At 64.5% G+C, this 106,891-nt stretch carries 126 protein-coding genes and 3 pseudogenes (1 of these 129 only partly in view); 70 read left to right on the forward strand and 59 right to left on the reverse strand.

The window, feature by feature from the left end:
• The 15 genes from KEC45_RS10650 to KEC45_RS10720 form a co-directional block, all read right to left on the reverse strand.
• Window positions 1-954, reverse strand: partial view of a conjugal transfer protein TraG gene (locus tag KEC45_RS10650; RefSeq protein ID WP_252172009.1) — the beginning only. Its footprint begins 1,041 nt before the window's first position; only the first 954 of its 1,995 coding nucleotides appear in the window; its start codon is at window positions 952-954; its stop codon lies beyond the left edge, outside the window.
• Between the two features lie 18 nt (window positions 955-972).
• Entirely contained in the window at window positions 973-2,496 is a 1,524-nt protein-coding gene (locus KEC45_RS10655) for a relaxase/mobilization nuclease domain-containing protein (RefSeq protein ID WP_368389966.1), read from the reverse strand.
• A gap of 442 nt (window positions 2,497-2,938) precedes the next feature.
• The gene (locus KEC45_RS10660; protein WP_252172011.1) at window positions 2,939-3,685 is read right to left on the reverse strand and encodes a lytic transglycosylase domain-containing protein; all 747 of its coding nucleotides are present in this window, start codon (window positions 3,683-3,685) and stop codon (window positions 2,939-2,941) included.
• Between the two features lie 3 nt (window positions 3,686-3,688).
• Window positions 3,689-4,021 carry a DUF736 domain-containing protein gene (locus KEC45_RS10665; protein WP_252172012.1) on the reverse strand — a complete coding sequence of 111 codons (333 nt, stop codon included), beginning with the start codon at window positions 4,019-4,021 and terminating at the stop codon, window positions 3,689-3,691.
• A complete protein-coding gene (locus tag KEC45_RS10670) occupies window positions 4,018-4,608 on the reverse strand; it encodes a S26 family signal peptidase (RefSeq protein ID WP_252172013.1) in 591 nt (196 codons plus the stop codon). Before KEC45_RS10670 ends, KEC45_RS10665 begins: the two co-directional genes overlap by 4 nt.
• A complete protein-coding gene (locus KEC45_RS10675; protein WP_252172014.1) occupies window positions 4,605-5,135 on the reverse strand; it encodes a DUF2840 domain-containing protein in 531 nt (176 codons plus the stop codon). Before KEC45_RS10675 ends, KEC45_RS10670 begins: the two co-directional genes overlap by 4 nt.
• A gap of 11 nt (window positions 5,136-5,146) precedes the next feature.
• A complete protein-coding gene (locus KEC45_RS10680) occupies window positions 5,147-5,398 on the reverse strand; it encodes an AlpA family transcriptional regulator (RefSeq protein ID WP_054727809.1) in 252 nt (83 codons plus the stop codon).
• Window positions 5,399-5,515: 117 nt separating this feature from the next.
• Entirely contained in the window at window positions 5,516-6,181 is a 666-nt protein-coding gene (locus tag KEC45_RS21965; RefSeq protein WP_082395579.1) for a DUF2285 domain-containing protein, read from the reverse strand.
• On the reverse strand, window positions 6,087-6,359 hold the full coding sequence (locus KEC45_RS10690; protein WP_368389942.1) for a DUF6499 domain-containing protein: 273 nt from the start codon (window positions 6,357-6,359) through the stop codon (window positions 6,087-6,089). The genes KEC45_RS21965 and KEC45_RS10690 overlap by 95 nt, the downstream gene beginning before the upstream one ends.
• Window positions 6,360-6,480: 121 nt before the next feature.
• Window positions 6,481-6,798: a DUF736 domain-containing protein gene (locus KEC45_RS10695; RefSeq protein WP_054727811.1), complete on the reverse strand. Its 318-nt coding sequence runs from the start codon at window positions 6,796-6,798 to the stop codon at window positions 6,481-6,483.
• Between the two features lie 281 nt (window positions 6,799-7,079).
• A complete protein-coding gene (locus tag KEC45_RS10700; RefSeq protein ID WP_137893783.1) occupies window positions 7,080-7,547 on the reverse strand; it encodes a hypothetical protein in 468 nt (155 codons plus the stop codon).
• 126 nt (window positions 7,548-7,673) lie between these two features.
• The gene (locus KEC45_RS10705; RefSeq protein WP_167346271.1) at window positions 7,674-7,838 is read right to left on the reverse strand and encodes a hypothetical protein; all 165 of its coding nucleotides are present in this window, start codon (window positions 7,836-7,838) and stop codon (window positions 7,674-7,676) included.
• Between the two features lie 252 nt (window positions 7,839-8,090).
• Window positions 8,091-8,510 (reverse strand): type II toxin-antitoxin system VapC family toxin, encoded by a 420-nt coding sequence (locus KEC45_RS10710; protein WP_054727815.1) that lies wholly within the window; start codon window positions 8,508-8,510, stop codon window positions 8,091-8,093.
• Window positions 8,507-8,752, reverse strand: coding sequence for a hypothetical protein (locus KEC45_RS10715; protein WP_054727818.1), 246 nt, complete (start codon window positions 8,750-8,752; stop codon window positions 8,507-8,509). Before KEC45_RS10715 ends, KEC45_RS10710 begins: the two co-directional genes overlap by 4 nt.
• A 100-nt stretch (window positions 8,753-8,852) precedes the next feature.
• On the reverse strand, window positions 8,853-9,179 hold the full coding sequence (locus tag KEC45_RS10720) for a DUF736 domain-containing protein (protein WP_054727820.1): 327 nt from the start codon (window positions 9,177-9,179) through the stop codon (window positions 8,853-8,855).
• A gap of 464 nt (window positions 9,180-9,643) precedes the next feature.
• Here KEC45_RS10720 and KEC45_RS10725 point away from each other — a divergent pair, with 464 nt between their 5' ends.
• From KEC45_RS10725 to KEC45_RS10750, 6 genes are all read left to right on the forward strand, one after another.
• Complete coding sequence (locus KEC45_RS10725) at window positions 9,644-10,375, forward strand: ImuA family protein (RefSeq protein ID WP_054727824.1); 732 nt, start codon at window positions 9,644-9,646, stop codon at window positions 10,373-10,375.
• The gene (locus KEC45_RS10730; RefSeq protein ID WP_054727825.1) at window positions 10,296-11,843 is read left to right on the forward strand and encodes a DUF6504 family protein; all 1,548 of its coding nucleotides are present in this window, start codon (window positions 10,296-10,298) and stop codon (window positions 11,841-11,843) included. Before KEC45_RS10725 ends, KEC45_RS10730 begins: the two co-directional genes overlap by 80 nt.
• A gap of 94 nt (window positions 11,844-11,937) precedes the next feature.
• Complete coding sequence (locus KEC45_RS10735) at window positions 11,938-15,258, forward strand: error-prone DNA polymerase (RefSeq protein WP_137893787.1); 3,321 nt, start codon at window positions 11,938-11,940, stop codon at window positions 15,256-15,258.
• Between the two features lie 113 nt (window positions 15,259-15,371).
• Window positions 15,372-15,815 (forward strand): glycine zipper 2TM domain-containing protein, encoded by a 444-nt coding sequence (locus KEC45_RS10740; RefSeq protein WP_062183763.1) that lies wholly within the window; start codon window positions 15,372-15,374, stop codon window positions 15,813-15,815.
• 265 nt (window positions 15,816-16,080) lie between these two features.
• Complete coding sequence (locus KEC45_RS10745; protein ID WP_062179597.1) at window positions 16,081-17,205, forward strand: GGDEF domain-containing protein; 1,125 nt, start codon at window positions 16,081-16,083, stop codon at window positions 17,203-17,205.
• Between the two features lie 70 nt (window positions 17,206-17,275).
• The gene (locus KEC45_RS10750) at window positions 17,276-17,770 is read left to right on the forward strand and encodes a hypothetical protein (RefSeq protein ID WP_152682331.1); all 495 of its coding nucleotides are present in this window, start codon (window positions 17,276-17,278) and stop codon (window positions 17,768-17,770) included.
• Between the two features lie 470 nt (window positions 17,771-18,240).
• On the opposite strand, the gene KEC45_RS10760 is transcribed toward KEC45_RS10750, so the two are convergent.
• Entirely contained in the window at window positions 18,241-18,411 is a 171-nt protein-coding gene (locus tag KEC45_RS10760; RefSeq protein ID WP_077029184.1) for a DUF1328 domain-containing protein, read from the reverse strand.
• Between the two features lie 371 nt (window positions 18,412-18,782).
• Here KEC45_RS10760 and KEC45_RS10765 point away from each other — a divergent pair, with 371 nt between their 5' ends.
• From KEC45_RS10765 to KEC45_RS10805, 9 genes are all read left to right on the forward strand, one after another.
• Window positions 18,783-18,965: a DUF3606 domain-containing protein gene (locus tag KEC45_RS10765; protein WP_252170964.1), complete on the forward strand. Its 183-nt coding sequence runs from the start codon at window positions 18,783-18,785 to the stop codon at window positions 18,963-18,965.
• Window positions 18,962-19,228 carry a hypothetical protein gene (locus tag KEC45_RS10770; protein WP_137893792.1) on the forward strand — a complete coding sequence of 89 codons (267 nt, stop codon included), beginning with the start codon at window positions 18,962-18,964 and terminating at the stop codon, window positions 19,226-19,228. The genes KEC45_RS10765 and KEC45_RS10770 overlap by 4 nt, the downstream gene beginning before the upstream one ends.
• Window positions 19,229-19,271: 43 nt before the next feature.
• A complete protein-coding gene (locus KEC45_RS10775; protein WP_252170965.1) occupies window positions 19,272-19,892 on the forward strand; it encodes a TIGR02281 family clan AA aspartic protease in 621 nt (206 codons plus the stop codon).
• Between the two features lie 75 nt (window positions 19,893-19,967).
• Window positions 19,968-20,411 (forward strand): hypothetical protein, encoded by a 444-nt coding sequence (locus KEC45_RS10780; RefSeq protein WP_062179578.1) that lies wholly within the window; start codon window positions 19,968-19,970, stop codon window positions 20,409-20,411.
• Window positions 20,412-20,421: 10 nt separating this feature from the next.
• Window positions 20,422-21,081: an SOS response-associated peptidase family protein gene (locus KEC45_RS10785; protein WP_137893796.1), complete on the forward strand. Its 660-nt coding sequence runs from the start codon at window positions 20,422-20,424 to the stop codon at window positions 21,079-21,081.
• A 60-nt stretch (window positions 21,082-21,141) separates the two neighbouring features.
• On the forward strand, window positions 21,142-21,816 hold the full coding sequence (locus tag KEC45_RS10790; RefSeq protein WP_062179572.1) for an SOS response-associated peptidase: 675 nt from the start codon (window positions 21,142-21,144) through the stop codon (window positions 21,814-21,816).
• A complete protein-coding gene (locus KEC45_RS10795; RefSeq protein WP_062179569.1) occupies window positions 21,816-21,995 on the forward strand; it encodes a hypothetical protein in 180 nt (59 codons plus the stop codon). The genes KEC45_RS10790 and KEC45_RS10795 overlap by 1 nt, the downstream gene beginning before the upstream one ends.
• Entirely contained in the window at window positions 21,992-22,582 is a 591-nt protein-coding gene (locus KEC45_RS10800; protein ID WP_062179566.1) for an alpha-ketoglutarate-dependent dioxygenase AlkB, read from the forward strand. Before KEC45_RS10795 ends, KEC45_RS10800 begins: the two co-directional genes overlap by 4 nt.
• Before the next feature lie 80 nt (window positions 22,583-22,662).
• The gene (locus tag KEC45_RS10805) at window positions 22,663-22,938 is read left to right on the forward strand and encodes an HU family DNA-binding protein (RefSeq protein WP_056350296.1); all 276 of its coding nucleotides are present in this window, start codon (window positions 22,663-22,665) and stop codon (window positions 22,936-22,938) included.
• Window positions 22,939-22,947: 9 nt separating this feature from the next.
• Here KEC45_RS10805 and KEC45_RS10810 read toward each other — a convergent pair whose 3' ends face one another.
• Window positions 22,948-23,370, reverse strand: coding sequence for a VOC family protein (locus KEC45_RS10810; protein WP_137893798.1), 423 nt, complete (start codon window positions 23,368-23,370; stop codon window positions 22,948-22,950).
• Between the two features lie 342 nt (window positions 23,371-23,712).
• On the opposite strand from KEC45_RS10810, the gene KEC45_RS10815 reads away from it, so the two are divergent.
• Window positions 23,713-24,627, forward strand: coding sequence for an endonuclease (locus KEC45_RS10815; protein WP_062179560.1), 915 nt, complete (start codon window positions 23,713-23,715; stop codon window positions 24,625-24,627).
• A gap of 14 nt (window positions 24,628-24,641) precedes the next feature.
• Entirely contained in the window at window positions 24,642-24,800 is a 159-nt protein-coding gene (locus KEC45_RS10820; protein ID WP_171013847.1) for a hypothetical protein, read from the forward strand.
• A 283-nt stretch (window positions 24,801-25,083) separates the two neighbouring features.
• Here KEC45_RS10820 and KEC45_RS10825 read toward each other — a convergent pair whose 3' ends face one another.
• The 5 genes from KEC45_RS10825 to KEC45_RS10845 are packed head-to-tail and all read right to left on the reverse strand — an operon-like array spanning window position 25,084 to window position 29,648.
• Window positions 25,084-25,467, reverse strand: coding sequence for a nuclear transport factor 2 family protein (locus tag KEC45_RS10825; RefSeq protein WP_062179557.1), 384 nt, complete (start codon window positions 25,465-25,467; stop codon window positions 25,084-25,086).
• A 60-nt stretch (window positions 25,468-25,527) separates the two neighbouring features.
• Window positions 25,528-25,818 (reverse strand): hypothetical protein, encoded by a 291-nt coding sequence (locus KEC45_RS10830; RefSeq protein WP_062179553.1) that lies wholly within the window; start codon window positions 25,816-25,818, stop codon window positions 25,528-25,530.
• Window positions 25,815-28,346: a cbb3-type cytochrome c oxidase subunit I gene (locus tag KEC45_RS10835; protein WP_252170966.1), complete on the reverse strand. Its 2,532-nt coding sequence runs from the start codon at window positions 28,344-28,346 to the stop codon at window positions 25,815-25,817. The genes KEC45_RS10830 and KEC45_RS10835 overlap by 4 nt, the downstream gene beginning before the upstream one ends.
• Window positions 28,343-29,290: a cytochrome c oxidase subunit II gene (gene coxB, locus KEC45_RS10840; RefSeq protein WP_252170967.1), complete on the reverse strand. Its 948-nt coding sequence runs from the start codon at window positions 29,288-29,290 to the stop codon at window positions 28,343-28,345. The genes KEC45_RS10835 and coxB overlap by 4 nt, the downstream gene beginning before the upstream one ends.
• The gene (locus KEC45_RS10845) at window positions 29,283-29,648 is read right to left on the reverse strand and encodes a cytochrome c family protein (protein ID WP_062179543.1); all 366 of its coding nucleotides are present in this window, start codon (window positions 29,646-29,648) and stop codon (window positions 29,283-29,285) included. Before KEC45_RS10845 ends, coxB begins: the two co-directional genes overlap by 8 nt.
• 158 nt (window positions 29,649-29,806) lie before the next feature.
• Between KEC45_RS10845 and KEC45_RS10850 the strand changes: the two are divergent.
• A pseudogene (locus tag KEC45_RS10850) lies at window positions 29,807-30,190 on the forward strand (cytochrome c); the annotation flags it as partial.
• Between the two features lie 79 nt (window positions 30,191-30,269).
• Here KEC45_RS10850 and KEC45_RS10855 read toward each other — a convergent pair.
• Window positions 30,270-30,932: a cytochrome b gene (locus KEC45_RS10855; protein WP_137893804.1), complete on the reverse strand. Its 663-nt coding sequence runs from the start codon at window positions 30,930-30,932 to the stop codon at window positions 30,270-30,272.
• Complete coding sequence (locus KEC45_RS10860; RefSeq protein WP_062179534.1) at window positions 30,929-31,642, reverse strand: cytochrome c oxidase assembly protein; 714 nt, start codon at window positions 31,640-31,642, stop codon at window positions 30,929-30,931. The genes KEC45_RS10855 and KEC45_RS10860 overlap by 4 nt, the downstream gene beginning before the upstream one ends.
• A gap of 92 nt (window positions 31,643-31,734) precedes the next feature.
• Here KEC45_RS10860 and KEC45_RS10865 point away from each other — a divergent pair, with 92 nt between their 5' ends.
• From KEC45_RS10865 to KEC45_RS10875, 3 genes are all read left to right on the forward strand, one after another.
• Window positions 31,735-32,181, forward strand: a complete 447-nt coding sequence (locus tag KEC45_RS10865; RefSeq protein ID WP_137893806.1) for a DUF2231 domain-containing protein — start codon at window positions 31,735-31,737, stop codon at window positions 32,179-32,181.
• The gene (locus KEC45_RS10870; RefSeq protein ID WP_062179531.1) at window positions 32,178-33,524 is read left to right on the forward strand and encodes a sorbosone dehydrogenase family protein; all 1,347 of its coding nucleotides are present in this window, start codon (window positions 32,178-32,180) and stop codon (window positions 33,522-33,524) included. The genes KEC45_RS10865 and KEC45_RS10870 overlap by 4 nt, the downstream gene beginning before the upstream one ends.
• Window positions 33,525-33,893: 369 nt before the next feature.
• Window positions 33,894-34,844, forward strand: a complete 951-nt coding sequence (locus KEC45_RS10875) for a cation diffusion facilitator family transporter (RefSeq protein WP_238586613.1) — start codon at window positions 33,894-33,896, stop codon at window positions 34,842-34,844.
• Here the strand turns inward: KEC45_RS10875 and KEC45_RS10880 are convergent.
• From KEC45_RS10880 to KEC45_RS10890, 3 genes are read right to left on the reverse strand one after another with little or no spacing between them, the layout of a single operon-like run.
• Window positions 34,841-35,914 (reverse strand): sensor histidine kinase, encoded by a 1,074-nt coding sequence (locus KEC45_RS10880; protein WP_252170968.1) that lies wholly within the window; start codon window positions 35,912-35,914, stop codon window positions 34,841-34,843. The two genes, KEC45_RS10875 and KEC45_RS10880, sit on opposite strands and share 4 nt — an antisense overlap.
• Entirely contained in the window at window positions 35,911-36,357 is a 447-nt protein-coding gene (locus tag KEC45_RS10885; protein WP_056350270.1) for a response regulator, read from the reverse strand. Before KEC45_RS10885 ends, KEC45_RS10880 begins: the two co-directional genes overlap by 4 nt.
• Window positions 36,350-37,852 carry an ATP-binding protein gene (locus tag KEC45_RS10890; RefSeq protein WP_252170969.1) on the reverse strand — a complete coding sequence of 501 codons (1,503 nt, stop codon included), beginning with the start codon at window positions 37,850-37,852 and terminating at the stop codon, window positions 36,350-36,352. The genes KEC45_RS10885 and KEC45_RS10890 overlap by 8 nt, the downstream gene beginning before the upstream one ends.
• Before the next feature lie 265 nt (window positions 37,853-38,117).
• Here KEC45_RS10890 and KEC45_RS10895 point away from each other — a divergent pair, with 265 nt between their 5' ends.
• Window positions 38,118-38,471 (forward strand): response regulator, encoded by a 354-nt coding sequence (locus KEC45_RS10895; RefSeq protein ID WP_054727899.1) that lies wholly within the window; start codon window positions 38,118-38,120, stop codon window positions 38,469-38,471.
• A gap of 18 nt (window positions 38,472-38,489) precedes the next feature.
• Here the strand turns inward: KEC45_RS10895 and KEC45_RS10900 are convergent, their stop codons facing one another.
• Window positions 38,490-38,747 (reverse strand): hypothetical protein, encoded by a 258-nt coding sequence (locus KEC45_RS10900; RefSeq protein ID WP_137893810.1) that lies wholly within the window; start codon window positions 38,745-38,747, stop codon window positions 38,490-38,492.
• Window positions 38,748-38,873: 126 nt separating this feature from the next.
• On the opposite strand from KEC45_RS10900, the gene KEC45_RS10905 reads away from it, so the two are divergent.
• The gene (locus KEC45_RS10905; RefSeq protein ID WP_137893812.1) at window positions 38,874-39,089 is read left to right on the forward strand and encodes a DUF2945 domain-containing protein; all 216 of its coding nucleotides are present in this window, start codon (window positions 38,874-38,876) and stop codon (window positions 39,087-39,089) included.
• A 68-nt stretch (window positions 39,090-39,157) separates the two neighbouring features.
• On the opposite strand, the gene KEC45_RS10910 is transcribed toward KEC45_RS10905, so the two are convergent.
• The 5 genes from KEC45_RS10910 to KEC45_RS10930 all read right to left on the reverse strand — a co-directional run bounded on the left by KEC45_RS10910 (window position 39,158) and on the right by KEC45_RS10930 (window position 41,439).
• Window positions 39,158-39,643, reverse strand: a complete 486-nt coding sequence (locus KEC45_RS10910; RefSeq protein WP_137893814.1) for a CinA family protein — start codon at window positions 39,641-39,643, stop codon at window positions 39,158-39,160.
• Between the two features lies 1 nt (window position 39,644).
• On the reverse strand, window positions 39,645-40,145 hold the full coding sequence (locus tag KEC45_RS10915; protein ID WP_062179512.1) for a hemerythrin domain-containing protein: 501 nt from the start codon (window positions 40,143-40,145) through the stop codon (window positions 39,645-39,647).
• A gap of 69 nt (window positions 40,146-40,214) precedes the next feature.
• The gene (locus KEC45_RS10920) at window positions 40,215-40,697 is read right to left on the reverse strand and encodes a DUF421 domain-containing protein (RefSeq protein WP_056350254.1); all 483 of its coding nucleotides are present in this window, start codon (window positions 40,695-40,697) and stop codon (window positions 40,215-40,217) included.
• Window positions 40,697-41,260, reverse strand: coding sequence for a hypothetical protein (locus KEC45_RS10925; RefSeq protein WP_252170970.1), 564 nt, complete (start codon window positions 41,258-41,260; stop codon window positions 40,697-40,699). The genes KEC45_RS10920 and KEC45_RS10925 overlap by 1 nt, the downstream gene beginning before the upstream one ends.
• Window positions 41,257-41,439 carry a DUF3606 domain-containing protein gene (locus KEC45_RS10930; protein ID WP_054727913.1) on the reverse strand — a complete coding sequence of 61 codons (183 nt, stop codon included), beginning with the start codon at window positions 41,437-41,439 and terminating at the stop codon, window positions 41,257-41,259. Before KEC45_RS10930 ends, KEC45_RS10925 begins: the two co-directional genes overlap by 4 nt.
• Window positions 41,440-41,711: 272 nt before the next feature.
• Between KEC45_RS10930 and KEC45_RS10935 the strand changes: the two genes are divergently transcribed.
• From KEC45_RS10935 to KEC45_RS10965, 7 genes are all read left to right on the forward strand, one after another.
• Window positions 41,712-41,888, forward strand: coding sequence for a hypothetical protein (locus KEC45_RS10935; RefSeq protein ID WP_252170971.1), 177 nt, complete (start codon window positions 41,712-41,714; stop codon window positions 41,886-41,888).
• A gap of 147 nt (window positions 41,889-42,035) precedes the next feature.
• Window positions 42,036-43,688 (forward strand): FAD/NAD(P)-binding protein, encoded by a 1,653-nt coding sequence (locus tag KEC45_RS10940; RefSeq protein ID WP_252170972.1) that lies wholly within the window; start codon window positions 42,036-42,038, stop codon window positions 43,686-43,688.
• Window positions 43,685-44,224, forward strand: coding sequence for a DUF1543 domain-containing protein (locus tag KEC45_RS10945; RefSeq protein ID WP_252170973.1), 540 nt, complete (start codon window positions 43,685-43,687; stop codon window positions 44,222-44,224). The genes KEC45_RS10940 and KEC45_RS10945 overlap by 4 nt, the downstream gene beginning before the upstream one ends.
• Window positions 44,225-44,315: 91 nt before the next feature.
• Window positions 44,316-44,747 carry a pyridoxamine 5'-phosphate oxidase family protein gene (locus KEC45_RS10950; protein ID WP_252170974.1) on the forward strand — a complete coding sequence of 144 codons (432 nt, stop codon included), beginning with the start codon at window positions 44,316-44,318 and terminating at the stop codon, window positions 44,745-44,747.
• A gap of 114 nt (window positions 44,748-44,861) precedes the next feature.
• Window positions 44,862-45,344, forward strand: a complete 483-nt coding sequence (locus tag KEC45_RS10955; protein WP_056350243.1) for a GFA family protein — start codon at window positions 44,862-44,864, stop codon at window positions 45,342-45,344.
• 145 nt (window positions 45,345-45,489) lie between these two features.
• Window positions 45,490-45,900 carry a PRC-barrel domain-containing protein gene (locus KEC45_RS10960; RefSeq protein ID WP_252170975.1) on the forward strand — a complete coding sequence of 137 codons (411 nt, stop codon included), beginning with the start codon at window positions 45,490-45,492 and terminating at the stop codon, window positions 45,898-45,900.
• Window positions 45,901-45,927: 27 nt separating this feature from the next.
• Complete coding sequence (locus tag KEC45_RS10965) at window positions 45,928-46,794, forward strand: alpha/beta fold hydrolase (protein WP_252170976.1); 867 nt, start codon at window positions 45,928-45,930, stop codon at window positions 46,792-46,794.
• Window positions 46,795-46,925: 131 nt separating this feature from the next.
• On the opposite strand, the gene KEC45_RS10970 is transcribed toward KEC45_RS10965, so the two are convergent.
• The 3 genes from KEC45_RS10970 to KEC45_RS10980 all read right to left on the reverse strand — a co-directional run bounded on the left by KEC45_RS10970 (window position 46,926) and on the right by KEC45_RS10980 (window position 48,903).
• On the reverse strand, window positions 46,926-47,201 hold the full coding sequence (locus tag KEC45_RS10970) for a hypothetical protein (protein WP_054727924.1): 276 nt from the start codon (window positions 47,199-47,201) through the stop codon (window positions 46,926-46,928).
• Window positions 47,202-47,280: 79 nt separating this feature from the next.
• Window positions 47,281-48,072, reverse strand: coding sequence for a DUF1206 domain-containing protein (locus KEC45_RS10975; protein WP_252170977.1), 792 nt, complete (start codon window positions 48,070-48,072; stop codon window positions 47,281-47,283).
• A 165-nt stretch (window positions 48,073-48,237) separates the two neighbouring features.
• Window positions 48,238-48,903 (reverse strand): alpha/beta hydrolase, encoded by a 666-nt coding sequence (locus KEC45_RS10980; protein ID WP_252170978.1) that lies wholly within the window; start codon window positions 48,901-48,903, stop codon window positions 48,238-48,240.
• 211 nt (window positions 48,904-49,114) lie between these two features.
• Here KEC45_RS10980 and KEC45_RS10985 point away from each other — a divergent pair, with 211 nt between their 5' ends.
• Both KEC45_RS10985 and KEC45_RS10990 read left to right on the forward strand, forming a co-directional pair.
• Window positions 49,115-50,050: an SDR family oxidoreductase gene (locus KEC45_RS10985; protein ID WP_252170979.1), complete on the forward strand. Its 936-nt coding sequence runs from the start codon at window positions 49,115-49,117 to the stop codon at window positions 50,048-50,050.
• A 190-nt stretch (window positions 50,051-50,240) separates the two neighbouring features.
• Entirely contained in the window at window positions 50,241-50,537 is a 297-nt protein-coding gene (locus KEC45_RS10990) for a plasmid stabilization protein (protein ID WP_252172035.1), read from the forward strand.
• Between the two features lie 36 nt (window positions 50,538-50,573).
• On the opposite strand, the gene KEC45_RS10995 is transcribed toward KEC45_RS10990, so the two are convergent.
• Complete coding sequence (locus KEC45_RS10995) at window positions 50,574-50,798, reverse strand: hypothetical protein (RefSeq protein ID WP_252170980.1); 225 nt, start codon at window positions 50,796-50,798, stop codon at window positions 50,574-50,576.
• Between the two features lie 363 nt (window positions 50,799-51,161).
• On the opposite strand from KEC45_RS10995, the gene KEC45_RS11000 reads away from it, so the two are divergent.
• Window positions 51,162-52,193 carry a mannose-1-phosphate guanylyltransferase gene (locus KEC45_RS11000; RefSeq protein ID WP_252170981.1) on the forward strand — a complete coding sequence of 344 codons (1,032 nt, stop codon included), beginning with the start codon at window positions 51,162-51,164 and terminating at the stop codon, window positions 52,191-52,193.
• Window positions 52,194-52,224: 31 nt separating this feature from the next.
• On the opposite strand, the gene KEC45_RS11005 is transcribed toward KEC45_RS11000, so the two are convergent.
• On the reverse strand, window positions 52,225-52,488 hold the full coding sequence (locus KEC45_RS11005; RefSeq protein WP_077029150.1) for a DksA/TraR family C4-type zinc finger protein: 264 nt from the start codon (window positions 52,486-52,488) through the stop codon (window positions 52,225-52,227).
• Between the two features lie 102 nt (window positions 52,489-52,590).
• On the opposite strand from KEC45_RS11005, the gene ligD reads away from it, so the two are divergent.
• The 4 genes from ligD (at window position 52,591) to KEC45_RS11025 (ending at window position 56,716) form a co-directional block, all read left to right on the forward strand.
• Window positions 52,591-54,474: a DNA ligase D gene (gene ligD / locus KEC45_RS11010; RefSeq protein WP_252170982.1), complete on the forward strand. Its 1,884-nt coding sequence runs from the start codon at window positions 52,591-52,593 to the stop codon at window positions 54,472-54,474.
• Window positions 54,471-55,274: an exodeoxyribonuclease III gene (gene xth / locus KEC45_RS11015; protein WP_252170983.1), complete on the forward strand. Its 804-nt coding sequence runs from the start codon at window positions 54,471-54,473 to the stop codon at window positions 55,272-55,274. The genes ligD and xth overlap by 4 nt, the downstream gene beginning before the upstream one ends.
• Window positions 55,271-55,648, forward strand: a complete 378-nt coding sequence (locus tag KEC45_RS11020) for a hypothetical protein (RefSeq protein ID WP_252170984.1) — start codon at window positions 55,271-55,273, stop codon at window positions 55,646-55,648. Before xth ends, KEC45_RS11020 begins: the two co-directional genes overlap by 4 nt.
• A 183-nt stretch (window positions 55,649-55,831) precedes the next feature.
• The gene (locus KEC45_RS11025) at window positions 55,832-56,716 is read left to right on the forward strand and encodes a Ku protein (protein ID WP_252170985.1); all 885 of its coding nucleotides are present in this window, start codon (window positions 55,832-55,834) and stop codon (window positions 56,714-56,716) included.
• 38 nt (window positions 56,717-56,754) lie between these two features.
• Here the strand turns inward: KEC45_RS11025 and KEC45_RS11030 are convergent, their stop codons facing one another.
• Window positions 56,755-56,997 carry a KTSC domain-containing protein gene (locus KEC45_RS11030; protein ID WP_252170986.1) on the reverse strand — a complete coding sequence of 81 codons (243 nt, stop codon included), beginning with the start codon at window positions 56,995-56,997 and terminating at the stop codon, window positions 56,755-56,757.
• A gap of 123 nt (window positions 56,998-57,120) precedes the next feature.
• On the opposite strand from KEC45_RS11030, the gene KEC45_RS11035 reads away from it, so the two are divergent.
• Both KEC45_RS11035 and asd read left to right on the forward strand, forming a co-directional pair.
• Entirely contained in the window at window positions 57,121-57,999 is an 879-nt protein-coding gene (locus tag KEC45_RS11035; protein WP_252170987.1) for a GNAT family N-acetyltransferase, read from the forward strand.
• A gap of 159 nt (window positions 58,000-58,158) precedes the next feature.
• Window positions 58,159-59,022: an archaetidylserine decarboxylase gene (asd, locus tag KEC45_RS11040; RefSeq protein ID WP_252170988.1), complete on the forward strand. Its 864-nt coding sequence runs from the start codon at window positions 58,159-58,161 to the stop codon at window positions 59,020-59,022.
• 130 nt (window positions 59,023-59,152) lie between these two features.
• Here the strand turns inward: asd and KEC45_RS11045 are convergent, their stop codons facing one another.
• Complete coding sequence (locus tag KEC45_RS11045; RefSeq protein ID WP_252170989.1) at window positions 59,153-59,956, reverse strand: class I mannose-6-phosphate isomerase; 804 nt, start codon at window positions 59,954-59,956, stop codon at window positions 59,153-59,155.
• Window positions 59,957-60,375: 419 nt separating this feature from the next.
• On the opposite strand from KEC45_RS11045, the gene KEC45_RS11050 reads away from it, so the two are divergent.
• Window positions 60,376-60,561 carry a YdcH family protein gene (locus KEC45_RS11050; RefSeq protein WP_054733396.1) on the forward strand — a complete coding sequence of 62 codons (186 nt, stop codon included), beginning with the start codon at window positions 60,376-60,378 and terminating at the stop codon, window positions 60,559-60,561.
• Window positions 60,562-60,788: 227 nt separating this feature from the next.
• Window positions 60,789-61,268 carry an Hsp20 family protein gene (locus KEC45_RS11055; RefSeq protein WP_252170990.1) on the forward strand — a complete coding sequence of 160 codons (480 nt, stop codon included), beginning with the start codon at window positions 60,789-60,791 and terminating at the stop codon, window positions 61,266-61,268.
• A 90-nt stretch (window positions 61,269-61,358) separates the two neighbouring features.
• Here the strand turns inward: KEC45_RS11055 and KEC45_RS11060 are convergent, their stop codons facing one another.
• Window positions 61,359-61,628, reverse strand: a complete 270-nt coding sequence (locus KEC45_RS11060) for an usg protein (RefSeq protein ID WP_252170991.1) — start codon at window positions 61,626-61,628, stop codon at window positions 61,359-61,361.
• Window positions 61,625-61,852, reverse strand: a complete 228-nt coding sequence (locus tag KEC45_RS11065) for a hypothetical protein (RefSeq protein ID WP_252170992.1) — start codon at window positions 61,850-61,852, stop codon at window positions 61,625-61,627. Before KEC45_RS11065 ends, KEC45_RS11060 begins: the two co-directional genes overlap by 4 nt.
• A gap of 260 nt (window positions 61,853-62,112) precedes the next feature.
• Here KEC45_RS11065 and groES point away from each other — a divergent pair, with 260 nt between their 5' ends.
• The 3 genes from groES (at window position 62,113) to KEC45_RS11080 (ending at window position 64,347) form a co-directional block, all read left to right on the forward strand.
• Entirely contained in the window at window positions 62,113-62,427 is a 315-nt protein-coding gene (groES, locus tag KEC45_RS11070; RefSeq protein ID WP_252170993.1) for a co-chaperone GroES, read from the forward strand.
• Between the two features lie 45 nt (window positions 62,428-62,472).
• Window positions 62,473-64,092, forward strand: a complete 1,620-nt coding sequence (groL, locus tag KEC45_RS11075) for a chaperonin GroEL (RefSeq protein WP_252170994.1) — start codon at window positions 62,473-62,475, stop codon at window positions 64,090-64,092.
• A 72-nt stretch (window positions 64,093-64,164) separates the two neighbouring features.
• Complete coding sequence (locus KEC45_RS11080) at window positions 64,165-64,347, forward strand: hypothetical protein (RefSeq protein ID WP_137892609.1); 183 nt, start codon at window positions 64,165-64,167, stop codon at window positions 64,345-64,347.
• A gap of 65 nt (window positions 64,348-64,412) precedes the next feature.
• On the opposite strand, the gene KEC45_RS11085 is transcribed toward KEC45_RS11080, so the two are convergent.
• The 3 genes from KEC45_RS11085 to KEC45_RS11095 form a co-directional block, all read right to left on the reverse strand.
• The gene (locus KEC45_RS11085; protein WP_054727962.1) at window positions 64,413-64,616 is read right to left on the reverse strand and encodes a hypothetical protein; all 204 of its coding nucleotides are present in this window, start codon (window positions 64,614-64,616) and stop codon (window positions 64,413-64,415) included.
• A 152-nt stretch (window positions 64,617-64,768) separates the two neighbouring features.
• Window positions 64,769-64,960 carry a hypothetical protein gene (locus tag KEC45_RS11090; RefSeq protein ID WP_252170995.1) on the reverse strand — a complete coding sequence of 64 codons (192 nt, stop codon included), beginning with the start codon at window positions 64,958-64,960 and terminating at the stop codon, window positions 64,769-64,771.
• A 153-nt stretch (window positions 64,961-65,113) separates the two neighbouring features.
• Window positions 65,114-65,674 (reverse strand): type 1 glutamine amidotransferase domain-containing protein, encoded by a 561-nt coding sequence (locus KEC45_RS11095; RefSeq protein ID WP_252170996.1) that lies wholly within the window; start codon window positions 65,672-65,674, stop codon window positions 65,114-65,116.
• Between the two features lie 845 nt (window positions 65,675-66,519).
• Between KEC45_RS11095 and KEC45_RS11100 the strand changes: the two genes are divergently transcribed.
• The 4 genes and pseudogenes from KEC45_RS11100 (at window position 66,520) to KEC45_RS11115 (ending at window position 69,964) form a co-directional block, all read left to right on the forward strand.
• The gene (locus tag KEC45_RS11100; RefSeq protein ID WP_252170997.1) at window positions 66,520-67,443 is read left to right on the forward strand and encodes an ATP-grasp fold amidoligase family protein; all 924 of its coding nucleotides are present in this window, start codon (window positions 66,520-66,522) and stop codon (window positions 67,441-67,443) included.
• Between the two features lie 634 nt (window positions 67,444-68,077).
• Window positions 68,078-68,413, forward strand: a pseudogene (locus KEC45_RS11105) (BON domain-containing protein); the annotation flags it as partial.
• Between the two features lie 432 nt (window positions 68,414-68,845).
• Window positions 68,846-69,229: a flavodoxin family protein gene (locus KEC45_RS11110; protein ID WP_252170998.1), complete on the forward strand. Its 384-nt coding sequence runs from the start codon at window positions 68,846-68,848 to the stop codon at window positions 69,227-69,229.
• Window positions 69,230-69,625: 396 nt separating this feature from the next.
• Window positions 69,626-69,964 carry a hypothetical protein gene (locus tag KEC45_RS11115; RefSeq protein WP_056350203.1) on the forward strand — a complete coding sequence of 113 codons (339 nt, stop codon included), beginning with the start codon at window positions 69,626-69,628 and terminating at the stop codon, window positions 69,962-69,964.
• 186 nt (window positions 69,965-70,150) lie between these two features.
• On the opposite strand, the gene KEC45_RS11120 is transcribed toward KEC45_RS11115, so the two are convergent.
• A complete protein-coding gene (locus KEC45_RS11120) occupies window positions 70,151-72,976 on the reverse strand; it encodes a CHAT domain-containing protein (RefSeq protein WP_152682328.1) in 2,826 nt (941 codons plus the stop codon).
• Window positions 72,977-73,285: 309 nt separating this feature from the next.
• Between KEC45_RS11120 and KEC45_RS21970 the strand changes: the two genes are divergently transcribed.
• Together KEC45_RS21970 and KEC45_RS21975 are read left to right on the forward strand one after the other, a co-directional pair.
• Window positions 73,286-73,450, forward strand: a complete 165-nt coding sequence (locus KEC45_RS21970) for a hypothetical protein (RefSeq protein ID WP_083435727.1) — start codon at window positions 73,286-73,288, stop codon at window positions 73,448-73,450.
• 533 nt (window positions 73,451-73,983) lie between these two features.
• Entirely contained in the window at window positions 73,984-74,424 is a 441-nt protein-coding gene (locus KEC45_RS21975) for a hypothetical protein (RefSeq protein WP_152682327.1), read from the forward strand.
• A 53-nt stretch (window positions 74,425-74,477) separates the two neighbouring features.
• On the opposite strand, the gene KEC45_RS11130 is transcribed toward KEC45_RS21975, so the two are convergent.
• Window positions 74,478-74,999 (reverse strand): hypothetical protein, encoded by a 522-nt coding sequence (locus KEC45_RS11130; protein WP_152682326.1) that lies wholly within the window; start codon window positions 74,997-74,999, stop codon window positions 74,478-74,480.
• 172 nt (window positions 75,000-75,171) lie between these two features.
• On the opposite strand from KEC45_RS11130, the gene KEC45_RS11135 reads away from it, so the two are divergent.
• Window positions 75,172-75,453, forward strand: a complete 282-nt coding sequence (locus KEC45_RS11135; protein ID WP_062179441.1) for a DUF1153 domain-containing protein — start codon at window positions 75,172-75,174, stop codon at window positions 75,451-75,453.
• 89 nt (window positions 75,454-75,542) lie between these two features.
• Here the strand turns inward: KEC45_RS11135 and KEC45_RS11140 are convergent, their stop codons facing one another.
• Complete coding sequence (locus tag KEC45_RS11140; protein ID WP_058538768.1) at window positions 75,543-75,917, reverse strand: glycine zipper 2TM domain-containing protein; 375 nt, start codon at window positions 75,915-75,917, stop codon at window positions 75,543-75,545.
• Between the two features lie 566 nt (window positions 75,918-76,483).
• Here KEC45_RS11140 and KEC45_RS11145 point away from each other — a divergent pair.
• On the forward strand, window positions 76,484-76,930 hold the full coding sequence (locus tag KEC45_RS11145) for a carboxymuconolactone decarboxylase family protein (RefSeq protein ID WP_062179438.1): 447 nt from the start codon (window positions 76,484-76,486) through the stop codon (window positions 76,928-76,930).
• A 429-nt stretch (window positions 76,931-77,359) separates the two neighbouring features.
• Here KEC45_RS11145 and KEC45_RS11150 read toward each other — a convergent pair whose 3' ends face one another.
• Window positions 77,360-79,039 (reverse strand): histidine kinase famiy protein, encoded by a 1,680-nt coding sequence (locus tag KEC45_RS11150; protein WP_252171000.1) that lies wholly within the window; start codon window positions 79,037-79,039, stop codon window positions 77,360-77,362.
• A gap of 191 nt (window positions 79,040-79,230) precedes the next feature.
• On the opposite strand from KEC45_RS11150, the gene KEC45_RS11155 reads away from it, so the two are divergent.
• On the forward strand, window positions 79,231-81,738 hold the full coding sequence (locus KEC45_RS11155) for a PAS domain-containing protein (protein WP_252171001.1): 2,508 nt from the start codon (window positions 79,231-79,233) through the stop codon (window positions 81,736-81,738).
• Window positions 81,739-81,991: 253 nt separating this feature from the next.
• On the opposite strand, the gene KEC45_RS11160 is transcribed toward KEC45_RS11155, so the two are convergent.
• Window positions 81,992-82,717, reverse strand: a complete 726-nt coding sequence (locus tag KEC45_RS11160) for an SDR family NAD(P)-dependent oxidoreductase (protein ID WP_062179430.1) — start codon at window positions 82,715-82,717, stop codon at window positions 81,992-81,994.
• A 100-nt stretch (window positions 82,718-82,817) separates the two neighbouring features.
• On the reverse strand, window positions 82,818-83,405 hold the full coding sequence (locus KEC45_RS11165) for a PAS domain-containing protein (RefSeq protein ID WP_252171002.1): 588 nt from the start codon (window positions 83,403-83,405) through the stop codon (window positions 82,818-82,820).
• Window positions 83,406-83,607: 202 nt separating this feature from the next.
• On the opposite strand from KEC45_RS11165, the gene KEC45_RS11170 reads away from it, so the two are divergent.
• The 3 genes from KEC45_RS11170 (at window position 83,608) to KEC45_RS11180 (ending at window position 87,731) form a co-directional block, all read left to right on the forward strand.
• Complete coding sequence (locus KEC45_RS11170; RefSeq protein ID WP_252171003.1) at window positions 83,608-84,552, forward strand: NAD(P)/FAD-dependent oxidoreductase; 945 nt, start codon at window positions 83,608-83,610, stop codon at window positions 84,550-84,552.
• The gene (locus KEC45_RS11175; RefSeq protein WP_252171004.1) at window positions 84,549-86,111 is read left to right on the forward strand and encodes a phytoene desaturase; all 1,563 of its coding nucleotides are present in this window, start codon (window positions 84,549-84,551) and stop codon (window positions 86,109-86,111) included. Before KEC45_RS11170 ends, KEC45_RS11175 begins: the two co-directional genes overlap by 4 nt.
• A gap of 246 nt (window positions 86,112-86,357) precedes the next feature.
• Window positions 86,358-87,731: a deoxyribodipyrimidine photo-lyase gene (locus KEC45_RS11180; protein ID WP_252171005.1), complete on the forward strand. Its 1,374-nt coding sequence runs from the start codon at window positions 86,358-86,360 to the stop codon at window positions 87,729-87,731.
• 18 nt (window positions 87,732-87,749) lie between these two features.
• Here the strand turns inward: KEC45_RS11180 and KEC45_RS11185 are convergent, their stop codons facing one another.
• Together KEC45_RS11185 and KEC45_RS11190 are read right to left on the reverse strand one after the other, a co-directional pair.
• Window positions 87,750-88,088, reverse strand: a complete 339-nt coding sequence (locus tag KEC45_RS11185) for a putative quinol monooxygenase (protein ID WP_252171006.1) — start codon at window positions 88,086-88,088, stop codon at window positions 87,750-87,752.
• Window positions 88,085-88,507 (reverse strand): nuclear transport factor 2 family protein, encoded by a 423-nt coding sequence (locus KEC45_RS11190; RefSeq protein WP_252171007.1) that lies wholly within the window; start codon window positions 88,505-88,507, stop codon window positions 88,085-88,087. Before KEC45_RS11190 ends, KEC45_RS11185 begins: the two co-directional genes overlap by 4 nt.
• A 219-nt stretch (window positions 88,508-88,726) precedes the next feature.
• On the opposite strand from KEC45_RS11190, the gene KEC45_RS11195 reads away from it, so the two are divergent.
• Window positions 88,727-89,281 (forward strand): fasciclin domain-containing protein, encoded by a 555-nt coding sequence (locus KEC45_RS11195; protein ID WP_252171008.1) that lies wholly within the window; start codon window positions 88,727-88,729, stop codon window positions 89,279-89,281.
• Between the two features lie 60 nt (window positions 89,282-89,341).
• On the opposite strand, the gene hemH is transcribed toward KEC45_RS11195, so the two are convergent.
• Window positions 89,342-90,400, reverse strand: a complete 1,059-nt coding sequence (hemH, locus tag KEC45_RS11200; protein WP_252171009.1) for a ferrochelatase — start codon at window positions 90,398-90,400, stop codon at window positions 89,342-89,344.
• A 113-nt stretch (window positions 90,401-90,513) separates the two neighbouring features.
• Between hemH and groEL the strand changes: the two are divergent.
• The 4 genes and pseudogenes from groEL to KEC45_RS11220 form a co-directional block, all read left to right on the forward strand.
• A pseudogene (gene groEL / locus KEC45_RS11205) lies at window positions 90,514-90,678 on the forward strand (chaperonin GroEL); the annotation flags it as partial.
• A 282-nt stretch (window positions 90,679-90,960) separates the two neighbouring features.
• Window positions 90,961-91,560 carry a GTP cyclohydrolase I FolE gene (gene folE, locus KEC45_RS11210; RefSeq protein WP_187140833.1) on the forward strand — a complete coding sequence of 200 codons (600 nt, stop codon included), beginning with the start codon at window positions 90,961-90,963 and terminating at the stop codon, window positions 91,558-91,560.
• 115 nt (window positions 91,561-91,675) lie between these two features.
• The gene (gene trpB / locus KEC45_RS11215) at window positions 91,676-92,917 is read left to right on the forward strand and encodes a tryptophan synthase subunit beta (protein WP_252171010.1); all 1,242 of its coding nucleotides are present in this window, start codon (window positions 91,676-91,678) and stop codon (window positions 92,915-92,917) included.
• Between the two features lie 76 nt (window positions 92,918-92,993).
• A complete protein-coding gene (locus KEC45_RS11220; protein WP_252171011.1) occupies window positions 92,994-93,341 on the forward strand; it encodes a response regulator in 348 nt (115 codons plus the stop codon).
• A 35-nt stretch (window positions 93,342-93,376) separates the two neighbouring features.
• On the opposite strand, the gene KEC45_RS11225 is transcribed toward KEC45_RS11220, so the two are convergent.
• The gene (locus tag KEC45_RS11225; protein WP_368389972.1) at window positions 93,377-93,538 is read right to left on the reverse strand and encodes a DUF1993 family protein; all 162 of its coding nucleotides are present in this window, start codon (window positions 93,536-93,538) and stop codon (window positions 93,377-93,379) included.
• A 609-nt stretch (window positions 93,539-94,147) separates the two neighbouring features.
• Here KEC45_RS11225 and KEC45_RS11230 point away from each other — a divergent pair.
• From KEC45_RS11230 to KEC45_RS21880, 3 genes are all read left to right on the forward strand, one after another.
• The gene (locus KEC45_RS11230; RefSeq protein WP_252171012.1) at window positions 94,148-94,456 is read left to right on the forward strand and encodes an antitoxin Xre/MbcA/ParS toxin-binding domain-containing protein; all 309 of its coding nucleotides are present in this window, start codon (window positions 94,148-94,150) and stop codon (window positions 94,454-94,456) included.
• A gap of 8 nt (window positions 94,457-94,464) precedes the next feature.
• Window positions 94,465-94,680 carry a hypothetical protein gene (locus KEC45_RS11235; protein WP_368389943.1) on the forward strand — a complete coding sequence of 72 codons (216 nt, stop codon included), beginning with the start codon at window positions 94,465-94,467 and terminating at the stop codon, window positions 94,678-94,680.
• Window positions 94,681-94,796: 116 nt separating this feature from the next.
• A complete protein-coding gene (locus KEC45_RS21880) occupies window positions 94,797-94,931 on the forward strand; it encodes a hypothetical protein (RefSeq protein WP_302851568.1) in 135 nt (44 codons plus the stop codon).
• 75 nt (window positions 94,932-95,006) lie between these two features.
• Here KEC45_RS21880 and KEC45_RS11240 read toward each other — a convergent pair whose 3' ends face one another.
• On the reverse strand, window positions 95,007-95,387 hold the full coding sequence (locus KEC45_RS11240) for a response regulator (RefSeq protein ID WP_252171014.1): 381 nt from the start codon (window positions 95,385-95,387) through the stop codon (window positions 95,007-95,009).
• A gap of 412 nt (window positions 95,388-95,799) precedes the next feature.
• On the opposite strand from KEC45_RS11240, the gene KEC45_RS11245 reads away from it, so the two are divergent.
• Window positions 95,800-96,771, forward strand: a complete 972-nt coding sequence (locus KEC45_RS11245) for a beta-1,6-N-acetylglucosaminyltransferase (RefSeq protein ID WP_252171015.1) — start codon at window positions 95,800-95,802, stop codon at window positions 96,769-96,771.
• Window positions 96,772-96,985: 214 nt separating this feature from the next.
• Here KEC45_RS11245 and KEC45_RS11250 read toward each other — a convergent pair whose 3' ends face one another.
• Window positions 96,986-99,706 carry a winged helix-turn-helix domain-containing protein gene (locus tag KEC45_RS11250; RefSeq protein WP_252171016.1) on the reverse strand — a complete coding sequence of 907 codons (2,721 nt, stop codon included), beginning with the start codon at window positions 99,704-99,706 and terminating at the stop codon, window positions 96,986-96,988.
• Between the two features lie 108 nt (window positions 99,707-99,814).
• Here KEC45_RS11250 and KEC45_RS11255 point away from each other — a divergent pair, with 108 nt between their 5' ends.
• The 5 genes from KEC45_RS11255 to KEC45_RS11275 are packed head-to-tail and all read left to right on the forward strand — an operon-like array spanning window position 99,815 to window position 103,815.
• Entirely contained in the window at window positions 99,815-100,144 is a 330-nt protein-coding gene (locus KEC45_RS11255) for a hypothetical protein (protein ID WP_252171017.1), read from the forward strand.
• 10 nt (window positions 100,145-100,154) lie between these two features.
• On the forward strand, window positions 100,155-100,862 hold the full coding sequence (locus KEC45_RS11260; protein ID WP_252171018.1) for a hypothetical protein: 708 nt from the start codon (window positions 100,155-100,157) through the stop codon (window positions 100,860-100,862).
• Entirely contained in the window at window positions 100,852-101,877 is a 1,026-nt protein-coding gene (locus KEC45_RS11265) for a hypothetical protein (RefSeq protein WP_252171019.1), read from the forward strand. Before KEC45_RS11260 ends, KEC45_RS11265 begins: the two co-directional genes overlap by 11 nt.
• 32 nt (window positions 101,878-101,909) lie before the next feature.
• Entirely contained in the window at window positions 101,910-102,935 is a 1,026-nt protein-coding gene (locus tag KEC45_RS11270; protein ID WP_252171020.1) for a hypothetical protein, read from the forward strand.
• A gap of 37 nt (window positions 102,936-102,972) precedes the next feature.
• A complete protein-coding gene (locus KEC45_RS11275) occupies window positions 102,973-103,815 on the forward strand; it encodes a hypothetical protein (protein WP_252171021.1) in 843 nt (280 codons plus the stop codon).
• A gap of 166 nt (window positions 103,816-103,981) precedes the next feature.
• Here the strand turns inward: KEC45_RS11275 and KEC45_RS11280 are convergent, their stop codons facing one another.
• Both KEC45_RS11280 and KEC45_RS11285 read right to left on the reverse strand, forming a co-directional pair.
• Complete coding sequence (locus KEC45_RS11280) at window positions 103,982-104,341, reverse strand: antibiotic biosynthesis monooxygenase (RefSeq protein ID WP_252171022.1); 360 nt, start codon at window positions 104,339-104,341, stop codon at window positions 103,982-103,984.
• A gap of 211 nt (window positions 104,342-104,552) precedes the next feature.
• Window positions 104,553-106,382 (reverse strand): hypothetical protein, encoded by a 1,830-nt coding sequence (locus KEC45_RS11285; RefSeq protein WP_252171023.1) that lies wholly within the window; start codon window positions 106,380-106,382, stop codon window positions 104,553-104,555.
• Window positions 106,383-106,891: the final 509 nt, after the last annotated feature.

The raw sequence follows: 106,891 nt of genomic DNA on the forward strand, positions 1-106,891 counted from the left end.
ACGCTCATTCTCGCTCTTGTTGAGGAGCTCCTGCGCTGCAGCCGCCACCACCGGGTGAGCCGATGCGCCGAGGTGCTTCGTCGTCTTCATGCGTCGCAGCGTCGTCTCGATCGGACGGCGCGGGTCCGACAGGAAAGCGGCAACTCCCGCGAGCGTCTTGTCCTCCTCGGCATAAAGGACATGGAGGATCGCGCCGACGAGAAGCGCGTGGCTCGTCTTCTCCCAATGATTGCGTTTCTCGAGGCTGCCCTCGGGGTCGACGAGCACGTCGGCGACATTCTGCACGTCGCGCACCTCCCATTCGCCCCGCCGCACCTCGAAGAGCGGATTATAGGCGGCCGACGCCTTGTTGGTCGGATCGAAGAGCAGCACGCGGCCGTGCTTCGCGCGGAAGCCCGCGGTGAGCTCCCAATTCTCTCCCTTGATGTCGTGGACGATGCAGCTGCCGGGCCAGGTCAGCAGCGTCGGGATGACGAGGCCGACGCCCTTCCCCGACCGCGTCGGAGCGAAGCAGAGGAGATGCTCGGCGCCATCATGCCGCAGATAGCGTTTCCCGAGCCGCCCGATGATCACCCCGTCCTCGCCGAGCATGCCGGCGGCGCGAACCTCGCGTTCGCTTGCCCAGCGCGCCGAGCCATAGGTCTCGGCGCGCCGCCGCTCGCGGGCGCGCCAGATCGACATGAAGATCGCGACGACGATCGACAGGAAGCCGCCGGACGCCGCGATCGCCGCGCCGCGATAGAAGACCGGCGGCGCATAGGCATCGAAGGCGAACCACCACCAGAAGAAAGCGGGCGGCGGGTAAACGGGATAGCCCGAAATCCGGAACCAGGGATCGCCGAGCGCCGCCTGATAGCCAAGCTCCCATGCCGTCCACTGCGTCGCGGTCCACACCGCACCAAGGACGATCAGGAAGATGACGGTGATTTGTCCCCATAGGATGCGGTCGTTCATGGGTCTTCTCCTGTCCGGTCAGATGCCGATCCCGCGGCCGCGGCCGAGCGACCAGTCGATGCCGTGGGTCGCCGTCGCGGTTCCGCTGATATGCTTGCCGAGATGCGGCTCGAGCGCGGGTCGCCAGGGCACGAGCTGGAAACCCATCCCGTCGTCGATCATCGCGAAGCGCCCCGAGGCGAGCTGCACGCGCTCGCGATAGATGCCGCTCACATGCTCGCCCGGCGCCGACGGCCGATGCTCGAGCCCGGTTCGCGCCGCAATCGCGTCCACCGCCGCGTCCATCTCATTGCGGCGGAGTGTCTCGATCCGTTCCGTGGAGGATGGGCGCTCCATGCCGCGCGGCAACAATTCCTCGCGCTCGAGAAAGGCGGTGCGCGCCTTCATCGCATCTCGGACCTCGCCGCCGAAGCCTTGGGAGCGCATCGACCGGTCGGGCCCGGCGAGCTGCCGGTCGAGCCATGTCGCGCCGCGCGCCTCGACCTGTTCGCCGAGCGGCAGATCCGAGCGAACCGTGAGCGAGATATGGCGGGCACTATCACGTCCGTCCCAGTGCCTCAGCTCGACAATCGCGCCGGGCTTTGCGTCACCGGTCCATTCAAGATCGGGAAAGCGGATATGGTGGGTTCGGCCATCGATCCCGTCGACGATCGCAAAGGCAGAACCCGCGAGTTCGTCGTCGAGGCCCCGCGCCACCAGACGGCCGATCACAGAACCGTCGCCCTGCTCGCCGATCGCCAGGGCCGAAGGATCGAATGCAATCCCGCGCGCGGCCATCTCGCGGTGCATGGTCTTGATGATGTCGCCGCGTTCCCCGATCGCGCGAAGTCTCTCCTCGGCCACCGGATCGACAAGATATTGGGCCGGTCCGACGCGCGAGGCGAGCCCCAGCGCCTCGAGCTTCGCGACGCGCCCCAGCAGATGCCGGTTGGCTCCCGCCTCGGGTCCCGCGACCGGGCGAAGGTCGACGATTGCATTCTCGCGCGATCGCCGCGCAAGCTCGGCATCGAGGCTGGTCCAGCGCTCGGCCTCGACTTCGCGGCGTAGCGCGGCATCGACCTGAAGCTCGCTCCTGGGGCCAAGCTCCAGGGTCGCGATCTCGGACGCGCGGCCGCGCACACCCTCTGCCATATAGCCCCGGTCGACGACGAGATCAGTGCCATCGGCCGCGACCCCGCGCACCAGGACATGGATGTGCGGATTGTCGGTATTCCAATGATCGACCGCGACCCAGTCGAGGCGCGTCTCGAGATCGACCTCGAGCTGGCTCATCAGGTCGCGCGTGTAGCCGCGCAGGTCGCCAAGTTCGGCCGCGTCCTCGGGACTGACGATGAAACGGAAGTGGTGACGATCGCCGCCGCAGCGCTCGGCGAAGAATCCGCGATCGGCCTCATCGCCGGCGGCGTCGAACATAGAGGCGTCGCGTCCGTCGCGGGTCACGCCGTCGCGTTCGAGATAGGCTATGTGACGTCCGAGCGGGGCGGCACGAAACCCTGCGCCGCGATGCCGGACGATCCTCGCCATCACAGTTACACGGCGCATCGCGGGACCGCGCCGGATGACCGCTAGCGCCCTGCGGCCGCGCCCGTGGCGACCGGTCCCGCCGCGCGAAGGCCCCGCGCGCCGGAGCCGCGTGGCGCCGGAACGCGCGGCCGCGCGCCGCACCTCCGCCGCGAGCCGCTTGCCGCGACCGGCGGAACCCGCCCCCGCGTCTCTCCCCCTTCCCGGCCTGACCCGGAAGTCATGGTCGTCATCGCTCATCGGCTGGATGCCAGACGGAAAGCCGTTGAAAGGAAAGGCGTAACCCGCCTGCGATATGGCACGGCAGGCCGCGTGCCATACGCAAAAGCCGATACAAACCAACCACATACCGCCAGCAAGCTGGCCGGTCTTTTATCTTGCCATGCCCCCTTCCCCTTCCAGACAAGCCAGAACAGCCAAACCAACAGGTCCGGGCAAGCCATCGAAGCCGAGGCGCGACAGATCATTGGTCGCGGCCGGAAAGCGGAACGAAGAGCGTCGCAGGCGCACGACGTTCCGCACGTTCCACTGCATCGGCGCTGCGCGCGGATTGCAGCGGAGCTGCACCGGGCAGCGCGGCCGCATCGTCGCCGGGGCGTTCGGCGAACAGCGAAGCGCTGCGCCAGGACGGTGCCGTCGGTGTCGGCGCGGGGGCGAGCGAAGCGATGCCCGATGCGCCGATCGCCGGTGCAATCGCGGCAACATAGGCGGCAGTCTCTGCGGGAAGTCGGCGGCGACCCGCCGCATAGGCGTCGGCGCGGCCCGGTCCCGCATTATAGGCGGCGAGCATGAGCGATACGTCGCCATATCGGTCCCACATCATGCGCAGATAGGCAGCACCCGCATGGATGTTCGCTCGCGTGTCGAAGGGGTCTGATCCCAGCCCGAATCGTGCAGTCAGCATGGCCCAGGTTCCTGGCATGATCTGCATCAACCCCATCGCCCCCGCATGTGAGACGGCGCGCGATCGGCCCCGGCTTTCGACATGCATGACGCGCCATATCCATGCCTCGGGTATGGCGAACCGGTGCGAAGCCTCGCTGACATGGGCCGCATAAGGATGCACGGCAGGCGCAGCGACAGGCTGCTCGCGCGCTGCCGCCGGAACGGCAGGCAGCGCCGCGAGCGCCAGCAAAGCGGCAGCGGCTAGGCGCATGGCGCGGAAGCGCGCCGAGCGCGCCGAGCGAGCCGAGCGAGCCGAAGACCGCATCGCTCAACCCTTCGCCTGCGGTGCCGGGCGCGACCAGAGCAGATGATATTCATCCTCGCTTCGCGTCGAGCGAATGAGGTTGGCGCGCAGCGGCGCCGGCAAGGCCGGGTCGTCGATCTGCAGCGCGATATACGAACCGGCGCGTTCGCCGCTGCGGTCCCAGCCGGCTCCGATCTCGACGCCATCGTCGGCCTCGACAAGCAGCACCCGCCAGCCCGGCGCGTTTTCCGCGTCGGACGGCGCCGCCGGAACGATCGCGATCATTACATCGAGAAGGAGGGTCCGGATCGATCCTGCATAGCCATCGCCCGCAGTCTGAAAGCTTCCGATCATCATGATGTCTGTTCCTCGTCCGGCAGGTTGGTGGAATGCCGCGCGCCGTTCCGGCGCCAGCGAAGCGGCGCGCCGGAGGCGTCGCGGGTGAGAATGGGATGCGCGGTGCCGATGACGGCGGATGCCGGAAGCGGCCCGAAATATCGGCCGTCGAGGCTGTCGGGAGACAGACCTAGGACGAATAGCTCGCCACGCTCCAGTCGGCGGCAGCCGAGCCAGAGCGGCAGCGTTCGCCCCATGCGGTCGGCCGATCGCGTGCGCGCCGCAGGCGCGCCGTCGATCGTGACGAAGACGCCGCTGCGGCAGACGAGCGCGCCGTTCGTTGCTGCGACCCGTTTCAGGAGGGGCACGCCGCGCGGCAAATAGCCGCGCTCCGAAAGCCAGTCGGAGAACGGCGCGGGCGGCGCAATGGCGACAAGGTCGCCGCGCGCGGGCTTGGCGCCGACGTCGATGGCGTAGAGCCCGACCGGCACGCTCGCGCTGGCGTTCCAGATGAACCGCGGGTGCGGCGCGAGGATCGCGGCCGCGCCGAACAGCCCGCAAAAGAGCGCGCCGCAGGCAGCGGTCGTGCGGAGCCACCGCCGGTTCATGGACGGGCCTCGCCGCGGCGGAGCCACGCGGCATGGCGTTCGGCTGAGTAGGAGCGGAACGGCAGTGCGGCTGCGAGCCGCTGCCCGATATGGCGCCAGTGATCGGGCGACACGTCGCACGCATCGACGCCCGCGGCCTCGATCATGTCGATCTCTCGGCACACCGCTCGGATGGGTTCGAGGTCGGAAAGGCTGAGAAGAATTTCCCCTCCGGGTTGAACACCGGGTTGGATCGCGTAGGGCGCACCGGCTGCGACCGCCCTGATGATGGCAAGGCTCGAGAACAGGCATCCGAAATCGTTCACGGTGCAACCGATCAGCCCGAAGGTCGCGCCCGGACGGAAAGACGCGATGCGCTTGTGCGGTCCGCCGGACCGCTCGGCGGCAACCCGCCCGAAGCGCAGCTGCTGTTCGAGCCGGCCCTCGATCCAGGTCATCTCGACGTCGGTCAGGCCGCTTGCCGGCAACACGACGCCGACAGGCGGAGGGGCGGCCGGCGGCTTGGGCGACGGCAAAGCCGATGCCATTCGCGGGCGCATCAGCGGCGACCCGGGCGCAGCGGCGAGATGTCGCCGACGCCGGGATCCGACGTCGATGTCTTGCGTCCGATCGCCGCCCAGGCGTCGAGGTCGGCGATCGCATAGACAACGCGTCCTCCAAGCTTGTGATAGCGCGGTCCGGTCCCGTAGCAGCGATGCTTCTCGAGCGTCGCCGCCGACAGGCTCAAGTGGACGGCTGCTTCCGGCGTCCGGAGATAGCGGGCGACGACGGGCGTGGGACGATCGGACAATGGGGCCTCCTGCCAAGGACCGGAACCGGGATCAGGGTTCAGGAACGAGGAGGCGTTCTTGGAAAATCATACGAAGGATTCGGAACGGACAAAGCGAAGGGCGTCGGAATGTCCCGATCAGGCCGCGCCGAGCAGAGCGTTGAACCCGCCGTCCCGCATGGCAACGGCGGCGCGCTGCCAGCGCGCGATGCGGCGGCGTTCGCTCGACGCGTCCCACTCGGCCGCGGAATAGTGGCGCGCCTCGGCGAGCAGCAGCGCCGCTGCCATGTCGCGGGCCGATGCGCCCTCGGCTATGGCGTCGAGAAGGCGAAGCCATTGCACCAGGCGCCAGTGCTCGGTCGCGCCCGGGACACTGTCCGGCGCGGGACGAGCGCCACCCGTATCGAGAAGTTCACGGTGCAGCGCCATGATCAGCGAGGCACGGAGGCCGGCCTGCCCATCGGCGGGTGTGAGATACGCCAGCCGCTCGTTCGCGCGGCAGCGCCGGATCAGCAGACGATAGCGCCGTCCCCCGGCGAGCAGGACGACATGCCAGTCGCGGTACGAAAGCAACTCGGCGGCAATCTCGGGTCCGTCGACGATCTGGGCGAGGCGCAGCGCGGCAAAGCCCTTGGGCGCCGGGCGCGCGATCGTGACGAAGGCGCAGGTCTGCGGCCGCCACAGGGCGGGTGCGGCCGCGGCCGGAAGATCAGGATCGAAGGCGAAAGACCAACCCCCAGCGGCTGGCGAGCCGCCGAAAGAGCCGCGGGCGGTCGGCGCCCGGCGCCGCCGCGGCGGCGGCATAGCCGCTGCGATAGGCGGGGCTTCGGCGCAGGAATTCCTGCGCGAAGTCCGCGCGATCATATCGCTCGAATATTTTCGGAAAATATGGCGACTGCCATCCGACTGCCTGATCCATTCGCACCTCCGACCCGTTTGAGGAGAATAAACCGCCGCTTTCAGCCAATATTGCCCCGCCCATGGCGGCGTGGTTACCGGCGCATACATCATGGACTTAGCGCAAAAATATCCGAGCTACGCACGCTAAAGCCCTCAAATTGGATATAACATCGCCCGGCCGAGACCGGGCGATGGGCGCCGCATCAATTGTCGTTGCGGCGATTCTGACGGCTCCAGACCAGGTCATATTCGCCCTCGTCGCCAGCGAAGAGCTGCGCGAAGATCGGGGCGATGAAGCTCGGGTCGTCGAGTTTGACCGAAAGATAGGGACGCTTGTCCTGGCTCGTCTTCGACCAGGCTGCGCCGACCTCGGCATCGCCGACGAATACGCGGTGGCTCGGGGCGTTGCCGCTGTGGTTCTGCTCGGGGGTGATACGGACCGCTTGGGCCTGCACCGAAAGGGTGACGATCTCGCCCTGATATTCACCCGAGACGAGTTTGAAGCTGCCGATCTTGCTCATGACGATGTCCTTTGCTGCATGTCGGGCCGCACCAGCGCGGCCTCGATGCGCATCGACAGCCGGCACGGGAGCGCGCCGCAGCCGCCAGGCCCGGAGCGAAGCGGAGGACGGCGGGCCGAGGCTTTCTTGGCTCGCGAGGAACGGCGGAACGCCGGGGGAAGAAAGTCGCAGGCCCGCGGTTGCGGCCAGCGATCCAGCGTCAGCGGCTTGCCGGCAGATGGCGCAGATCGGAGGCCGGGCTGGTGCGAGATGCTGCGAGGCTTCGACGCGAGATCAGTCTTTCAACCGACCCGGTTGAGGAAGGAGTTCGGGCTCAAGCTGTGCCGAGCGCTCCGTCGCACGGGGGGATTCCTCTCGGCTGTCCCGAGCCCCCGCCAGGCTGCAACGGCCGCCGCGAGAGCGCCTGCAATTCCGAGCGCCTCAAGCGTATATCCTCCGCCGATCGCGAGCCCGGCCAGCCCCTTCGCGGCCTGATAACCGGCAAAACCGGCGGGGCCGGAAAATGCCGCCGCGACGATCGCGCGATAAAAGGGCGGCAGGACAGCGCAAAGTGCCCGTCCGGCAACGAGGATGAGAACTCCGACCAGCAATCCTGCCGCGATCGATGCCGGATAGCCGAAGTCGCGGCCGATGAGGTAAATCGAGATGCCGACGCCGGCGTAAAGCGGAAGCGCCACCGCAGCCAGGCGAAACATCAGCACGGCGATATAGATGGCGGCCGCGGCGCCGAGGATGATGATGAAGGTCACGGGCGTCCTCCTGTCGGACGCGCTCTCCACCACCACCGCAGCGCAATCTGCCTCGCGGGCATAGCGAAATCGCCCCGAAGGTGAAACCGGAACCGGGTCCACCCTGGAGCGAAATCCCGCGCGATATCAGCGGTTGAACGGGTCATATTCGCAGACGATGCAAGCGGGGTCGCCGTCGAACTCGTCGAGCGGCATGACCGAATATCCAGCCGATGTTTCAACGAGGACGATGATCGTCATCATCGTGCGGGCGAGATTCCAGCCAAGCGATTGGGCGGTTGAAAGCGGCATATCGAGGCTCCTGTCGGGGAGCGGGACCATCCCGCTCGACAGTCGCCCCGCCGGACGGGGACAGGCCGCAATCACCGCAGCGAAGCGAAGGCCCAAGCGCAGCGCCGGGACCCCTTGCGGGTTGATTGAAGGAGGCCGGTCCTCGGCCCAGGGATCAGCGGCTATTCGAGAGCGGGTGGGGCCGCTTCCGGGCCGGAGACATGGCGCTGATCGAGCGTCGGTTTGCAGGATTACGCGTCGATGACGGAAATCTCATCTGCTCCAGGGATCGACGATCTCGATACCGCAATGTTCGAAATCCCGGCTGTTTCGCGTCGCCAGAATAGCTCCCCGCGAACGGGCGATCGCGGCGATCTGGGCGTCAAACTGGCTTATCGGGCGCCCCATGCCACGGCGTGCCGCTGCGATTTCGGCAAATGCCGTCGCTGCGTCGCCGTCGAATGCCAGGAGGCGACCGGAAAAATCCTCGGAGAACGTCAAGAGTGCGGCGGCTGCCAGTTCGTCGCGCCGCCGACCTTTGTCAAGAATTGCGATACCGTAGAGAATTTCCGCCTGGGTGACCGTCGTCACGAAGAGCGACGAAGCAGCTTGCCGCCCGATCCAGTCGAGAACCCGCGGCTCAGGCGCGGCCCGCAAGACTTCGGATAATATATTGGTGTCGAGGAGGATCATGAGAGATCGATGGGCTCGCGCGTGTCCTCGCGTGGCGCAATGTCGAGTTCGATGCCGCCGAGCGGCGCGAAGCGCGCGCGAATGGCCGCCGCGAGATTGCCCATCGGCGCATCGTCGGTAGAAAGCGCCGAGCGGAGGATGTCGCGCACCTCTTCTTCCATCGAACGGCCATGCGCTGCCGCCTGCAGCCGCAGCCGGCGCTTCAGCGCGTCGTCGATGCCCCTGATCGTCATGCTGCCCATGTCGCGTCTCCTTGAGCGTAGATATTAGTCATTGACTGCAAAACAATCAATGACTGCAAAGGAAAGTGCGGCCCCGCTCGAAGGCGGAGCCGCAATGCTGTCAGTTGCCGGGGGCGTTCCAGATCAGCACCTTCTTCGAGGGATCGTCGCCCGGCGCGTTCGCGACATTGCAGAAGATCTCGCCGAGTTCGGGGGCCGACAGCGACACCGAGATATATTCGGCGCCGGTCGAGCGCGCGGTTTTCGTCCAGCCGCCGCCGAGTTCGAAGCCGTTCCGGCGGCTGACCACGCGGAAGTCGGGCTCGCTTTCCTTCATCTTGCGGCCGTTCGGAACGATCGCGATCGGCACGGTGACCATCAAGGTCGCGAGCGTGCCCTCGTAGCTTCCGTCGTCCTTGAGGGTCAGATTTCCAATGGTGGTACCCATGTTCAGTCTCCTTTGATGCTCGGGGACCATCCCCGATGGCGCCAGAAGGAGGGGCCGTGAGCCGCCGTCACCGAGCGCATGCGAGGGCGAACCCCCGCAGGGGGTTGACGGCATTAGGCGAGCCGAGCCCCGCAATCAGGCAGCCAATGCGGGAAAGGTCCCATGCAACGGGAGACAATGGGCCTCAGCGGAATCATGACTCCGGACGCGAAAGCCAGGCTCGCGGCCGTCGCGATTGCCCCGCTCCGCGCTCCGTTGCCGCATCCCGGCGCAAGGGCCCGAACCTTCAGTATGCCCCGCCGCCGGCTCGTACCTCCCTCCGGCCGGCGGCGCCCCCGGCACCCTCGCTTTCCGGTCTTTCATCCACAGCGATGACACCGCTTCGCCGCAGCGCGCCTTGACGAACAGCGGGCAATGAGAACAAAGAAGGAACATAAGACCAGCTTACCGAGTTATCCGCACCTATGCGCCAGTCCGTCGTTCTTGAAGATATTCGCGCCAAAATTGCGCAAATCGAAGGCGTTGGCGCGCGTCATGACGTCATTCCGTTCGGGATCGATGATCTCGACTCGCGAATCCCGGCGCGCGGAATCGCGACGGGCGCGCTCCACGAGCTCGCCGGCAGCCCCGAACTGGCCGACGATGCGAGCGCCACGATCTTCCTCGCCGGCATCCTCGCGCGGAGCGACGGCCCGGTTTTCTGGTGCCTGCGCTGGCGCGATCTCTTCGCCCCCGCGCTTCATCTAGCCGGACTGCATCCCGACCGGCTCATTCATGTCGAAGCGGGCAGCGACACCAACGTCCTCCTCGCGATGGAGGAGTGCCTCCGCCATCCGGGGCTCGCCGGGGTCGTCGGCGAGGTCAAGAAGTACAGCACCACCGCGTCGAAGCGGCTGCAGCTCGCCGCCGAAGCCTCGGGCGTCCCCGCCTTCATCTTCCGCCGGGCCTGCAAGGCCGGCGAGCCTGCCGAAGGCAGCGCCGCTTTGACCCGCTGGCGCATCACCGCGAGTCCGACCGAGGATCTCGGCATCCCCGCGATCGGACGCGCGCGCTGGCGCGTCGCGCTCGAGCGCGCGCGCGGGGGCAATCCCTACAACTGGATCGTGGAGGGCTGCGATGCGACGGGTCGTATCGCTCTTCCTGCCGCACTGGTCGACCGACCGGCTGCGCAGGAAGATGCGCAAGCCGCAGCCTGACGGCAGCGCCCCGCCCCGCCCGCTCGTTACCGCGATTCCCGACCATGGCCGGCGTATCGTCGCGGCGACGTGCCGCGAGGCGCAAATGCTTGGCATCCAGACAGGCATGACGATCACGAAAGCGCGGGCTTTCGCGCCCGAGCTGGATGTCGTCGACGCCGAGCCCGAGGCTGATCTCGACGGGTTGCGTCGCCTCGCCCTCTGGGCAGGTGCACGCTATTCGCCGGTTGTCGCGCCTGATCCGCCCGACGGGCTCTGGCTCGACATCACGGGCTGCGCGGCCATCTTCAGCAGCGAGCGAGCCTTGCTCAAGGATCTTCACCGCCGCGTCGCGGCCTTCGGTCTCAGCCTGCAAATTGCGGTCGCGGACACGGCCGGCTGCGCGCATGCGGCCGCCCGCCATGTCCCCGCCGGGCGGCCTGTCACGGTTGAACCCGGAGCGCACCGTAAGGCGATCGCGCTCCTACCCGTCTCAGCGCTCCGCCTGCCGTCCGCCGATGTCGAAGGCCTTCGCAAATTGGGCTTCGAGCGGATCGAGCAGCTGATCGGGAGCCCACGCGGTCCGCTCGCGAAACGGTTCGGGCGCGAACTGCATCGCCGGCTCGACCAGGCACTCGGCACGCTGCCGGAGCCGATCGAACCGCTCTTCCCCGAAGAGCTGCCGCAGGCGAGGCGCGGCTTCATGGAGCCGCTCGCGACGGCGGACGCCTTGGCGCAGGTGATCGGCGACCTTGCGCACGATATCGCGGGCCAGCTCAACCGCGCGGGAACGGGCGCGCGGCGCCTCGACTGCTATTTCCACCGCGTCGACGGGCAGACGCAGGCCATCCGTGTCGGAACCGCCTCGCCCTCGCGCGATCCCCGGCATCTTGCGAAGCTGCTCGCCGCGCGGATCGAGAGCATCGATCCCGGTCTCGGGATCGAGGCGATGACCCTCGTCGCCGCGCTCGCCGAGCGGCAGCCAGGGAGCCAGGCCGACGCGCTCGAAAATATCGGACGGCGCGGACCCGATCTTCCCGCGCTGGTCGACACGCTCGCCAATCGCTTCGGGCAGCGCGCGCTCCAGCGCGCGGCGCCGCGACCGAGCGCGATGCCCGAGCGCTCGGTTGCTGCCCTCCCCGCGCTCGCGCCCGAGACAGGCGAGAGCTGGAGCGACTGGCCGCGGCCGTCGCGCATGCTAGCGCGGCCCGAACCAGTCGATGTCGTCGCCTTGCTCCCCGACGATGCGCCGCGCCTCTTCATCTGGCGCCGTAAACGCTACCGGGTCACCCAAGGCGATGGACCCGAGCGGCTCCAAGGCGAATGGTGGCGCGAGGGCGGGATCGAAGGCGAAACCCACCTCACCGTCCGCGACTATTATCAGGTCGAGACCGAGACGGGCGGCCGTTACTGGCTCTTCCGCCTCGGCGACGGGGTCAATCCCGCAACCGGTTCGATGCGCTGGTTTATTCACGGAGCATTCGCTTGAGAATGCGACCGGTAGCGAACCGCATTCGCTTGAGACTGCCACCGGTGTTTAACTGCATTTGCGTGATGCGGCCATCAAGCAGCGTTGCTTTCGCATGACCGATGACGGGGCGGCCTATATCGAGCTGCAGGTCACGACGCATTTCAGCTTCCTGCGCGGGGCCTCGTCGCCCGAGGAGCTCTTCACCGCCGCTGCCATGCTCGGACTGCCCGCGCTCGGCGTCGCCGACCGGCACAGCGTCGCCGGGATCGTGCGCGCGTGGGACGCCGAGAAGGTTACCGGCGTTCGCGCGTTGACCGGCACGCGCCTCAATCTTGCCGATGGCACGGCACTTCTCGTCTATCCAACCGACAAGATGGCCTATGGGCGGATGTGCCGGCTGCTCAGCGTCGGAAAGACGCGCGCCGGCAAGGGCGCCTGCCATCTCGACTGGCCCGATCTCGAGGACTGGAACGAGGGTCTGCTTGCGATCCTGCTTCCCGACCGCGCCGATGGCGCAGCCGAGGCGGCGATCGCCCGCGCCAGTCGCATCTTCGGCGATCGCCTCTATCTCGCACTCACGATCCGGCGCCGCCCCGGCGACGCGATCAGGCTGCGCGATCTCGCAGCCTTGGCCGCCAAAGCGAAAGTGCCGACGCTCGCAACGGGCGACGTCCTCTATCACATGCCCGACCGGCGCCTGCTGCAGGATGTCGTCACCTGCATCCGGGAGAAATGCACGATCGACGAGCTTGGTGATCGCCGCGAGCGCTTCGCCGACCGCCACATCAAGACGGCGGCCGAGATGGAGCGCCTGTTCCGCCGCTACCTCAAGGACAGCTCGCCGGTCGCCCGCACGGTCGATTTCGCGGCGCGCTGCACCTTCAGTCTCGAAGAACTGCGTTACCAATATCCCGACGAGATCCAGGTTCCTGGACGCACCCCGCAGGAGGAGCTTGAGCGGCTGACATGGGAGAAGGCTCCCGTCCGCTACCCCGAAGGCGTCAGCACCGAGGTCCGCACTCAGCTCGAGCATGAGCTGCGATTGATCGGAGAACTCGATTACGCCCCCTATTTCCTGACGGTTCACTCGATCGTCGCCGAAGCCCGCCGCCGCGAGATTCTCTGCCAAGGCCGCGGCAGCGCGGCGAACAGCGCGGTCTGTTACGTCCTTGGTATCACTTCGATCGATCCGGTGCGGTCCGAACTCCTGTTCGAACGCTTCGTCAGCGCCGAGCGCCGGGAGCCGCCCGATATCGATGTCGACTTCGAGCATGAGCGGCGCGAGGAAATCATCCAGTGGATCTACGAGACCTATGGCCGGACCCGCAGCGCGCTGACCGCAGTCGTCACGCGTTATCGTTCGCGCGGCGCCGTCCGCGAAGTCGGCAAGGCGCTCGGGCTTAGCGAAGACATCACCGCGGGGCTCGCCGGCGCGGTCTGGGGTTACAGCCGCGAGGGCGTCGAGGAAAAGCATGCCGAAGCGCTGAACCTCGACCTCGGGGACAAGCGCCTCGCGCTGACGCTCGAGCTCGCGCGCACGCTCATCAACACGCCCCGCCACCTTTCGCAGCACCCCGGCGGCTTCGTGCTGACGCGCGACCGGCTAGACGAACTCGTGCCAATCGAGCCCGCCGCGATGGAAGACCGGCAGGTCATCGAATGGGACAAGGACGACATCGACGCCCTCGGTTTCATGAAGGTCGACATCCTTGCTTTGGGGATGCTGAGCTGCATGCGCCGTGCCTTCGAATTCCTGCACGATCACAAAGGACTGAAGCACGATCTTTCCACCATTCCCGCGGAAGATCCCGCGACCTATGCGATGATCCGCAAAGCCGACACGCTGGGCGTTTTCCAGATCGAGAGCCGCGCCCAGATGGCGTCGATCCCGCTCATGGCGCCGCGCACCTTCTACGATCTCGTCATTCAGGTCGCGATCGTCCGGCCGGGCCCGATCCAGGGCGACATGGTCCATCCCTATCGCCGCCGCCGAAACGGACAGGAGGAGGTGACTTACCCGACCCCCGAACTCAGGCGCGTGCTTGAGAAGACGCTGGGGGTCCCGCTCTTCCAAGAGCAGGCGATGCGCGTCGCGATCGAATGCGCCGGCTTCACCCCGAGCGAGGCCGATCTCCTCCGCCGCGCGATGGCGACCTTCAAACTCACCGGCGGGGTCAGCCATTTCCGCGACAAGCTGATCGATGGCATGGTCGGCCGCGGCTACGACCGCGAGTTTGCCGAAAAGACCTTCAAGCAGATCGAGGGTTTCGGCTCCTACGGCTTTCCCGAAAGCCACGCCGCGAGCTTCGCGCTCATCGCCTATGCCTCGTCGTGGATGAAATGCCATCATCCCGACGCATTCTGCGCCGCGCTGCTCAACGCCCAGCCGATGGGTTTTTACGCGCCCGCGCAGATCGTCCGCGATGCCCGCAATCATGGCGTCGAGATCAGGCCCATCGATGTCAATCACAGCCGCTGGGACTGCACACTCGAAGAAGCGGCCAACGGCAAATATCATGCGGTGCGCCTGGGTCTGCGCATGGTCCGCGGTCTCGCCAATGAGGATGGCGCCGCGGTCGCCACGGCCCGTGCCGGCGAGCCCTATAGCAGCGCCGAGGAAATCCAGCGCCGCGCCGGGGTCGGGCGCGGCGCGCTCGACCGGATCGGCGACGCGGACGGCTTCGCCTCGCTCGGAAGCTCGCGCCGGGAAGGGCTATGGGAAGTGAAGGGCCTCGGACCTGCCGCCCTTCCCCTCTTTCAGGCTGCCGACGAACGCGCCGGACGTCTCCAGCGCGAAGCGCTGGAACCCGAAACGCTGCTCGCGCCGATGGGCGAAGGCGCCGAGGTCGTCGAGGACTATAGAGCGTCCGGTCTGTCACTCAGGGCCCATCCCCTCGCCTTCCTGCGCGACGAGCTTCGCTCGCGAAAGATCATCACGTGCCGGGAGCTTCACGGCATCAAGGACGGCCGCTGGGTCAACCTCGCCGGGGTCGTTCTCGTCCGCCAGAAGCCGGGCTCGGCAAAGGGCGTCATGTTCATCACCCTCGAAGACGAGACCGAGGTCGCGAACCTCGTCGTGTGGACCAATGTCTTCGAGAAATATCGCCCCGTGGTCCTCGGCGCCGCGATGATGGGTGTGCGCGGTCAGGTTCAGCGCGAGGGCGAGGTCATCCATATCGTCGCGCAAAGGCTCGACGACCTCTCCCCGCTGCTCGCGAGCGTCGGGCAGCGCAAGGACATCGCCGATATCTACAAGGTAGGCCGCGCCGACGTCGTCAAGAGCCCCGTGGGTCCCGACCCGCGCGATCCGGAGACGAAGCCGCTCGGCCGCAATCCGCGCGACATCTATATTCCCGACCTCCGCCTCGGGTCCGGTATCATTCCCGGCCAACCCACCGAGGGCATCAAGATCAAGCCACGGGATTTCCGTTAGCTTTCAAATGGCAGGCGGCGGAACTCGACATGGTTTCAGGGGTCTAGATCATGAGGGGCCAGCGCATGCCCCGCCAAGGTCGGCCAGGCACGCAACCAAATGGAGTGATGCCGATGAACCGCCTGATGATCCTTCCCCTCGCAGCCGCAACCGCCATGGTAAGTGCCTGCGCCTCCACAGGCAGCAGCTACGCCTATGACGACGGCGGCTATGGCTATTATGATCGTGCCTATTACGACCAATATGGCCGCTACGACTATGACCGCCCCGATCCGCGCTACAGCGGCTATTATGCGGAGAATTACTATCGCAACGACCGACGCTATCGCGAACGCCGCCTCAACGACAACGACCGGATCTATCGCGGCCGCGACAATAAATATTACTGCCGCCGAAACGACGGGTCGACCGGACTGATCGTCGGCGGGATCGCCGGCGGCGTGCTCGGTAACGTCATCGCCGACGGCAGGTCGGAAACGCTGGGCACCGTGATCGGTGCCATCGGCGGCGCAGCCGTCGGGCGCGAAATCGATCGCAGCAATGTGCGCTGCCGATAGTCGCAAAATAATCGACGGCCGTTGGAACGATCTGGCGGTCAGCGCGTATCTACTTTGCAAGCTCGGGTCTCAGGACCCGACTTCAGGAAAGCCCCGCAGCCTTGTGCAGCGGGGCTTTACCTTTTTGGGCGTCGGATGCGCCCCACTTCCAACTTTGTTAACGCTCGGGGTCTAGGCTGAGCGTGCGGGATTTCAGGAGGTTCGGCCGTCCGCAGGTGGAACCGGTCCTCCCGGTGGGCGGTAATTCTCGGCAAGGAGCTGAGCGATGTCGACCCCGGTCAAATATTCACCCGATGCGATCGAGATCGAGCTGATCCGAAGTCTCTACGATGGCCTGCTGCCCTCGCTCGTGATGTCGCTCGGCTTTCTCATCTGCGGGGCGCTGATCATCGAACAATCGGGCGACATGCTGATCGCGGGACCCTATGCGATCGGCGTCCTCGCCTCGATCGCCCGGCTCCTCGTCGCCTCGTGCGACGCAGCTGCCGCGGATAATCCCGCGATCACACTCGGTGAGGCCCGCCGGCTCGAGCGCCGCTATGCGGCGAGCTATATCGTCTTTGCAGCCATGCTCGGCTTCTTCGCGGCGCGCGCGCTTGCCCTCCCCGATCCAGCCATCGACAAGCTCGCGATCTGTCTCGTCATCGGCTATGCGGCGGGCGTCGCGGCGGGGACGAGCCTTCGCCCGCGCATCGCCATCGCCGCGCTCCTTCTCGCCGTCATGCCGCCGGTCGTCACGATGCTCGTTGCCGGAAAGCCACTCCACATCGCGACCGCGCTGATGACCGCCGCTTTCCTAGCGGGCGGTATCTTCAGCTTGCGCAAACGACACGCCCGCGCCCTCGACGACATTGGCCGGCGGCTCACCTTCGCCTCGCTCGCGCGAAGCGACGGGCTCACGGACTTGCCCAACCGGCTGGCGCTGCGCGAATGGTTCGACCGCCATGTACGCGCCGCTAAGCTCCGCCCGATCGCACTACACTGCCTCGACCTCAACGGCTTCAAACCTGTGAACGACAGCTTCGGCCATCCCGTCGGCGACGCGTTGCTCACCGCGGTCGCGAGAAGAATTTCGGGAACCTTGCGCGAAGGCGACATTGCCGCGCGGCTGGGAGGCGACGAGTTCGTGATCATCCAGCTTCAGATCGGCAATCCTGACGAGGCCTATATGCTCGCGGAACGCGTCGCAGCCTCGATCGCGCGTCCCTTTGCCGTCGGAAGCCATGATATCCGCGTCTCGGCGTCGATCGGTTACATCGTCTGCGACGACCTGTCGCGCGACCTTGAACAACTGATCAGCCTCGCCGACGAGGCGCTCTACACCGCAAAGCGAAGCGGCCGCGGCATATGCCGATATCAGGACGCTGCCGAGGTACAGGCAGCGGCTTAAAAACGGCCAGGGAGCAGCAACATCCGTTCACGTCGCGCGTTGGTGCTGCGAGGGGGATCGAGGATGAATGATGCCCCGTATTCTATTGCTCATGACGTCCGTCCTCGCAATCGGTGCCGCCACCCTTTCGCTCCAGTCCTGCGGCAGCGAACCGGTTGAGGCCGCACCGCCGGAAGCAGCGACGAGCGCGCTCGTCACGCTTCCCGATGGATCGACGATGGCGGCAGCATCCGGATCGCTCACGCGCGAGATGGCCGATTGGCTTGCATCGCGCGATGGCCAAAGCGAGACATTCACTTTTCATGGCTTCGACGAAGACAGGCCCAAATTGACGAGCATCGGTCTCGGCCGAGCCGCGGACCTCGCCACCGTCCTTCGCGCGGCTCCGGCCGCGACGATCGAAATCGCCGGCGACGAAGCCCAGATCAGCCTCCTCGCCCATTTGCTCGAGGATCGCGGCATCGCATCCGAACGGATGAAGATCGTCCCGGCGGCCGGGATCGGAACGGCGATGCTGACGCTCCATCGCGGCTCCATGTCTCCGCTGATGACGGCAAAGTCCTGAACCTCTATGAGGTGAATGAAGGCCAGCTTTAGCCTGCCAAGTCCTCGAACCACCGCGCGTAGGGCGTGTTGACTGCCATATGCCGGTTATAGTCCGGGGCTCCATCGTCCCACCACACCGGTCCGCGCTCGCCAAGCGCGCGTTTCGACCGATCGATCGCCGAGCGGGCCCGCCGAAGCGCGACGCCATCCCTTGCTGCGAGCGCCGTTCGCACGTTCCGCCGGGCAGTCATTAGTTCGGAAACAAGTCGCTCGCGCTGGCCAGGCTCAAGCGCCGGGTTCGACATACGCCAAAGGCGGCCGCGAATGACGAAATAGCGGCCGTCGGGGGTGACTTGGATTGTGTCGGGCCGCTGCTCAGACACGGCCGAAAAAGGAAGGCGATATAGTCGTGTGCCGGCGACCGAGGGGTTTGTGATCGCCGGCACCCGTGAGGATGGCAAAGTCGGAAACTTCGGCCATCCCGGAAACTCAGGGCAATGTGCGGCGTCCGCGCCCGAATACGAAGGCGACGATGAAGAGGACGACGCCGATCACGAGCAAGATCTTGGCGAAGTCGGCCGAAAGGCCGGCGATGCCGCCGAAGCCGAGAAGCGCCGCGACGAGCGCGACGACGGCAAAGATGATAGCCCATCTGAACATGATAAATCTCCCGTCTGGACGCAGTCCGCCAGTCGCCCGACCGCGTGAGCGGGGGACGGTGAAAGCTGCGCCGATTCATCCGTGGTGGATGTCCGGGTAACGCTGGCTCGTTTAGAAAGTTCCGCGCCGAGCGCGCCTCCGCATCCCCGGAATAACCTGTGTTAATCCGAAAAATTTTCTCGGGAACGCTTGCCGTCGTCGGCGCGTCATTCGGGGTTGAGAGCGCCACTCCGCTCAACCGGCGAAAGAGGTATCGAAGGCAAGGTGCCGACAGAATCGCGGCACAGACAGGCGCAGATTGCTGCGCCTTCTGGGCCGGGCCGCAGCTCCCGCGCGGCCCGGCTTCGCGAGCGCAGACACAGGAGACCATGATGGCGGATGACAAGAGACTGACGGGCGCCTCCGATCGCGATCGGATCAGCCTTTCCGAAGATTATGAGATCCGCGATTGGAGCGAGAGCCTCGGCGTGGGCGAAGAAGAACTTCGCGAGGCTGTCGATGCTGTCGGAAACAGCGCGGACGCGGTCCGCGCCTATCTGAACCACGGCCGATGACTCGGGACACTGCAGCAACGGCTCCGGTCGAGCGGATAGCCAGGGTCCTTGCCGGACATGAGCTCAGCCGGAACGGCGAAGGCGAACTGCGGTCGGCGGCCGATGCCGTCGACATGCTCTGGCCGGAGTATACCGCCGCGGCGCTCGCTATCCTCAAGACGATGCGGGAGCCGAGCGGGCGCATGCTGGCAGTCGGGGATGCCGGGGTGTGGGAAAGAATGATCACCGCGGCGATCGAGGACGAGACGATCTCCGAGAGCTGATCGTTCAGCCACGCGACACGAGGCCGGTGGTAAAGCCGCCGATATGCCTCTCACCACCGATCTCCCTTGGGAGCAACTCGCGATCTATGCGGCTGGCGCCGCGCTCGTCTTGATCCTGCTGTTCAAGATCCCCTATGTCGGCCGCGTGCTGCGCGGCCTCTTCTCCTTCGCGCTTCTCGCCTTCGCGATCTTCCTCATTCTTCAGCACGCCCCCTTCGATCCGAACCTCGGCCGCCTCACCGCGGCGATTGGTCTCGATCGACAGCAGGTCGTCGGCAGCGAGGTGCGCATTCCCATGGCGCGCGACGGACATTTCTGGGTCGATGCCGAAATCAATGGCGTTAAGCGAAGGATGCTCGTCGACAGCGGCGCCACCGTGACCGCGCTATCGCAGGAGACCGCCCGCGCAGCCGGGGTCGAGGCCGATGCAACGCTGCTGCCGCTCCTGATGCAGACCGCGAACGGGACGGTGCGGGCCGAGGCCGGAACGGTCGATGCGCTCGCGGTCGGCGCCATCGAGGTACAGCGGCTGAAGGTCGTGATCTCACCCGCTCTCGGCAATACGGATGTGCTCGGCATGAATTTCCTGTCGCAGCTCGCCGCCTGGCGCGTCGAGGGCCGCACGCTCTTCCTTGTTCCTCAACCCGCCGACGTCGACCCCTGATAGACACGGCACGGATTCGCCTTTGTTCCATTTTTGTTCTATGTTCCGTGACCGACTCGCAACGAAAGACCGGCCATGGGTGACGTAATCCCGTTCGACAGATCCGAAGGTGACGACCGCATCGGCGGCCATGCTGCCGCCAATGATTTTTTCGCACCCGGCGGTTTTCTCGCCGCGATCAATGCGGTCCATATCACCGGCGCGCATCTCGCGCGCGCGATCGAGACGATCCGGCATCTTGTGGTGAAGAGCCCGAGCGACATTGCGGAGCATGGCCGTCTGCTTGAGCGCTTCGCGCGCGAGCAGGGACTCGGTGATCACGGCGGCGCCGCGCTCCACGCGCGCGCAATCGCCCTCGATCGCTGGGCGCAGGAATTCGACCCGTTCGGCGAGAGCGACATCAGCGGCTTCTACGCCGCCGGCGGCAGCGCCCCGCTCGTCGAAACCGAGATCGGTCTCGGATTCGAGCCGGCGAGCTTTGCGGAACAAGTCCAAAAATGGACGAAGATTTTCGCCTGAAGCCCGAGAGATGAGCCGCCTCTACACCCTTGCCGCCACGGCTTCGGACGTCGCCGATCATTTCGGCGCCGGCGGCTTTACCGATATCGCCGTTCCCTCGGAGACGATCGAGGCCCTCCCCGGCCTCGTCGTCCACGAAACGAACGGCCGGCGGCACCTTCGCCAGATGCTCTGGGGCTTCCCGCGCCTCACCCGCGAGATGCGGCTGCGCGGCGATCCGCCGGGCCGCATCGGCCTCGTCGCCGATCTCACCAACCCGATGTGGGAAGGTCTCGTCGTCGAGCCCCGCTATCGCTGCCTCATTCCGCTGACGCACTTCGCGAACCCCAACGGCTCGCCCGGCGAGAAGACACGCAGTTGGTTCTCTGCCGAAGGCCAGCCGATCATGGCCTGGGCGGGCTTCGCCAAGAACACCCCCGAATTGGGTCCCGTTTACGCCGGCATGACGATGGACGCGAACGAGCTCGTGCATCCCACCAACGATCGCATGCCCGTCCTCCTCATGCCCCATGAATATGAACGCTGGCTCCACGGCTCGATCAAGGATGTCATCGGCTTCCAGTTTCGTCCGCCACCGCCCGCAGAAAATTTTGTCGCCGAGCATACCGACGATCTTTGGCGCAGCGGCAAATTGCCGCCGAGCGCGCGGCCCCAGCAAGCGCTGCTCTAGCAGAGCGCCGTTTCCCCCCATGCCCTTCCTTCCCGGCTCGATGCTGATAGACTGACGTCCATGTGCAATCTCTACACCGAGCGCAAAAGCGCGGCCGAGGTTGCGGCGCATTTCGGCGTCGACCTCCCCGTACCGGCGTTCAACAGCGCCGAGGATGTGTATCCCGGCTATTCGGGCATGGTCGTCCGCGAAGAGCAGGGAAAGCGCGTCCTGCGCTCGATGACCTGGGGTTTTCCGCGCCACTCCAAAAGCAAGAAGACGGGCCTGCCTAACAAGCCGAGCCCGACGAACAACGCACGCGACGATCAGCTCTTCAATCCTTATGGTATGTGGAGCCAATGGTTTGCCCAGCCGGCGCATCGCTGCCTGATCCCGTTCACCGCCTTTGCCGAAGCCGTCGGCGAAAAAGGCGCAATGACGAAGACCTGGGTCAGCGTCACCGATCAGCCGCTTGCGGCCTGGGCGGGACTATGGCGCCCCACCGACGAATGGGGCGACGCCTATACCGGCGTGATGGTGGACGCGACCGAGGAACTGCTCGATATCCACGACCGCATGCCGGTGATCCTCCGTCCCGAAGATCATGAGACTTGGCTGCACGCGCCCGCCGACGAAGCATTCGGGCTCGTGCGCAAATATCCGGGCGACCGCCTCGTTGCCGAGCATAGCAACGACCCCTGGAGCAACCGCGGCAGGACGTCGCCCCCGCTCCCCGATATGCCGACCCTGCTCTGATGCTCACCGAAGACCGCCATCTCTGGGCCTGCGCCCTCGCCGTCGAAAAGCAGCATGGAGCGGGCGCACCGCGCTTCGTCGCAGCGCGCATCGGTGCGCTCGCGCTCGCGGGGGATAATGCGGGCGTCGAGCGCTGGAAAGCGATCGCGGCGAAGCTGAACGCACTCGCAAGGACATGAAACACAACCCTGTCAGCAAAAGTGCCGCGGCGCAGGCCGATCTGTTTGGCCGTGCACTGCTTCCCGGTCTCGAAGCGGCCGAAGCCTTCGTCACGGAAGCCGAGGAAGCGGCGCTCATAGCCCATATCGAACATGCTGGGCTCGAGGCCTTCAAATTCCAGCAATGGGAGGGCAAACGCCTCACCCGCTCATTCGGATGGAGCTATGATTTCCAGACGGGGGTTTTCGCACGCGCCGCGCCGATCCCCGACTGGCTCGCGCCGATCGCCGCTCGCGCCGAGCGTTTTTCAGAACTTCCGCCGGGCGCCCTCGCGCAGGCGCTGCTGATTTCATACGGCCCCGGGGCCGGCATCGGCTGGCATAAAGACCGGCCCGTCTTCGAGCATGTCGTCGGCATTTCGCTGGGAGCAGAGGCGGCGATGCGCTTCCGGCGCCGCCGAGGAGACAAGTTCGACCGCTTTGCACTGCCGCTCGCGCCCCGCTCGATCTATCGTTTCACCGGCGAAGCGCGGCACGCGTGGGAACATAGCATCGCGCCGATCGAGACGGCGCGCTGGTCGATCACCTTCCGCAGCCTCGCGAGTTGATCGCGATAGCGAAGGCAAATATTCGCTCCTATAGAGACCGCCCGGTCGGCGAGGGGCCGACCGCATAAGGGAGATATTGAATGAACCATGCCGACCTTTCGGACGCAGTTGCTAGCGCGCTCGGAACCAGCAAGGCCGACGGCAAGAAGGCTGTCGACGCCGTGTTCGCCGCGATCGCCGACGCCGCCGCCAAGGGCGAGGAAGTATCGGTAAACGGCTTCGGCAAGTTCAAGGTCAAGGAAAGCGCAGCCCGCGAGGGCCGCAACCCTTCGACCGGTGAGACCATCCAGATCGCGGCCTCGAAAAAGCTCGGCTTCGGCGCGGCGAAGGCGGTCAAGGATCGCCTCAACGGCTAAGACCCGACGTCAGGCGCCGAAGGTCACATGGCCTTCGGCGTCGATCGGCCAAGCCGGATTCCAAGCGATTTCCCAGGCGTGATCGTCGGGATCGGCGACATAGCCCCGATAGCCGCCATGCGGCGGTGCATCGCCTGGCCGGAGCACCCGCCCGCCTGCAGCCTCCAGTGCCGCGATCACTGCATCGACCTCTTCCGCCGACCCGACATTATGGGCGAGCGCGAAGGCCCCCGGGCCTCCGAACGAGGTCCGCGTCATGTCCTCGGCGAGCTTTGCCTCAAGCCATGTGCCGAGGATCAGACCGTTCATCTGATAGAAGGCGATTTCCTCGTTCGCGAACACCGGCGTCCAGCCGAAGCCTTCGCTATAGAAGCGGCGGGACCGGACGAGATCCGCGATCCCGAGCGTCACGACTGCAATCTGCTGCTGCATGCATCGGTCTCCGATATAGGCTCTTTAACAACGGCAAGGGAGCCAGCCTTGTTCCCGCGATCACGAAGTCCCTATGAATCGCCGAAGCCAGACATCAGCTCGCGCCGAACAATGGATCACGAACCTCCTTGTTGGAAAGTCGAGTACCGCACGGAAATTCGGGTAAACTTGATCGAAATCAATATCATATTACACGTCATTCGGAACAATTCCTCGTAGGTGCGCATTCTTGTAGTGCCTCGTCTCTCCCCCTGGTTCCCGGGAGACGAGGTTCTCTCCCCAGATAATATTGCTGCCAACGAAGAGGTTGAAAGCGCCCCGCGTCGCGGCCAGAAGCGCCCGATGAACCAGCGCCTCCTTTTTATAGCTGCTACTCTCCTTTCGCTCAGCGCTTGCGCGGGCGCCGAGCAAGCTTCGCAGCCCTTTTCGCCCTCTGTCCTGCAAGACCGGCCGCTCACCCTGGCGAGCTGGAACCTCGAATTCCTTGCCGAGCATAACGGCGACGGATGTCAGCCGCGAACCGACGCCGACTATGCCGCCATGCGGCAGATAGCCGATGGGCTCGACGCCGACCTGATCGCGTTTCAGGAAGCGGAGAGTGTCGCGGCGGCAGAGCGCGTGTTCGACCCCGCCCGCTATACCGTCGTCATGGAAGAGCGCGCCGGTAGGCCCAGCGGGACCTGCGGCGGCGAGCACAAGTCGCAGCGCGTGATCCGCCAGGCTGTCGGATTCGCGATCCGCAAGACCATTGCGTTCGACCGCCACCCCGATGTGACCAGCCTCATGCTCGGCAATCCTCAACTGCGCTCGGGCGTCGACATCACGCTCCGACCTGAGCGCGCGAGGCCGCTCCGTCTGCTTTCGATCCACTTGAAGTCGGGCTGCTTTGCCGGAGATACCGCCAAGGCGTGCCCGATCCTGTCCGAGCAGATCCCCGCGCTAGAGGCGTGGGTCGATGCGGCTGCCGAGGCGCCTGTGCGCTTCGCCCTGCTCGGCGACTGGAACCGCAGGCTCGGCCTTGCAGCCGACCGCGTCTGGTCCGAGCTCGATGATGGCACGCCCTCGAACGCCGATCTCCGTCTCGCAGATGCCGGGACGGGACCGAAATGCGATCCGCGCTACGACAGTTTCATCGATCATATCGTCCTTGACCGGCGCGCCGGCGCGGACATGCTGAGCTTTGCCGAGACGCTCTACGGGTCGGGCACCAAGCATTACTCCGATCATTGTCCCATATCGGTGACGCTGGCGCGGTGACGGGAAGAACAACCATGGATCAGGACCTTGTCGAAGCGCTTGAATTCTTGCTTGGCCGGGATGACGACGGCGCCCTGTTCGATCGCGAAACGCCGGAAGGCGGATATCGCTCGCAAGGTCTCGAGAATGCGCTGAGAACGATCCGCCGCAACCTTCGCGCAAAGCCGGATTGACCTTGGCAGCGAGAACGCTGGCCCGAAGGGCCGAAAGCCGCACTCTTGCCGGAGCCGCAGCCGGGGCGGCGTGCGGGCGGGAGCGGCGGGTCGGACGCGGCGGAGCCGTGGCCGGAGCCGCGCGCAGCGCGGCTTGCCCGCCGTGAACGCGCGCGCCCGCACCGGCAAGAAGCGAGGCAAGTGTGCACGCGCGGCCCTACATCCGTGCGACCCCTGGCCGAGCCTGCGAGGCCAGAGCGCGCTCGACAGATGCCGCGCTCAACCTCCCCGAGGCAGAATTCGATCACAGTTCCGACGAGGAACAAGCCGTGCATTGAGCGAGAATGATCTGCCAACAGTCGCCCTGCTGCTTCCAGAGCCGGAGATAGGCAAAAGTCCCGAAGAAAGCCGCGCCGGCATAGGTTCCCGCGACATCGGCCGTTACGACGACGCTCGCCACGTCACCGTGGGACCAAATGCGGCGGTCGCCGCGAAAGTCGAGTGAACTCAGGTCGAGCAGGCCCGAACGGTGCGCCGCTATATCACCCTCCCGCGATCGCCTGACCCCCTGTTGATCGACGAAGATCATGTCCTCCGCAAGCAGCCGCTCCAGTGCCTCGACATCGCCGGCCAGCATCGCGGCCCGCAGCTCTTCCTCGCACCTCGCAATAGCCTCGATCAGCTGCATCCATCCTACTCCCGAATCTGGCCACCGGCCCGATCCGGCGCGGCTCTCGTTCCCGCCGCCCTATCGATCAACGAGCAGAATGGGCAAATATTGAAAGACGATTCCGAGCCCGCCGAACGCCAGCGCCAGCATGGCGGCACGCCGTCGCCACCGCGCGAAGGGATCGCCGGACGTTTTGTGCCGCACCGCTACGAACATCCATGCCACGCCGCCGAGAATAACCAAGGTAAAGAGCGATGCTGCGAGGCGTATGCCGGGTCCGCTGCCTCCGAACTCGGCGAGGAGGTAGAGGAGGAAGAAATGTACGGCCCACAGGACGAGACCGCCCATCATGATGAACCAGCTCTTCATCCGCCAGCGCCGACCAGTCGCGAGACGAGTGCGCCCGTCACCCCCTGTGCCGCGGTGTAGACGAGAAAGAGCATCGTGAGGTCGATGCTGTTGTTCCTAGGCTGCGGGACAAGGCCCCGCACAGCACGCGCCGCGCAGTAAAGCGCCATCAAGATTGCAATCGCCGCTGCGCATGCCTGAAGGGCCAGCAGCGCATAGACGACAGCCCCCTGCCCGCTCGCGGTGGGACCAAGTTCGCTACTCGACCAACTCACGTAATCCATGCCAAGCGCCGCACTCGAAACCGCCGCGGACAAAAGAAGCGCGAATACCGACCAGAAGGGCGAGCGTCGAAGGCATGCGCGTGCCGTGAGCGCGAGACCGATTGCGACAGCGTAGAGCCCCAGGATCGATATCGCCTCGCCGAGGGGCGGCGGCGGCCGCCAGAAGCCCGGCTGGTTCGAGGACAGGAAGGCAAGGCTGAACAGCGCCATGAGAAAGATCATGCCCATCACAACCAGCAGGATGACCATCGCCCACCAGCCATGGCTCGCCGGCCCGGTAACGTAGGTCGGGACGCGGATGTCGGCGCCAATGTCGACACCCTCGATTTCGACCGGCCGGTCGGTTTCCCAAAGCCATCGCAGTACCGAGATCACCGCGAGGACGCCGCTCACCCATGCGAACATATAGGCCTGCACCGTCAGCGCGAGGAAGAAGCCCGCAGTAAAGATCGCGGCGGCGAAGGGCCATGGCGACGGCCCCGGCATGATCTGCAGATATTGGGGCTCGGCGAGCAGCGGGCTGGTGACGATCGTCTCGCGACGGCCAGTCGCCGAGCGCGGGAGGAAATAGCGCCCCTTTTCGACTTCATGCGCGAGCGCCGGATCGTCCCACAAAGGCTCGCGGCTGGTGACGACCGGGATCGAGCGCGTCGAATAGAGCTCGCTCGGCAACCATTCGAGCGTGCCGCCGCCATAGACATTCCCGGCATTGCCCTCGCCCGGCGCGAGCCGGAAATTGCGCGCCAGGTCGACGAGGAAGAGGAGCACACCGAGCCCGAGCATGAAAGCGCCGACCGTCGAGATGAGATTGGGAAGCTCAAAGCCCTGCCCCGGCAGATAGGTGTAGACGCGGCGCGGCATGCCCTGCAGCCCCGCCAGATGCATCGGCAGGAAGGCGACATTCATGCCGAGGAACATGAGGCCGAACACCCATTTCGCGAGCCGCTCCGACAGCGCCCGCTTGCTCACCATCGGAATCCAGTAATAGAAGGCCGCAAACAGCGGAAAGACCATGCCGCCGATCAGGACATAATGGAGGTGCGCGACGATGAAATAGCTATCGTGCGCCTGCCAGTCGAAGGGCACCATCGCTACCATCACACCCGTCAGACCCCCCGTCACGAAAATAACGATGCTGCCCATCACGAAGAGGCCGGGCGCATTGAACTTCGGCTTGCCGATTGCGAGCGTCGCGATCCACGAGAAGACCTGGATGCCCGCCGGCACGCTGACCGCCATCGAGGCGGCCGAGAAGAAGCCCGTCGTCATCGGCGGCATGCCGGTGGTGAACATATGATGCGCCCACACGCCGAAACTGATGAAGCCCGTCGCGATCATCGCAAGGACGATGAGCCGGTAGCCGACGAGCCTCTCGCCCGCGACGGTCGCGACGATCATGCTCATCATCCCGGCGGCGGGCAGGAAGATGATATAGACCTCGGGGTGGCCGAAAAACCAGAAGAGATGCTGCCAGAGCAAGGGGTCTCCGCCGCGCGTCGCGTCGAAGAAGGGCCAGCCGAACGCGCGCTCGATCTCGAGCAGCAAGGTGCCGAGAATGATGCTCGGAAAGGCGATCACGATCATCACTGCGAAGACGAGCATCGCCCAGGCGAAGATCGGCATCCTGTCGAGGCGCATGCCCGGCGCGCGCGTCCGCAGCACGCCGACGATGATCTCGATCGCCCCCGCGATCGCGCTGATCTCGATGAAGCCGATGCCGAGCAGCCAGAAGTCGGTGTTGATTCCCGGCGAATAGGCCTTGGACGTCAGCGGCGGATACATGAACCAGCCGCCGTCGGGCGCGAGCCCGACGAAGATCGAGGCGAAAAAACAAAGTCCGCCGACGGCATAGGCCCAGAAGGCATAGGCGGACAGCCGCGGGAACGGCAGATCGCGCGCCGCGAGCATCTGCGGGAGCAGGAGCACGCCTGCCGCCTCGACCGCGGGCACCGCGAAGAGGAACATCATCACCGTGCCGTGCATGGTGAAGACCTGATTATAGGTGCCCTGCGGCAGGATCTCGAGCATCGGCGCGGCGAGTTGCGCACGCATGAGCAGCGCGAGCACCCCCGCCATCAGGAAAAAGAGAAAGGCGGTTCCGAGATAATAGATGCCGATATAATTATTGTTGACCGCGAGCAGATATTCCCAGCCCTTGGGCTTGCACCAGATACGACGGAGGTCCTTCTCCTCTTCTTTCGGCCGCTCGTGCCGAGTCGGGAAACGCTCATAAAGCGCGGGATCGAACCCCGTTTCCGATCTCATTTGAGCGAGACCAGATAGGCGGTGAGCGCCTGCAGTTCCTCGCCGCTGAACTGGTGATAGGCGGGCATACGGTTCGCGGGCTTGATCGCCTGGCTGTCGGCGACCCAGCCCGCCATCGTCCCCGGATTATTGGGCAATATGCCCGCGCCCAGCGTCCTGCGCGAACCGACATGCGTCAGATCGGGGCCGGCCAGTCCACGCGCCGGCGTGCCGCGGATCGTGTGACAGGCGGCGCAGCCGCTCGAGAGAAAAAGTGCAAGCCCCTCGCCGCCGGCGCCTTGCGACGGGAGCCGCGAAGCCTGCCACCGCGCAAAGTCCGCCGGGGTGTGGGCCACCACCACAAACCCCATCAGCGCGTGCGGGCCGCCGCAATATTCGGCGCACTGTCCCTTGTAGATACCCGGCGCATCGGCCTCGATCAGCAGGCGATTGGTGCGCCCCGGGATCATGTCCATCTTGCCGCCAAGCCGCGGCACCCAGAAGCTATGGATGACGTCGGCCGCCTCGAGTTCGAGCAGGACGGGCTGTCCTATCGGAATGTGGAGTTCGTTCGCATCGCGCAGCGTCTCGCGGCCTTGTCCGTCCTGATAATGGACGCGCCACCACCACATCTCGCCGATGACCTTGACGCGCATGGCGCCTTCGGGAACGCGCGCCGCCGAAAGCGAACTGGTGAGCATCAGGCCCCACACGAGCAGACCCGTGAGCACGACCGAGGGAAAGGCAAATCCCAGAATCCAGATCGCCTTCTCGCCGCCGAGCCGGGTCTTGAGCCGAGGCGATCCGCGCAGCGCGATCCAGAGTGCGCCAAGCACGATCGCCAATATCACGGTTCCGCCAGCAAGCAGCACCCAGGCAAGCAGGGTCACGGGCTCCGAATAGGGGCCGGCAGGATCGAGCACGGCGGGCGGCCAGCCTTCCGAAGGCAGCGTTCGCTCAGTCATCGAGGCTCAGCAGCCAGGCGGCGATATCATCGGCTTCGGCTCTTTTCATCGGTATCGCCGGCATCCCGGTCCCCGGCGCCATCGCCGGCGCGTCGGTGACAAAGGCGGCAAGCAGCGGCGCGCGATTTGGCAGTTTGCCCGCGATCAGCGGGCGCGCGCCGAAGCCCGCGAGCGGCGGTCCCACGCGCCCTTTCGGCCAGGTGATGCCGGGCATGGCATGGCAAGCGCCGCAACCGAGCCGCGCCGCGGCATCGCGCCCGCGCGCGACGGCCGCGGGGTCGGCGGGTGCCGTTTCAACCGGGACGGGCGCGCAGGCGCCGAGCAGCATCAAGACCGAAATCGCAGCACCCCCTTTCATAGCCGTTCACCGTCCTCGTTTCGCTTTGGGAACCACCTCGCGCGGCCATTGGTTCCCGAAGCGTGCGCAAAGCCCCCCTCCTCCTCCTGTTCCTCCTGTCCGCATGCCAAGCGCCCGCGCCGACTGACCGCTTTCGCGCGACGGGCGAGACGATCGCGATGAGCGGCGGCGATGCGGGCGCCGAAGCGGCCTGCTTCACCTGTCACGGGCTGCAGGGCGAAGGCGACGGGCGCGACGCGCCGCGCCTCGCCGGGCTCGACGCGGGCTATCTCCATCGGCAGCTCGACGATTATGCAAATGGTCGCCGCGAGCATGCCGCGATGCGCGCAATCGTCCGCAAACTCGGCGACGGCGACCGATCGAAAGTGTCGGCATTCTACGCGGCGATCCAGCCCGCGGCGTGGCCGGTCGAAGCCGGCAATCCGGCGGGTGCGCGCCTCTATGACGAGGGCGATCCCGCGCGGGGATTGCCGTCTTGCGCCTCGTGCCACGGTGTGGGCGGCGTGGGCGATGCCGCCAATCCGCCGCTGGCCGGTCAGTCCGCCGCCTATGTCGCGGGCCAGCTTCGCGCGTGGCGCGAAGCGAAGCGCAACAATGACCCGCTAGGCGAGATGCGCCGCGTCAGCCGCCTGCTCTCGGTCGCCGAGCTTGCGGCGGTGTCCCGTCATGCGGCGTCCTTTCCGCCCCATCCTCCGGAAGCTCGGGCAACATCCCCCGCAGCACGTCGTGCCGATCCCAGAAATGATGTTTCAGAGCCGCGCCAACGTGCAGCGGGATCATCGCGACGAGGAGAATGATCAGGAGCGCATGGATTCCCTCCGCCCAGTCGAGAATCCACCACTGAATGCCTTTTTCCAGACTATCGAAGGGCATGTGCGGCCAGGGAAGGAGCCCCGCCACTTCGAGCGGCTCGCCGCCGACCACCGACCACATCGCCCAGCCCGAGAGCGGCAGACCGAAAAAGCAGACGTAAAAGAGTATGTGCGTCACATAGGCTGCGACCGTCTGCCAGCCCAGCCGGTCGGCATCGTTGATGGGACCCGGCACGATCATCCGCCAGATCGAACGCAGCGCAGCAAGCACGAGCATCAGCAGGCCGAGTTCGGCATGAACCCGAAACGCCTCCAACTTGTCGCCACCCGCGTCGATGCGGCTCATGCGCCAGCCCCAGCCGAGCTGGAATAGGATGAGCGCGGCCATCGTCCAGTGGAATAGCTGCCCGACGGGCGAGTAGCGGCGGTCGGCGGCATAGCGCGCCGCCCACGCCTGGATCGCCTCGATCATGCTGCCACCGGGGGCGGCTCGCCGAGGAGGCGCCAGCCGGTCCAGAGCGCCGCGCCGAGATAAAGAGCCGCGGCAGGAGCCCACATGATGAGCCCCGCCAGTTGCTGATCTTCGAGCGGCGCCAGCCCCCAGGCCATCGTCGTCGCGAGATGGGGCGCATAGAGGGGCGTGCCCGCGAAGGTGATGAGCGCCCCGAGCAGCCCCATCTGCACCATCATGGCAAGCAGCAGGCCGATCGCGAGCGGCGGCGACGACGAGCGGAGCGAAGCCCAGAAGCCGAACGCGGTCGCGAGCAACGAAAGCTGCATCAACCAGAAGGCGCCGTCACTCGCCAGCGCGAGAGCATAGGGCGCCGGCGCGTGCCAGATCCAGAATGCGAGAATGTGCCCGGCCGCCCATAGCGGCGCACCGCCGCGCGGCCGAAACCGCGGCAGGCCGAGCGCAAACAGCGGAGCCGCAACCGCGGTCAGGATGATATGGTGCGCGACGCGCACCGAGAAGAGCGCCGACGACAGGGCGCATAGCGGCGACACGAACAGAAGGGCGATCAGCGCGAACCCGGCCCAGAAGGGACCGCGCGCTTTCCATCGCCACGCCATCAGCGCCGCGGCGCCCAGCGCCGCGAGCAGCCCGGGATCGAGATTCCAGCGCAGCATCCAGTCAGCCGGGATCGGCGCGGGACCACAATAAGGAATCGAGGACGGATCCATCCAATTGCCAACGTCGCGCCCGGCGCGCGGGTTCCGGGAAACTATTGGGCGGTCGGCGCATTATCCAGACGGGGGCCTGCATGGAGATCAATATGGCAACGGCCCCATCGCCTTTCACCGACCCGCCCTATCGCCGACACGCGCCCCATCCGCTGCACGCCATTCTCCTCGCCTTTCCGGTCGCCCTGTTCAGCAGCGCGCTCCTTTCCGACATCACCTATCTCAACAGCGCCGAGATGCAGTGGAGCAATTTCTCGGCCTGGTTGATCACGGGCGGGCTGATATTCGGGGCTCCGGTGCTCCTGTGGTCTGCCATAGCATTTGTCCGAGGCCGAAAGCAGCCAAAGCGCGGGCCTGCCACCGCCTATTTTCTGCTGATCCTCGTTATGTGGATCGCGGGCCTCGTGAACGCCTTCAAGCATAGCCAGGATGCCTGGAGTTCGGTCGGCACGGCCGGCGCGACCCTCTCGGCCCTATCCACAGTTGCAGCGATTGCCGCCGCCTGGCTTCTCCACGCAGCGAAGGAGCCCCGCGCATGAACCGGCAGACCTCGCTTGGCCTCGTCGCTGCGGCGGCGCTAGCGGCCGCGCTCGCCGGCTGCGGCAAAGGCGATGAAAAACTCGACCAGACGGGCGCCAGCCCGAGCCTGCCGAATATCGACGAGACGCTCGTCCCACCGATGAAAATCGCCAAGCCTGCAGGATGGAACGGCGAGCTTCCGACCGTTCCAGCCGGTTTCAAGGTCGTGCCGGTCGCCACCGACCTCAAGATTCCGCGGCAGATCCTCATCCTCCCCAATGGCGACATTCTCGTCGCCGAAGGTTCGGGCGGCCATGCACCGAAGCTCCGCCCGAAGGATGTGATCGCGGGCTATATCAAGAGCCTTGGAAAATCCTCGGTGAAGGGCGGCGACCGCATCACCTTGCTTCGCGACGCGAACGGCGACGGCAAACCCGAACTTCGCACCAGCTTCATCGAGGATCTCGATGCGCCCTATGGCCTCGCGCTCGTCGGGAACGACCTTTATGTCGCCAACCAGGGTGCGCTGCTGCGCTTCGCGTACACGCCGGGCGCAACGCGCATCGCTGGCAAGGGCGAGGAAGTGACCAAGCTCCCGGCAGCGGTCAATCATCACTGGACGAAATCGCTCGCCGCGAGCGCGGACGGGTCGAAGCTTTATGTCGGCATCGGCTCGAACAGCAATATCGGCGAGCGGGGAATGAGCATCGAGGAGGATCGCGCCGTCATTTGGGAGGTCGATGCCGCCACCGGCGCGAGCCGCATCCTCGTCTCGGGCATCCGCAACCCGACCGCCCTCGCCTTCGAGCCATCGTCGAACGCCCTCTGGGCGGTGGTGAACGAACGCGACGAGCTTGGCGCCGAGCTCGTACCCGATTATCTGACCTCGGTGCGCGAGGGCGCTTTCTACGGCTGGCCCTACAGCTATTGGGGACGCCATCCCGACCCGCGCGTTCATCCACAAAAGCCCGAGCTCGTCAGGACCGCAGTCACTCCCGATTATGCGCTCGGTTCGCACGTCGCGCCGCTCGGGCTGAGCTTTGCGACCGAAGGCGGGCTCCCGGGCTATGAGACGGGCGCCTTCGTTGGAGAGCATGGCAGCTGGAACCGCCAGACTCTCGCCGGCTACAAGGTCAGCTTCATCCCCTTCGCCAACGGACGTCCTGCCGGCAAGCCGAAGGATTTCGTGACCGGCTTCATCAAGGACGGCAAAGCGCGCGGCCGCCCGGTCGGCGTCACCTGGGACCCGGCGCGCGGCGCGCTCTGGATCGCCGACGATCTCTCGAACACGGTGTGGCGCGTCACCGGACCTCGCGCGCTCGCGATGGGATCACCGGTCGCTGCTGCAGCCAGCAAAAGATGATCAAGCGGCGCCGCTCGGCTTGAAGCGGATCACGCGCCAGATAAAATAAGCGAAGAACGCCGCCATGTTCGCGCTAAGGAGTGGCACTGCCCACCTTCTTCCGCCTTCCGGCACCTTCGCGCCCCCGCGGCGCGCGGTCAGCGTTAGACGCGCGCTGGGCGGCGCTGATGGAGCGGGGACATAGCGACGCGTCTCGGGAACGTGCCGCCCCGCCGGGCGTAGCTGTCCCATGACGCGTCCCATCCCCTGTCTATCGATATCGAGAGCCTGCGCGGCCCCTTGCGCCGCGATGGCGAAAGTAGCTCGGTGATAGCCCAGTCTGATACGGGCAAGCCGCGCTCGAGGGCGCATCATATCAGGGCGAACATCGTGCTTTACGGTGCGCTCTTTGCCAATCTCGGCATCGCCGTCGCCAAATTTGTCGCCGCGGCGATCAGTGGTTCCTCGTCGATGCTATCGGAAGGGGTCCATTCGCTCGTCGACAGCGGCAATCAGATGCTGCTCCTCTACGGCCAAGCGAAGGCAAAGCGGCCGCCCGACAATCGTCACCCCTTCGGCTACGGCCGCGAACTTTATTTCTGGGCGTTCGTCGTCGCAATCCTCATCTTTGCTGTCGGAGCCGGCATTTCCATCTACGAAGGCTGGATTCACTACCGGGATCCCGAGCCGCTTCGCGATCCGACGATCAACTATGTGGTGCTCGCCATCGCCTTCCTGCTCGAGGGTGCGTCGTGGACGATCGCGGTGCGCGAGTTCAACGCCGGGCGGCGCGGGCTCGGCTGGTGGACGGCGGTGCGGCGGTCGAAGAATCCCGCAGGTTTCATCGTCCTGTTCGAAGACAGCGCCGCGCTCGCCGGCCTCGCCATCGCCGCCGGCGGCATATGGCTGAGCCATGCGACAGGGGATCCGCGGATCGACGGCATCGCCTCGATGGCGATCGGCGCAATCCTGGCGGCGGTCGCGATCCTTCTAGCCCGCGAGGCGAAGGAGCTGTTGATCGGCGAGGCTGCGGACCCCGAACTGATCGCGCGTATCTGGACCATCGTCGAACGGCGCCGCGAAATTACCGCCGTCAATCATGTGCGCACGATCCACACCGCACCCAATTCGATCTTCGTCGCCGTAAGCGCCGACTTCGAGGATCGTCTCGCCATGGGCGAGGCCGAGACGTTGATCGAGGCGATCGAGGCCGAGCTCAAGGCTGCGTCGAGCGATATCAGCTCGATCTACATCCGCCCCGAAAAGCAGTCCGATGCGCTCGTCCAGCCTCGCCCGTCAGCGGCGGCCGAACCCGCACGGCGGCCGCGCGGCACAAACTAGGCTTTGAGCTCGCCCGGTCGCAACTGGATCCGGATGAGCGCGCTCGTGCCCGGCATATCGCGCGAAGGGTCAACCGCGCCGTAAGAGACAGCCGCCTTGTGGGTCCGCGCCAAAGCTTCGATGAGGCGCGTTCCGAGACCCGTGCCGCGCGCCGTTCCGTCGGACGGCATCCCTGCCCCGTCGTCGACAACCGCGAGTTCGAGCAATGTCTCGTCGGCCCGGCGAAGCGATATCCGAATCTCGCCATCATCGCTGTCGCCATAGGCATATTTGCACGCGTTGCTCACCCATTCGTTGGCGATCATGCCGAGCGCAACGGCCTTGTCGGTGGCCACACGCATGGGCTCGACGTCGGCGATGACACGCCGCGCGGCGACGCCCGTCGACCAGGTCGCCGAGAGATCCTCGGCAAGGCCGCCCAGATAGTCGTCCATCGCCACATATTCGACGTCGTCGGTGGTGTAGAGGCGCCGGTTGACTTGCGCGACCGTCGCGATCCGTTGCTGCGTCTTCTGCAGCGCCTCGCGGGCGGCGGGATCGGCGATCGTCTTGGACTGGAGGGCGACGAAAGACATCACCATCTGGAGATTGTTCGCGACGCGGTGGTTCACTTCCTTGAGCAGCGCTTCCAGCCGCGCATTGGTCGCGCGCAGCTCGCTCTCCACCTCGGCGCGCGCGCGTCGAAGCTGGGCACGCTCGAGTACCTGCTCGAAACTCGAGGCCAAGAGATCGAAAAAATCCTCGCCGACCGACTTTACCACATAATCGTCGGCACCCGACTTCAACGCCGCCACGGCGATGCGGCTCTCCTCGGAGCCCGTCACATAGACGACGGGCGGGCAGTCGCGTAGTGCGCGAAGCGCCTCGAGCGTGGCAAGACCGTCCTGCCCGGGCATATAGTGATCGACGGCAACGAGATCGAAGGCAGTGACCTTCGCCATGTCGACGCCCTCGCCGCCACTTGCCGCGAGGCTGACTTCATAACCTTTCCGGCCAAGCGCGCGCGACGCAAGCCGCCGCATGCCGTCGTCGTCATCGATATAGAGAATGTGGGCCAGGGCGGGTCTCAAGCCGGGTCGGGATCGGGGACCTGGATCACCGAGAGGAAGAGACCGAGCTGGCGAATGGCGTCGGCGAAATTCTCATAGTTCACCGGCTTGGTGATATAGACGTTGCAGCCGAGGTCGTAGCAGCGCTGGATCTCGATCTTGTCGTCGGTGGTCGTGAGCACGACGACGGGCGTGCGGCGCAGCGGACTGCTGTCGGCCTTCAGCCTGGCGAGAATGTCGGTCCCGCTCATGTCGGGCAGATTGAGGTCGAGCAGCACGAGCGCCGGCCCGTTGCGCACCGGGCCCTCCGCCGCATCGTACAGGAACTCGAGAGCCGAGGTGCCGTCGAGAAAATGATGGATCTTGTTGGAAATGCCGGCGCGCCGGATGTTCTTCTCGATAAGGCGCGCATGCCCCTCGTCGTCCTCGATCATCACGATGTTTACGGGCAGTTGGTCAGGCATCTTCTTCTCCGCTTTGCCACACGAGGGGCAGGATCAGCCGAAAGGTGGAACCCGCACCGAGTTCGGACTGGATTTCGATATTACCGCCGAGGCGATAGGCAAGCGCGCGGGCGTGGGCAAGACCGATCCCCTCCCCCTGCTGGTCCTGGACGCCCGACCTTCGGAAGAGGTCGAACACACGTTCGTGATCGCGCGGCTCGATGCCGCGACCATTGTCGGCGACCGCCACCCAAGCGCGCCCGAGATCGGCGCCCCCGGCTATGCGAATGATCCCCGCCCGCCCCGGCTGCGAATATTTGAGGGCATTTTCGATGAGATTCGAGAGGATCTGCTCGACCGCGACCCGGTCATTGATCACGGTCGGCAGGTCCGACACTTCGACCGTCGTGCCGGTCTCGTCGATGCGGTGCTGCAGGCTGCCGACGATCGCGCCCACGACGTCGCCGAGAGCAAGCGTTTCGGGCGCGAGCGTGCGGCGACCCTGGCGCGAGAGATTGAGGATCGCGTTGATCAGCCGGTCCATCTTCTGCGTGGAGGTGCGAATGAAGCCGATCGATTCCGGCAGATCCTCCTCGATCGCGAGCCGCGTCGCGGCGTCGGGCGCCTTCCAGCCCTGCGCATCGCCCTGTTCGAGATAGCCCGAGATCGCCTTGCGCGCGGTCTCGAGTTCGGCCGTGAAACCCATCACATTGACGAGTGGCGAACGCAGATCGTGCGACACGATATAGGCGAAGCGCTGGATTTCGGCATTGGCGCGCTTGAGTTCGCCCGTGCGCGCATCGACCAGTTCCTCAAGCCCTTCGTTGAGACGGCGAAGTTCCGCGCGCGATGCGCGGAGCTCGACGAGATTGTTGCGAACGAGGAGCAGCGTGGCGGCTGCAACGACCAGCAGGAGAATGCCGGTTCCGATCAGCGTCAGGGTGAACAGCGACTGGGTGCGTTGCTGCCGCGCTTCACGATTCTTGAGCAGGGCGAGCTCGCTTGCGAGCATCGTCTCGACGAGCGCGCGCGCGGCCCGCACTTCGAGCACCCCCTTGTCGTTCGTGAAGTCTGCGATCAGTGCTGCGCGGTCCGTGCCGCGCAGGCCGAGCGTCGCCCGGTAATGACGGCCATAAGCATCGAGATGCCCGCGAAGCCTTTCGGCGCGGCCGCGCTGGTTCGGATTGTCGCTGATCAGCGTCTCGAGCGATGCAAGCTGGGCGCGCGACCGGTCCTCGGCCTCGTCCATGATCGTCGAGAACGCCGGGTTCTGCGTAAGGATCAGTCCGCGGCGCGCGGTCTCCATCCGTTCTGTCGCGCTGGCAAAGGCGCCGAGATTGGCCTCCACCGCGAGCGTGTGTGCGACCATGCGCGCGTCGGCCTCATTTTGGCGCTGCACAAAAAATGCTGTCGATGCCGCAGCGAGGAGCGCGGCAAATCCAATGGTGAGGAGAATGATGATCAGGCGGCTCGCCCGCGTGTCGCGGCCCAGCGACGAGATCCTGGCCGATTCCATGTAAATGCCCCTCGGCCCCGGTCGATCAATTTCCGCCGTGCATGCACTGCCGCGCCCTTCGTGGCAAGCAGCCTCACCAACCCGGCCAGCCCTGAACGTGCCGAGTCCCGCGCGGGATTAACCTGGATCAATAGGATTTCGGATGAGTGTCGCCGAAGCGCTGGCGTAGGGGGGCGGCTGGGCGATTGAGGTCACCAGGATGAAGCGGGATGTCGAACGGTCATGATCGCGGTATAAGTGGCTCGCAGATTATAACGGGGAAGAGATGTCCAGGAGGATATTGATCGTCGAAGACGATCCGCTTGTCGCCATGATGCTGGAGGATGCGCTGGGCGCGCTGGGGCACGACATCGTCGGGGACGCTGGCGATATCGCCACGGCGCTCGGGCATATCGCGGCAGGCGGGTTCGATGCAGCGATCGTTGATGTGTATCTTGAAACGGGCTTGCCGTGCGATGCGGTCGCAGAGGCTCTTGCGGCGCGATCGATCCCTTTTCTCGTTGCGACCGGCGGTTTCGTCGGTCAGCCCGGACCGTGCTGGAACGACCGGCCGATCCTCGCGAAACCCTTCACCCTCGACAGCCTCGAAGCCGCGCTATCCGGCCTCGCGCAAACGTAGGCGAGCGCGCACCGGCGGTCAGAGCCCGGCTTTCTCGAGAGCGGCCGCGACCTCGCGGTCCAGTGCATTCGATCCCTTCGGCGTCGCGCGGTTCAGCAATGTCTGTATCCGCCTTTGCGCGACCTGCAGGGCCTTGTGGCGCACCTCGCGTTCGCGGTTCGTCCGCCAGGATCGGCTCTCGCCCAAAAGGGCGGCCCATTTCGCCTCTTCAGCGGCAAGGACGGCGAGGGCAAGCCGCAGACCGTCGCGTTGTCCGCGGGCATGATCGTCATTCATCGCAGCCTCCCCACCTTAACCAGCAACTGCAACGAGCGGGCCTGCGCCAGATGACTTGCTGCTCGCCGCTCCAAGAGAGGAACCTTTGCCGCGCAGGCGGACTGTTTTACGGAAAGGAGAGCGACCATGAAAGACGAACCCAAGAAGGGCGACGAGGTGACGTGGAAAAGCCACGGCGGACGCGCCGAGGGCAAGGTCCTGCGAAAAGTGACGAAAGCAATGGACATCAAGAGCCATCATGTCGCGGCATCGCCGGCGAACCCCGAATATCTGGTCGAAACGGCCGAAGGCAAGCGGGCGGCCCACAAGGCCGGCGCCTTGAAGCGGAAAGCGCCGCGCTAAGGACGGCTGCCAAACTCGGCTCTGCTCCCGCCTCCGATCCCGCCCGCCGGAGCGCCCGCGATCCTCGTTCACGATGCCGCATCGATCATGATCTGTAGCGCTGCGGCCACGGCCTGATCGAGCACATTGCGGCGCCCGATATCGCCGAAATGAAAATCCATGACCCGCACGGCGTCGGCGTCGGCGGCGCCAATGTAGACAAGGCCTACCTCTTCGCGGCCTTCGCGAGGGCCGCAGAACCCCGTGATCGCAATTGCAATGTCGGCATGGCTTGTCCGAAGAGCGCCAGTCGCCATCGCGGCGGCGACCTCGGGATTCACCGCTCCATCTCGCTCGGCGTCTTCTCGGGCGACGCCGAGCATCTCGCATTTGGCGTCGACCGAATAGACGATGAAGCCGCGCTCGAGATGAACTCCGAGCGCGGCATCGGCTGCGAGAACCGCTGAGAGCTGACCGCCGGTGCAGCTTTCGGCTGTCACGAAACGCAGCGTCTTTCCGGCCAGATGCCGGGCCAGCTTACGCGTCCGCCGTTCGATCAGCGTTGCAGCGCTCACCCTACATCGTGGCGAGTTCGGCGGGGGGAAGGCCCGCGGTCTCGGCCTGACGCTTCAGCTCCTCTTTCCGGGCAAGCATCCTTTCGCCGAGTGCGTCGAGGTCGACGTCGGCGGCACGCGCCTGCTGGAACATATTGTCGTGCTGCTTTTCCTCTTCCTTTACATGATGCTTGATCTCTTCCGACAGCACCGTGACCTTCGCCTCGAAAAATTCGTCGTCGGGTCCCGAGGCGACGATATCGTTGATCAGGATCTTGGCGCCATCATGCTCGACATAGGCTTCCTTGAGGAGATCGTCGTCGATCTTCCCCTTGAGCGCCGGATAGAAGACCTCCTCCTCGATCTGCGCATGGATTTTGAGCTCGGTGCAGATCCGGTCTGCGATCTTCGCCTTGCGGTCGGTGCCGCTCGCCTTCTCGAATTCCTCGAACAGGGCTTCGACGGCACGGTGATCGGCCGCGAGGATATGGGTGGCGTCGGTGTCGACTTCGGTCGGTTTCATGGCAGTCTCCATCGTCATGCCCCGCGCCTGTTCAGCGCGCGGCGAGCCCGAAAGTTGCGCTCGATCCGCTCAAACCGCGCCGTCGTCGGCATCGCGCTGGCGCGACGCGCCTTCGGACCGCTTGATGAAGCTGATCTTGCCCTGCGGCTCGAGGATCGCCCATTCCACGTCGGAAATGTGGGCGATGCCCGCGAGCCGCATCTCGGACTCGATCTCGTCGGCGGTAAGCCGGTCGCGGTGAAGATTGTCGCGGATGATCTCGCCCTGCTTCACCACGACGCGCGGATGGCCTTCGAGCAGATTCTTGAGCCGCGGAAAGAGATAGGTCGCCCAGCTCAGGGTGAGCGCCCAGAAGGCGAACGTCACGATCGCGAGCAACGCGCCGGTCAGGCTGAAATCATTATGGGTGACGCCCTGCTGGATGAGGTCGCCCATCACCACGAGCAGAACCAGCTCGAAAGGCGTCATCTGCCCCAGTTCGCGTTTTCCCATGAGACGGAGGAGCGCATAGAGCAGGAAAAACATCGCACTCGCGCGAAGGACGATATCCATCAGGGCAGGACCTTGACCTCTAGCGGCATGCTGCCGAGCCGCTGCTCGCCGTCGAACAGCGCAATCTCGCCCTTGGTTCCTGCGAAGAGCGGCGGGTTGATCTGGCCATCGATCTTGACGACCAGCGTCTCGCCCGCGCGAAGCTCCCCATAGGAGAAACGATAGGCGCCGTCCTTGTAGCTTTCCTCGGCGGCGGCGGGGAGCATCGTGTTGATCGTCATGTCGGTCCAGAGCGACGGGGAGACCGCAAGCACCGCATCGGAAACGTCGCGGGTCGCCTCGACACGAATGCGCGTTTCAAAAAATTCGCCGTTGCGAATGACCGAGGGAGTCTTCACCTCGAGCCGCGCTGCTCCAAAATCTTTGCTGCGTAGCGGACTCGGCTGTCCGCCGACGAGGCCCGACAGCGCGACGGCGACGACCGCTGCCAGCAGGACGAAGGAGACGGGGCTAGCGTGGCGGTGCCAGCGCTGTCCGGAGATCATCTTCTCGCTGATTCCGTCGGGGCGACGGCTGTGGGCTGCAGCCGCGTCGCCCCCCGACCCACCTGCACCCGCCGTCAAGCTAGGGGCTCCGGCCACGGCCGCGCGAGATAGGTCCGAACCGCATCGGCGCGATCGCCGACTGCCGCGACCGCGATCAATATCTCGGACTGACTGACGCCCAATATGCGCGCCCAGGCGAGCATAGCGTCGGGCGCGCTTCGATCGATGCGGCCACATTCGAACTGTTGGTGAGGCATGCCGGTCTCCCGTCGATGATGACGGGCGAACGCTTGCACGATACGAAAGTTGCGGAGGTCGCGACGTTTGCCGAGGGGCGAAAGAAGGTTCGCAGGCGTCGTTTAGTCGATCGCCGAAGATCCCCCCTCCTCCTCTATCACGCGCGCCGCGAAACGCCGCGATGCGGCCAAAGTTGCGCGCGGCGATGAAGATAAATCCGGGCGATCGCAGGCAACTTTCGTCTACGTCCAGAGGTTTCCCCAACCAGAACCCACAACCAATGGAGATGATCATGAGCGTCAAGGGACAGATCAAGGAAGCTGCCGGCTATGTGAAGGAAGAAGCCTTCGAAAATGGCGACAGCCCCGAGGCCAAGCGCAAGGCGCAGGAAGGCCGCGACCTTCGCAACGAAGGCCGCATCGAAGACGGCAAGCCGCCGAAGACGGGTACTCCCGGCACCGAAGACTAATCCTCCCAGCCAGTTGATGGCCCCCTTCGGGTCCGCGCATGCGGACCCCTTTTTTTGCCCGGCGTCCCGACCACCGCCTGGAGGAGAATTCGCATTGACCCAGAGCAAGTCGGCCGAACTTCTGCGCGGCCGGGGCATTGTCGCAATATGACACCCCGCATAGCCTTTGTCGGTGCCGGCCCGACCACGCTCTACACCTTGCATGCGCTTCTCGCCCACAACCCCCCGCCCTTCCGTCTTGCCGTGTATGAAGCGCAAGCGAGCGCGGGGCGCGGAACACCCTATCGGCCGGGGTGGAACGACCCTGCCATGCTGGCGAATATCGCCAGCATCGAAATCCCGCGACTTGCCGAGACCCTGTGCGACTGGCTGATACGCCAACCGCCGGAGCGCCTCGGCGATCTCGGAATCGATCCAGATGCGATCGGCGAACGAACCTTCTATCCGCGCGTTGCGCTCGGCGAATATTTCCGCGACCAGTTCGAAGCCGTTATCGATTTGGCACGCGCGCGCGGGATCGAGGTGGAACTGCGTACGTGCACCCGCGTCGAGGACGCCGTCAGCACACCCGGCGCGATGGTACTCAAGATCCGCACGCGATCGGGCGAACTCGCCGACGAGGCTTTCGACCATGTCGTCCTCGCGACGGGCCACCAATGGCCCGCCGAGCCCGAGGTTCGCCCGGGCTATTTCCTCAGCCCCTGGCCTGCATCGGCTCTGGCCGCGGTGCCGCCCTGCGACATCGGCATTCGCGGCAGCTCGCTCACGGCCATCGACGCCAGTATCGCGCTCGCCGGCATCCATGGCTCGTTCGACGAGACCGAGGACGGCGAGACGCACTATCGTCCCGCACCAGCCACCGACGCGTTCCACATGACGATGATGTCGAGGAAGGGTCTGCTCCCCGAAGCCGATTTTTATGCGCCGCTGCCCTACGAGCCGCTCGCAATCTGTACCGAGGAGGCAATCGCGCGTCTTGTCGCGGCCCAAGACGACCAGCTTCTCGATGCTGCCTTCGCACTGTTCAAGGCGGAGCTTGCAGCCGCCGATCCCCCTTATGCCGCGGGCATCGGCCTCAAGAATCTCGACCTCGAGGGCTTCTGCGAGGCCTATTTCGCGCGGCGCGCGGCGACCGACCCGTTCGAGTGGGCCGAGGCCAACCTTGCCGAAGCGAAGCGCGATTATGCCGCGAGGCACACGGTCGCCTGGCGCTACGCAATCCTGCGCATGCACGAAACTCTGGCGCTTCTCGCGCCGCATCTCGAAGCCGCCGACTACCGCCGCTTCGTCCGCCATTTCAAGCCGGTTTTCGTCGACGATTATGCCACCGTTCCGCACAAATCGATCCGGCGATTGCTTGCCCTCCACCGCGCCGGGAAGCTCGATGTCACGGCGATCGGCGACGACTACCGCATCGACACGAGCGGCAACAAGGCAGGCGCGACGCTGGTCCTGGACGGCGAGCGCCGGCACTTTTCGGTGTTCATCGAGGCGATGGGCCAGCGCCCGCTCGGCGCCGCAGCCTTCCCATTCCCCTCGCTGCGCCGACAGGGGATCGTGCGCGATGCTGAACCTGGCGCTGGCAAGGCGGAGGCGCGAGGTATCGCAATCGACGAAGCGTTCCACCCGCTTGCGCACGATATCCCGGAAGCCCGCCTCTTCTGCCTCAGCTTGCCCTTCCTTCTCGGCCGCCACCCCTTCATCCAGGGAATCACGAGCTCGCACGAAATGGGCCTGGTTGTCGGAGAACAGCTCGCAGCCGCGATCGGCCAGGCGACTACCGAGGAGAAGGCCGCGTGAAGCTCTTCGCCATATATGTCGGAGGCGAGATGGCCGGCGCCAATATCGAGCTGCACGACATGCGCTTCGTCGCCGCGCCCACGATCACAGACACTTATGATGCGCTCCGCCGCCAATGGTGGGGCACGCCGGGCAGCCTCCATATCGACTGCTGGGCCGAGATCGATCACGCCGATGGCTATGACATCGTCCTGAAGCCCGAGCCTTTCGAGGGTCCGGAACGGCTCTATTATGTCAATCTCGGCGGCTATGTGCCGGGCGAATTTCTCGAGCGCCACCGCAATCTCTTCATCGTCGCGGACAGGCTCGCGCGGGCGAAGTCACGCGCGCTCGCCTCGGTGCGGCAGTGGCTGCAGCCGCACCGCGATGAGATGTACGAGGCCGAGCAGGCCTTTGCGCTCGATGCAGTCGCCGCCGAAGCCCGGCTCCACATCCATCTCGTTCCCGCCCCGCGGCGCGAGCTCGCGATCACCTGCGAATATCGTCCGATCCGCGCGCCGCGCCGGCAAAGCCGGACCGCCGCGACCGGTCCCTGACCCAAGCCGCGAGGCGCAGCTCCCCTCCGCAACTCCCGCCTTCGCGGCGCATTGATGCAGATACAGACGCTCCAAACAAAAGGCTCCTCCCATGACGATGACGATCGAACAGCTTTCCGAGAAGATGAAGGATATCGACTTCGCGATGCTCGCGACGCACACGGCGGGCGGCGCCATCGGGTCGCGGCCGATGAGTAACAATCGCGAAGTCGATTATGACGGCGACGCCTGGTTCTTCACCGACGAGTCGTCCCTCATGGTCGCCGATATCGCGGCCAACCCGAACGTCAATCTGAGCTATCAGGGCAAATCGGGCCTGCTCGGCATGCGGCCCTTCTTCCTCGCCGTCGAGGGTCACGCGGCCCTGATCCGCGACAAGGCCGAATTCGCCGAACATTGGACGAAGGGCCTCGAACGCTGGTGGCCGGACGGCATCGATACGCCAGGGATCGTCCTCATCAAGGTGTCGGGCACCCGCGCGCATTATTGGGACGGCGAGGATGAGGGCGAAGTTCAGCTCTGACAAGGAAAGACATCCCGCCACGGTTCACCGTCGGTGAAGGACAAAGAGAAGCCACCACCCCATCGGTCTGCCATTACCCTCTCCGATACCCGCGCCGCGAGAAAGGCGAGCTCCATGCCGAACGCTTCCGATAGCGACAATGCAAGCGCCGAAGAGGTTGCGCTCGATGGGGGCTGCGCTTGCGGCGCGGTTCGGTACCGCCTTGAGGAAAAGCCATATGATAGCGGCTGGTGTCACTGCCGTGTCTGTCAGCATGTCTCGGGGTCGGGCGGCATGGTCTTTACGACCGTCCATCTCGACCGGTACCGCATCCTTGCGGGCGAAGAGCATATCGGACGCTTCGCATCGACCAGCTTCGGCACGCGCAGCTTCTGCCGGACGTGCGGCTCGCCGCTAACGATCCATGTGCGCCACCAGGCCGATGAGATCGATATTGCGGCGGGGACGCTGGACGATCCCGAAGAGATTGCACCAGCCTTCCACCTTTATACCGCCGAGGCGCCGAGCTGGATGCCGATGATGGCGTTCCTTCCGCGCTACAAGGCGCTGCGACCGAAGACGCGGGGGCTCGACGAGGGGGTCACTGAGGCCGGCTGAGGCGTAGATGAAGACCGCGCCCCAAGAGCCACGCGTGGCAAAATCGCAACCGCTTTGGCAGCGGGGCGTTTCCTGGTCAGATCATGACGATTTCGAGTTCCGCCGCGTCGAACCGAAGCTCGATCCGCTACTGAAAGGACAAGACATGCGCATCCTCATCCTCGGCGCCGGCGCCGGCGCCGCACTTTTTCTCGCCGCTTGCGACAGCAAGCAGGAAGCTGCCGAGGACAGGATGGAACGTGCGGCCGAGACCAGCGCCACGGTCGCCGGCCCCCTCCCTGCGGCGCTCGGGCTCAGCGAGGCACAACTTCTCGACGCCGATATCATCGGCGCGGATGGGAAGGATCTCGGAGACGTATCGCAGGTGCTGCGCGGCGCCGACGACAAGGTGGACCGTCTCCTCGTCGAGCTCGATGGCGTCGGTCCCGACCGCTATGTTCATGTACCGGTGCAGGGCCTCAAGCCCATCGTGCGCGGCGGCGACACCGATCTTCAGACGGGCATGACCAAGGCCGACCTCGATGCGCTGCCCGAAGTGAAACTGCCAGCCCCTTGAGATCGTGACGCGCGAGGAGCATCGACTGTGAACGGAGAAACTCTCCATCGGCGGATCGATGTCGGCGGAGTTGATATCTTTTACAGGGAGGCAGGACCGCCCGACGCTCCGGTGCTGCTGCTGCCGCATGGCTATCCCTGTTCGTCGTTCGAATTTCGCAATCTCCTGCCGCGGCTTGGCGATCGGTGGCGGCTGCTCGCGCCCGACTATCCGGGCATGGGCTACAGCGATACGCCCGAGCATTTCGACTATAGCTTCGACGGCTATGCGCAGCTTCTCGACGGGTTCGTGCGTGCGCTCGGCGTCGAGCGCTTTGTGCTCTATTTTCACGATTTCGGATCGCCGATCGGCGCGCGTCTCGCGATCATGCAGCCTGAACGCATCCTCGCGCAGATCATCCAGAATGGGGACATTCCCTATGAGGATGCGCTGGGCGACAAATATGCCGAGATAGAGAAGAGCTGGTCGCTTCCCGAACCCGAGATGCGCGCCGAGATCGGCAAGGCAATCAGCGAGGATGTTTTTCGGGAGGAGTTTCTGAACGACGTGCGGCCCGACCTCGTGCCGCGCATTCCGCCGGACCTCTGGAAGCTGCACTGGTCGCTGATCAACCCGCGGCGCCGCGAGATCGCGATCGACCTTATCGGGGGCCTCAAGGCCAACCGCTCCTGGTTCGGCGTGCATCGACGCTATCTGCGCGAGCACCACCCGCCGACGCTCATCGTCTGGGGTCCGCAGGATTTCTATATGCCCGAGAAGTCTGCGCGCGCCTATTTGCGGGATCTCCCCGAGGCCGAGCTACATCTGCTCGACGGCGGCCATTGGCTTCTCGAAACCAACCTCGACGAGGTTGTCCCGCTGATCAGGGACTTTCTCGATCGGACGCTGTGCTGAGAAGCGACGCCGAACCGCGTTCCCTTGCCTTGTCCCAGCGGCGCCAGCTGCCAGCAGCCTGAGCCGGGCCACCGCAACGATAAAGGGCGCCGGAACCGGCGCCCTTCACCCTGCCCTTAGGGAAGGCAGTCTTATTTCTTCTGGGTGTCGCCGACGCCGGTTTCGGACGGAGCGATCTCGCCATTGTCGTCCATCGCGTTGGCCTTTTCTTCGCCTTGCTCTTCGACGACATCGGCTTTCTGCTCCATCGCCTCTTTGGCGGGACCTTCGGGCATCGCGTCGGCCTGGTCGTCGATCGCCTCGGCCTTCGCTTCGGCCTGATCCTCGACCTTGTCGGCGGCGGGGCTCTGGCAGGCGCCGAGCGCGAGGGCCGAGGTTGCGGCGAGGGTTACAAACAGCTTTTTCATCGAGACTCTCCCTGTTGATGACTGCCCTGCTAACGCGGCGAAGCCCACAGGGTTCCGCGAGCCTGCGCAATGGGCATCGTCAGCGTCGCGCTGCCATGATCCGCGCGATCATGTCTTCATCACGAAGCCGCCGCCAGCGGGCCTCGACGAAGCTGTGTACGCCGAACAGGAACAGCCCGGCGGCAACGAGCAGATAGAGCGGCGGATTGTCGGTGAGCGCCGAGAGCGCGTCGCCGAGGCCCTTGACCTCGCGGGCAGCGCCGAACCAGCCGCCGCGCACGAGCGAGGCGCCGATGACCGCGAACACGACCGCGCGCGCCGCAAGACCCGCCCGCCCGACGGGCACGGCCCATGCAGGTGCTGCCGCATCGAAATCCTTTGTAAATTCGGTGGTCCAGGCCTTGACCGCCTGCTGCACGGCCGCCGCGAGGAAGGCGGCGCCGACGAGCCCGAGGAGCAGGCCGCCAAGCGGCAGTTCGAGCAGCATTCCCGCCGCCTCTTTCTCGCGGCCGTTTTCGGCGCCGCCGCCTGAGGCAAGGCGAAGCGCCGCCCAGGCGAGAATGAAATGGGCGATGCCGCTCGCGGCATAGCCTATCCGCACAGCGACGCCCTTCGCACCGGTTCCCTTGTTTTCGCTATCGAGCGCCGCCCCGTACAGGCGATAGGCGCCGTAAAGCGCCAGACCCATCGCGAGAAGAGCAAGGAGGATCGAGCCAGCGGGCATATCGCGGACCGAGCGGAACACGGCTTGCGGACTGGCGTCGTCGGCCGACGAACCGGTGAGCGCTATCCATGCCAGCAAGCAATAGACGACGCCGCGCGCGAACCACCCCGTCCGCGCAAATGTCTCGAGCCGCCGCAACCTGTTCATAATGCCTGTCCCCGAATGTTGACCCATCAGGCCAACGCCCGCTGCACCCGGCAGTTCCGCGCGGCTCCCACCCCGCCGCGGGTGCCCCCCCTCTCCCTTCCCGGCCACCCCGCGTCGCTCGCCGACACCCGTGCGCCCGATGCCGCCGTGACGAAGCTGCGCGGTTCAGCCGCAGCCTTTCGCAAAGGCGCCGGTCACGAAGTCGCGGCCGGTCCGCAGTCCGACCGGGTCGACGCTGTGCGCGACGCCGTAGGAGATATGCGTCTCGACCTCGACGCCGAGCCGCTTCAACTGGCTCTCGGACATGTGCAGCGCCGCGATCGGCACGACGGGGTCGGCCGTGCCGTGCACCAGCAGGACCGGCGGTTTCGACGGAACATGATGCACGAGATCGGCCGCGCCCGCGAGCATGCCCGAATAGCCGACGATAGCGGCAACGGCGCGGGGGCGGCGAAGCCCGACCTGAAGCGCCATCATCGTGCCCTGGCTGAAACCCACAAGGGCGAGATCGGCCTCGCTGAGGTCATATTGCGCGAGCTTGCGATCGATGAACGCGTCGATCGCCGGCGCTGCCGACGCAGCGCCTGCAGCCAACGCCGCCGGGGCGAAACCCGACAGCCCCCACCATTGGTAGCCCCCGCCCATTATCGAACATCGCTGCGGTGCATGCGGCGCAAGAAACAGCGTGTCTGGCAAGGCCTCCTGCCACTGCGGCGCCAGCGAAATCATGTCGGAGCCGCTCGACCCGAAGCCGTGGAGCAGCAGCACGATGTTTTTGGGGGCGCCTCCGGAGCGAGGTTGCAGGCTGGCACCGTTCACGATCTTGGACAAACTTCTTCTCTCAGCTTCGGCAGCGCAGGGCGCGCCCCCGGGCGGCAAGGATTGCAACGCTGCATAGGTAGAAAGTCGGCCGCGCATGTCCAGCCCATGGAATGTACCGGACAGCTCCGCCGCAGCGCAGCTCGGCATGAGCCAAGTGCTCCGCAACCAAGTGTAGGACCCGCCGGTTTGTCGATGACAGGCAGAACAGGAGGAGTCGGCAATGGCACGCAAATCAGAGGCCGGAAAGGTCGGAGAAACCGCGTCCGAGAAGCGCGGAAAACAGACGGCGGCAAGGAAACTGCGGAAGGAGGTCGGCGACACGAAGACGATCCGCACGCCGCCGAAAGACCGGGAATCCGATCTCGACCGCGCGCCGAAATGGGAGCCGCGCTATGCCGGTTCCGACCGGCTCAAGGACAAGGTCGCGATCGTGACCGGCGGCGACAGCGGGATCGGGCGCGCGGTAGCCGTATTGTTCGCCCGCGAAGGTGCGGACATCGCCATCGTTTACAAGAGCAACGAGGCCGATGCCGAGGAAACGGCTTCGCTCGTAGGCGCCGAAGGGCGCACCGCGATCCTCGTCAAAGCCGACGTGGGTAAAACCAGCGCCGGAAAGACTATCGTCGACAAGGTCGTGAGCAAGCTGAAGCGCATCGATGTTCTCGTCAACAATGCGGGCGAACAGCATCCGGCGGACGATATTCGCGACATCAGCCCAGAGCAGCTGCGGCGCACCTTCGCCACCAATATCTTCGGCATGTTCTATCTTGTGCAGGCTGCGCTGCCGCATCTCAAGAAAGGCGCGGCGATCATCAATTGCACGAGCGTGACCATGTATCAGGGGAGCGGTGGTCTGCTTGACTATAGTGCGACCAAGGGCGCCATTACCGCCTTCACGCGCTCGCTCAGCGAGAATCTGATCGAGAAGGGCATCAGGGTGAATGCGGTCGCGCCCGGCCCGATCTGGACCCCGCTCAATCCACGCGGCGGAGCGCCTGCCGAAAAAGTCGAAAGTTTTGGCGAGACGACGCCGATGAAGCGACCGGGAGAGCCCAACGAGGTCGCACCGAGCTTCCTCTTTCTTGCGTGCGACGACAGCAGCTACATGTCGGGCCAGGTGCTCCACCCGAACGGCGGAACGGTCGTCAACGGATAGACCGCGCCGAGCGGCAATCATATCTGGGCGCCGCCGCCGCTCGCAACGATTGTCACGCGGCGCCGACACGGCCAGCGCGCTCGTGTCCGTCTCCGCAAGCGAGGTCTTGCATGCCACGGATTAGCGTCTTTAGCGAAACCCCAAGATGTTCCGTTGGTTGACCAAAGGGGGCCGGATAGGGAGAATTGTCATGCCCCGTGGGGACAAATCGAGCTACACCGACAAGCAAAAGCGCAAGGCCGAGCATATCGAAGAAAGTTATGAGAAGCGCGGCGTCGGCAAAAAGGAAGCGGAGAGCCGCGCATGGGCAACGGTGAACAAGGAGTCGGGCGGCGGCAACAAATCGGGTTCCGGCCGTGGCCAGCCCGATACCCATGAAGCCTCGAGAAAAGGTGGTCGCAAAAGCGGTGCGGGCAAGAGTAGCGAAGAGCGATCGGCGGCAGCGAAAAAGGGTTGGGAAACGCGCCGCCGAAATGCCAAGGGATAGCGGCGGACGAGATTAGCAAGGACCGACAAAGAGCCCCTATACGGGCGCTCCGGTCCAGGCAGCGCCGCTCTCACCCTCATAAGATTTCAGGCGATCGACTAGGCTTCGGCGCTCCGCCGCTACCTCGCGCAGGAGGAGGATCGCGGCCTCCCGGTCGAGGCCGACAGGATCAAGGCGTCCTTGATCGATCCGCGCGATGAGATCGGAGAGGAATTTCAGTTCTTGCCCGGCCAGCATTAGAAATATGTCGCTCTGGTTCATGCTTGTTCAACGCCCCGGCGCCCCGGCGGGCTGCATGCGGCGGGAGTGAAGTCCGACCTGTAATGCTCCATGACGCTGCCTCGTTCGCGCATTCGCCACGCCGACTTCGCAATCTTCCGACGCGACAGGACATGGGGCCGCGCTCAATCCGGACCACGCATGCGAGGAATCGGTATAACCTGCGTTAATCAGACCGGGATTTCGGGCCTTTTCCCAGAAGCAGGGGCAACTCGCTCGCTTGCGCGGCGTTCGGTTGGAGATGGTTCAGCCGGTCGCGAAATTTCGAAAACCGCGGAGAGTCTCAGCGCGCCGCGATCGGGTCGAGCTCGCACGCCTCCGCCCCGACCCTGGAAGGTTGATCCTATGTCTGCGACGATCCAGCCCGTCATTCTTTGCGGCGGCGCGGGTACGCGCCTCTGGCCCGCTTCCCGCGGCGCGCGGGCCAAACAGTTTCTCGACATCATCGGAAAAGAGAGCCTGTTCGCCCGCACGCTCGATCGGGCAAGCGGAGCCGGCTTTTCGGCGCCGCTCATCGTGTGCGGCGCCGAGCATGTCGCGATGGTGCGCGAGCAATCCGAGGGTCGCGACCTTCGGCTGATCGTCGAGCCCGCGGCGCGCAACACCGCTGCCGCCATCGCGCTCGCGGTCGCTTCGTCGGCCGATAACGTGCTGCTGCTCGTCATGCCGAGCGATCATGTCATCGCCGATGTAGCCGCATTCCGGGGCGGCATCGCCAAAGCCGCCGATCTGGCGCGCGACGACTGGCTGGTCACATTTGGCATCGCCCCCGATCGACCCGACACGGGCTTCGGCTACATCGCCAGCGGCCCACCGCTCGGCGGCGCGGGATTTGCCGTCGCCCGCTTCGTCGAGAAGCCGCCCCTCGCCGATGCCGAAGCTATGCTTCGCGAGGGTGGCTACAGCTGGAACGCCGGCATCTTCCTCTTCCGGGCCGGTCGCATGCGCGAGGCGATGCTCACGCATTGCCCGGCCATATATCGCGCGGCGGAAGCCGCGGTCGCTAATGCGCTGCACGATGGCGATGCCCTTCACGCGGCAAGCGCGCCGTTCGAACAGGCGCCCTCTGATTCGATCGACTATGCCGTGATGGAGAAAGACGCCCGCGTCGCGGTCGTCCCCGTGTCGATGGGCTGGTCGGACCTCGGCAGCTGGCAGGCGGTGCACGCGCTCGCAGGTGCCGACGCGGCCGGTAATGCTTGCAGCGACGATCTTTTCGCACACGACAGCCATAATTGCCTCGTCCGCGCACCCGGAAAACGCGTGTCGCTCGTCGGCATGGACAATGTCGGCGTCATCGTCGACGGCGACGATATCCTCGTTATCGCGCTCGACCGATCGCAGGAGGTCCGCGCCGCAGCCAAGGCGCGCGCCTGAAGTCCATGCCGCGCCCCGCTTTCCAAAGGGGTCAACGCAGCTGACTGTCCTTGCTTCCCCGGCGGTTGAAACCGGCCGGACGGCGTTCGGCGTCGCGAAGCGTCTGGCACCCGATGCAGGTACGGCTCGCAGGCAAGGCCTTTCGCCGCGCCTGCGGAATCCGCTCGCCGCAATCGTCGCAATAGTCCGCGCCCTTGCCGGACAGCAGCCTCAGGCGCGCCTCCTTGACGGCATCGCTCACCGTGTCGTCGATCTGCTCCTGAACGGCGCCGTCGCGCGCCCAGCCATTCGCCATGTTGAAGCTCCATGTCTCGGGGGCGAAAATGGGAACGCATGGCGGGGCGGGCAAGTTGCCCCGCCGCCGGGAACGATCGCGGCGCCGGATGGTCTTGAGTCCATGGCCAGAAAGACCGCCGCACCGAGCCCTGCAGACCGCGCCCCCTCTTCGAAGCGCGGCGAACGAAAGGCTGCGGCTCCCCCGCCCTTTCGTCCGGTCCAGCTGGCGACGCTCGTCGACAGCATTCCCGCCGGCAGGGGCTGGGTTCACGAGATGAAATATGACGGCTACCGCCTGCTGATCGCGGTCGGCGGCGGCGAGGCCCGCGCCTATACGCGCTCGGGTCTCGACTGGTCGGAGCGCTTCGCGCCGCTCCTCGCCGAGGCCGCAAAGCTGAAGGTAGACAGCGCGCTGATCGACGGTGAAGCGGTCGTGCTCGATGCTGAAGGCCGCTCAAGCTTCCAGTCACTGCAAAATGCCCTCAAGGCCACCCCGGACAGCATCGACTATTTCGCCTTCGATCTGCTCGCGCTGGACGGCGAGGATCTGACCCCCCTCCCCCTCCTCGACCGCAAGGCGCATCTTGCCAAAATTCTTCCCAAGGCCTCCAGGCATATCCGCTACTCGGATCATATCGCGGGCAGCGGCGAGGCATTGCTCGAGAGTTTCTGCGCTGCGGGTCTCGAAGGGGTCATCTCGAAAAAGGGCGATGCGCGCTATGTCGGCGCGCGCGCGGGAAGCTGGCTCAAGGCCAAGTGCATCAAGCGGCAGGAGTTCGTCATCGTCGGCTGGACGCCTTCCGACAAGTCGCGCGCGTTCCGCTCGCTGATGCTTGGCGTCCATGAGAAGGGCGCGCTGCGCTACGCGGGCAAGGTCGGGACCGGTTTCGATACCGAGGAGCTCTTCCGCCTCCAGGCGATGATGAAGCCGCTCGAACGAAAGGAGCCGACGGTGAAGGCGCCCCGCACCGAGACGCGCGGCGCGCACTGGATCGAGCCGAAGCTCGTCGCCGAGATCGCCTTCACCGAGATGACGAACGATGGCACGCTCCGCCACCCGAGCTATCTCGGCCTTCGTGAGGACAAGAAGCCCGAAGCGGTCGTGATCGAAAGCGAAGCGGCGGTCGCCGAGGTGGCGCACGCCTCGCCGGTACCGATCAGCAACCCCGACCGGGTCATCTTTCCCGAGGCGGGGCTCACCAAGGGCGAGCTTGCAGAATATTATGCCGCGGTCGCGCCGATCATGCTGCCGTGGGCGGGTTCGCGCCCGATCAGCCTCGTGCGCTGTCCGCAGGGCCGCGCCAAGAAATGCTTCTTCCAGAAACATGATGCCGGAAGCTTCGGCGATGCGGTGAAGCAGGTCGCGATCGAGGAGAAGGATGGCGACAACCAGCCCTATCTCTATATGGACACGCCCGAGGGCCTGATGACCTGCGTCCAAATGGGCACGATCGAATTCCATGGCTGGGGCGCGCGCATCGAGGATGTCGAGAAGGCCGATCGGCTCGTCTTCGATCTCGATCCCGACGTCGGTCTCGATTTCGAGGCGGTCCGCAGCGCCGCCTTCCAGTTCCGCGACATCCTGAAGCAGATGGGCCTCGAGACCTTCCCGATGCTCACCGGCGGCAAGGGCGTCCATGTGATCGCCCCGCTCGTGCCGCGCGCCGAATGGCCCGAGGTCAAAGACTTCGCGCACCGGCTCGCCCGCGCCGTCGCCCAGATGGATTCCGACCGCTTCACCGCCGCCCTCCCCAAGGCGCAGCGCAAGGGCCGGATCTTCGTCGATTATCTCCGCAACCAGCGCGGCGCGACCGCGGTGATGCCCTATTCGGCGCGGGCCCGTGAAGGCGCGCCGGTCGCCGCGCCCATCAGCTGGAAGGAAATGGAGACGATCGACAAGCCTTCGCATTTCCGCATCACCGACGCGAAGGAGCTTCTGAAGCGCGCGAGCCTCAAGGCGCTGCAAGGCTGGGGCCGCGCCGACCAGACGCTGCCCGACCTGTGAAGATCGCGACCTATAATGTGAACGGCATCGGCGGCCGCCTCGACATTCTGCTCGGCTGGCTCGCGCAGGCCGAGCCCGACATCGTTTGCCTGCAGGAATTGAAAGCCCCTCAGGAGCAATTCCCCGAGAAGGCGATCCGCGACGCGGGCTATGACGTGATCTGGCACGGCCAGAGCCGCTGGAACGGCGTCGCTATGCTGAGCCGCGTCGGCGAAATCCACGAAACGCGCCGCGGGCTCCCCGGCGATCCCGGCGACGTGCAGAGCCGCTATATCGAGGCCGCGGTCGGCGGCATCCTCGTCGCCGGCCTCTATCTTCCCAACGGCAACCCCTGGCCCGGTCCGAAGTTCGATTACAAGATGCAGTGGATGGCGCGGCTCGACGCGCATCTGACAACGCTCTTCGACCTCGATGCCCCCGTCGTCATCTGCGGCGACTTCAACGTCATTCCCACCGACCTCGATGTGTACAAGCCCGCGAACTGGAAGAAGGACGCGCTCTTCGCGCCCGAAGCCAAAGCCGCCTACCGGCGCATCCTCGACCAAGGCTGGACCGATGCGATCCGCCATTTGCATCCCGAGGAGCGCATCTACAGCTTCTGGGCTTATTGGCGGCGCTCGTTCGAACGCAATGCCGGCATCCGCATCGACCATCTGCTTCTCAACAAGCCCGCGGCGAAGCGGCTCGAGGCCGCCGGCGTCGACACCCGCCCGCGGGCGCTCGACAAGACGAGCGACCATGCGCCGGCCTGGATCGAACTTGGCGCGGGCTCCACAAAGCGAAAGCGCAGGGCGTCATGACGCGCACCATCGCCGGCTGGAAGCTTCCGCCCGCCGAGCGCGACCGGCTGCTCGAACGGTTCGAACCGCGCTATGCCGAGCTGGTTGCCGACCATGTGACGCTTCGTTTCGGGACCGCCGAGGACACGCCCCTACCCGCCGCGCACGCGGGCGAGATCGTCGGCGAAGTCGACGACGGCGCGGGCGTCCAGGCGCTCGTCGTGCGCATCGGCGGCACCACCGATCGCGGCGACGGCAGCCATTATCATATCACCTGGTCGCTTGGGCCGGGCCGCGAGGCGAAGGAGAGCAACGACGTGCTCGCCGCAACGAAATGGCAGCGGGTGCATCCTCCGATCGCCATCGCGCTCGCGCCCGCGCGCTGGACCGTCTGACAAGCTCGGATCGGCAAGTCGCGGGCCGCGAAAACGGCAGGCGCGCGCGTTCGCGACTGTCCGGCCATTTCCAGCTCCCGCTTTCGATCCCGTTGCGGCGATCGGGCTTCCCTTCCCATCGCCGGCGCGGAACGCTCGGCGACCGCGCGCATTGAAGGAGCATTGGCAAAGGAGTGAGTGACGATGGCTGCGCGCCCTTATTGGAAAGGCCAGATCCGCCTGGCGCTCGTTTCGATCCCGGTCGAGATCTATTCGGCGACGAAGAGCGGGGCGACGATCGCGTTCAACCAGATCCACGAGCCGACCGGCAAGCGCATCAAATATGAAAAGGTCGTCCCCGGCGTCGGCCCGGTCGACGTCGACGAGATCGTCAAGGGATTCCAATATGCCAAGGACCAATATGTCCTGCTCGACGACGAGGAGATCGAAGGGGTCAAGCTCGAGAGCAAGAAGACGCTCGAGCTCACCCAGTTCGTCGAGGCCGAGGATATCGACGAGATCTATTTCGAGAAGCCCTATTATGTCGTCCCCGCCGACGACCTTGCCGAGGAAGCGTTCATCGTGCTGCGCGAGGCGCTGCGCCGCACGGGCAAGGTCGGTCTCGGCCAGCTCGCGATGCGCGGCCGTGAATATGTCGTCAGCATCAAGGCGTGCGGCCGGGGTCTCGTCATGGAGACGCTGCGCTATGCCGACGAGGTCAACAAGGCGGCGAGCTATTTCCGCGACATTGCCGACAGCGATCCCGACGAAGACCTGCTCGACCTCGCGACGACGCTGATCGACAAGAAAACGGGCAAGTTCGACGCGAGCGACTTTCACGATCGCTATGTCGAGGCGCTGAAGGAGCTTATCGAGCGCAAGAAGAAGGGCAAGACGCTCAATCTCGACGACGGGAAGGACGAGAAGGCGCCGAGCGGATCGAACGTCGTCGACCTGATGGCGGCGCTCAAGAAGTCGATCGGCGACGGCGGCGGGAAGGCCAAGGCCGCCAGCGCCAGGAAGGCGCCGGCCAAAAAGACGCCGACGAAAAAGGCGCCGACCAAGACCGCCGCGCGCAAGCGCGCATGAGCCGCGCCTTCACAATGCCCGCATTCGCAGTCGGGCGCTCAGGCACCGGGACCGAACCGCCGGCGCGCCGGGTCGCGCTCGCACCGGAAATGATCCTTGATATGCGCGTTGAAATAGGCGCCGAGCGATTCCGCAGCGCAGAGCCCGTCGTAGATCGCGCGCGGGACGCCATGATAAAGATATATGCCGGTGCCCCGGAAGCTGATGGAAAGCACCGACGCCGCCTCGTCATAGGCGACATGGTCGATCATGGTCGAGCGGGTGAAGCGGCGCGCGCGCATAGGGGCAGAGCGCGTTGCAGCCGCACAGGTTCCCACCAGGGCGCGGGCAAGCGCGCGCCGCCGGTCCGAGCGAGCGCCCCCTCCCCGCAGACCCGCCCCGCCTCTCCTTGCCGGCCCTGATCGATGACAACCGAGCCGACAGCCGACGAGCTTCGCGCAATCGCCGAACACCGCGGGATGAAACTCGTCCGGTCGCGAAAGCGAACGCCGGGCGTCGGCGACTATGGGAAGTTCGGCCTCACCGATGCGGCGGGCAAGCCGCTCCTCGGGATCGGCGAACAAGGGCTCATGGCAAGCGCCGCCGACATCGCGCACTATCTTCGCGGCGGCGCGGCCGACAGCTGGAAACTCTCGGCCGAACGCGAACCCGCGGCGAAGTCTGCCAAGAAGGCACCCAAAGCCGCCGAACCCATCGAGGAGCATTCGCCTATCCGCCGACGCGGAAAAACGAGTCCGCCACCGTCACCCGAGCCTGCACGAAGGCGGCAGGATCCGCCGCCGCCGCCGAAAGCCAAGCCGGTGCTGAGGATCGTCAAACCCGAAGTCCTGCCGGAATCCGAGCTCAGCCTGCGGCCCGCGACGGGCAAGGACCGAAAAGCTCTCGCCCGTCTGCTCGCCCAGCTTGCCGAGCCGCCCAAGCGCATATCGATCGATGCGAATATCGAGGCGATCGGCAAAGCGAAGGCCGGGCTTCTCGTCGCCGATGCCGGCGGGCTGGTCGGATGCTGCGCCTGGGCGGTCGTTCCGACCTTGCAGCACGGCCTCGTCGGCCGCGTCACCCTGCTGCTTGTCGACGGCGAGCGTCGGCGGCGCGGCATCGGGACGGCGCTCCTGACCGCCGCCGAGACGGCTCTCGCCAAGGGCGGATGCGGCACGATCGAGATCATGAGCGACATCATGATCAACAACGCCCACAACTTCCTGCGCGCGCGGAACTATGAGCAGAAGAGTTACCGCCTCGTCCGTTCGGCGGGAGGGGCGCTAAAGGCCCGGCGAGACTGAGCGCGCGCCCTACCCGATTATTTTCCGCTCCCGGCCATGCGCCTTCCTTACCCCACGACATCGGGATAAAGCATCACCGCCGGAACGAAGAGGCGGGCGCCGTCGTCTCTCCCCAGGCGATCGGCTTTCCCTCCGAAGGATCGACCAACGGATGATATCATGTTCGAGCGCCTGACAATTCTTGCCCAGCATGCGATGCCGAAGCGGCGGCTGACCGAATTCGCCGGCCGTGTTGCCGCGTCGTCGGGCCGGCTGACCCCGCGACTGATCCAATGGTTCGTCGCCAAATATGGCGTCGACATGAGCGAAGCGGAAAATCCCGACATCCGCAGCTATGCAAACTTCAACGACTTCTTCACGCGTCCGCTGAAAGCCGGCGCTCGCCCGCGGGCGGAGGCCGATTTCATCTGTCCGGTCGACGGTGCCATCAGCCAGTTCGGCGCCATCGACGATCATCACATCGTCCAGGCCAAGGGCCACCGTTTCACCACCACCGCGATACTGGGCGGCGACGCTGCCCTCGCCGCGACGTTTCGCGACGGCAGTTTCGCCAACCTCTATCTTTCGCCCAAGGATTATCACCGGCTGCACATGCCGTGCGACGGGGAGCTCAGACGCATGATCCACGTCCCGGGCTCGCTCTTTTCCGTCAACCCGACGACCGCGCGCGGGGTGCCCGGCCTTTTCGCGCGCAACGAGCGGGTCATATGCCTGTTCGAGTCCCCCATTCACGGCCATTTCGCGATGATACTCGTAGGTGCGACCATCGTCGGCAGCATCGCAGCGTCATGGCATGGCGTGGTGAATGCAAAGCGATCGGGCAAGATATCGTCATGGTCCTACGCCCCCGATGAAGTCTCGCTGCGCAAGGGCGACGAGATGGGTCGCTTTCTCCTCGGCTCCACGATCGTGATGCTGTTCGAGAAGCAAGCGATCGCGTTCAACCCCGATTGGTTTCCCGAACGGCCGGTGCGCCTCGGAGAGGAGATGGGAAGCGCCGTAGAGAAAGCGTCGGGCGGATAGCCGATCAACCCTGTGACACGCGCGGCAGCCGACGCGCCTCGCTAGGCGTTTCGGGCGGCGGGACGGTGCCAGGCCAGTTGGCGCAGGCGGATCGGCCCCCATCGGTGACGCGCCAAGGTCGAGCGGGGCGTCAAGGCTTGTGCCAACCCGCCAGAAAACGCGCGCCGGCTCCGGCCTCGATGGTAGCGACGTCCTCGGCCCACAGGCACTCGCCCGCCTGCGCGGTCACGCCGTCAGCTGCGACCGTGCCGCTGAGCGGGACGATCATCGCCCCATCCCTCGCATCGGCAAGCGGCGAAAGGTCGTTGGCGTTCAGGTGCGCGACCACGAGATGGCGGCTGTCGAGCAACAACGCGCTCTCTGCGATATCGACTTGGCGGCAGAGATCGCGTGACATCGGCGCGGCCTTCGCGACCGCCGTCCCATCGGCGAGGTGCAGCTCGCGCGGGCGGCCGTAATCGTAGAGACGATAGGTAACATCCACATTCTGCTGAATTTCGACGAGTGTGACCCCGGTGCCGATCGCATGGACGGTTCCGGGCGGAATATGAAAGAACATGTTCGCGCGCACCGGATGCCACTCCATGAGCGCCTCGATAGCACCCGAGCGGGCGGTATCGGCGAGTTCGCGCTCGCCGAGCGCGCGAAGCGTGCCAATGCCGAGCACCGCGTCCGGCTCAGCGTCAAGAATGTACCAGCATTCCTCCTTGCCTGCGGGAAGTCCGCGCGCCTGCGCCTGCCGGTCGTCGGGATGGACCTGGATCGACAAGCGCTCGCTCGTGAAGATATATTTCACGAGCAGCGGATTGGATTGGGGCGGACGAAACCAGATTTCGCCGACGCGGCCACCAGTCCGTGCATCGAAGGGCGGAGGAAGCCGATCGACGCCCCAGGGTTTCTCGACCCTGATCGTATCAAGCTTCTGTGCTTTCATGGTCACATCCATCACTCCCATTCTGAAGCATATGCCCGTTGGCTCCGGCGCAGCGCCTAGTCCCAGGCGCGGCCAGGAAGGCGGACAGCGCAAATGGCGTCGGCGACGCGCCGGAAGAGCGGGTAAACCTGTTCCTCGCGAGTCGGCATGCTACCGAAACAATGGTCGCCGGGCCGGGTTGCAGCGACTAACCCATGTTGTGACGATTTAGCTGTAGCGCGCCGACCGCCTCTACATCTTTGCTTCCCAATGCCGGCTGTCGTGCCTTCCCTGCGGGGCGCCGCGCGATGCTCTTCACAGCTTCCGACAGTCTCCCACAGGCGGACACTTCAACCCCTTGAAATCCTGACCATAGCTTTCCTACATCCACGCCGCAGCCGCTCGGGCTGCAACATCCTCAACTTGGCATGGAGAAGAAGATGTCCAGCAAACATATCGATTATCTGCGGCGCGAGCATGCCCGCCTCGACGCCGAAATCGATCGGGAGGCGCAGCGCCGCCAGCCCGACGAAGTCCTGATTGCGCGGCTCAAGAAGCTGAAGCTGGCGATCAAGGACCAGATCGCGGCATGGAGCCGCGATACCGGCGACAGTCGCGTCGCCTGACCCGATCGCGGAGCCGCGCGCGTTGCGGCTCCGCGCTTTGGCGCTGCGGATTTTCGGAACATGGCGCATCCAGAATCTTCGCGCGCGCGACCTCTTGAAACCGGAAAAATGGCTTCCTAATTTCCTTCCAGATGCCGGATTGACCGGGTCTGCAGGACATGGAGAGCGCCGGCTCTGTGTACCGGCGCATCTCATGCCCGAATTGCTTCAATCAGGAGGATTTGGAAATGAGAACCGACTTTGACTTTACCCCCTATCGCCGCTCGACGGTGGGCTTCGATCATCTCTTCGACCTGCTCGAGAAGGGGCAGCGCGGCGAAACGTCCGATGGCTTTCCCCCTTTCGACATCGTGCGCGATGCCGATGACCGCTTCCGCGTCACCTTGGCCATCCCCGGGTTCAAGCCCGACGAGATCGAGATCGTCGCGCAGCAGAACCAACTGAGCGTCACGGGCAAGCCCGCCGAGGAAGACGCCAAGCTCGTCTATCTCCACCGCGGCATCGCGCGCCGCGCGTTCGAGCGCCGCTTCCAGCTCGCCGACTATATCGAGGTCGGCGGCGCGAGCTTCGCCGACGGGCTGCTCTCGATCGAGCTCAGCCGCGTCGTCCCCGAGGCGATGAAGCCGCGTAAGATCGAGATCGGCGGCGGCGACACCGAGCCGCGCCGGATCGGATCGTCGAACGAAAAGACGCTCGAAAAAGCGTAACAATGGGCGGGGCCGCCGTTCAGCGTTGGCCCCGCCCTTCAATATCAAATTGCATTTAAACGCCGAACGGTGGCGGCCGCCGCCCCGATTTCAATCGAGCGAGCGAATGATATCTGCCGCACTCCACTCGGCGGGTCCGATCAGCATATCGTGCGCGATCCGCACCGAATGGAGTGCGGCTTCGATCTGCCGCCGCCACATGGCAAGAAAGTCGAACAGTACCGGGAAATCCGGTGGCACATCATAATCCTGCCAGACGAAGAGCTGGAGCAGCGAGGGGTGATCGGGCCGGTAATAATGGATCTCGGCGGTCGTCAGCCCGTAGCCATCCAACTGTGCAATCAGCGCGCGGTCGGTCATGGCGCGCGCGTCTCGCCGCCATCGAGCGACCGAAGCGCCGCGAGCACATCGTCGACTGGCACCGCTCGCCTCGCCCCCGGGGGTTTGCGAAGCGCGGGCTTGTTGCGGACCGCCGCGCGATCCGATGCCCAGGATGCGAGCAGGGCGCGCTTGACCTCGGGCTCGAGGCTCGGGTGACGCGCCACGTCGAAGGGATGAAGAAAACGGGAAAATGGCTCGGACATATTCGTGCCTCCTTCCTTGTAGCCTTTCCTTTCTCGTCGTGCGGCAAAGCGCCGCAGGGACAGATTTTGGGAGCGAAGCGAGTCGAGTCAAGAGGGTTCAGCCCCCTGATATGGGGCGTTAGTTTCGCGCCAGCGCAGCCATCAAAAAATTTTCGCCAGACCTCTTGAAGCGAAAAAAATCGCTTCCTAGCTCATCGGCGCCGCGCGTCCCGGACAGGCGCGCCGGCTTATCATATCGTTATGCAACATGGAGGTTATGCATGCATTTCCGTCCCTTGCACGACCGTGTGGTCGTCCGCCGCATCGAGGCCGAGGAAAAGACCTCGGGCGGCATCATCATCCCCGACACAGCCAAGGAAAAGCCGCAGGAGGGCGAAGTCGTCGCCGTCGGCCCGGGCGCCCGCGCCGAGGACGGCACCATCGCCGCGCTCGACGTCCAGGCCGGCGACCGGATCCTGTTCGGCAAATGGTCGGGCACCGAGGTCCGCATCGACGGTGAGGAACTGCTCATCATGAAGGAGAGCGACATCCTCGGCGTCATCGAGCAGGCCGAGGCGCTCAAGCAGGCGGCGTAACGCCCATTCATCACCCACTGAAAGGACAGCAAGAAGGAGGTAAAAATGGCTGCCAAGGAAGTGAAATTTGCGTCGGACGCGCGTGATCGCATGCTGCGCGGCGTGGATACGCTTGCGAATGCCGTGAAGGTCACGCTGGGCCCGAAGGGCCGCAACGTCGTGATCGACAAAAGCTTTGGCGCACCGCGCATCACCAAGGACGGCGTCACCGTCGCCAAGGAAATCGAACTTGCCGACAAGTTCGAAAATATGGGCGCGCAGATGCTGCGCGAGGTCGCGAGCAAGCAGAACGACAAGGCCGGCGACGGCACCACGACCGCTACCGTGCTCGCGCAGGCGATCGTCCGCGAGGGATCGAAGGCGGTCGCCGCGGGCATGAACCCGATGGACGTCAAGCGCGGCATCGACCTTGCCGTCACCACCGTCGTCGAGGACCTCAAGGCGCACGCCAAGTCGGTCGAAGCGAACAGCGAGATCGCGCAGGTCGCGACCATCTCGGCGAACGGCGACGAAGAGGTCGGCAAGATCCTCGCCGAGGCGATGGAAAAGGTCGGCAACGAGGGCGTGATCACCGTCGAGGAAGCGAAGAGCCTCGCGACCGAGCTCGAAACGGTCGAGGGCATGCAGTTCGATCGCGGCTATCTCTCGCCCTACTTCATCACCAATGCCGAGAAGCTGAAGGTCGAGCTCGACGATCCGTACATTCTGATCCACGAGAAGAAGCTCTCGAACCTGCAGGCGATGCTGCCGCTCCTCGAGAGCGTCGTCCAGTCGGGCCGGCCATTGCTCATCATCGCCGAGGATGTTGAGGGCGACGCGCTCGCAACCCTCGTCGTCAATCGCCTGCGCGGCGGGCTCAAGGTCGCGGCGGTGAAAGCGCCGGGCTTTGGCGATCGCCGCAAGGCGATGCTCGAGGATATCGCCGTGCTCACCGGCGGCAATGTCGTCAGCGAGGAACTCGGGATCAAGCTCGAGAGCGTCACGATCAACATGCTCGGGCGCGCGAAGAAGGTCGTCATCGACAAGGATAATACGACGATCGTCGACGGCGTCGGCGCGAAGTCGGATATCGACGGCCGCGTCGCGCAGATCCGCCAGCAGATCGAGACCACGACAAGCGATTACGACCGCGAGAAGCTGCAGGAGCGGCTCGCCAAGCTCGCGGGCGGTGTCGCGGTGATCCGTGTCGGCGGCGCGACCGAGGTCGAGGTCAAGGAGAAGAAGGACCGTGTCGACGACGCGCTCCATGCGACACGCGCGGCCGTGGAAGAAGGCATTCTTCCGGGCGGCGGCATCGCGCTGCTCCGGTCGCTGAAAGCGCTCGAAGGCCTGAAAGCCGCGAACGACGACCAGCAGTCAGGCATCGACATCGTCCGCCGCGCGCTCCGCGCCCCGGCGCGTCAGATCGCCGACAATGCCGGCGAGGACGGCGCGTGGATCGTTGGCAAGCTCCTCGAAAGCGAGGAGTATAGCTGGGGCTTCAACGCCGCCACTGGCGAGTATCAGGACCTCGTCAAGGCAGGCGTGATCGACCCCGCCAAGGTCGTACGCACCGCGCTGCAGGATGCCGCGTCGGTCGCGTCGCTGCTGATCACCACCGAGGCGCTCGTCGCCGAGCTACCGAAGGAGGAGAAGGCCGCGCCGATGCCGGCGATGGACTTCTGACATATCGAGGGCGGCGGGAAACCGCCGCCCTCACCTGCCCTGTTTCTATGCGGAGCATCAAGGAGATCGGCAATGCCGTTCGGAGGTCATAACATTCGAAATTGTGTGTCGGAGATCAAGCTGCGGCATGGCAAACAGGCCGACTTCATCGTCTCCAGGCAGGTGCAATGGTCGCGCGACCGGGGCAATGACGAAGAGATCGCATTCTGGAACGCCGTGCTGACTGACTTGCATCGAACGACTTCTCCGCATTGAAAAGGTGGCCGCCAAGGGGCGCTCCGATCCAGGCGGGCGACCGCTTGCCAACCCATGCTTCCTAATCAGTTCGTTCGGCCGGTCATGCCGCGGCTTTGCGCCCAGCCGTAAAGATCGGCGATCATGCCCCGCTCGATCTCGGGTTGTAGATAGATCACGACGGCTGTTTCGGCTTCCCTGTCGATGAAGCGCATAGTCGCGTAGAAGACACCCTCTCGCTCGGTGTCGCCGCCCTCGATTTCGTCGGGCCATATCTCAATCGTTCGCACGGGCCTCTCCTTCCCATTCCGCTGTCCGCGATCGATGAAGGGAGAAATGCCAAAGTGCTAGGAAGGTTGCACCTGGAATGGGCGCAACCGGGGAATAGAAAAAGGCCGGACCGCATCGAAGTGCGGCCCTGCCCCGAGACGACGCCTCGGCGTCACTCTTCTTTCCGACGTCGGCGGTTCTGACGGTCCTCGTCGTCGCGGCCGGCTTGGTTGCCCTGGTCCTGGTCATTGTCCCGACCGGGCTGGCGTCGCTGCTGATCCTCCTGTTCATGCTGGCCGGGGTTCTCGTTCGGATTGCGATCGGGTTGGCCGCCCTGCTGGTTGTTCTGTCCGATGTGGGTCATCCTCTTTCCAAACTGCCTGGGCGGTAGGGTTTGAAGCGACGCGCCATAAAGCAGCGAGTTCCCTCCGCTTTCAACAGCTTATCGCAAGAATCGCCGTTCGCGCACGCGATCGCCGTTTCACAACTCAACAGTCCCGTATTGAGCTCGGCGCAGCTACGCCCGCGCCCTGCGGTCGGCCACCGCTGCGACGATCGCATCGCAAAAGTCGGGCAGGTCGTCGGGACAGCGACTGGTGATGATATTGCCGTCGACCACGACGCTCTCATCGACCACCTGCGCGCCGGCATTGGCAACATCGGTGCGGATCGACTTGTAGCTCGTCATCCGCTTGCCCGACGCGAGCCCGGCTTCGACGAGAAGCCACGGCGCATGGCAAATCGCGGCAACCGGCTTGCCAGCACCTGAGAAGGCCCGGATGATCGAGATCGCCTTGTCCTCGACCCGCAGCAAGTCGGGATTGATCTGGCCGCCCGGCAGGACGAGCGCGTCATAACGGTCGGTGTCGACGTCGGCGATCTTGAGATCGACTTCGACCTCGTCGCCCCAATCGTCTTCGTCCCAGCCGGTAATATCATCATCGTCGATCGATGCGATTTCGACCTCCGCGCCCGCGTCCTCCAGACGCTGAAGTGGCACTTCAAGCTCGGATTGTTCGAAGCCATCTGCCGCTATGATCAGGATCCTGCAGCCGGCGAGTATATTGTCCTTGGTCATCGGAAAGCTCCTTTGCTGTTTCATGACCAATGCGCCGCGGCTATCGTCGTTCCCGCCCGTGCCCGCGCGCGCGGCTCTCCGTCCTCGTCTATCGGTAATGGCCGCACCGAGGCCTGAGGCCGTGATCGCGTTGAGGGCAGCCTCGACAATTTTCCAGAATGGCGGCGACCGTGCGGCCCATCTTTGCAACCTTTCTTCGCCAACTGCATTTCAACGGCGCACGGGCTTCGACGGTGATCGGTCGGTCTGCCGCCGCCATGTGCATCGCTTCGCGTATCGCCGCGGCTGTTCGATCCCACGTCTCAGTCGAATTGCCGTCGGCGTACGCATCCAATCGTCGTCCGGGCCGCTCCCCTACGTTGTCCGAAGATCGGCGCGCATATCCGGCTCAACGACATATCGCTCAGCTTGGCCGTCGGAGTGTGCTACGCGCCTAATGTTTGAGGCAAGCGGATGCTGCAATCGAATCATCGGATACACGGTCAGCATTTTTTCTGTTTCGGCATAGTCACGCCGGGGTCGTTCCCTCCCCACTTCCCCCACTTCGCTCGAATAGGCTGACCGGTAGCAATTTTCCTTTGCGCGTTCATGAAGATTCGAGGTTGAGACGTGCGATGCTGCACGCGATCCGCAGCGGTGCGCGCGATGACGCGTTCCTCACCGGTTGCGCAGCCGAGCGCCTGAGCGCTGCCTGGATGATCGGAGGTCGGTCGATGATATTGCCGGGAGCGTTTTCTGCGCCAGGTCGTTCGTATCCGCATGCAGCTTTGCCGCGATATAAACCTGGATCGGCCGAGCTTCCGCGATAGCGGCCACACGTCGCTCAGCCGTGAGACCGACATGGCATGAAACTCTCGCGCGCCTCGGAAGACCCGGCGAAAGTGGGCAATGTCGGCTCCTCGAGAGCCGCGCACCGGATTGCCCTTCTCTATGCCTTGCGTCATCGACGCCTGCCCGACTTGCTCAATCCAACGCGCTTCACCGAGCTCGTCCAGCTCCGCAAATTGAATGATCGGTCACCGTTGCAAACGACGCTGCTGGATAAGCTTGAGGCAAAACGCTTGGCCTCGAAGCAACTCGGCGCAAACTGGATCATACCGACGCTCTGGCAGGGCCAGATGCTGCCGCGCTTCATTCCGTTCGCTCTCCCATCTATCGTCAAAGCGCGTCATGGGTGTAACCAGTATCAAATCCTGGAGACGTTTCCGGATTGCGAACGCTGGAAGCAGGTCAAGCGAGCCGCGCGCCGGTGGCAGCGCCGGGAGTACGGCCGCTGGCTCGACGAATGGGCTTATCGCAATGTGCCTCGTGGCGTTTTCGCCGAGCCGTTACTCGGCGGCGCACGTCCTCTCCCCATCGACTACAAGATCTACGTCTTCGGCGGTGCCGCGACGCACGTCCAGGTACATTTGGGGCGCGGTGTCCGTCACCGCTGGATATTGCATGACCGCAACTGGCGGCAGCTCGTGCCTGCCGCCGATCGACCTTCCAGACCCTCCTCCCTCGGGGCGATGCTGCAAGCTGCAGAGACGCTTGCCGGGAACCTAGCCTTCGTTCGGGTCGATTTTTACGAAATCGACTGCCAACCGCTTTTCGGCGAGTTTTGCCTTTATCCCGGCTCTGGCCTGGATCCGTTTGCCGCCGACTGGATCGACGTCGAGCTGGGAAGGCTTTGGAAAGATGCGTTGGAGAAATCCGGTTCCCCAGCAGCCAGTTCGCCGGACGCAAAGCTCGCGCGGCCCACTGGGTATGATCCTTTCCAGATTTGATTCTACATGAGAATTCGGCAGGCCGGCGACGCCAGCCGCCCATTGGAGAGATCGGGTCCCATTCGTCGATGCGTTGACGTCGCAGCGCGACATATTGCGCCCAGTTCGGGAACTTGCCCCCACTCCATGCGTCGGTTCGGCGGGACGGGGGGTTGCCTCCCTTCCCGGCAACCTGCCCGCCACCCTCAACAAATGGAGATGGATCATGGACAGGTTCGACGACCGCACCCCGCTCTGGGATTATAGCGACAACAGCAGCCCCGACACCGGCGCATCGCCGGGTCGCTACAACCGCGGCCGCGCAGAGGATGCGTCGCGCGCTTATGTGGCGATCGAGGAAGACGAGCGCGCGCAGCGCCGCCCGCGCCGCGCCTATCGCGAGCAGGAATATCGCCGCGATAATTGGGAGGATGAGCGCGCGGGCGACTATCGCCGGCCGGTCCGCCGCGCTGAGCGCTCCGATTGGCCCCGTTACGACCGCACGCCCCGCCGCGACGCCTATTACGATGCTGCCGGCGAAGCCCGAGGCGAGGATCGTTCGCGCGGCGGTAACTACTGGCCGAGCGAGTTCGGCTATCTCCCGGTCGAGGGCTATTCGCCTTACGGCAAATATCCGCGGACGCGCAGCCCCGATTATGACCCGGACGAACGCGGCTTCCTCGACCGCGCCGGCGACGAAGTGCTTTCCTGGTTCGGCGATCGCGACGCGCGCCGTCGCCGGGAACTCGATCATCGCGGCCGCGGTCCCAAAAGCTATATCCGCTCCGACGAGCGCATCCGCGAGGACGTGAACGACCGTCTTACCGAGGATGTCTGGATCGACGCCTCCGAGATCGAGGTCAGCGTCGCAGATGGCGAAGTCACGCTCTCCGGCACGGTCGAGGATCGCCGGTCGAAGCGCCGCGCCGAAGATGTCGCCGACGACGTCACGGGCGTCAAACATGTGCAGAACAATCTGCGCTACAGCTCGGGCGTCGTCAGTCCCAAGCTCGATTGACCCGGCAAGCCGACAGGAAGGGGCCGCTTTGGCGGCCCCTTCTTGCTGCCCGCGCTCGGCGGCACCGATATTTTCAACATGAATTCCCTGTCGGAACTCGCCCAAGGCGCGTCGAGAGCGGAAGCTCATCGTCATTCCGAGTACGCCGCCAGTATGACATCGGAACCAACCGCGACCGGCGCGCGCTTCACCCCGGCGGGGTAAAGGAGACGATATGCCCCCGATTACCGCTACCGCGATCAATTGCTCGCTGTCGGCCCGTGGCCGCAAGAGCTCGACCGATGCCATGCTCGCGGTGCTTACCGAACATTTCGAGGCGGAAGGCGTCCGTGTCGGCAAGCCCATCCGTATCGCCGCGCGCAGCATCAAATGGGGTGTCACCTCGAACGAGGGTGCTGGCGACGAATGGCCGAGGCGATCCTCGCCTCCGATATTCTCATCTTCGGCACACCGATCTGGATGGGTCAAGCATCAAGCGTCGCCAAGCTTGTGATGGAACGAATGGATGCCTTCCTGTCGGAGACCGACGACAAGGGGCGGATGCCAAGCTTTTCGAAAGTGGCTGTTGCCGCGATCGTCGGCAATGAAGACGGCGCGCATAATGCTTCGTCGCAAATCTTTCAGGCGCTGAACGATGTGGGATGGACGATTCCCGCCGTGGCCGCCTGCTACTGGGTCGGTGAGGCGATGGGTTCAGTCGATTTCAAGGATCTTCAGCATCGCCCCAGCAAAGTACCGAGACCGCCAAAATGGTGGCCGCTAATGCCACGCATCTTGCCCGACTATTGAGGGAATCACCTTATCCTAGCTGAGCAGGTCGATCGCGCGAGCCGTCCGACCTCCTATCCTGCTGCCTTGGCCCGCACATGCTACGAGACAATCAGCAAGCGCTCTTTGGCGCGTTAACCGCTTGTGGCCATTTAAGAACGGTCCGGTTTTGGCGGGAGACCGAGAGAGGCGGACATCCGCGGCGCGCCGGATAGCCACGACCGGAAGCGACCGATTGCGGACACCGGCTTTGTATGTATCCTCCACTATATGTTTGGGGAGCGACCGATGATCGGGAGGCGGAAGGCAATCACAGCGGTGGCGTGCGCCACGTTTATGCCGGGAACGGCAATGTCTTGTCAGATATCATCGCCTCGCCCAGACCCTGTATTTGATAGGCAGGCGCAAGAAAAACGTTTGAGACTCGTCGAAAGGTTTTTTGAGAAGATCGGTCAAGCGGGGTCGTTCGAAGAAATCGAGCGCTCGACCGAGAGCATGCGACGGGCCAGTTTTCGGTGGCCCGCTCCGCAACCGTTCCAACTGCTGGAAGCCACGCCAGTGGGCGATCTGGTGATCGCGCGCGCACGAGGGATTGAAGCCACGCCCGAGAATGAGTGCAATCCGTTCGTCACGGTCCACGCTTATTACTCGTTCCATTTCGACCAAGACCAGATCGCTCTGATGAATATGATTAGTTATGGCGCTCTGTGGCCGGCCCAAGAGATACCGGAGGCTATTTTTCTGGAACGAGACTAACTCGCTCTTGAGCAGCCGACTGTTGCATCCGCTTGCCATCCCATTCAGCCACCTGTTCGCTGCGAGCCAGCGCCGACGCTTGACCTGGCCGGTAGCAGACGGGCGGATTCAAGACCAAATTTGCTCTCAGCGGACGTTTGGAGGGCGACCTGAACTCATAACGCACTGCGAGCACCCGAACTCCCGCTACCGCACGCCCCGGTCGGTGGTCCCGACAAACACGAGCGGCGCCCAAACCGCCGGAGACGAGGTATCGTCTTTTGCGCGAAGCGCCAGTATCGCCTGCCGGAACGCAGCCCCCGGAGCGCCGGGATGCTTTTCGATGCCTGCAAAGAGATGCGTGACGATTTCGGCCCCGGCCTCATCGTCGAGCGGCCAGTGCGACACCAGAAGCGAACCCGCGCCAGCATAAAAGAAAGACTGCGCCAAGCCCGACAGCCCGTCCGCTTCGGCGCTGCCGTTCGAACTTGCCGTGTTGCACGCCGACAGTACGACGATATCCGCTGCGAGCTTCAGTTGCGCGGCTTCCGAGGCGGTGAGAAGACCATCGTCCCTGTCGGACTGCGCCCCCGCTAATGGCGGCGTGAAGACGAGACCCGGCTCGCCATCGAGCCCCGTCTCGCTCGCCAGCAGACCGTGCGTCGAAAAAAGGACATAGCGTGCATTGGCCAGCCCGGGATTCGACTTGACCGATCCCTCGGTCGCCGCGGAGCCCATAAGAGCAACAGTCTGTCCAGGATCGAACATCGATCGCACGCCCTCGATCTCGCGGCGCGTGCCTGGAAGCGAAGGCATCGCCATGATCCGGGCCGGGTCCGCTATGCCACGCTGGAACAGTTCCGAATATTCCACGATACCCCGGTCGTCGCCTGGATGACCCTTGAGCGCCGGATCGCCCGCAGCGAACAGGATCGTCTGCGATGACGGACGATTGCGTCCGGGTCCAGGGCCGCAACCGGCCGGGCGATCACCCGCAGGCCGAAGCAGGCAACGCAACGAGTAAAGGCTTGAAACCGACGGCAGCGTCGAAATCTCGTAACGATCAATCAGAAATTGCGGCTTCTGCGTGTCGGCGCCGGCTGTGACGAGCAAGGTCAACGGCAGGCTGCTCAGCGGACCTGGCGTCACGGTCATCAGACGTGTTGCGCCGCCGAGGGACGTTTCGATGGGCGCAATGAGCTCCTGATACAGATTGCGCGCAAGCTGCTCGTCGAAATTGTCGACGCTCCCGGCCCAGCGCTCGCGAAGGTCGCGCTTGATCTGACCGCGCAGCCGCTCAACGCTCTTCGCCAAGGCATCGCGGGTCAGGGTCGAACGATGCCATGTAAATCCCGAGAGCGTCAGAACAAAGACCGACGTGCCCCGCTCGTCAGAAAGGAAGAAGAGAACGGCCTCGTCCTTGTCGAGCAGCGCCTGCACCCGTTCGGCGGCGATCGGCCGAGGCTTGACGAGCTGATCATAGGCGGGGTCGATCGCGGCGATCTCCTCGGTCGACATCTCGTCCATCACGGCATCAACGTCGCGCAAATAGAATCTTCCGAGCAACTCGCGATCGGTATCGGGGCTGCCGGGAACCGATAGCCATTGCGCGATCTCGCGGTTGAGCGACGCAACGCTCGCGCGCACCTCCTCGCGGAACCGCTCCCTTTCCGCGACCGGGCCGTCGCTGCGCGATGTGCGTGCCGAAACCTTGGCGAGTGTCGCCGCGGTCTCGCCGATCGACGACCATTGGGCCGCCTCGAACGCTTCTCCGCGCGTGAGCGAGCTCGCCGCTTCGGGAAGAAGGGCGCCGAGCAGTCCCTCAAAGACGGGACGGTAGCGCCGGACGGCGCGCACAAGCCCCTCGGTTGTGTCGGCCGCCTCGACCCGCGCCACCGCGCCTGAGACGGCCTGCCGATATTCGGCCGCGGCATCGGCGCGCTGCGCCGGATCGAGTGCGAGGATGGCAGCGCCGCGCGCCGCATGCGCATCGATGCGCCGGTCGTCGCTCCTGTCCCAGGTCGTATCGACGACCGGCATTGCCTCGGCGAGAATCGGGGCGCCTTCGTTAGCGCGCCCCTCAGCGACGAGCGCAGCGCCGAGCCGGGTCAGAAATTCGAGACGCGACGCGCCCCGCCCGCCGCGGAGCAGGTCCGGCTCGGCATCGAAGCGCGCCACCGCCTTTGCCATGTTCCCGCTCCGCGCGAGAAAAGCGATCTCGTCGCGGGCGAGGCGACCCCGGACTGCCGCCCAGTCATCGGGGTCCCATCCCTCGCCGTTATGCTCGCGTTCCCATTCATACCCGGCCGCCGCCTCGACATAATCCGCAGCGCCACCGGCCGCTTCGCCCGGCACCAACGCCGCAACCGCCAGAAAATCGGGGAGCGCGCGTTTAGCTTCGGGGGAGCCCATCATTGCCAACGTCGAGAGCAGGCTGTCGGCGGCGGCGAGATAACCGCGCGCCTCCTCATTGCGGCCCTGCAGCGCAAGGTTGCGGGTCAGCCGCAGGAGCGACATGCGGAGCGCCGCATCGGAGAGCCGCTCGGTTCCCTGGAACTCCATTGCCCGCACGATGTTGTATCGCAGCCCGTCCCGCAAAAACTGCTCGCCTTCCACCGGCCGGCCGTAGAGCGTCAGCATCTCGCCAAGGTTGCCGAACGCCGACGCGAAGATCGGCCCATCGAAGCCCTTTAGCCTGTTCACCTGGGCGTGAAGGAGGCGCGCGGTGCGAAGGGCCATACCTTCGCCCTTTTCGTCGCGATCGAAATCACCATGATCCACCGCCCAGGCGGTCAGCGCATCGCTTTGCAAGGCGAGCAGTCCGACGCAAGGATCGGACCCTTTGCCCGCGACGCAAGCTTCATGCTCGCGGCGTGCCAAAGTCATCGCCTCGTCATAGCGTTTGGCGGCGAGCGCATCGTTCAGCTCGGCACTCGCGGGAACGGGGTCGACGGACAGCTTGGCGGAAACCTCGGGCGCGGCCAAGGCAAGCGCCGCGAAGAGCAACCATGATTTGCACCGGATCAATTGCACGCCCCCTGCCCTAGCGCGACCCCTGACCGACCTACCGCGGCGCGCGGAGGACGCAAGCAAGATCGCTGCGCCTTACCGGCCTCGCGATCGCCGCCTCGGGCGCCAAAGCAGTTTTTCGAACACCCGCAACCGATATGTGCAAGCTAGGCAGCGGCAGACGGCTACATTCCGGGTACGGCTCCGCCCGTCAGCGCTTCTTGCACGCAGGCCTGCTGGAAAGCGCGTGCGGCGCCCGGATCGGCGCGAGCGAGCGCCGTGACCGCCGACGTGGCCGCGGCGCGGCGTTCCTCGGAGAAATCCTCCGTCCGGATGTTCCACCAGTCGCGCACCTGCCAGCTCGGCCCCGATACCTGTCCCTCGGCGGCGAGCTGGCCGACGAACATTTCCACATGCGCGCGGCAGACGGCCTCGTGGGCGCCGCTCTCGCTGCCGGATGGCGCCCAAGCGGTCCGCTGCGCGCGTTGCGCGCGGTAGCGCGCGAGCAGCGTGCGGCCGTCGATTGCGGCCACATGCTTCACCTGCCGGGCTGGATCGCGACGGCAGATCATTCTCAGACTATGGTCTGCAAGGTCGTTAGCCGGCTTCGCGGCCTCACCCTCGCCGAACGACCGCAGCTTCGCGCCTGAACTCGAGAAGGCGGCGCCCCCGAGCAGCTGCGACTTGAGCGTAAGGCAGTCGGCACGATAGGTCGCCGTCGTAAACGCCGCGCCGTCGGCATCATCCTGCGGCAGCGTGAAGGCGGCCGCGAAATCGAGCGTCGCGTTGCCGCGGTCGACCCAATGGAGATCGAAATATTTGGCGCCGTTCGGACCCAGTGTGTCCGGCACGGCAACGGCAACCCCAGCTTTCGCAAGAAGCGCTTCAAGCTCTTTGCCGAGCGCCTTGGCTTCGTCATCAGAAGCCCCTGCCAATGCTAGCCGATACTGCCCCTCGGCACCATCGGGCAAGCCGAGCGCGACGTAAGCGCGTGCCAGATCGCGATGCCACTCAGGCAGGATCGCGAGCATATGATGGCGCGGGGCCACCAGCGTTTCGAGGATGCCCGCCGCTTCGGCGGGGTGACCCGCGTCGATCGCTTGCGCTGCGATCCGAGCGGCGGCGGCATCCCTGTCGGCCTGGCTGCCGTCAACGGCTGGAGGCACGGAAGCACCGACTGCCACGGAAGGGCCGATGACCGCGAGGAGGAACCCGGCGATGACATGCCGGCAATGGGTCGCGCCTCGCTTCGCCTGATGCCTCACAAGGTGAGCCTTTTTCCCGCCCGGCTGCGGCGCATCCATTCTCATCACCGATCCCCCATGATCGTACTGCCCTGGTTCCCTCACCCGCGCCCGCTTCTCGCATCGCGGGCCGACAGAACAAAAAGATCGGAAACCTTTCATTGGAGCAAGCTGATTCGCCTGTTTTGCGGCGAGAACTCCCGTGCAAAAAAATCAGGCCGGATTTGACGTGAGCGCTATCGTTTTGCTGCGCAGCGACTAGCCTTCGCTTCCTTCATCGCTCACTTGCGATATTGCCATTGATACTCGGGAATATTGCCCTTGCGAAGGAAAGCGGCGGTCCAGAAATTGATCGTCAATCCCGGCTTGCCGCCGTAGGCTGCCGACTGCACGAAAGCGTGGCCAGGACAAGCTATGGTGTCCGACCGCGAGGTGTCGATCAATTCCAGGCATTGTCCGACGAACCGTGCCGACTTGGGTCCAGTCGATTCCACGCCCGTGATGCGAGCGATGACGGTTCCAGCAGGTGCCGCGATCTTCTTGAGGTAGGGATCAGCGGTGTCGTTCTCCACGATAGTCACAACGCCATTTGCCACTGACAGCTTGATCTTGTGGTCAACGCCGTACCATTCGCCATCGATCGCCTTGACCGGATTTGCCGGCAAGTCAGGCACCGTCTGAGCCTGCGCCGGTACTGCCATCAGCGCCAACGCCACCATCATATTCGCAGTTCGCATCTGTTTTCCCCCGTTACAGGATTGAGGCTGCAGCATTCCGCCCAGCCTGGCAATAGCGGCGATCATTGAAAGGGTCGCAGCGCTTCCTTCGACACACAATTTGGCCCGTCGCCTCCCATGAGCGGCGAACGGTTGGCCGCATCCAATGCTCCTCCGCAACCTTTTGTTAACCTCGAAACCGCATTTTTGCCGCGGGGGGCACTCATACGGCAGCAGCCGAGCGAATGGAGAGTTCGCAGTGCTCGAATTTACGACGAGGCCGACATCGGTCGCCGGGCCGGTGGGGCCGCTGACAATCGACGATCTGCCTTCATCGACGGCAGGCTATTGGGTCGCGCGCCGCAAGGCGGAGTTGCTTGCCGCGATCGATGGCGGACTGATCGGGCTGGCCGACGCCTGCGCAAGATACCGCCTCAGCGGCGAAGAGCTGGAATCGTGGCGCCGCACTATCGACCGCGCGGGCATAGCCGGTCTGCGCGTGACGAAGGCACCTCGCCCGCGGCATCAGACTGTCGGATAGATTCTTCGCCACCGCCCGCACCCCCACTGCGTGCGGTGTCCAAGGGGACGGCGCGAGCAGACTGGTCCCTCTCGCGCCGTCCTTTCACATCAGCGGCATTTCAGTTCGCCGCGATCGATAGCCCGCCCGAGCAGCCCGCCGCCGGCCGCGCCGATGATCGTGCCGACCGTGCGATCACGCCCGCCATCGAGTTCGCGCCCGACGAGCGCACCGACGGCGGCGCCAATGATCAATCCGGTCGTGCCATTCTCGCGGCGGCAGTGGTAGCGGCCATCCTTGCTCCGCCAAATGCGATCATTGTGCGAAATGCGGCGAGGCTCGTAATAGCGCCCATATCCGTCATAGAGGCCACGATCCTTGGCGCGCTTGCCGTGCGCCGGCGCCCAGGGCGGCGGATCCGCCAGCGCCGGGCCGGCGGGAACGGCGAGCGCAGCGAGGACCGCAGCGGCGATATATTTTTTCATGACCCGTCTCCTTCAATCAGGCACCGGACGTAGCGGCGCGCAGCCGAACACCGGCTGAACAAACCGCATGAGCGGCCGATTGCCTACCGAACGATTCCTATCTGAAGCAACCGGTGGTCGACGTCCAATGCGCGCCAGGGCAGCTCTTTTGGCGCAGCGGTACAATAATTACCCGGCCCTCGACATTATCTGCGCCGTGCGACCCAGGAGACCTCGTCCTTTCAGGAAACCGAGATCTTCATCTGACGCCCGCACGGTTTCGGCCGCGCGGGCGTCTTTTTTGGCGCTTGCCGGTTGGCGATTGGAATGGCCGATTGGGTCGGGCGGCTTTCAACTCCAATTCCAGATATGCGGACATTCCGTCGCAGTACGACAATGCCGTGGCCCCTCGTTTCTTGGCGCGGCCTGATCGGTACACTGCGCTAGATCAATCTCGGACCTTTCTTCCGATCCCATTCGACAGCATTCGGTCCACCGGCATTTTTTGCGCGGGATGTCACAGCGGAAGAATCCCGCTCGTCAGGCATGGTGACGCCGATTTTGGCTCAGGAAGAAAGGAAGATCAGATGAACCGGTTGAATTGGTCCGAAGTGGCTCCCGCTGGAGCGAAGGCGCTCTACGGTGTGCACCATTATGTCACCACCAGCACGGGCCTGCCTGAAGAACTGATTCACCTCGTCTTCCTCCGCGTCTCGCAGATCAACGGATGCGCTCACTGCATCGATCTGCATACCCGGGACCTTCTCAAGACCATGCCGATCGACAAGATCGCGCTGCTTCCGGTGTGGCATGAAGTCCCGCATCTGTTCCCAGACCAATATCGCGCGGCTTTGGCCTGGGCGGAGGAAGTCACGCGTGTCAGCGAGACCCACGCTTCCGACGAGGCCTATTCAGCAGCAGCCGAGGCATTCGAGCCGAAAGACCTCGTGGACCTGACGATCGCGATCGCGGCGATGAACGCCTTCAACAGGCTTGGCGCACCATTCCGTCTTCCGGTTGCGGTCAAGCCCTGAGGCGCGAGAGCTGCTCCCTTTTTGGCGTCGCGGTACAATATCAGGTCTACCAGCGAAGCTAGGCGCGCCATGCGACCCAAGAGAGCTCTTCCTTTCAGGAAACTCAGCTCTTTATCTTACGCCCGTCCGATTTCGATCGGGCGGGTGTTCTTTTTCGGCAAATCGTTCGTTGTGGCCGACCGGAGACAGTCTGCTGATGGCATCAGAATGCAAGGAGCTGCCATTAGGTCCGTTGCGGCAGATTGCAGCTCCGGCTTCGTTGGCGAGAATGGTCAGCCACGGTCCCGCGGTCTGGACAATTTACAGGTGCGACACTGCAAGTGCGCTTGGGTGCGAGGTCGCAACGTCAGCCGTTGAGGCATTGACCGAGACCGGGGGCTTGGTTTCTGAAGTGCAACAGGCCGTTTTCCCACCGGGCGATTGAAACGATCATTCCTCGGCAGCACCGAAGTCAGACGGGCGTCGCCGAGCAGAATTTTCATCCCTGTGCGCCAGCGCCTGTGCGATGCGATCGAGCAGGTCGGCCCGGCGATAGGGTTTGCCAAGCACGTCACGCTCGCTGCGAAGTGGTCCTTCGACGACTAAGTCCTCGTTATAGCCCGTGGTCATCAACACGGGCACTTGAGGTGCGAGCCGCCGGACTGCTTCCGCGAGCGCAATGCCATCCAGGTTTCCGGGCATCACCAGGTCGGTGAAGACTAGATCCACCATGTCGGTGGCAAGCAGGCGCTCAAGCGCCACGAGACCCGCGTCACCATTCTCGGCGACCGTTACGCGATAACCAGCGTCCTCGAGATTTTCGCGCGCCAGCGCGCGGACTTCGGCATCGTCTTCGACCAGGAGAATATGGGCCTCGCCGCGTTCGACAGACTTTTTTGGACCCACAACCGGCACATCGGGTTCGTCAGATGTGGAGACCGGGAAAAGAATGCGTACGGTGGTGCCCTTGCCGACCTCGCTCTCGATTTCGAGCCGCCCCCGCGATTGCAGGACGAAGCCGCTCGCCATCGCGAGGCCCAGCCCTGTCCCCTTCCCGGTAGCCTTGGTCGTGAAAAACGGCTCCACCGCCCGCGCGATCACATGCTGCGCCATGCCTTCGCCCTCGTCGACTAGCTCGACCGAGATATAGTCACCCGGAGAAAGTCCCCGGGCCGGTGCATCGCCGTTCAGATGGACCTTCGCCGTTGCAATCGTCAGGACGCCACCTCCCGGCATCGCGTCGCGCGCGTTTAGCGCAATATTGAGGATCGCCATTTCGAGCTGCTCGGGATCGACGACCGCCTTTGGAAGGCCGCGCCGGAGCGACAGGTGCAGTTCGATGCGGCCGCCGAGCGAAGCCTCAAGCATGTCGGCGAAGCCATTGATGCAATCGTTCACATCGACAGCCCTGGGCGTCAGCCTCGTCTTGCGCGCAAACGCGAGGAGCTGGCCCGTGAGTTTGGCGCCGCGCTCCGCTGCGCCCCGCGCGCGTGCCAGATAGCCTCGCTGCTTTGCATCCTCGATACGGCTCCCGAGCAATTCGAGGTTGCCGTTCACGACCTGAAGCAGATTGTTGAAATCATGCGCGAGCCCGGCGGTGAGCTGACCGATTGCCTCCATCTTTTGGGCCTGCTGCGACGCCTGTTCGCTCTCTCGCCGCCGCGTCACATCGAGCTGGCTTGCGAAGAAATGCAGAAGCTTGCCGCCAGTGTCATAAACCGGTCCGATAAAGACCGCATTCCAGAACGGCGTCCCATCGCGCTTGTAGTTCAATATCTCGAGGGCGATCGATTGGCGGTTCGCGACTGCAGACCGGAGGTCCGCGACAAGCTCGCGATCGGTTTGCGGCCCTTGCAGGAAACGGCAGTTCCGCCCGAGAACCTCGGTCTCTTCATAGCCGGTCAGATCGAGGAAGGCCTTGTTCGCGAAGACGATCGGATTATCGGCAATGTTCGGATCGGTCAGGATCATCGGCATCCTGGTCATCTCGATCGCGGCGAAGAAGATATTGCTTCGCTCGTCGAGGCCTGAATGGGTCAGCGTGGTTTCGCGTCGATGATCGCCAAGAGTGGCCCCAGCCGAAGGTTCGGTCCCGCTCGCTCCGGCGTCGAGCTCCTCATGATCTGTCACGCGGTCAACAGCCTCCATCTCGCCCGCTTACCGGGCGGCTAACATCGTGATACCCATACGCCCCCGTGCCGATTTTGTTGCACCGTAGCGTGGCTCTTGCCGGAACGAAATCGTCCCTATGACGTTCATCCGCGGGGAAATTGTCAAGGGTCGGCCAAGGTGGCGGATCGTCCCATGCGAACGGGAGACGCATGCCACGGTCCGATCAGCTAAGCCGCGAGGAATTGCTCGAGCGTCAGGCATTTCAACTCGCCCTGCTTACAGAGCTGCGCGATCTCGCGGACCCCGTGGCGATCCTCGCGGCAGCGGCCACGCGGCTCGGCACTCATCTCGGCGCGACACGGTGCGGATTCGCTTCGAACGCCGGCGAGGCCGGCATGAGAATCGCGTCTGAATGGACGAAAGACGGCGCGTCGCGCAGCGGCGAGGTTTCACGATTGCAGGGAGCGACGAACGGCGAGCTCGCCCAAGGTGACACCGTAGTCACGACGGGACACAAATCAGATGACCATTCGCGGCACGATATTGCGGCACAGATTCTCTGTCCCATGACACGCGAAGGCGTGCTGGAATCGGTGCTTTACGTCGAAAAGGACGCGCCGCACGCATGGACGACGGGCGAAATCGCGCTCGTCGAGGATGTCGCGCTTCGCATTCGCGAGGCGGTCGATCGTGCGCGCAGCGACGCGGCGCTCAAGGCCAGTCGCGAAGAACTCGAGCTCGCGACACGCGCCGCCGAGCTTGGTCGTTATGATTATCGCCCGCGCGAGATGAGTCTATCCTGGGATGACCGGTGCCGTGCACTCTTCGGGATGTCATCGGGAGTTCCGGTCAGCTACGAAAGCGCATTTCTCGCCGGCCTTCACCCTGATGATCGCGAGCGCGCAAACCGCGCCGTCGCCGCGGCTCTCGATCCCGATGGAAGTCACCGGTTCGATGTCGAGTATCGCACGGTCGGCATCGAAGACGGGGTTCTTCGTCACATTCGTGCGCAAGGCCTCGCATTTTTCGACGGCCGAGAGCCTGTTCGGCTCATCGGCACCGTGCAAGATGTTACGCGCGACCGCGAGGCCAGCGCCAAGCTGCGCGAGGTCGAGGAGCGCCTTCGTCTCGCGGGACGCGCCACGAACGATGCGATCTGGGACTGGGATTTTCGCACCAATCATGTGACGTGGAATGCCGCTCTCGAAAGCGCTTACGGTCACAGGCCCGACGACGTTGTGCCGACCGGCGAATGGTGGCTTGCGCAGATCCACGCTGAAGACCGCGCGCGGATCGATGCGAGTATCCATCATGTGATCGACGGAGGCGCGAGCGATTGGACTGACGAGTATCGCTTTCGCCGTGCGGACGGCAGCTACGCCGACATTCTCGACAGGGGCTATGTCATTCGCGGTGAGGATGGCGCGCCGATCCGGATGGTGGGCGCAATGCTCGATGTATCGGCGCGCAAAGCGGTAGAGCGCCAGCTTCAACAGGAGCGCATGCGGCTGGTCGAAGAGGTCAAAGAGACCGCAGCAGAGCGTGACCGTGCCGAAGAGGCGCTCCGGCAGTCTCAGAAAATGGAAGCTGTCGGCCAGCTCACAGGCGGCATCGCGCATGACTTCAATAATCTGCTGACCGGCATTTCGGGGTCGCTCGAAATGATGCAGATCCGCATCGCTCAGGGTCGCGTCGCAGAGATCGACAAATATTCGGTCGCCGCGCAGGGCGCGGTCCGGCGCGCCGCTGCGCTCACGCACCGCCTACTCGCCTTCTCGCGCCGTCAGACGCTCGATCCCAAGCCGTGCGACGTGAACCGGCTGATCTTCGACATCGAGGAATTGGTGCGCCGAACGGTGGGCCCCTCGATCACGGTGGAGACGGTAGGAAAGGCGGGATTGTGGACGACGCTGGTGGACACCAATCAGCTCGAGAACGCCATTCTCAACCTGTGCATCAACGCGCGCGACGCGATGCCCGAGGGCGGACGGATCACGATCGAGACGGCCAACAAATGGCTCGACGGACGCGGCGCAAGGGAGCGCGATCTCGAACCCGGCCAATATGTGTCCCTCTGCGTGACCGACACCGGGACGGGCATGACCGACGAGGTCGCCGCGCGCGCTTTCGATCCCTTCTTTACGACCAAGCCGCTTGGCGAAGGAACAGGCCTCGGCCTGTCGATGATTTACGGATTTGCGCGTCAATCGGGGGGACAGGTTCGTATCTACAGCGAGGTCGGGATGGGAACGACCATGTGCATCTATCTTCCGCGCTACATGAGCGCTGAGGAGCCCGACACGGTCGATCCCGATCCGCCCGCGCCAACGTCGATCGATGGCGCCGGGCCGGCACGCGGCAATGTGCTGGTCGTCGACGACGAGCCGACGATCCGCATGCTCGTCGCCGAAGTGGCCGAGGAATTGGGCTATCAGGTTCTCGAGGCGTTCGACGGGCCGAGCGCGATGCGGGTCCTGCAGGCAAAGGAGGCCATCGATCTTCTGATCACCGACGTCGGTCTACCTGGCGGCATGAACGGACGGCAGATAGCCGATGCCGCTCTCAGCCTTTGCCCTAGCCTGAAAATTCTTTTCATCACGGGCTATGCGGAGAATGCTGTCATCGGAAGCGGGAGGCTCGCGCCTAACATGGCGCTCATTACCAAGCCTTTTGCGATGGACGCGCTCGCGCACCGGATTCGCGAAATCATGGCTTGAATGCGCTCATACATACGTGTTGCTCGCCCAGCCGCAACGCTGCTTCGATGCCGCTGTGTAAGGGTGCGCTATAAACTGCGCTGCTCGCCGCCTCCGATTTTCCAGATATAGCGCGACGGCATTTCGCTGTCATCGAACGAACTGCGTTTCTTGCGGCGCCGCTTGGCCGCTTGCCGTCGGTCTGCTTCTGGCACAATATTCGCTAAAGCGGACAGGCAAAGAGGCGGAGCCTCTTGAAGCGCCTGCTGGCTCGTCAATACGGGATAGGCCTTCTATCCCAGCCGTAGAACCCGCCGCTATCCGTTGACGATAGCTGATCGATGACGCCTAGAATGTGCATCGCGCTATTATTCGCACTAAAGAGCGATGATTCAGCTACTCGCGCCTGAAACGGCTCCGAGAGCGGCGTGTCGACTGTTCCGGGGTGCAGTGCCGCGACTATCGCTTCCGGATTGCTGCGGCCGAGCTCTATCGCGAAGCATCGCACCAGAGCATTGAGCGCCGCCTTGGAAGCGCGGTAGCTGTGCCATCCGCCAAGTCTGTTATCCGCAATCGAACCAACGCGAGCAGAAAGAAATATGGCGACGGCCCGGTGTCTTCGGCCGAGCAGTGGAAGAAAATGCTTTGCGGCGAGCGCGGGCCCGATGCTGTTGACCGCGAATACTTCGGCCATAACCGATGCATCGAGCTGCCGAAGGCTCTTTTCAGGACGGATCTCAGCCCCGCGATGCAGCAGCCCCGTCGCCACGATCAACAAGTCGAGCGCGCCATCCTGGGCAATTTGGCGACCTGCCTCGGCAAGCGTGCCGTCGTCCAATATGTCGATCGTCAGCGTTGTCACATCGGGATGACGCGAAGCATCGGGCCGCCTGGTCCCGGCATAGATGCGGTCAAATCGGCCCGATGCGACAAGTTGCTCGACAAGCGCGGCGCCGATACCGCCGCCACTTCCGATCACCAAGGCGCGCTTGCCGTTCAAATGCCTGCTCCTCACGGCCACAAAGCCGGTCCGGCTGCCTGAAGCTTAAACGGCGGCGGCGCGATATCCCATATGCCTCAAAGGGAAGCTGGAGCGGTGCCTAGAAGCCGGCCTCGACCGCGAGCCGGATCGCATCGGCCGTGGTCTCGACGCCGAGCGCGCGCAGCAGCGCAGCGCGGTGCATCTTGATCGTCCGCTCCGACAGCGACAGCGTGAAGGCAATCTGCTTGTTGAGCTGTCCGCTCGCCATCAGCTTCAACACCTCGCGCTGCCTCGGCGAGAGCGCCTCAATATGGGCGCGCGCTCGCGTGCTCCGTCCTCCAACCGCCTCGCCGGTCTCGTCGACCTCGATTTGCGAGCCGAGAAAATATTCGAGAGTGCCGCCGGGGCCAAAGATTGGCGCGACCAGCACGGCATTGCGGAAGGGCGTTCCGTCTTTCCGGTAGTTGAGGATCTCGACGAGCGCCGGCCTCTGCTCCCGGATGGCGGCGCGCAAGGTCTCGGTCAGTTCGGGCTCGGTGCCCTGCCCGGCGAGAAAGCGGCAATTGCGTCCAAGAATTTCCTCCGGCCCATAGCCGGTGAGCGCCGAGAAGGCAGCGTTGCACTCGACGATCGGATTGTCAGGCAGACGCGGGTCGCTGATCACCGCGGCGATCGGGCTGGCCGCGATCATTGTCTTCAATGACATAGTATCTGCCTGCTCTCCCCTGGGTGCCCCAAGGGACATGTTGCGACACTTCCCCTCGCTCATGCAAGCCTGTGTCGATGACAATTGCGACGAACCGGAAAAAATCGCGCATGACGCCTCGCACGTCGACGGCGCGGACATCCCTGCAGGCGGAGGCCGGACATTGTCCGTGCCACTTCGGTGACCGCGAGGCCATGGTCTGATGCGGGTCGCGATCATCGGAGCCGGCATTGCGGGGCTCGCCTGCGCGCGGCGGCTGCGCGACGCCGGTCTGGAAGCCACGCTGTTCGACAAATCCCGCGGCATCGGCGGCCGCCTCGCGACCCGCCGCGCCAACCCGGGCAATCCGGAGGTCGCATTCGATCATGGCGCCACGCATTTCACGGCACGCTCGGAAGGCTTTACCAGGCTGCTCGCTGCTTGGGAGAAGGCAGGCCTCGCGGCGCGTTGGCCGGCCGCGGGCTCGGACAGCTGGGTCGGCACGCCGACAATGACCGCGCCGCTGAAATCGCTCGCGGACAATCTCGATGTCCGCCTGTCGCGACCGGTCACAGCCCTGACCAAATCGCGTGCCGGCTGGACGCTCCACAGCGAGGCAAAACGGCTCGGCAAATATGATGCGGCAGTAATCGCCATTCCGGCAGAACAGGCGGCTCCGCTTCTGTCGCTGCATGATTTCGAGATGGCGCGCGCCGCAATGGCGGCGCGCTATAACCCATGCTGGACCGCGATGTTCGCCTTTGAGGAGCGGATCGAGGAGCTCCCCGATTTCCTCCGCGGCTCGGGTGCCATCGTGACCGCCGCGCGCGACAGCGCGAAGCCCGGCCGCGCGCCGGGCGAGCGGTGGGTCGTGCAAGCCGACTGGACCTGGTCGCAGACGCACCTCGCCTGCGACGGCGCGAGCGTGGCGCCAGCGCTTCTCGCCGAACTTGGCAAGATCGCCGGACGCGACTTGCCCGCCCCGAGCCATATCGCCGCCCATCGCTGGCTATTCTCGCAGCCCTCGGGACAGGATCTGAAGCTGCTCTGGAATCCTGCCATAGGCCTCGGCGCTTGCGGAGACTGGCTCTATCACGGCTTTGTAGAATATGCGTGGCTGTCGGGCCATGTTCTCGGCGCGGCGATTGCGGCAGAGGCGCCGCGATGATGCGCGCGATCGTAATCGGAGCCGGCATCGGCGGCCTCGCCCTCGCCATCCGTCTCCAGTCGGCGGGCCTCGATACGCTGCTCGTCGAAGCGCGCGACCGGCCGGGCGGCCGCGCCTATGTCTTCGAGAAGGATGGTTTCACCTTCGACGCCGGGCCGACGGTAATCACCGACCCGGCCTGCCTTGCCGAGCTTTGGGAGCTGAGCGGCCAGCGGCTCGAGCGCGATGTCGACCTCGTCCCGGTGTCGCCCTTTTACCGGCTGAGCTGGCCCGACGGATCGACCTTCGATTATGGCAATGACAAGGAGGCGCTCGCCCGTCAGATCGCCGCGCTCGACCCCGCCGATGTGGCGGGATATGAGCGATTTCTTCGCTATTCCGCGTCGGTTTACGAGGAAGGCTATGTGAAGCTCGGCGCCGTGCCCTTCCTCGATTTCCGCTCGATGCTGAAGGCGGCACCCGCTCTTTTGCGGCACCGTGCCTGGCGCTCGGTCTATAAAACCGTCGCGAGCTATGTTCGGAGCGAGAAGCTGCGCGAGGCTCTATCCTTCCACACCTTGCTTGTTGGCGGCAACCCGATGGCGACGAGCAGCATCTATGCGCTCATCCACAAACTCGAGCAGGATGGCGGCGTCTGGTATGCGCGCGGCGGCACCAATCGGCTCGTCGCCGGCATGGCCGCGCTGTTCGCGCGTCTCGGCGGTACGCTGAGGCTTGGCGATCCCGTCGCCCGCATCGAAACTAAGGGCGACCGGGTGACGGGCATCGTGACGCGGAGCGGCTTTGCAGCACGCGCCGATCTTGTCGCCTCGAACGCCGATCTCATGCACAGCTACCGCGACTTGCTCGCGCATCCGCGCGGCAAGCGCGAGGCGAAGCGCCTTGCGCGCAAGAGCTGGTCGCCGAGCCTCTTCGTCCTCCATCTGGGGGTTCGCGGCGCCTTCCCCGAAATACCCCATCATATGATATTGTTCGGTCCGCGCTACCGCGGGCTTCTCGACGACATCTATCGGAACGGCACCCTCGCCGAGGATTTCTCGCTGTACCTTCATCACCCGAGCGCAAGTGATCCGGGCGTCGCGCCCGCAGGTCATAGTAGCTTCTACGCCCTTGCGCCGGTTCCCCATCGCGGCCACGCCCCGCTCGACTGGAAGGTCGAAGGGCCGAAATTGGCAAAGCGCATGATCGCCGAGATCGAACGGCGCTTGATTCCTGACCTTGGCGAGCGGATCGTCACGCAAATCCAATATGCGCCGCCGGACTTCGAGCGGGATCTCGCCGCGCATCTCGGGAGCGCCTTCAGCCTGACGCCAACACTGCTGCAGAGCGCCTATTTTCGTGGGCACAACCGCGACGCGCGCATCGAGAACCTCTATTTTACCGGCGCGGGCACGCATCCCGGCGCTGGTATTCCGGGGGTCGTCGCGAGCGCGAAGGCGACGGCGAGCCTCATTCTCGGCGACTTCGGCATCAGAACTGCGGCAGCCCGCGATCCGGGCGCTCGCGACCGGATAGTCTCCGGGCCCAATGAAGCGGCAGGAGATGCCTCGTCCAGTTGATCGCACGGACGTTCCGATTCTGCCGGCGGCCAGCGCCTTGCGACCCACGCCTGGCCGCGGCGGGGGGCGGTGATTGCTCATCGCCGGGCGGTGCGACGCCATGTCGCACCGCCCAACCTCCCCCTTGCTCGCGATCGCCAAAGCCTGGACTTCCCGAAAGGTCATCTTTTGCAGAGATCGGAGCCTGCCAGATGAGGAACGCCGCGCCCGCCCGCACCATAGCCCACCAAAAAGGGAACCGTCGCCATGCCGCCCACCATCTTGTGGCTCCGTCAGGACCTCCGCACCACCGACCATCCGGCGCTCCTCGCCGCGATCGCCGAAGGTCCGGTCATTCCGCTCTACATATTGGACGACGAGAGCCCCGAAACGCGCGCGATCGGCGGCGCGCAGCGCTGGTGGCTCCATCACAGTCTCGCCGCGCTCGATGCGAGCCTTCGCAAACGCGGCAGCCGGCTCATCCTGCGCCGCGGCCCTGCCGCTGAAATGCTTGAACGCGTCGCGGCGGAAGCCGGGAGCACAAGGGCTCACGCAACGCGCTGTTACGAGCCCTGGTGGCGGCGCTGCGAGGACGCGCTGGACGCCAGGCTTGCGCTGCGGCTCCATGACGGCAATTATCTTGCGCCGCCCGAGAGCATCACCAATGCGCAAGGCGCCCGCTACCGGGTCTTCACACCATGGTATCGCGCGCTCCTGGGGCGCATGCCCCCCGCCCTTCCCTATGCCGCGCCCGATCATATTCCGGCTCCCGAGGTCTGGCCGGCGTCGGATAATCTTGCCGATTGGGGGCTGACCCCGACCAGCCCGGACTGGGCCGCAGGATTTGGCGACTGGCGCCCGGGCGAGAAGGGCGCATGGCGCGCGCTGCGCGACTGGCTGCCGCTTGCCGGCGACTATAAGACCCGCCGCGATTTTCCTTCGCTCCCCGCGACATCGCGGCTGTCGCCGCATCTTCATTTCGGCGAAATCAGCCCTCGGTCGATCTGGCATGCGCTCGGCGAGCGCGACGATGCGGGCGCCGAAACCTTTCGGTCGGAGCTTGGCTGGCGCGAACATGGCATCAATCTCGTCGACCAGATGCCCGATTGTGGCGATCGGAACGGGCGCCCCACCTTCGATAATTTTGGCTGGCGGAGCGGCCCCGGAGCCGACCGGGACTTCGCCGCCTGGACCCGGGGGCGGACCGGCTACCCGGTGGTCGACGCGGGCATGCGCGAGCTCTGGCGCACGGGCTGGATGCACAACCGCGTGCGGATGGTCACCGCCTCCTTCCTCGTCAAACATCTGCTGATTGATTGGCGCCGCGGTGAGCGCTGGTTCTGGGATACGTTGCTCGACGCCGATCTCGGGTCAAATGCGATGAACTGGCAATATGTTGCGGGCACCGGCGTCGACGCGCCGGTCTTCTCGCGCATCATGTCGCCGCTGCTCCAGAGCGAGCGGTTTACGATGGGAGATTATGTCCGCACTTATGTTCCCGAACTTGCGCATCTGTCGGACGCCGAGATCACCGCCGCTCATGGTCAGGACGCGCAGGTGCCCACCTATCCGCAACCGCTTATCGGGCGCGATGCGGCGCGGGCGCGGGCCCTCGCTGCCTGGGAAGCCCTGCGCGGCTAGCGAGAGAGGGCCGCGGCGCTAGTCGAAAGCGGCACTTGCCACGCCGTGGCTGTTATAGACGGGCCCTTCGCGCGACACCGCGAATTTGCGGCTCGACGACGCGCGCACGCCAAATGCGCCGATATGCCCCAGCATTCCCCTGTATTGCGGCCCGGCCAGATGCGCTGCGAGCGTAGCTTCGCCGTCCCATTCCTCGAACACGTGGATGCGCGTCGCCACATGCGGATCAAGGGTCCAGGCGTAAGCGAGACAACCCGGCTGGGCGAGCGCGCCTTCGATCCATCCGCGCGCACCCGCCAGCGCCTCTCCGCGCGTCTCGGGATCGATATCGATGACCGCCTGGATCAGGATCTTCATGCCTGCACCTCACCTTTTGAAGGCTGCGGCAACGGCCGAAACCGCCGCTCTGCAAATAGCCACCGGCCGTCGATCCGGCGGCAGAGGTCGTCATAGATGCCAAGGGTCCGGTGAAGGGCGCCGTCGCGCAGGAAGATTTCCTCGGTGTAGGATCGCATGGCCGCGGTCTCACCATGGATCTCGATCGATCCGGGCCAGGCGCGAAAGACGATGTCGGGAAAGGCGCGCATCGCCGCGCGCCAGGTATCGACGATCTTCGCCTTGCCCTCGAATATTCCGAACCCGGGAAGCGACCATCGGCCGCCTTCGTCCCACGTCGCGGCCCAAGCCTCGCTGTCGGCACGGTTGACCGCATCGGCATAGGTGTCGAGCAGGTCGCGAAGCGCCAGCCGGTCTGCGAACGATCCCTCAAACGGCATGGAAGCCCCCTTCTCGCCCGGCTGCGTCGATGGTCCAGCCTGCCGCCAATTTGCCTGCAGCCGATGGGAGGAGGAACTGCCGTTATCGTTAGCGGCGATGGGCCACCGCGAGCGGGCCGGATAACCCGCCCCAAAGGACAGGTCGCCGCGGCGGAGCGGCGCGCCTAATTCCATAGCTGTCCTATCCCCCCGGGACGAACATTCGAAAAGGAATGACCAATGGCTATTTCCCGTATCTCTCTTTCGCTCGCCGCAGCAGCGCTTGCGCTCGCCGGCGGCATCGCGGCCGCCAAGAACCCGATGGTCGGCGGCGCCGCGATGTATGAGACCAAGACCATCGTCGAAAATGCCGCCAATTCGAAGGATCACACGACACTCGTCGCGGCGGTCAAAGCCGCTGGCCTCGCCGAGACCCTTTCGGGAGCGGGCCCCTTCACGGTCTTTGCGCCCACCAACGCTGCCTTTGCCAAGCTCCCCGCCGGCACCGTCGACACGCTGCTCAAGCCGGAGAACAAGGCGATGCTGACGGGCATCCTGACGTACCATGTCGTGCCGGGCCGCCTGACCGCGACCGATATTGCCGCGCAGGCCAAAGCCAATGGCGGCAAGGCCGTGCTCACCACGGTGCAGGGCGCCAAGCTCACCGTCTGGGAGAAGGATGGCAGCTGGTATGTGAGCGACGCCAAGGGCGGCACGGCGAAGATCGGCCCCGCCGACGTTCTTCAGTCGAACGGCGTGATCCACGTCATCGACACCGTGCTGCTTCCCGCCTGATACATTATCGGGGCCGCGCGACGCTTGTTGGCGCAGCGCGGCCCCGACAATCAAAAGCCCTCAAAGCCAGCCCGAAAGTTCGCTTCTTATCAGGGCGGTGAGCATATCCATCCCGGCATCGCTGTCGTTGAGACAGGGCACATAAGCGAAATGGCGTCCGCCGGCGGCAAGAAACTGCTCGCGCCCGCGGATAGCGATTTCCTCGAGGGTCTCGAGGCAATCCGCGGCGAACCCCGGCGCGATCACGGCCACCGACCGGCCTTCGCGCCCGAGCGTTTTGAGCGTGATGTCGGTTGCCGGTGTCAGCCATTTGGCCTTGCCGAAGCGCGACTGAAAGCTCGTAACGACACTCTTACCCAAGACCTCGCCCAACCGACGCGCGGTCTTGAGGCACATGCAGTGATAGGGATCGCCAAGATGCAGAGTGCGCTCCGGCATGCCGTGGAAGCTCGCGACGATCGTGTCGGGTACGAAGGCGAGGTCACCGATCGCACGTCCGAGCGACGACGCGAGTGCCTCGACATGGCGATCGTCATCATAATAGGGTGGAAGGATGCGCAGCGCCGGCTGCCAGCGCAGGCGCGCCATATGCGCCTGGACGGCATCGCCAACGCTTGCGGTCGTCGCGGCGCAATATTGAGGATAAAGAGGCGCAACGAGAATGCGGCGACATCCTGCCGCAAGAAGCGCGTCGATGCCGTCCGCGATCGAGCCGCTACCATAGCGCATCGCATGCGCGACCACCGCATCACCTCCGAGCGAAGCCTGAAGCGCCCTTGCCTGGCGGCGGGTGATCGCCGCGAGCGGCGAGCCCTCTGAAGTCCAGATTTCGCGGTAGGCATGCGCGGATTTCCGCGGCCGAACGGCAAGGACGATCCCGCGGAGGATCGGCTGCCAGATCAGCGAGGGCAGTTCGACAACGCGCCGGTCGGAGAGAAATTCCGCGAGATAGCGCCGCACCGCACCGCTCGTCGGCGCGTCGGGCGTGCCGAGGTTTACGAGAAGCACGCCGATGCGGTCGACCGGCACGGCGGGGTGACCCGTTGGCAATCGGGCGGGATCCGCTTCTTCGTAACGGTCGCCGATTCTGGCCGTTACCAGAGGCCCGTCGTCATTCATTGCAATCTCCGCGGACAGGACGCCTTGCGGCGACCGTGCCGCGCGATGTTGACCCCATGTCTCCGACTTGTCCCGCGCCGCCAAGCTGCACCAAGGGGCAGACTGGATGCGAGTATCAGGACCTCGTCAAGGCCGGCGTGATCGATCCCGCCAAGGTCGTTCGCACCGCGCTGCAGGATGCCGCGTCGGTCGCGTCGCTGCTGATCACCACCGAGGCGCTCGTCGCCGAACTGCCGAAGGAGGAGAAGGCTGCGCCGATGCCGGCGATGGCCTTCTGACAGGCCGGGGGCGGCGGGGCCACCGCCGCCCCCGCATTTCCGTACCGCCCTATTCACTCAACCACCGCGCACCGCGCCACGCCTCGTCAAGCGAGCGAAGGGCATTTCTGCATTCCGGGCCTCGCCCGAGGTCCGTGCACCCAACGCGCTTCCAACCGACGATCTGCCCCAAGGGACATGTTGCGACGCCATGCTGCGCTCGGGCATGCGCCGATCCGGCGGTCCACCTCCCTCTCCTCCCCTCCCGGACCGCCAACCCTTCGCCGTCAGGAGGCCAGGACCATGCTTCACGTGCCCCCTTTCAGTCCCACAGTTGACGGCGCGATACCCCCCGAGGTTCTCGCGTCGGTCGAGACGCTGCTCCGCTGGGTCGGCGAGGACCCTCAGCGCGAAGGCCTGCTCGACACACCGCAGCGCGTCGCACGTGCCTGGAGGAATTATTGCGAGGGTTATGACGAGGATCCGGCGGTGCACCTGTCGCGCACCTTTGCAGAGGTCGGCGGCTATGACGAGATCGTCTTGCTGCGCGACATCCCGTTCCAGTCGCATTGCGAGCATCATATGGCGCCGATCACCGGAAAGGCGTCGATCGCATACCTTCCCCGCGACCGCGTCGTCGGCATCTCCAAGCTCGCGCGCGTACTGAACGGCTATGCACGCCGGCTGCAGGTGCAGGAGCGCCTGACCGCCGAGGTCGCCCGATGCATCTGGGACAATCTCCGTCCGCACGGCGTCGCCGTGGTGATCGACGCCCAGCATGGCTGCATGACCGGGCGCGGCGTGCGCACGCCCGGCGTCGGCATGGTCACGAGCCGGCTCCTCGGCTGCTTCCTCGACGATCAGCGGAGCCGCAAGGAAGTGCTGGCACTGATGGGCTATTGATGCGCCGGTCGAGAATCCGGACCGGTCTCGCGGGATTTATCTGCCGGCGTGAGGCGCGCGCCGGAATCCTGCACGCCGCCGCCTCGCGCCGGTCTCCTGCCGGGGTTGCACCGACATGACTCAGGAGTCGCAACCCTCCGACGATCTTGGCCATGTTCCGAACAGCTTGCGCAGGCAGCCGGACGACCGGGGGCATTTCGGGAAATTCGGGGGCCGCTTCGTCCCCGAAACGCTCCTGCCCCTCATCCTCGATCTGGAGCGCGAATATCGAGCCGCAAAGCGCGACCCGGCTTTCCAGGCCGAGTTCGACGACCTGCTCGAACATTATGTCGGCCGCCCCAGTCCGCTCTACTTCGCGCCGCGCTTGACGTCCGCGCTCGGCGGCGCGCAGATCTGGTTCAAGCGCGACGAACTCAATCACACCGGCGCCCACAAGATCAACAATTGCGTCGGTCAGATCCTGCTGGCAATCCGGATGGGCAAGACGCGCATCATCGCGGAAACGGGCGCGGGCCAGCACGGGGTGGCTACTGCAACCGTCTGCGCGCGCTTTGGCCTGCCCTGCGTCGTCTATATGGGCGCCGCCGATATCGCGCGCCAGGCGCCCAATGTCTTCCGCATGAAACTGCTGGGCGCCGAGGTCGTGCCGGTCACGGCCGGCGCCGCGACGCTGAAGGACGCGATGAACGAGGCGCTGCGCGACTGGGTCGCCCATGTCGAGGACACCTTCTACATCATCGGCACCGCAGCCGGTCCCCACCCCTATCCGGAGCTTGTGCGTGATTTCCAGAGCGTCATCGGAAGAGAAGCGCGGGCCCAGATGCTGGCCCGTGCCGGCCGCCTACCCGATCTCCTGGTCGCCGCGATCGGCGGCGGATCGAATGCGATCGGTCTCTTTCACCCGTTCCTCGACGACCCGATGGTCAAGATGCTCGGCGTCGAGGCCGCCGGCCATGGCCTCGACAAGGAACATGCCGCGTCACTGGCCGGCGGGCGTCCCGGCATTCTTCACGGCAACAAGACCTATCTACTGCAGGATGACGACGGGCAGATCGTCGAAGGCCATTCGATCAGCGCAGGTCTCGATTATCCCGGCATCGGCCCCGAGCATGCATGGCTCAAGGAGATCGGACGGGTGGACTATAGCTCCGCGACCGACGCCGAAGCGCTCGAGGCCTTCCAGCTTCTATGCAGAACAGAGGGTATCATCCCCGCGCTTGAGCCCAGTCACGCCGTCGCCGCGGTTGTCAGGATCGCGCCGGCGATGCCGAAAGATAGTATCATCATCGTCAACATGTGCGGACGCGGGGACAAGGACATATTCTCCGTGGCCCAGCATCTCGGCGTGGAACTTTGAGCGCGACGAACGGTAGGGGCACGGAAGTTGTGATCGAAGACACTGGCGCTACAGATTTCGGATCTATGAGGGACGGATGATGATAAGGGTGTTTCTTGTAGAAGACGATCCGCTGGTGGCGATGATGCTTGAGGGGTATCTCGACGTGCTTGGACACGAGATGGTGGTAACCGCAGCGACCGTCGCGGAGGCGCTGGATCTCGTCGCGAAGCGAGATTTCGACCTCGCAATATTGGATGTTCACCTTGCCGATGGCAAAACGAGCGAGGCGGTTGCTTCCGCGTTGAGCGTTGCCGGGAAGGCTTTCATAGCGACGAGCGGAGATGCGACGATCATGGCGGCTGAATTTGATGGCCGGCCAGTTCTTCGCAAACCTTTCAGGATTGCCGAGCTCGAACGGGCAATCGCTGCTATAATGGGGTAGCCCGCGGTCACAGGCCGGAGCCTTCTCGACGGTCGTTATTCGGGCGCGACTTGGTGACGGGCCATGGGCGGCATGAAATCCATCTTGCCTATGGCAAGACCTGCGTTGCGCAGCGGCGCGTAAGCCATCGTCGCATGAAAGTAGAAATTTGGCATGATCCAGTCGCGGACCCAAAGCCGCGATTGCAGCCTTAGCATTCTCGTGGCAGATTGTCGTCCATTGGGTCGTTTCGTACTTTTTTGATCATCCTTTGGCTGGCGCTGGCCGCCTACACCGCTGAAGTCATTTCCCGCCACGGCCTTGGATTGTTACCGATCTTTTTCGGAGACGTGGCGAAGCTGGGATGACCCGGGCAGTTCAACCTCGATTTTCTCTGCTTTCTCATCCTCTCTGCGCTTTGGACGGCTTGGCGGAATGGATTCAGTGCGATCGCCCTGCTCCTCGCGCTCATCGCCTTTTTCGGAGGCGCGGGTTTCCTGCTTCCCTACCTCGTCTTTCTCACAGTTCGTGAGCGAGGAAACATGTCCCGAGTGCTGATCGGCGCACCAACCCGAGAGATGAGCCTTTCAGCGGAGGATGAGCGCGACGGCCCTTCGCCGTCATCGAACGAACTGCGCTTCTCGCGGCGCCGCTTGGCCGTTTGCAGTCAGACCGCTTCGGGGAACAGATGAAGAAAAGCGGGCAGCGGACCGATCGCATCTTACATCTTCGGGCATTGCCCCCATATTCATAAGATCGCGGCACCGGACATTGTAGGCCGTCGCGGCTGAGAGACATCGCGCTCCCGCTTACGAAGGAGCCGCGTCATGACTTCCCGCATACAGAACGCCGAGGCTCCAAGCCCGGCCGAGCCGACGCCGACCAAAGGGCGGTCGAACAGCTTTTTTCGCAAGAGTCGGGTGCCCTTCGCACTTGAGGATGCACGGCGGCAAGGCGATATCAGTCAGCTCGCTTACTTAGTCATGGGTGGCCGCGACGCAGCGGTCGCGTTTCTAAACGCCGAGAATGAGGAACTGGGAGGCCGCCCGATCGCGCTGGCGACCGCCAGTGCCGAAGGTTATGAGCATGTGGCGGCCGCTATACGGGCGTGGAAAAGCACGCGGCGGTCCGAATGAGCCGGGCCATGAACCTGTCCCTGCCCGAAGATGAGGTCAGGCGCCTCTGCCTGGCGCAGGGCGTCAGCATCAGCGCGATCGAGCCGCTTCAGTCCGGCGGCACGCGCCTCGTCTGCACATCGAGTGCGGGCGCCGAGGAGATGCGACTGCGGCTTCGCGGCCACCTGATCGAAGGCAGCGTCGTGCGCCACCGCTTCTATCGTCCGTCCGCGAACGAAAATTGACGCGTCCGCGCACTCCTTCGCGCAGAAGCCACTAGCCGGCGCCTGAAAGCATTTCCCAGCGCGACCTGCCGCCTCACGTCTTCCCATCCAGCAACCGCAAAAAGAGAGAAACCATCATGGCCAAATCGCAAAAGCGCAGCAATCGCGAGATCCGCAAGCCCAAAGCCGCCAAGGGCAAACCGACGACCGCGCTCGCAGCCAAGGAGGCTTCCCCCGTGAAGTTGACCGCCAAGCTGAAAGATAATGGCTGACCACGAAATCCGCGCGAGCATGGCGCGTCCGATGCGGCTATGCAAATCTGACGCCGTGATAGCGCTTGTACCTCGCTAACCGACCTGCCGGGCGGTTTGCCTCATGATCTCGGCTAATAGCAATTCGAGTATGATCATCGGAGCGACGGGCTTCAGGACGACGGCCAACTCAATATCGAGTTCGACGAGCACGACCGGAAGACCCGTTCCGGTCTGAAATACGAGCGGTGTGCCCTGCTCGATGAGCCGGAGAGCAACGGGCGAGATTTCGCCGTCGAGCAACTGGACGTCGAGGATGGCCGCGTCGATCTTATGCTGATCGAGCAGCGCCAGCGCTTCGGCAACTGTTGGAACGGGGCCGACGACCGCGCCTCCTGATCGCTCGACCGCCTCAACGAGTTCGATCACGACGAACGGCTCGTCTTCTACAATCAAAATTCTCCGGGAATTGAACATCGCGCGCGCCTCCTTCGAGCGGGAGCGCAACATGTCTCTCAGCCATCGCTTGCCCATGCGTGACGACGGTGACGAGGCAACGAAGCCGGGTGACACAAGTTCCGAGGCGATAGGACGGCAGGGCTAATAGGTCGGGGTGCTGACGATCACCGACAGATCGCGAACGGTTCGATTTCCATACAGGCAGGTAGCAAAAGCGCATGTTAGTGCCCCGGCCACTTACATTGGCGCCCGCGATCCCCATATCAATCCTGTGCCATTGGACCACGCCGCGGCGCAACGCGGCCGGCCACCTGTCGGGCATTGTCTCCTATCGATCAAAATGACTTTGGTTGGGTTTTCCGGGACAGGAAATGGATCGCGATTCCGGTGAGCTGACAGCCCGGATCGGCGATCCGAAAGGCATACTCTCATGATCGGCTATTTCATTCTCCTTCACCGCTTTCCCGAACAGTTCAAACGGATGTTTCGGGCGATCTACGCCCCCGGAAACAGCTATGTGATCCATGTCGACAAAGGCTCAGGACCCGTTTTTGCTGCAGACATCGCTGCTTTCCTGAAGACCTATGAAGGTGTCGAACTGATCGAATCGAAGCAAGCGCTTTGGGGTGGCTACAGCCTCGTCGACGCGGAGCTGCGCGGAATGAAGCGGCTGCTGAAAATGAACCGAGACTGGACGCACTACATCAACCTCAGCGGGCAGGATTTTCCGCTGAAGTCCCAAGCCTATATCCGATCCTTCCTGCGCGCCCATCCCCGCCGCCAGTTCATCCGCGCTCTCGACCAGCGGACAATGCGGCCCGATACGATGAACCGCGTCAGCCATATATTCGTCGAAGCGATAGGACGCATGTTTCGGACACACCTCCCCCGCGCTTTCCTGAAAGACGCGACGCCCTATATCGGCACCCAGTGGAAGGCCGTGACGCGCAGCTTCTGCCATTTCGCGGTCCATCATCCGAGCGCCGAGCGATTCAAGATATTCTACCGGCGAAGTTTCATCCCGGATGAAGCCTTTTTCCAGACGCTGCTGATGAACAGCCGCGGGCTTGGCGAGGTCGTGAACGACGATTTGCGCACGATCGACTGGGTTCCCGACGGCGACATCAAATTGCGGCCCCGCACCTTCGTCACGGCAGACGCGTTGCGGCTGACGCTGAGTCCCGACCTTTTCGCCCGCAAGTTCGATGCGGAAGAAGATCCAGCGATCTTCGACCTGCTGGAAGCCCATCTGGAAACCCCTGCAGCGAACATCTACGCGAGTGATCGAGCGGCGCCACCTCCACCCCGGTCCGTGGGCGAAGACGCATGCATGACCGACAACGCGGCCGAGCCGCACACGCCCTCGCCTGCAGGACGGAAAGCGGCCCGACTAAGGCGATAGCCGCGCCATGCGACTCTGGAGCGCTCTTCCCTTCAATTAACCCGGCTCTTCATCTTACGCCCGTCCGATGTCGATCGGGCGGGCGGTTCTCTTTCGGCAAATGGCCGATTGCTGCCGGTCTTCTATTGTGCGGAAAGTCAGAGAGGCCGCCATTGGCGGCCAAGCGAAGGTCTCGTACTTCTCGGCCGGGCCACCCTGACGTTTAAGTCCCCCATCAAATAACCAACGCCCGCCGCAGTACCGCCAGGCGGTTGCGAGTCGTCGCATCTTTTGTGGTACGAAGCGTTTTATCGGCAGCTGTAAACGCGCGTATCGCCTCCGGACGATCGCCACGCGCCAACGCGATTTCAGCCAAGGCGAGATCGACTCCCGCACCGAACTCCGGTCGTCCGGTGAGATCAGCGGCCTTCTGCCTGTCGAGGCCGTCCAGCAGCGCGCCCGCTTCGGCATAGCGGCGATTGGCGATGAGACATTCCGCCGTGTAGAAGCTGATGACGTGCGCCAGCGGATAGTCCGCGCCGAAAGCGCGTTGCGCTGACGACAGTGCGTCTTGCGCGACAGCGACGCCGCGAGCACGCCGGGCGGTCTGACACAGGGCAACGGCATAGTCATTCTGCCCAACGAGCGCCTGATGCGATTGGGGGCCAGCCTGCGCCGCAGCGCCTTGCCAGACACGTTCAGCTTCACCAGCTGCATCGTCATAGCGACCGAGCGCGGCAAAGCTCTCAAAGCGGGTGGAATGAAGCGCAAGGGTAAAACGATGATTGTCGCCGAACCGCGCGCGCATTGCCGCAAGCAAAGGCCCACTCGCACGCAGCGCTTCTTCATCCCTGCCCGCCATGGAAAGACTGTTGACCCAGTGCTGACGGGTAACCAGTGTGTCGGGATGATCGTCTCCGCGCACGCGCCGGGATTGCGCGACAATGGCCCGCGCGGCGGGTTCGGCATCCTTGGCCCGGCCAAGCCGCATCAGGACAAGAACCAGCGACGACTTCGCCTTGAGAAGCTGCGTGGGCGGTACATCCGACCCAATTGCTTCGCCGATGGTGACGGCGCGGCGAAAGGCGCGCTCGGCGAGTTCGATATCCGCCATATAGCCGTACGCGCCTTCAGCCTGCGCCAGGGCAAAGCCGACCCTTCCCTTCTCGCCGCGCGGCCCAATGCGCCGCCGCTCCGCCTCGAGCAGCCGCCCGGCCGCTTCGAGGCGTTCGGGCTGACCCGAGGTCGATTCCATATGAATGCGTCCCAGCCGCCCGATCACGGCATCGTCGCTGTCCGCCTCGTTCGCCCGGGCAAACAGCTGTTCGGCGCGACCATATTCGGCGCGTGCGGTGTCGAAATCCGACCGCGCGTGAAACGCCCGCGCGACGGCAAGGTGCAAACGCGCGGCGACCGCCGGGGAACCGGCAAAGCGCCGATCGATGTTCCCGCTCGCACGCTTGATCGCGTCGATCACCGTCTCATCAGCGGCCGAGCGCGCTGGGTCGGGGCTGGCCAGCACGTCTTCGGCGATGAAGCTGTATCCGGTGTCGGCCAATTGCTGCGCCGCGACTGCCCGATTTCGCTGCGTCCATGCATAAACGGCAAAGGCCGAGCTGGCGATCAGGCCGAGCACGAGGCTGGCGGCCGCGGCGCGCATCCACGGACGGCGCATGCGCCGGCGCTCTTCCAGCCGCTGCTGCTCCGCAACAAATGCGGCACGCTCGGCGGCGCTTGCAGCGGCCTGCCGGCGTTCATCGAGATGGTGCAGGCGGTGAGCCAGATCGGCGGCGCTGCCTAGTCTGCGCTCAGGCGCGACCTCGGCGGCATGGCGAATGTCGTCGCGCAACAGCGGATCGGGAATGCGATGCTCCCAGCCGGGCCCCAGAGTCGCCGTGAAGTCGCCCACGGCGAGCTGATAGAGGATGAGACCAAGCGCGTAGATGTCGCTTTTGACGGTCGGCATGGCATCGCCCGTCAACTCGGGAGCGCGATAAGCAAGCGTGCCCGAACGCGGCTCGTCCTTGCCAAGGTCGGTGTCGAGTGAGCCGGGATCGGTGATATGAAAGCTGTCGAGCACCGTGTCATCGAGCAGGCGCCCGCTGCCGAAGTCGGCCAGCCTGACGGATTGGCCGTTCCCACCCTCGGCAAGGAGTATATTTGCGGGCTTCAGATCCTTGTGGAGCACGCCGAGACCATGCACCTCGGCGACCGCGCGGCAAATGTCCGCCGCGACCGCCAGCCGCCTCTGCAGCGGTATCGCCGCCAGCCCGCCCGCTTCATCCGCCCAGACAGTCAGGTCGTGACCACCATATGCGTATTCAATAAAGTAGGGAGAGGCATCGAAATTCCATTCCAGCAGCGCCGGCAGCGGGGCGGCGGCGCCAAGGCCGGCGAAGACGACGCGTGACAGAGCTGCCTCGCGCTTGAGCGCGCGCAGCCGGTCGGGTGCGTCGGCAAACTTGAACACACGGCGTTCGCCTGTCTTCTCGTGACTGGCAAGCCAGACATCCTCTGCGCCCGTATCGCCGAGCGGCTCGGCCAACCGCCATTGCCTGCGCCCCGGCACCGCGTCGCCGACCGCGAAGGTGAAGCGCGGCGCGAGTGGGGATTTGACGCTTGCGATCTTGACGGTGCAGGTTAGTCGGTAGCCGACGCGCGGCACGGTCTCGATGATGTTATCCTGCCGTCCGCCGAGCGCCTTGCGCAGCTTGGAGATGGCGGTCGGCAGTGACCCTTCGACCACATTGAGGCCGGGCCAGACCGCATCGAGGATTTCGTCCTTTGTGACGACCTCGCCCGCGCGCAGCAACAGCTCGTGAAGCACCTCGAGCGGCTTGCCTTCGAGCGCGACGACATGTCCATCGACGCGCAGCGCCCAGCTCGCCTCGTCGAACTCGGCACCCGCGAATGTCCAAAGGCGTCTACGCCGCCGCGACGAACTGCTGCCAGCCATGCCTTTTCCCCTCGAACGCGGTTTTAGAAATTCTTGAGAATGCCATCAAGACTTTGATGCGCCGGTCTTTCTAGGCTCGTCGCAATCGAAGCAGTCAGGGGAAGGCAAATGACCGGGACGACAGGACCTGCGGCGATCTCCGCGCTCGCGCTGCTCGGCCCGATTGTCGCGCTCGGCGCGTGCGGCGGCCAGCAAGCAATCTATGTTCACACCGAAAAGCCGGAGTGGCGGCTCCAGTTCATGTCCGACGACCATGTGAAATATCTCGGCAATCGGGGGGACCTCGAATGGTCCTATACCGCGGTACGGGATTCCGGGGGCCGCATTCTCTCTTTCGAGATGAGCCATCCCGACATCGGCTCGATGGATTTTCGGCTCAACCAGGGCACCGGCTGCTTCTTCAATCATCGGGAGGGCGTCTTCTGTCCGCAGGGTTGAAGGATCGATTTTGGCGGCGAAGATCCCTTTCGGAAATGCCGCAGTTTTTGGAGAGCGGGCCGACATGGCGAGCGTAGGGAAAATCCGCAGCCAGGCGGAACTGAATATCTTCACGATGACCGGAACGGTGGTCGGCCAGCAAGGCCGTACCTCCACTCACCTGTCATCTGAAACCACGACGACGGGCGGCGGTGGCTATCTGCATCAGGGGAGCGGGTTTATATCAGCGCCGACGACGCGGACATCGGTCTCCTCCTCTTCGACGCACCATCAGCGCCTGTTTGCGCGCCAGGACGATGGCGACGAGTTCGACGTCGAGTTTCCGGACCTCAATTTCGGCGTTCGCGAAGGTCACCGCGTGTCCGTCGTGTGCGCCGGACCCAAAAGCACGGGGCGGGGCCATCCGATGGCGCTGGTCAATCACACCACAGGTAACCATCAGCTTTTTCCCGCGCGGGTGAACTGGATTCTGAGCAATCGCATCAAGTTCTACGCTGTTGGAGTGGGCGCCGCTCTTCTTATCCTCGCGATCATCGCACTCTCGCTGTCTGGCAGGGCTACCGGAGGGATCATGCCCGCCGCGTACCTGATCGGCGGCGGCGTGGTGGCGTGGGAGGTGTTTCGCTGGCTGACCCTCTACCGACAGGTGCGCCTTGAAGTCGAAAACGTCGCCCAATCGACGCTGCAAAAAGAGAAGGATCAGACCCGTGCGACATGATAGAATCAGCAAAGGCGCTTGCCGTCCCATCGCCCTGGTCATGGTCTCCGCATGCCTGGCGGCCTGCGGATCGCAATCCACCGCCGCGGCGAACGACGCGCAGACAAATACGCCCACCAATGCGGCCACCAGCGTTGCGGCTGCCACACCAGCAGCAGCACCGACTGCCTTGCCGCCCGCTGCCCTAAGCGCATGGGAAAGCTTCGCGCGCGGCCAGTGCCGCGATCAAGGCGAGCGGTTCGCCGCCGTACGTTTTGCGCCGCTGGCCGGGCGCGCAGAGGCGGCCGATCTTGTGGAGCAGCATTTTGCAGGCAGCAAAGGCGGCTTCGTGTCCGCCGATTTCAATGCTGACGGCAGCCCCGATTTCGTCGTCACCACGCCGGGACACGGCTGCGTGACCAGCAGCCCGGCCTATGGCGATCAAGGGCCGCCCGTCGATTTTATCGTTTCCTCGGCCAGCGGCTATCGCGTGTTCGAAGGCTTCCTGGGCTGGATTGCGCCCGCCATGATCGCGCGTCGCGACGACCGCGACCTGCTCGACCTGCCGGCCGGCTTCAACGGCCGCTGCGGCACCGTCACGAAGGTCTCATGGGGCTGGACGGGCACCGATATCGACGCCGTGGAACGGCGCAACGATCACGGCCAGCTCGTTGACAGGGAGGGATGCGCGCACGCTGCCGTTGCACGACAACCGCAGGCCGCAGCCACCTCCCTGCCCGTCGAAAAGGGATTTTACGCCTTCGCCGCCGGGGACGGCAGCTGCGCCGACGCTATCGAGCAACAGTTTTTTGCCTATTGGGATGGGACGCACATCGAAGCGCTGGGCGGCAACCGCTACCGCATCCGTTTCCGCGAAGTGGAAGCCGCCGAAGTCATTCTCAATGACCGCATCTTCACGGTGAACAGCCGGACCAGCCTGACCGAGCAATATGGGACCCGCTGGACTCATTGCCCAACGGCGCAAATTCCTCCCCCCGTGCTGCTATATGTCCAGGGGGAACTCGGTCTGAGGTGATCGACCGCACGCGATCGATGGAGTTTCATTCAATGGCTGACGCAATGGCGCCAGCAGCTAAAGAAGGAGTGCGGAATATGTCCACCATATGCAGTGCGGCGCGCGGCGGCGCCCTTGGGCTCGCGATCTTCGCCTTGACGGCCTGCGGCTCGGAATCCACCGCTGCGTCCAAAGCCGCACCGGATAGTGCCATGATCGCAAGCGCGTCCGCGCAGCCCAAGGCAACGCCGCAAGCCGCACCAGCTACGGCGGCGTTGCCCATCGAGCGGGGCATCTACGGCGATGTCGAACGGGGAAGCTGCGCTCGCGCCAGAAGAGCCTTCTTCTATGACGGAACGAATTACGGATATGTCTCCCCGGCCGAGCCGGGCTGGAATGACGCGGCATATTTCGAGATCAATCGTATCGCTCGCGTGGGCCCACCAACACGGGGAAGCGATTATTACGACTATTATCGGGGATACACCCTCGTCTGGACCGCCGAGCATGCAGGGGGGGACGATGAGGATGTTCTCGGGATAAAAGCCGAAGCAACTGGCCGGCTCCGGAGCATTGCGGTTAGTAGCGGACCCAAAGGAGATATGGTTTCTGACGAGGCATATCAGAAATGCGGCTTCGCGCAGCTTTCACCGCAGATGCAGGCAACGATCCGCGCCAAGAGGCCGCAACTGGCGGACGGGTCAGGTGCCGTCGGCAACACGGGTGGCCAAACCCCGGTTGCGCCAGCTCCCGTCCCCGCGCCGCTTGCGCCCTTCAACATCCGTCCCGGCCACTATGTGCCGGTTCGTGCGGCCTGCGGCACGGCGACCGAGATGATCTTCTATTATGACGGTCGGCGCGCAGGCTGGATCGACCTGTCCCCCTTCGCCGCGAACCGCATGGAGCCAGTTGCGAGCGCACGGCGCCGCGGCACCGCATGGGTCATCGACCCCATGACAGGTGAAACCCTGCAGGTGCAGTCAGCGGACAAGATCACGGTTGGCGATCCCAATACCGGTGCCGAGACGATGCGATGGTGCCCGGCCGCCGAAGTGCGCGCCTCGGCGCGGGCGCGGTAGGTCAAGGGGGCGGACAGCTATGTCATTTGCATTGCCCGTGACGCGTATCGCCCTTTTGGGTGTTGCGACCCTTGCCCTGCCGGTCCTCGCGCAAAGCCCTGCGGGGCCATCCCTTGCCGTCTTTGGCGTTCCTCTCGGCGCGACTGCCGCCGACATCGAGCGGATGGCCGTTCAGCGCGGTATCACCGGCCCGGTTCTCGACGGCGATTGCCGGACGGGCCGCATATGCCGCTACCGTGTCACCATCGAGAATCTTCCTGGCACGGAGTTCGTCTCCACCATGTGGGGGAACCAGCGGCTGGCTGATCGCATGGAGTCATTCAGCTTTGCCTTCACCGCACCGCCCAATGCGCCGCGCATCTGGTCTGCCGGGTCGGATCAGACGTTCGGCGACCGGTACACACCAAGCCCGGCAGCCCCGTTGCTGAACGATGTGCTGGCTGAGCTTCGTCAGCGTTTTGGCGAGCCAGCGCGCATGTTCGCCGCAGGCGGCGGCGAGATCAGCCGCAACCTGCCTGTCGGGCAGATCTACTGGGTTTGGGACGCGCAGGGACGGCCGGTGCCATGGACCAAAGCGTCGCGCCAGACCTGTTACCTCGCGATCAGTCAAGCAATGGTCGAGACCGGCAACACCGTGCGCGCCAGCTGGAACGCCGCTCCCGTCAATCCCCGGCCATTCCTGCTGGCACGACAGGGCAATTGCGCCCGCGTCGTGCGGGCCGAGATCGGTCACGCCCAAGGGCTGGTCCATTCACTCTCCGTACGGATGGCGGATTTTCAGGCGGGTCACGACGCGCAGTTCCGCACGAACCAGCTTCTCCGCGAGAAGCGCGGCGAGGCGGAAAGCGCGCGCTCAACTCGTAACCGGCCAGATTTTTGAACAAACGTGACGCGGCTTTCTGGGCAGTGAAATGGGAGAATGTCATTACCCTGTTCGGTCGCGGGATGGCCGATTCCGGTCGGGCGGGCTTTCGGGCGTGGATCCAAGATAGCCGACATTCATCAGGATCCCTTGCGGGCGCCCTAAAGCGACCATTAGCGGACCTTCAAAGCGGAGGGGATTTTCCATCCGTCGTTTTTGGGCCGAACTCGCCAACCACCTCATACATGCCGGGATCAAATGTAGCGAATGACAGGGCTTCTTCGAGATATGGGCGTGGCGCTGGGTCGTGGCGCATGGCCTCGTAGTCAGCGAGGTTGGCCCATTTAGCGTACATCGTGACCTTGCTGCCGTCTGTGCTGCGATGAAGAGTCGACGAAATGAACCCAGGCGCTTTGCTGACGATCTCGCCCGTCACCTTGGTCAATATATCGACCAATCGCTGTTGATTGGACGGATCGACCTGGAAGACATTTATGAATACAATCACGGCGTTCCAACCTGGGCGAAAAAGCGTATCTAACATACGAGAAGTAGGGTCGCTGGACGCAGAGGCAACTCCCGCTTTCCACCTCACAAGAGAAGTTTCGCCGAGATTGCTTCATTTGTCGACTTTTTACCGCTGGACTTGGCCGCTTGAAGACGTTCCGCTTCTAGGGAATCGATCTTCAAAAGCGGCCGTCGCGACCCCCGCGAGGACCATCTAGCCTGCCTTTCCTTCGCGCAGCCGAGGGCGGCTATGATGCGCGGGTGGTCTTGAACGAGGCGACGCGGTCGATCCGGGAGAGGAAGGCGATGTCTTGATTGCCTCCGAAAATCGCCTGCGTGTCTTCCCTGAGCCGCACCAGCGCCTGATCGATCCCGGGCTGGCGGCGCAAAGACTCGATGAGCGGCGCGACCATATTGCCGATGCCAGCGAGGGGCGGATAGACGAAGGATCCGAACAGGCTTGCGATCGCAAGACCGGTGTCGGCATTGTCGAACGAGATGAGCTTTTTCGGGTGCCATCGCCCCTTACCGCGCAGCCTTGCCTTGAGCCTCTCGATCTCCTGATCGCGAAGTTCGTCCGGAAGGTCGGCGAGCCGGGTGACCAGCGCCCGCCCGGCCCCGCGCGTCGAGCCCAAGGCCGTGTCGGCCAAGAGTTCGGCGATCGGTATCGTGATGTCGAACTCGAACATCGCGATTGGCGGCACAATCGTCGCGCCGCGAGCCCGCCTTTCTTGGTTATCGGCCCAGCTCGCCGCGATTCTCCGGTTGAAGCCGGCATAGAAGTTCAGCTCTTCGCCGATCCCCGCCATCAGAGTTTGATAGCCTTCAGGCTCGTCAGTCGCCGGCATTACTGTGGCGCCGAGGGCATGCGCGATATGGACCCGCTCACTGAGAACGGAAGTCTCGAGGCTCAAATCGACCGAGTGGAGCGCTTGCAGACGCGACGCCAGCGTCGAGGCAACCGTCATCGCCGGCGCGCCCTTCGAACCGCGGTCCAGCAGCCGCAGCAGTCCCTCGCGCCGGGCGGCGAGAGGCCACAGCAGCGACTGCAGCGTGTCGGCGGGTTCGAGCGTCAGCAAGGGTGCAAGCGCAGTTGCCAGTGCTTTTATGGGCGCGAAGAAGCTTTGGTCGGCGAGCCGATAGTCCTTGGCCGTATCGACGACACTCGCCAAAAGCATCGCCGCGCTCATTCTGCGGCCTATAATCGCCTGCTCGGATCGCTCGTTTGCAGCAGCCAGCAGGTTGAGGTCGATCCGCTCCTCGGGCTGATTCATGACCAGCCTCAGCCGCCCCGCTCCGACCATGTCGAGCAGGTCGTCACGGGTCAGCGCCTGATCGTCGAGGAAGGGCTGTTGCTCGTGCGCGAGTGGCGGTGAAAGGAACACAACGTCGTACAGCATCAGGAGCTGCCGCAGGTTGATGTGCGATCCGCTCGTGGCATCAACATAGCAGCGACTGGCTTGATCGCGCATTCCCGGAAAATCGTCGCGCCCGAATACGCCTTGCGCGACCGCGTCGAGATTATCGAACCAAAAAGCCTCGTCCTGCCGCACAAACGACGGAGCATGCGGCCGATGTCGAGATGCAATGACGAACATCGGGTCCTCACCCGGGAGTGTGGGGGCCATCACCGGTCCGCTGGCGACGCGGATATCGAATGGCAGCGGCGATCCGAGACTATCGGCGAACGAGATCAGGCCCGCTTTGTCCGCGTCCGATATTTCGCGCTCAACGAAGACGGCGCATTGCCCATTGTCGAAGTCGCTCTCGACGTCGACGATCGCAAGGTCAGGAAACCGGGCCGAAAGGATATTGAAGACGTCGAAGCGGCGGAACGGCAGCCCGGCCATCGATCCCGCTACAACAGCATCGTCGATCGGGTCGAGCTCGCGCAGGAAAGTCGGGGGCACGACATTCGATAGCGACGCATGCAGGGTGGCAAAGCGGATCTTTTGGTCGAACTCGTGCGAAATTGCCGCCGCGTCTTGCAGCTCGCTGTCGAAGACGATTTGATATCTTCGGGGCGCGCATTCGAAAATGCGCGTCAGGAGGTTTGGGAAGCGCGCCCGCAGCAACACGTCTACCCGCCGCGCCTGGGCATCATAAGGACCGATCGGCAATGGTGGCATGGACGTCTCCCCGAGCGAACTGTCTTCAGAAGTGATTGGTTACGCATCAAGCGCTTTACTATGAGCGTTTCGAGACGCCGCGCGCACCTGAAAATGCCAGAGTATGATAGTCCAAATTATAGAAATTGGCTCGCAAGCCCGCTCAGGCAACTGATATTTGCAATATTCCTGTCGATCGACAGTTGCTCGTCCCGATACCTATTTCGGCGCGGCTCGGCGCGGTCGCTACCAATAAGGCTCCGAATTTCGGGAAGCGACTGTGGGCGATCCGGCGGGACGCGCAGCCGGCTGACACGGGCTCGATCGTCGCCTGCAGGTGTCGTCCGGGCCGCCTTGTCGATCATATTCGCCCAATTGCGTAGCATGTGAACCCGTGACGCAGAATCCTTCCCATCATGATTTTGGGATCGACCATATATTGGGACCTGTAGCCTATCAAAGCTACCAAGCAATTTTGG

Source organism: Sphingopyxis sp. USTB-05 (genome assembly GCF_023822045.1).
GTDB lineage: Bacteria > Pseudomonadota > Alphaproteobacteria > Sphingomonadales > Sphingomonadaceae > Sphingopyxis.

Coding starts and splice junctions, on each gene's coding strand:
- hemH (WP_252171009.1), bottom strand. CDS start 90,400: ATGAATGACGACGGGCCTCTGGTAACGGCCAGAATCGGCGACCGTTAC.
- asd (WP_252170988.1), top strand. CDS start 58,159: ATGTTCGAGCGCCTGACAATTCTTGCCCAGCATGCGATGCCGAAGCGG.
- KEC45_RS11175 (WP_252171004.1), top strand. CDS start 84,549: ATGATGCGCGCGATCGTAATCGGAGCCGGCATCGGCGGCCTCGCCCTC.
- KEC45_RS10740 (WP_062183763.1), top strand. CDS start 15,372: ATGAACCGCCTGATGATCCTTCCCCTCGCAGCCGCAACCGCCATGGTA.
- KEC45_RS10690 (WP_368389942.1), bottom strand. CDS start 6,359: ATGGGCGGGGCAATATTGGCTGAAAGCGGCGGTTTATTCTCCTCAAAC.
- KEC45_RS10810 (WP_137893798.1), bottom strand. CDS start 23,370: ATGCAGCAGCAGATTGCAGTCGTGACGCTCGGGATCGCGGATCTCGTC.
- KEC45_RS10870 (WP_062179531.1), top strand. CDS start 32,178: ATGAACCGGCAGACCTCGCTTGGCCTCGTCGCTGCGGCGGCGCTAGCG.
- KEC45_RS10725 (WP_054727824.1), top strand. CDS start 9,644: ATGCGCCAGTCCGTCGTTCTTGAAGATATTCGCGCCAAAATTGCGCAA.
- KEC45_RS10895 (WP_054727899.1), top strand. CDS start 38,118: ATGTCCAGGAGGATATTGATCGTCGAAGACGATCCGCTTGTCGCCATG.
- KEC45_RS21965 (WP_082395579.1), bottom strand. CDS start 6,181: ATGCCGCCGCCGCGGCGGCGCCGGGCGCCGACCGCCCGCGGCTCTTTC.
- coxB (WP_252170967.1), bottom strand. CDS start 29,290: ATGACTGAGCGAACGCTGCCTTCGGAAGGCTGGCCGCCCGCCGTGCTC.
- KEC45_RS10885 (WP_056350270.1), bottom strand. CDS start 36,357: ATGCCTGACCAACTGCCCGTAAACATCGTGATGATCGAGGACGACGAG.
- KEC45_RS10765 (WP_252170964.1), top strand. CDS start 18,783: ATGGCGGATGACAAGAGACTGACGGGCGCCTCCGATCGCGATCGGATC.
- KEC45_RS10780 (WP_062179578.1), top strand. CDS start 19,968: ATGGGTGACGTAATCCCGTTCGACAGATCCGAAGGTGACGACCGCATC.
- KEC45_RS11030 (WP_252170986.1), bottom strand. CDS start 56,997: ATGCGCGCGCGCCGCTTCACCCGCTCGACCATGATCGACCATGTCGCC.
- KEC45_RS10990 (WP_252172035.1), top strand. CDS start 50,241: ATGCCCCGTGGGGACAAATCGAGCTACACCGACAAGCAAAAGCGCAAG.
- KEC45_RS10705 (WP_167346271.1), bottom strand. CDS start 7,838: ATGCCGCTTTCAACCGCCCAATCGCTTGGCTGGAATCTCGCCCGCACG.
- KEC45_RS11035 (WP_252170987.1), top strand. CDS start 57,121: ATGACAACCGAGCCGACAGCCGACGAGCTTCGCGCAATCGCCGAACAC.
- KEC45_RS10820 (WP_171013847.1), top strand. CDS start 24,642: ATGGATCAGGACCTTGTCGAAGCGCTTGAATTCTTGCTTGGCCGGGAT.
- KEC45_RS11185 (WP_252171006.1), bottom strand. CDS start 88,088: ATGAAGATCCTGATCCAGGCGGTCATCGATATCGATCCCGAGACGCGC.
- KEC45_RS10745 (WP_062179597.1), top strand. CDS start 16,081: ATGTCGACCCCGGTCAAATATTCACCCGATGCGATCGAGATCGAGCTG.
- KEC45_RS11195 (WP_252171008.1), top strand. CDS start 88,727: ATGGCTATTTCCCGTATCTCTCTTTCGCTCGCCGCAGCAGCGCTTGCG.
- KEC45_RS10975 (WP_252170977.1), bottom strand. CDS start 48,072: ATGAACAGGTTGCGGCGGCTCGAGACATTTGCGCGGACGGGGTGGTTC.
- KEC45_RS21880 (WP_302851568.1), top strand. CDS start 94,797: ATGGCCAAATCGCAAAAGCGCAGCAATCGCGAGATCCGCAAGCCCAAA.
- KEC45_RS10790 (WP_062179572.1), top strand. CDS start 21,142: ATGTGCAATCTCTACACCGAGCGCAAAAGCGCGGCCGAGGTTGCGGCG.
- KEC45_RS10935 (WP_252170971.1), top strand. CDS start 41,712: ATGAGCGTCAAGGGACAGATCAAGGAAGCTGCCGGCTATGTGAAGGAA.
- KEC45_RS11090 (WP_252170995.1), bottom strand. CDS start 64,960: ATGACCCACATCGGACAGAACAACCAGCAGGGCGGCCAACCCGATCGC.
- KEC45_RS10830 (WP_062179553.1), bottom strand. CDS start 25,818: ATGAAGAGCTGGTTCATCATGATGGGCGGTCTCGTCCTGTGGGCCGTA.
- KEC45_RS10920 (WP_056350254.1), bottom strand. CDS start 40,697: ATGGATATCGTCCTTCGCGCGAGTGCGATGTTTTTCCTGCTCTATGCG.
- KEC45_RS10855 (WP_137893804.1), bottom strand. CDS start 30,932: ATGATCGAGGCGATCCAGGCGTGGGCGGCGCGCTATGCCGCCGACCGC.
- KEC45_RS10730 (WP_054727825.1), top strand. CDS start 10,296: ATGCGACGGGTCGTATCGCTCTTCCTGCCGCACTGGTCGACCGACCGG.
- KEC45_RS11255 (WP_252171017.1), top strand. CDS start 99,815: ATGACCGGGACGACAGGACCTGCGGCGATCTCCGCGCTCGCGCTGCTC.
- folE (WP_187140833.1), top strand. CDS start 90,961: ATGCTTCACGTGCCCCCTTTCAGTCCCACAGTTGACGGCGCGATACCC.
- KEC45_RS10655 (WP_368389966.1), bottom strand. CDS start 2,496: ATGCGCCGTGTAACTGTGATGGCGAGGATCGTCCGGCATCGCGGCGCA.
- KEC45_RS10845 (WP_062179543.1), bottom strand. CDS start 29,648: ATGAAAGGGGGTGCTGCGATTTCGGTCTTGATGCTGCTCGGCGCCTGC.
- KEC45_RS10900 (WP_137893810.1), bottom strand. CDS start 38,747: ATGAATGACGATCATGCCCGCGGACAACGCGACGGTCTGCGGCTTGCC.
- KEC45_RS11060 (WP_252170991.1), bottom strand. CDS start 61,628: ATGACCGACCGCGCGCTGATTGCACAGTTGGATGGCTACGGGCTGACG.
- KEC45_RS11000 (WP_252170981.1), top strand. CDS start 51,162: ATGTCTGCGACGATCCAGCCCGTCATTCTTTGCGGCGGCGCGGGTACG.
- KEC45_RS10890 (WP_252170969.1), bottom strand. CDS start 37,852: ATGGAATCGGCCAGGATCTCGTCGCTGGGCCGCGACACGCGGGCGAGC.
- KEC45_RS21970 (WP_083435727.1), top strand. CDS start 73,286: ATGTTCCACCAGTCGCGCACCTGCCAGCTCGGCCCCGATACCTGTCCC.
- KEC45_RS10805 (WP_056350296.1), top strand. CDS start 22,663: ATGAACCATGCCGACCTTTCGGACGCAGTTGCTAGCGCGCTCGGAACC.
- KEC45_RS10720 (WP_054727820.1), bottom strand. CDS start 9,179: ATGGGTACCACCATTGGAAATCTGACCCTCAAGGACGACGGAAGCTAC.
- KEC45_RS11180 (WP_252171005.1), top strand. CDS start 86,358: ATGCCGCCCACCATCTTGTGGCTCCGTCAGGACCTCCGCACCACCGAC.
- KEC45_RS10930 (WP_054727913.1), bottom strand. CDS start 41,439: ATGCCTCACCAACAGTTCGAATGTGGCCGCATCGATCGAAGCGCGCCC.
- KEC45_RS11095 (WP_252170996.1), bottom strand. CDS start 65,674: ATGACCAAGGACAATATACTCGCCGGCTGCAGGATCCTGATCATAGCG.
- KEC45_RS10665 (WP_252172012.1), bottom strand. CDS start 4,021: ATGATGATCGGAAGCTTTCAGACTGCGGGCGATGGCTATGCAGGATCG.
- KEC45_RS10675 (WP_252172014.1), bottom strand. CDS start 5,135: ATGGCATCGGCTTTGCCGTCGCCCAAGCCGCCGGCCGCCCCTCCGCCT.
- KEC45_RS11190 (WP_252171007.1), bottom strand. CDS start 88,507: ATGCCGTTTGAGGGATCGTTCGCAGACCGGCTGGCGCTTCGCGACCTG.
- groES (WP_252170993.1), top strand. CDS start 62,113: ATGCATTTCCGTCCCTTGCACGACCGTGTGGTCGTCCGCCGCATCGAG.
- KEC45_RS10775 (WP_252170965.1), top strand. CDS start 19,272: ATGCCTCTCACCACCGATCTCCCTTGGGAGCAACTCGCGATCTATGCG.
- KEC45_RS11230 (WP_252171012.1), top strand. CDS start 94,148: ATGACTTCCCGCATACAGAACGCCGAGGCTCCAAGCCCGGCCGAGCCG.
- KEC45_RS10795 (WP_062179569.1), top strand. CDS start 21,816: ATGCTCACCGAAGACCGCCATCTCTGGGCCTGCGCCCTCGCCGTCGAA.
- KEC45_RS11155 (WP_252171001.1), top strand. CDS start 79,231: ATGCCACGGTCCGATCAGCTAAGCCGCGAGGAATTGCTCGAGCGTCAG.
- KEC45_RS11280 (WP_252171022.1), bottom strand. CDS start 104,341: ATGTTAGATACGCTTTTTCGCCCAGGTTGGAACGCCGTGATTGTATTC.
- KEC45_RS10815 (WP_062179560.1), top strand. CDS start 23,713: ATGAACCAGCGCCTCCTTTTTATAGCTGCTACTCTCCTTTCGCTCAGC.
- KEC45_RS11225 (WP_368389972.1), bottom strand. CDS start 93,538: ATGCTAAGGCTGCAATCGCGGCTTTGGGTCCGCGACTGGATCATGCCA.
- KEC45_RS11130 (WP_152682326.1), bottom strand. CDS start 74,999: ATGATCGCCGCTATTGCCAGGCTGGGCGGAATGCTGCAGCCTCAATCC.
- KEC45_RS10970 (WP_054727924.1), bottom strand. CDS start 47,201: ATGAAAAAGCTGTTTGTAACCCTCGCCGCAACCTCGGCCCTCGCGCTC.
- KEC45_RS11270 (WP_252171020.1), top strand. CDS start 101,910: ATGGCTGACGCAATGGCGCCAGCAGCTAAAGAAGGAGTGCGGAATATG.
- KEC45_RS11250 (WP_252171016.1), bottom strand. CDS start 99,706: ATGGCTGGCAGCAGTTCGTCGCGGCGGCGTAGACGCCTTTGGACATTC.
- KEC45_RS10715 (WP_054727818.1), bottom strand. CDS start 8,752: ATGGGCAGCATGACGATCAGGGGCATCGACGACGCGCTGAAGCGCCGG.
- KEC45_RS11110 (WP_252170998.1), top strand. CDS start 68,846: ATGGCCGAGGCGATCCTCGCCTCCGATATTCTCATCTTCGGCACACCG.
- KEC45_RS11170 (WP_252171003.1), top strand. CDS start 83,608: ATGCGGGTCGCGATCATCGGAGCCGGCATTGCGGGGCTCGCCTGCGCG.
- KEC45_RS11080 (WP_137892609.1), top strand. CDS start 64,165: ATGCCGTTCGGAGGTCATAACATTCGAAATTGTGTGTCGGAGATCAAG.
- KEC45_RS11005 (WP_077029150.1), bottom strand. CDS start 52,488: ATGGCGAATGGCTGGGCGCGCGACGGCGCCGTTCAGGAGCAGATCGAC.
- KEC45_RS10660 (WP_252172011.1), bottom strand. CDS start 3,685: ATGCGGTCTTCGGCTCGCTCGGCTCGCTCGGCGCGCTCGGCGCGCTTC.
- KEC45_RS11045 (WP_252170989.1), bottom strand. CDS start 59,956: ATGAAAGCACAGAAGCTTGATACGATCAGGGTCGAGAAACCCTGGGGC.
- KEC45_RS11145 (WP_062179438.1), top strand. CDS start 76,484: ATGAACCGGTTGAATTGGTCCGAAGTGGCTCCCGCTGGAGCGAAGGCG.
- KEC45_RS10955 (WP_056350243.1), top strand. CDS start 44,862: ATGCCGAACGCTTCCGATAGCGACAATGCAAGCGCCGAAGAGGTTGCG.
- KEC45_RS10860 (WP_062179534.1), bottom strand. CDS start 31,642: ATGGATCCGTCCTCGATTCCTTATTGTGGTCCCGCGCCGATCCCGGCT.
- KEC45_RS10960 (WP_252170975.1), top strand. CDS start 45,490: ATGCGCATCCTCATCCTCGGCGCCGGCGCCGGCGCCGCACTTTTTCTC.
- KEC45_RS11245 (WP_252171015.1), top strand. CDS start 95,800: ATGATCGGCTATTTCATTCTCCTTCACCGCTTTCCCGAACAGTTCAAA.
- KEC45_RS21975 (WP_152682327.1), top strand. CDS start 73,984: ATGATGGCGCGGGGCCACCAGCGTTTCGAGGATGCCCGCCGCTTCGGC.
- KEC45_RS11020 (WP_252170984.1), top strand. CDS start 55,271: ATGACGCGCACCATCGCCGGCTGGAAGCTTCCGCCCGCCGAGCGCGAC.
- KEC45_RS10750 (WP_152682331.1), top strand. CDS start 17,276: ATGCCCCGTATTCTATTGCTCATGACGTCCGTCCTCGCAATCGGTGCC.
- KEC45_RS10985 (WP_252170979.1), top strand. CDS start 49,115: ATGGCACGCAAATCAGAGGCCGGAAAGGTCGGAGAAACCGCGTCCGAG.
- KEC45_RS10710 (WP_054727815.1), bottom strand. CDS start 8,510: ATGATCCTCCTCGACACCAATATATTATCCGAAGTCTTGCGGGCCGCG.
- KEC45_RS11050 (WP_054733396.1), top strand. CDS start 60,376: ATGTCCAGCAAACATATCGATTATCTGCGGCGCGAGCATGCCCGCCTC.
- KEC45_RS10865 (WP_137893806.1), top strand. CDS start 31,735: ATGGCAACGGCCCCATCGCCTTTCACCGACCCGCCCTATCGCCGACAC.
- KEC45_RS10770 (WP_137893792.1), top strand. CDS start 18,962: ATGACTCGGGACACTGCAGCAACGGCTCCGGTCGAGCGGATAGCCAGG.
- groL (WP_252170994.1), top strand. CDS start 62,473: ATGGCTGCCAAGGAAGTGAAATTTGCGTCGGACGCGCGTGATCGCATG.
- KEC45_RS10995 (WP_252170980.1), bottom strand. CDS start 50,798: ATGAACCAGAGCGACATATTTCTAATGCTGGCCGGGCAAGAACTGAAA.
- KEC45_RS11220 (WP_252171011.1), top strand. CDS start 92,994: ATGATGATAAGGGTGTTTCTTGTAGAAGACGATCCGCTGGTGGCGATG.
- KEC45_RS11235 (WP_368389943.1), top strand. CDS start 94,465: ATGAACCTGTCCCTGCCCGAAGATGAGGTCAGGCGCCTCTGCCTGGCG.
- KEC45_RS11065 (WP_252170992.1), bottom strand. CDS start 61,852: ATGTCCGAGCCATTTTCCCGTTTTCTTCATCCCTTCGACGTGGCGCGT.
- KEC45_RS10735 (WP_137893787.1), top strand. CDS start 11,938: ATGACCGATGACGGGGCGGCCTATATCGAGCTGCAGGTCACGACGCAT.
- KEC45_RS11025 (WP_252170985.1), top strand. CDS start 55,832: ATGGCTGCGCGCCCTTATTGGAAAGGCCAGATCCGCCTGGCGCTCGTT.
- KEC45_RS10825 (WP_062179557.1), bottom strand. CDS start 25,467: ATGCAGCTGATCGAGGCTATTGCGAGGTGCGAGGAAGAGCTGCGGGCC.
- KEC45_RS10915 (WP_062179512.1), bottom strand. CDS start 40,145: ATGAAACCGACCGAAGTCGACACCGACGCCACCCATATCCTCGCGGCC.
- KEC45_RS10695 (WP_054727811.1), bottom strand. CDS start 6,798: ATGAGCAAGATCGGCAGCTTCAAACTCGTCTCGGGTGAATATCAGGGC.
- KEC45_RS11240 (WP_252171014.1), bottom strand. CDS start 95,387: ATGTTCAATTCCCGGAGAATTTTGATTGTAGAAGACGAGCCGTTCGTC.
- ligD (WP_252170982.1), top strand. CDS start 52,591: ATGGCCAGAAAGACCGCCGCACCGAGCCCTGCAGACCGCGCCCCCTCT.
- KEC45_RS10835 (WP_252170966.1), bottom strand. CDS start 28,346: ATGAGATCGGAAACGGGGTTCGATCCCGCGCTTTATGAGCGTTTCCCG.
- KEC45_RS10785 (WP_137893796.1), top strand. CDS start 20,422: ATGAGCCGCCTCTACACCCTTGCCGCCACGGCTTCGGACGTCGCCGAT.
- KEC45_RS10905 (WP_137893812.1), top strand. CDS start 38,874: ATGAAAGACGAACCCAAGAAGGGCGACGAGGTGACGTGGAAAAGCCAC.
- KEC45_RS11055 (WP_252170990.1), top strand. CDS start 60,789: ATGAGAACCGACTTTGACTTTACCCCCTATCGCCGCTCGACGGTGGGC.
- trpB (WP_252171010.1), top strand. CDS start 91,676: ATGACTCAGGAGTCGCAACCCTCCGACGATCTTGGCCATGTTCCGAAC.
- KEC45_RS11165 (WP_252171002.1), bottom strand. CDS start 83,405: ATGTCATTGAAGACAATGATCGCGGCCAGCCCGATCGCCGCGGTGATC.
- KEC45_RS10760 (WP_077029184.1), bottom strand. CDS start 18,411: ATGTTCAGATGGGCTATCATCTTTGCCGTCGTCGCGCTCGTCGCGGCG.
- KEC45_RS10940 (WP_252170972.1), top strand. CDS start 42,036: ATGACACCCCGCATAGCCTTTGTCGGTGCCGGCCCGACCACGCTCTAC.
- KEC45_RS10670 (WP_252172013.1), bottom strand. CDS start 4,608: ATGAACCGGCGGTGGCTCCGCACGACCGCTGCCTGCGGCGCGCTCTTT.
- KEC45_RS10800 (WP_062179566.1), top strand. CDS start 21,992: ATGAAACACAACCCTGTCAGCAAAAGTGCCGCGGCGCAGGCCGATCTG.
- KEC45_RS11140 (WP_058538768.1), bottom strand. CDS start 75,917: ATGAAAAAATATATCGCCGCTGCGGTCCTCGCTGCGCTCGCCGTTCCC.
- KEC45_RS10950 (WP_252170974.1), top strand. CDS start 44,316: ATGACGATGACGATCGAACAGCTTTCCGAGAAGATGAAGGATATCGAC.
- KEC45_RS11100 (WP_252170997.1), top strand. CDS start 66,520: ATGAAACTCTCGCGCGCCTCGGAAGACCCGGCGAAAGTGGGCAATGTC.